Origin of the sequence: Cytobacillus oceanisediminis 2691 (assembly GCF_000294775.2) — a bacterium.
Classification (GTDB): Bacteria; Bacillota; Bacilli; order Bacillales; family Cytobacillaceae; genus Cytobacillus; species Cytobacillus pseudoceanisediminis.
In genome coordinates this window covers 1-115343 of the sequence record NZ_CP015507.1, presented here as the reverse complement: position 1 = coordinate 115343, position 115343 = coordinate 1, and the positions used below count along the sequence as shown (strand labels likewise).

General features: G+C 35.7%; 112 protein-coding genes and 6 pseudogenes (1 of these 118 running past the window's edge). 45 read left to right on the top strand and 73 right to left on the bottom strand.

What is annotated here, in order from left to right; all coding sequences use genetic code 11:
* On the bottom strand, window positions 1–675 hold the 5' portion of the coding sequence (locus A361_RS27725) for a LysR family transcriptional regulator (RefSeq protein ID WP_019380926.1). 198 nt of this gene lie to the left of the window's left edge; the window shows 675 of its 873 coding nt (coding positions 1–675); it begins with the start codon at window positions 673–675; its stop codon lies beyond the left edge, outside the window.
* A 131-nt stretch (window positions 676–806) separates the two neighbouring features.
* Between A361_RS27725 and A361_RS27720 the strand changes: the two genes are divergently transcribed.
* The 13 genes and pseudogenes from A361_RS27720 (at window position 807) to hepT (A361_RS27665) (ending at window position 11940) form a co-directional block, all read left to right on the top strand.
* Window positions 807–1964: a threonine synthase gene (locus A361_RS27720; protein WP_033196524.1), complete on the top strand. Its 1158-nt coding sequence runs from the start codon at window positions 807–809 to the stop codon at window positions 1962–1964.
* 56 nt (window positions 1965–2020) lie between these two features.
* Complete coding sequence (locus A361_RS27715; protein ID WP_019380928.1) at window positions 2021–3304, top strand: dicarboxylate/amino acid:cation symporter; 1284 nt, start codon at window positions 2021–2023, stop codon at window positions 3302–3304.
* A 478-nt stretch (window positions 3305–3782) separates the two neighbouring features.
* The gene (locus A361_RS27710; protein ID WP_019380929.1) at window positions 3783–5189 is read left to right on the top strand and encodes a fused MFS/spermidine synthase; all 1407 of its coding nucleotides are present in this window, start codon (window positions 3783–3785) and stop codon (window positions 5187–5189) included.
* Window positions 5190–5386: 197 nt separating this feature from the next.
* Complete coding sequence (locus A361_RS27705; protein WP_026041641.1) at window positions 5387–6100, top strand: response regulator transcription factor; 714 nt, start codon at window positions 5387–5389, stop codon at window positions 6098–6100.
* Complete coding sequence (locus tag A361_RS27700) at window positions 6097–7161, top strand: HAMP domain-containing sensor histidine kinase (protein WP_019380931.1); 1065 nt, start codon at window positions 6097–6099, stop codon at window positions 7159–7161. Before A361_RS27705 ends, A361_RS27700 begins: the two co-directional genes overlap by 4 nt.
* A gap of 213 nt (window positions 7162–7374) precedes the next feature.
* Window positions 7375–7596 (top strand): hypothetical protein, encoded by a 222-nt coding sequence (locus tag A361_RS27695; protein WP_019380932.1) that lies wholly within the window; start codon window positions 7375–7377, stop codon window positions 7594–7596.
* On the top strand, window positions 7593–8105 hold the full coding sequence (locus tag A361_RS27690) for a DUF2269 family protein (RefSeq protein ID WP_019380933.1): 513 nt from the start codon (window positions 7593–7595) through the stop codon (window positions 8103–8105). The genes A361_RS27695 and A361_RS27690 overlap by 4 nt, the downstream gene beginning before the upstream one ends.
* Window positions 8106–8297: 192 nt before the next feature.
* Entirely contained in the window at window positions 8298–8705 is a 408-nt protein-coding gene (mntA, locus tag A361_RS27685) for a type VII toxin-antitoxin system MntA family adenylyltransferase antitoxin (protein ID WP_019380934.1), read from the top strand.
* A pseudogene (gene hepT / locus A361_RS27680) lies at window positions 8695–9098 on the top strand (type VII toxin-antitoxin system HepT family RNase toxin). The gene mntA (A361_RS27685) and the pseudogene hepT (A361_RS27680) overlap by 11 nt, the downstream one beginning before the upstream one ends.
* 373 nt (window positions 9099–9471) lie before the next feature.
* Window positions 9472–9711: a glutaredoxin family protein gene (locus A361_RS31325; RefSeq protein WP_081757328.1), complete on the top strand. Its 240-nt coding sequence runs from the start codon at window positions 9472–9474 to the stop codon at window positions 9709–9711.
* Between the two features lie 600 nt (window positions 9712–10311).
* Complete coding sequence (locus tag A361_RS27675; RefSeq protein ID WP_019380938.1) at window positions 10312–10647, top strand: (2Fe-2S) ferredoxin domain-containing protein; 336 nt, start codon at window positions 10312–10314, stop codon at window positions 10645–10647.
* A gap of 491 nt (window positions 10648–11138) precedes the next feature.
* Window positions 11139–11546 (top strand): type VII toxin-antitoxin system MntA family adenylyltransferase antitoxin, encoded by a 408-nt coding sequence (gene mntA, locus A361_RS27670; protein ID WP_019380939.1) that lies wholly within the window; start codon window positions 11139–11141, stop codon window positions 11544–11546.
* A complete protein-coding gene (hepT, locus tag A361_RS27665; RefSeq protein WP_019380940.1) occupies window positions 11536–11940 on the top strand; it encodes a type VII toxin-antitoxin system HepT family RNase toxin in 405 nt (134 codons plus the stop codon). The genes mntA (A361_RS27670) and hepT (A361_RS27665) overlap by 11 nt, the downstream gene beginning before the upstream one ends.
* A gap of 644 nt (window positions 11941–12584) precedes the next feature.
* Here the strand turns inward: hepT (A361_RS27665) and darG are convergent.
* Window positions 12585–13625, bottom strand: coding sequence for a macro domain-containing protein (darG, locus tag A361_RS27660; RefSeq protein ID WP_019380941.1), 1041 nt, complete (start codon window positions 13623–13625; stop codon window positions 12585–12587).
* Between the two features lie 32 nt (window positions 13626–13657).
* A complete protein-coding gene (locus A361_RS27655) occupies window positions 13658–14251 on the bottom strand; it encodes a DarT ssDNA thymidine ADP-ribosyltransferase family protein (protein ID WP_019380942.1) in 594 nt (197 codons plus the stop codon).
* 464 nt (window positions 14252–14715) lie between these two features.
* On the opposite strand from A361_RS27655, the pseudogene A361_RS27645 reads away from it, so the two are divergent.
* Window positions 14716–15912, top strand: a pseudogene (locus tag A361_RS27645) (IS110 family transposase).
* Between the two features lie 292 nt (window positions 15913–16204).
* Here A361_RS27645 and A361_RS27640 read toward each other — a convergent pair.
* The 8 genes from A361_RS27640 to ccsB all read right to left on the bottom strand — a co-directional run bounded on the left by A361_RS27640 (window position 16205) and on the right by ccsB (window position 23553).
* Window positions 16205–16576, bottom strand: coding sequence for a DUF6527 family protein (locus A361_RS27640; RefSeq protein WP_019380943.1), 372 nt, complete (start codon window positions 16574–16576; stop codon window positions 16205–16207).
* Entirely contained in the window at window positions 16566–17732 is a 1167-nt protein-coding gene (locus A361_RS27635) for a ThiF family adenylyltransferase (RefSeq protein WP_019380944.1), read from the bottom strand. Before A361_RS27635 ends, A361_RS27640 begins: the two co-directional genes overlap by 11 nt.
* Window positions 17707–17952, bottom strand: coding sequence for a multiubiquitin domain-containing protein (locus A361_RS27630; protein ID WP_019380945.1), 246 nt, complete (start codon window positions 17950–17952; stop codon window positions 17707–17709). The genes A361_RS27635 and A361_RS27630 overlap by 26 nt, the downstream gene beginning before the upstream one ends.
* A gap of 574 nt (window positions 17953–18526) precedes the next feature.
* A complete protein-coding gene (locus A361_RS27625) occupies window positions 18527–19105 on the bottom strand; it encodes a MarR family transcriptional regulator (protein WP_019380947.1) in 579 nt (192 codons plus the stop codon).
* Between the two features lie 63 nt (window positions 19106–19168).
* Window positions 19169–20032: a hypothetical protein gene (locus A361_RS27620; protein WP_157888622.1), complete on the bottom strand. Its 864-nt coding sequence runs from the start codon at window positions 20030–20032 to the stop codon at window positions 19169–19171.
* A gap of 770 nt (window positions 20033–20802) precedes the next feature.
* Window positions 20803–20943: a hypothetical protein gene (locus A361_RS30135; RefSeq protein WP_019380949.1), complete on the bottom strand. Its 141-nt coding sequence runs from the start codon at window positions 20941–20943 to the stop codon at window positions 20803–20805.
* 678 nt (window positions 20944–21621) lie between these two features.
* Window positions 21622–22248, bottom strand: coding sequence for a cytochrome (ubi)quinol oxidase subunit III (locus tag A361_RS27615; protein ID WP_019380950.1), 627 nt, complete (start codon window positions 22246–22248; stop codon window positions 21622–21624).
* A 129-nt stretch (window positions 22249–22377) separates the two neighbouring features.
* The gene (ccsB, locus tag A361_RS27610; protein WP_019380951.1) at window positions 22378–23553 is read right to left on the bottom strand and encodes a c-type cytochrome biogenesis protein CcsB; all 1176 of its coding nucleotides are present in this window, start codon (window positions 23551–23553) and stop codon (window positions 22378–22380) included.
* Window positions 23554–24529: 976 nt separating this feature from the next.
* Between ccsB and A361_RS27605 the strand changes: the two genes are divergently transcribed.
* Entirely contained in the window at window positions 24530–25081 is a 552-nt protein-coding gene (locus tag A361_RS27605; RefSeq protein WP_019380952.1) for a zinc dependent phospholipase C family protein, read from the top strand.
* Window positions 25082–25200: 119 nt separating this feature from the next.
* Here A361_RS27605 and A361_RS27600 read toward each other — a convergent pair whose 3' ends face one another.
* The 3 genes from A361_RS27600 to A361_RS27590 form a co-directional block, all read right to left on the bottom strand.
* Complete coding sequence (locus A361_RS27600; RefSeq protein WP_019380953.1) at window positions 25201–26073, bottom strand: peptidylprolyl isomerase; 873 nt, start codon at window positions 26071–26073, stop codon at window positions 25201–25203.
* A 548-nt stretch (window positions 26074–26621) separates the two neighbouring features.
* Window positions 26622–28748 carry a heavy metal translocating P-type ATPase gene (locus A361_RS27595; RefSeq protein ID WP_019380955.1) on the bottom strand — a complete coding sequence of 709 codons (2127 nt, stop codon included), beginning with the start codon at window positions 28746–28748 and terminating at the stop codon, window positions 26622–26624.
* Window positions 28726–29124 carry an ArsR/SmtB family transcription factor gene (locus A361_RS27590; protein WP_019380956.1) on the bottom strand — a complete coding sequence of 133 codons (399 nt, stop codon included), beginning with the start codon at window positions 29122–29124 and terminating at the stop codon, window positions 28726–28728. The genes A361_RS27595 and A361_RS27590 overlap by 23 nt, the downstream gene beginning before the upstream one ends.
* Window positions 29125–29280: 156 nt before the next feature.
* Here A361_RS27590 and A361_RS27585 point away from each other — a divergent pair, with 156 nt between their 5' ends.
* From A361_RS27585 to A361_RS27570, 4 genes are read left to right on the top strand one after another with little or no spacing between them, the layout of a single operon-like run.
* Window positions 29281–29844: a copper resistance CopC family protein gene (locus tag A361_RS27585; RefSeq protein WP_019380957.1), complete on the top strand. Its 564-nt coding sequence runs from the start codon at window positions 29281–29283 to the stop codon at window positions 29842–29844.
* Between the two features lie 3 nt (window positions 29845–29847).
* Window positions 29848–30942: a copper resistance D family protein gene (locus tag A361_RS27580; RefSeq protein WP_019380958.1), complete on the top strand. Its 1095-nt coding sequence runs from the start codon at window positions 29848–29850 to the stop codon at window positions 30940–30942.
* 52 nt (window positions 30943–30994) lie between these two features.
* Entirely contained in the window at window positions 30995–31675 is a 681-nt protein-coding gene (locus A361_RS27575; protein WP_019380959.1) for a DsbA family protein, read from the top strand.
* Window positions 31675–32097 (top strand): disulfide oxidoreductase, encoded by a 423-nt coding sequence (locus A361_RS27570; RefSeq protein ID WP_019380960.1) that lies wholly within the window; start codon window positions 31675–31677, stop codon window positions 32095–32097. Before A361_RS27575 ends, A361_RS27570 begins: the two co-directional genes overlap by 1 nt.
* Window positions 32098–32409: 312 nt before the next feature.
* Here the strand turns inward: A361_RS27570 and A361_RS27565 are convergent, their stop codons facing one another.
* The gene (locus tag A361_RS27565; RefSeq protein ID WP_019380961.1) at window positions 32410–32616 is read right to left on the bottom strand and encodes a capping complex subunit for YIEGIA; all 207 of its coding nucleotides are present in this window, start codon (window positions 32614–32616) and stop codon (window positions 32410–32412) included.
* Window position 32617: 1 nt separating this feature from the next.
* Window positions 32618–33529 (bottom strand): YIEGIA family protein, encoded by a 912-nt coding sequence (locus A361_RS27560; protein WP_019380962.1) that lies wholly within the window; start codon window positions 33527–33529, stop codon window positions 32618–32620.
* 267 nt (window positions 33530–33796) lie between these two features.
* Between A361_RS27560 and resA the strand changes: the two genes are divergently transcribed.
* Both resA and A361_RS27550 read left to right on the top strand, forming a co-directional pair.
* On the top strand, window positions 33797–34318 hold the full coding sequence (gene resA / locus A361_RS27555; protein WP_019380963.1) for a thiol-disulfide oxidoreductase ResA: 522 nt from the start codon (window positions 33797–33799) through the stop codon (window positions 34316–34318).
* A gap of 125 nt (window positions 34319–34443) precedes the next feature.
* Window positions 34444–35154 (top strand): cytochrome c biogenesis CcdA family protein, encoded by a 711-nt coding sequence (locus A361_RS27550; protein ID WP_019380964.1) that lies wholly within the window; start codon window positions 34444–34446, stop codon window positions 35152–35154.
* A 576-nt stretch (window positions 35155–35730) separates the two neighbouring features.
* On the opposite strand, the gene A361_RS27545 is transcribed toward A361_RS27550, so the two are convergent.
* Window positions 35731–37113 (bottom strand): N-acetylmuramoyl-L-alanine amidase, encoded by a 1383-nt coding sequence (locus A361_RS27545; protein ID WP_162272028.1) that lies wholly within the window; start codon window positions 37111–37113, stop codon window positions 35731–35733.
* Window positions 37114–37412: 299 nt separating this feature from the next.
* Between A361_RS27545 and A361_RS27540 the strand changes: the two genes are divergently transcribed.
* Window positions 37413–37634 (top strand): hypothetical protein, encoded by a 222-nt coding sequence (locus A361_RS27540; RefSeq protein WP_019380966.1) that lies wholly within the window; start codon window positions 37413–37415, stop codon window positions 37632–37634.
* A gap of 52 nt (window positions 37635–37686) precedes the next feature.
* Here A361_RS27540 and qoxD read toward each other — a convergent pair whose 3' ends face one another.
* The 4 genes from qoxD to qoxA all read right to left on the bottom strand — a co-directional run bounded on the left by qoxD (window position 37687) and on the right by qoxA (window position 41512).
* Window positions 37687–37971: a cytochrome aa3 quinol oxidase subunit IV gene (qoxD, locus tag A361_RS27535; protein WP_019380967.1), complete on the bottom strand. Its 285-nt coding sequence runs from the start codon at window positions 37969–37971 to the stop codon at window positions 37687–37689.
* Window positions 37972–37973: 2 nt separating this feature from the next.
* Complete coding sequence (gene qoxC / locus A361_RS27530; RefSeq protein ID WP_019380968.1) at window positions 37974–38570, bottom strand: cytochrome aa3 quinol oxidase subunit III; 597 nt, start codon at window positions 38568–38570, stop codon at window positions 37974–37976.
* On the bottom strand, window positions 38567–40516 hold the full coding sequence (qoxB, locus tag A361_RS27525) for a cytochrome aa3 quinol oxidase subunit I (RefSeq protein ID WP_019380969.1): 1950 nt from the start codon (window positions 40514–40516) through the stop codon (window positions 38567–38569). The genes qoxC and qoxB overlap by 4 nt, the downstream gene beginning before the upstream one ends.
* 78 nt (window positions 40517–40594) lie before the next feature.
* Window positions 40595–41512 carry a cytochrome aa3 quinol oxidase subunit II gene (qoxA, locus tag A361_RS27520; RefSeq protein ID WP_019380970.1) on the bottom strand — a complete coding sequence of 306 codons (918 nt, stop codon included), beginning with the start codon at window positions 41510–41512 and terminating at the stop codon, window positions 40595–40597.
* 438 nt (window positions 41513–41950) lie between these two features.
* Here qoxA and A361_RS27515 point away from each other — a divergent pair, with 438 nt between their 5' ends.
* Entirely contained in the window at window positions 41951–42811 is an 861-nt protein-coding gene (locus A361_RS27515; protein ID WP_019380971.1) for a cation diffusion facilitator family transporter, read from the top strand.
* A gap of 87 nt (window positions 42812–42898) precedes the next feature.
* Here A361_RS27515 and A361_RS27510 read toward each other — a convergent pair whose 3' ends face one another.
* A complete protein-coding gene (locus A361_RS27510; protein ID WP_019380972.1) occupies window positions 42899–44752 on the bottom strand; it encodes an LTA synthase family protein in 1854 nt (617 codons plus the stop codon).
* 189 nt (window positions 44753–44941) lie between these two features.
* Between A361_RS27510 and A361_RS27505 the strand changes: the two genes are divergently transcribed.
* Both A361_RS27505 and A361_RS27500 read left to right on the top strand, forming a co-directional pair.
* Entirely contained in the window at window positions 44942–45790 is an 849-nt protein-coding gene (locus A361_RS27505; RefSeq protein WP_019380973.1) for a COX15/CtaA family protein, read from the top strand.
* Between the two features lie 100 nt (window positions 45791–45890).
* Window positions 45891–46766 (top strand): annotated as a pseudogene (locus A361_RS27500) (cation diffusion facilitator family transporter).
* Window positions 46767–46825: 59 nt separating this feature from the next.
* Here the strand turns inward: A361_RS27500 and A361_RS27495 are convergent.
* Window positions 46826–47224: a FixH family protein gene (locus A361_RS27495; RefSeq protein WP_019380976.1), complete on the bottom strand. Its 399-nt coding sequence runs from the start codon at window positions 47222–47224 to the stop codon at window positions 46826–46828.
* Window positions 47225–47281: 57 nt separating this feature from the next.
* Window positions 47282–48205, bottom strand: coding sequence for a cytochrome c oxidase assembly factor CtaG (gene ctaG, locus A361_RS27490; RefSeq protein ID WP_019380977.1), 924 nt, complete (start codon window positions 48203–48205; stop codon window positions 47282–47284).
* 334 nt (window positions 48206–48539) lie between these two features.
* Between ctaG and A361_RS27485 the strand changes: the two genes are divergently transcribed.
* Entirely contained in the window at window positions 48540–50069 is a 1530-nt protein-coding gene (locus A361_RS27485; protein WP_019380978.1) for an alpha-amylase family glycosyl hydrolase, read from the top strand.
* Between the two features lie 323 nt (window positions 50070–50392).
* Here A361_RS27485 and A361_RS27480 read toward each other — a convergent pair whose 3' ends face one another.
* From A361_RS27480 to A361_RS27465, 4 genes are all read right to left on the bottom strand, one after another.
* The gene (locus tag A361_RS27480; RefSeq protein ID WP_019380980.1) at window positions 50393–51793 is read right to left on the bottom strand and encodes a nucleoside recognition domain-containing protein; all 1401 of its coding nucleotides are present in this window, start codon (window positions 51791–51793) and stop codon (window positions 50393–50395) included.
* Complete coding sequence (locus A361_RS27475; RefSeq protein ID WP_019380981.1) at window positions 51753–52484, bottom strand: FeoB small GTPase domain-containing protein; 732 nt, start codon at window positions 52482–52484, stop codon at window positions 51753–51755. Before A361_RS27475 ends, A361_RS27480 begins: the two co-directional genes overlap by 41 nt.
* A gap of 1 nt (window position 52485) precedes the next feature.
* Complete coding sequence (locus A361_RS27470) at window positions 52486–52728, bottom strand: FeoA family protein (protein ID WP_019380982.1); 243 nt, start codon at window positions 52726–52728, stop codon at window positions 52486–52488.
* A gap of 140 nt (window positions 52729–52868) precedes the next feature.
* Window positions 52869–53606 carry a ZIP family metal transporter gene (locus A361_RS27465; protein ID WP_019380983.1) on the bottom strand — a complete coding sequence of 246 codons (738 nt, stop codon included), beginning with the start codon at window positions 53604–53606 and terminating at the stop codon, window positions 52869–52871.
* Between the two features lie 813 nt (window positions 53607–54419).
* Here A361_RS27465 and A361_RS27460 point away from each other — a divergent pair.
* The 5 genes from A361_RS27460 to A361_RS29185 all read left to right on the top strand — a co-directional run bounded on the left by A361_RS27460 (window position 54420) and on the right by A361_RS29185 (window position 58667).
* Window positions 54420–54725, top strand: coding sequence for an ArsR/SmtB family transcription factor (locus tag A361_RS27460; protein ID WP_019380984.1), 306 nt, complete (start codon window positions 54420–54422; stop codon window positions 54723–54725).
* Window positions 54726–54741: 16 nt separating this feature from the next.
* Window positions 54742–55674 (top strand): cation diffusion facilitator family transporter, encoded by a 933-nt coding sequence (locus A361_RS27455; RefSeq protein WP_019380985.1) that lies wholly within the window; start codon window positions 54742–54744, stop codon window positions 55672–55674.
* A gap of 227 nt (window positions 55675–55901) precedes the next feature.
* Window positions 55902–57296: a sensor histidine kinase gene (locus A361_RS27450; RefSeq protein WP_019380986.1), complete on the top strand. Its 1395-nt coding sequence runs from the start codon at window positions 55902–55904 to the stop codon at window positions 57294–57296.
* Window positions 57274–57951: a response regulator transcription factor gene (locus A361_RS27445; protein ID WP_019380987.1), complete on the top strand. Its 678-nt coding sequence runs from the start codon at window positions 57274–57276 to the stop codon at window positions 57949–57951. The genes A361_RS27450 and A361_RS27445 overlap by 23 nt, the downstream gene beginning before the upstream one ends.
* Before the next feature lie 545 nt (window positions 57952–58496).
* Complete coding sequence (locus tag A361_RS29185) at window positions 58497–58667, top strand: DUF2759 domain-containing protein (protein ID WP_019380988.1); 171 nt, start codon at window positions 58497–58499, stop codon at window positions 58665–58667.
* A gap of 220 nt (window positions 58668–58887) precedes the next feature.
* Here the strand turns inward: A361_RS29185 and A361_RS27440 are convergent, their stop codons facing one another.
* Window positions 58888–59508, bottom strand: a complete 621-nt coding sequence (locus A361_RS27440; protein WP_311316058.1) for a C39 family peptidase — start codon at window positions 59506–59508, stop codon at window positions 58888–58890.
* Between the two features lie 301 nt (window positions 59509–59809).
* A pseudogene (lgt, locus tag A361_RS27435) lies at window positions 59810–60625 on the bottom strand (prolipoprotein diacylglyceryl transferase).
* A 284-nt stretch (window positions 60626–60909) separates the two neighbouring features.
* Here lgt and A361_RS27430 point away from each other — a divergent pair.
* Complete coding sequence (locus tag A361_RS27430; RefSeq protein WP_019380992.1) at window positions 60910–61584, top strand: response regulator transcription factor; 675 nt, start codon at window positions 60910–60912, stop codon at window positions 61582–61584.
* Between the two features lie 31 nt (window positions 61585–61615).
* Entirely contained in the window at window positions 61616–61936 is a 321-nt protein-coding gene (locus A361_RS27425) for an AbrB/MazE/SpoVT family DNA-binding domain-containing protein (RefSeq protein ID WP_019380993.1), read from the top strand.
* A gap of 233 nt (window positions 61937–62169) precedes the next feature.
* On the opposite strand, the gene A361_RS27420 is transcribed toward A361_RS27425, so the two are convergent.
* The 6 genes and pseudogenes from A361_RS27420 to A361_RS27400 all read right to left on the bottom strand — a co-directional run bounded on the left by A361_RS27420 (window position 62170) and on the right by A361_RS27400 (window position 68606).
* Window positions 62170–62808 (bottom strand): TetR/AcrR family transcriptional regulator, encoded by a 639-nt coding sequence (locus A361_RS27420; RefSeq protein WP_019380994.1) that lies wholly within the window; start codon window positions 62806–62808, stop codon window positions 62170–62172.
* A 159-nt stretch (window positions 62809–62967) separates the two neighbouring features.
* Entirely contained in the window at window positions 62968–64140 is a 1173-nt protein-coding gene (locus tag A361_RS27415) for a D-alanyl-D-alanine carboxypeptidase family protein (RefSeq protein WP_082919479.1), read from the bottom strand.
* A gap of 327 nt (window positions 64141–64467) precedes the next feature.
* Window positions 64468–64653, bottom strand: a pseudogene (locus A361_RS29635) (YdhK family protein); the annotation flags it as partial.
* Window positions 64654–65018: 365 nt separating this feature from the next.
* Window positions 65019–66089 (bottom strand): flavin-containing monooxygenase, encoded by a 1071-nt coding sequence (locus A361_RS27410; RefSeq protein ID WP_051005546.1) that lies wholly within the window; start codon window positions 66087–66089, stop codon window positions 65019–65021.
* A gap of 20 nt (window positions 66090–66109) precedes the next feature.
* Window positions 66110–68245, bottom strand: a complete 2136-nt coding sequence (locus A361_RS27405) for a heavy metal translocating P-type ATPase (RefSeq protein ID WP_082919471.1) — start codon at window positions 68243–68245, stop codon at window positions 66110–66112.
* Window positions 68238–68606: an ArsR/SmtB family transcription factor gene (locus tag A361_RS27400; RefSeq protein ID WP_019381000.1), complete on the bottom strand. Its 369-nt coding sequence runs from the start codon at window positions 68604–68606 to the stop codon at window positions 68238–68240. Before A361_RS27400 ends, A361_RS27405 begins: the two co-directional genes overlap by 8 nt.
* Before the next feature lie 185 nt (window positions 68607–68791).
* Here A361_RS27400 and A361_RS27395 point away from each other — a divergent pair, with 185 nt between their 5' ends.
* From A361_RS27395 to A361_RS27385, 3 genes are read left to right on the top strand one after another with little or no spacing between them, the layout of a single operon-like run.
* On the top strand, window positions 68792–69805 hold the full coding sequence (locus A361_RS27395; protein WP_019381001.1) for a multicopper oxidase domain-containing protein: 1014 nt from the start codon (window positions 68792–68794) through the stop codon (window positions 69803–69805).
* A 15-nt stretch (window positions 69806–69820) separates the two neighbouring features.
* A complete protein-coding gene (locus tag A361_RS27390) occupies window positions 69821–70990 on the top strand; it encodes a ZIP family metal transporter (RefSeq protein ID WP_019381002.1) in 1170 nt (389 codons plus the stop codon).
* A 12-nt stretch (window positions 70991–71002) separates the two neighbouring features.
* The gene (locus tag A361_RS27385) at window positions 71003–71179 is read left to right on the top strand and encodes a twin-arginine translocase TatA/TatE family subunit (RefSeq protein WP_019381003.1); all 177 of its coding nucleotides are present in this window, start codon (window positions 71003–71005) and stop codon (window positions 71177–71179) included.
* A gap of 127 nt (window positions 71180–71306) precedes the next feature.
* On the opposite strand, the gene A361_RS31075 is transcribed toward A361_RS27385, so the two are convergent.
* The gene (locus A361_RS31075) at window positions 71307–71534 is read right to left on the bottom strand and encodes a hypothetical protein (RefSeq protein ID WP_236888105.1); all 228 of its coding nucleotides are present in this window, start codon (window positions 71532–71534) and stop codon (window positions 71307–71309) included.
* A gap of 918 nt (window positions 71535–72452) precedes the next feature.
* Here A361_RS31075 and A361_RS31565 point away from each other — a divergent pair.
* Window positions 72453–72778, top strand: a pseudogene (locus A361_RS31565) (JAB domain-containing protein).
* 427 nt (window positions 72779–73205) lie between these two features.
* Here A361_RS31565 and A361_RS30665 read toward each other — a convergent pair.
* Both A361_RS30665 and A361_RS27375 read right to left on the bottom strand, forming a co-directional pair.
* Entirely contained in the window at window positions 73206–73382 is a 177-nt protein-coding gene (locus tag A361_RS30665; protein WP_019381005.1) for a hypothetical protein, read from the bottom strand.
* A gap of 306 nt (window positions 73383–73688) precedes the next feature.
* On the bottom strand, window positions 73689–74162 hold the full coding sequence (locus tag A361_RS27375) for an NAD(P)-binding domain-containing protein (RefSeq protein WP_257781704.1): 474 nt from the start codon (window positions 74160–74162) through the stop codon (window positions 73689–73691).
* Window positions 74163–74413: 251 nt separating this feature from the next.
* Between A361_RS27375 and xerS the strand changes: the two genes are divergently transcribed.
* Window positions 74414–75535, top strand: coding sequence for a tyrosine recombinase XerS (xerS, locus tag A361_RS27370; protein ID WP_236888104.1), 1122 nt, complete (start codon window positions 74414–74416; stop codon window positions 75533–75535).
* 209 nt (window positions 75536–75744) lie between these two features.
* On the opposite strand, the gene A361_RS31060 is transcribed toward xerS, so the two are convergent.
* The 3 genes from A361_RS31060 to A361_RS27350 all read right to left on the bottom strand — a co-directional run bounded on the left by A361_RS31060 (window position 75745) and on the right by A361_RS27350 (window position 78178).
* A complete protein-coding gene (locus A361_RS31060; RefSeq protein ID WP_257781703.1) occupies window positions 75745–75939 on the bottom strand; it encodes an SRPBCC domain-containing protein in 195 nt (64 codons plus the stop codon).
* Window positions 75940–76443: 504 nt separating this feature from the next.
* Window positions 76444–76911, bottom strand: coding sequence for a hypothetical protein (locus A361_RS30130; protein ID WP_019381011.1), 468 nt, complete (start codon window positions 76909–76911; stop codon window positions 76444–76446).
* A 787-nt stretch (window positions 76912–77698) separates the two neighbouring features.
* Window positions 77699–78178 carry a restriction endonuclease gene (locus tag A361_RS27350; RefSeq protein ID WP_019381013.1) on the bottom strand — a complete coding sequence of 160 codons (480 nt, stop codon included), beginning with the start codon at window positions 78176–78178 and terminating at the stop codon, window positions 77699–77701.
* 306 nt (window positions 78179–78484) lie between these two features.
* On the opposite strand from A361_RS27350, the gene A361_RS27345 reads away from it, so the two are divergent.
* A complete protein-coding gene (locus A361_RS27345; RefSeq protein WP_019381015.1) occupies window positions 78485–79156 on the top strand; it encodes an SOS response-associated peptidase in 672 nt (223 codons plus the stop codon).
* Window positions 79157–79551: 395 nt separating this feature from the next.
* Here A361_RS27345 and A361_RS27340 read toward each other — a convergent pair whose 3' ends face one another.
* The 3 genes from A361_RS27340 to A361_RS30125 form a co-directional block, all read right to left on the bottom strand.
* On the bottom strand, window positions 79552–80457 hold the full coding sequence (locus A361_RS27340) for an Abi family protein (RefSeq protein ID WP_019381017.1): 906 nt from the start codon (window positions 80455–80457) through the stop codon (window positions 79552–79554).
* Between the two features lie 248 nt (window positions 80458–80705).
* Complete coding sequence (locus tag A361_RS27335) at window positions 80706–81149, bottom strand: ArsI/CadI family heavy metal resistance metalloenzyme (protein WP_019381018.1); 444 nt, start codon at window positions 81147–81149, stop codon at window positions 80706–80708.
* Between the two features lie 38 nt (window positions 81150–81187).
* On the bottom strand, window positions 81188–81352 hold the full coding sequence (locus A361_RS30125; RefSeq protein ID WP_157888620.1) for a hypothetical protein: 165 nt from the start codon (window positions 81350–81352) through the stop codon (window positions 81188–81190).
* A gap of 307 nt (window positions 81353–81659) precedes the next feature.
* On the opposite strand from A361_RS30125, the gene A361_RS27330 reads away from it, so the two are divergent.
* Together A361_RS27330 and A361_RS30120 are read left to right on the top strand one after the other, a co-directional pair.
* Window positions 81660–81986, top strand: coding sequence for an ArsR/SmtB family transcription factor (locus A361_RS27330; RefSeq protein WP_019381019.1), 327 nt, complete (start codon window positions 81660–81662; stop codon window positions 81984–81986).
* A gap of 52 nt (window positions 81987–82038) precedes the next feature.
* A complete protein-coding gene (locus tag A361_RS30120; RefSeq protein ID WP_019381020.1) occupies window positions 82039–82194 on the top strand; it encodes a hypothetical protein in 156 nt (51 codons plus the stop codon).
* 408 nt (window positions 82195–82602) lie between these two features.
* Here A361_RS30120 and A361_RS27325 read toward each other — a convergent pair whose 3' ends face one another.
* The 8 genes from A361_RS27325 to A361_RS27290 form a co-directional block, all read right to left on the bottom strand.
* Window positions 82603–83022, bottom strand: coding sequence for a protein-tyrosine phosphatase family protein (locus A361_RS27325; protein WP_019381022.1), 420 nt, complete (start codon window positions 83020–83022; stop codon window positions 82603–82605).
* A 14-nt stretch (window positions 83023–83036) separates the two neighbouring features.
* Window positions 83037–83984, bottom strand: coding sequence for a thioredoxin-disulfide reductase (gene trxB / locus A361_RS27320; protein ID WP_019381023.1), 948 nt, complete (start codon window positions 83982–83984; stop codon window positions 83037–83039).
* A gap of 13 nt (window positions 83985–83997) precedes the next feature.
* On the bottom strand, window positions 83998–85770 hold the full coding sequence (gene arsA / locus A361_RS27315) for an arsenical pump-driving ATPase (protein ID WP_019381024.1): 1773 nt from the start codon (window positions 85768–85770) through the stop codon (window positions 83998–84000).
* Window positions 85771–85791: 21 nt separating this feature from the next.
* Window positions 85792–86145, bottom strand: a complete 354-nt coding sequence (gene arsD / locus A361_RS27310) for an arsenite efflux transporter metallochaperone ArsD (protein WP_019381025.1) — start codon at window positions 86143–86145, stop codon at window positions 85792–85794.
* A gap of 90 nt (window positions 86146–86235) precedes the next feature.
* Window positions 86236–86655 (bottom strand): arsenate reductase (thioredoxin), encoded by a 420-nt coding sequence (gene arsC, locus A361_RS27305; RefSeq protein WP_019381026.1) that lies wholly within the window; start codon window positions 86653–86655, stop codon window positions 86236–86238.
* Window positions 86656–86683: 28 nt separating this feature from the next.
* Window positions 86684–87979 carry an arsenical efflux pump membrane protein ArsB gene (locus A361_RS27300; RefSeq protein WP_019381027.1) on the bottom strand — a complete coding sequence of 432 codons (1296 nt, stop codon included), beginning with the start codon at window positions 87977–87979 and terminating at the stop codon, window positions 86684–86686.
* Between the two features lie 14 nt (window positions 87980–87993).
* The gene (locus tag A361_RS27295) at window positions 87994–88338 is read right to left on the bottom strand and encodes an ArsR/SmtB family transcription factor (RefSeq protein WP_019381028.1); all 345 of its coding nucleotides are present in this window, start codon (window positions 88336–88338) and stop codon (window positions 87994–87996) included.
* 252 nt (window positions 88339–88590) lie between these two features.
* Window positions 88591–88974: a MerR family transcriptional regulator gene (locus tag A361_RS27290; protein ID WP_026041646.1), complete on the bottom strand. Its 384-nt coding sequence runs from the start codon at window positions 88972–88974 to the stop codon at window positions 88591–88593.
* A 345-nt stretch (window positions 88975–89319) separates the two neighbouring features.
* Here A361_RS27290 and A361_RS27285 point away from each other — a divergent pair, with 345 nt between their 5' ends.
* Both A361_RS27285 and A361_RS27280 read left to right on the top strand, forming a co-directional pair.
* Entirely contained in the window at window positions 89320–89652 is a 333-nt protein-coding gene (locus A361_RS27285; RefSeq protein ID WP_019381030.1) for a hypothetical protein, read from the top strand.
* Window positions 89653–89840: 188 nt separating this feature from the next.
* Complete coding sequence (locus A361_RS27280) at window positions 89841–90812, top strand: arsenic resistance protein (protein WP_019381031.1); 972 nt, start codon at window positions 89841–89843, stop codon at window positions 90810–90812.
* Window positions 90813–91028: 216 nt separating this feature from the next.
* On the opposite strand, the gene A361_RS27275 is transcribed toward A361_RS27280, so the two are convergent.
* The 12 genes from A361_RS27275 to A361_RS27220 all read right to left on the bottom strand — a co-directional run bounded on the left by A361_RS27275 (window position 91029) and on the right by A361_RS27220 (window position 103709).
* A complete protein-coding gene (locus A361_RS27275) occupies window positions 91029–91211 on the bottom strand; it encodes a hypothetical protein (RefSeq protein WP_211202641.1) in 183 nt (60 codons plus the stop codon).
* Window positions 91212–91567: 356 nt separating this feature from the next.
* Window positions 91568–92065 carry an arsinothricin resistance N-acetyltransferase ArsN1 family A gene (locus A361_RS27270; RefSeq protein WP_019381033.1) on the bottom strand — a complete coding sequence of 166 codons (498 nt, stop codon included), beginning with the start codon at window positions 92063–92065 and terminating at the stop codon, window positions 91568–91570.
* A 59-nt stretch (window positions 92066–92124) separates the two neighbouring features.
* A complete protein-coding gene (locus A361_RS27265; protein WP_019381034.1) occupies window positions 92125–93384 on the bottom strand; it encodes an MFS transporter in 1260 nt (419 codons plus the stop codon).
* 32 nt (window positions 93385–93416) lie between these two features.
* Entirely contained in the window at window positions 93417–93626 is a 210-nt protein-coding gene (locus A361_RS27260) for a hypothetical protein (RefSeq protein ID WP_019381035.1), read from the bottom strand.
* A gap of 62 nt (window positions 93627–93688) precedes the next feature.
* The gene (locus tag A361_RS27255; RefSeq protein WP_019381036.1) at window positions 93689–95080 is read right to left on the bottom strand and encodes an NAD(P)-binding domain-containing protein; all 1392 of its coding nucleotides are present in this window, start codon (window positions 95078–95080) and stop codon (window positions 93689–93691) included.
* 105 nt (window positions 95081–95185) lie between these two features.
* Complete coding sequence (locus tag A361_RS27250) at window positions 95186–96253, bottom strand: NAD(P)-binding domain-containing protein (protein ID WP_019381037.1); 1068 nt, start codon at window positions 96251–96253, stop codon at window positions 95186–95188.
* A gap of 52 nt (window positions 96254–96305) precedes the next feature.
* On the bottom strand, window positions 96306–96755 hold the full coding sequence (locus tag A361_RS27245) for a MarR family winged helix-turn-helix transcriptional regulator (protein WP_019381038.1): 450 nt from the start codon (window positions 96753–96755) through the stop codon (window positions 96306–96308).
* A 332-nt stretch (window positions 96756–97087) separates the two neighbouring features.
* Entirely contained in the window at window positions 97088–97468 is a 381-nt protein-coding gene (locus A361_RS27240) for a DUF6262 family protein (RefSeq protein ID WP_019381039.1), read from the bottom strand.
* Window positions 97461–99584: a tyrosine-type recombinase/integrase gene (locus A361_RS27235; RefSeq protein ID WP_236888103.1), complete on the bottom strand. Its 2124-nt coding sequence runs from the start codon at window positions 99582–99584 to the stop codon at window positions 97461–97463. The genes A361_RS27240 and A361_RS27235 overlap by 8 nt, the downstream gene beginning before the upstream one ends.
* Complete coding sequence (locus A361_RS27230; RefSeq protein WP_019381041.1) at window positions 99581–100687, bottom strand: tyrosine-type recombinase/integrase; 1107 nt, start codon at window positions 100685–100687, stop codon at window positions 99581–99583. Before A361_RS27230 ends, A361_RS27235 begins: the two co-directional genes overlap by 4 nt.
* A gap of 511 nt (window positions 100688–101198) precedes the next feature.
* Window positions 101199–101984: a Cof-type HAD-IIB family hydrolase gene (locus tag A361_RS27225; RefSeq protein WP_019381042.1), complete on the bottom strand. Its 786-nt coding sequence runs from the start codon at window positions 101982–101984 to the stop codon at window positions 101199–101201.
* A 606-nt stretch (window positions 101985–102590) separates the two neighbouring features.
* Window positions 102591–103709: a hypothetical protein gene (locus tag A361_RS27220; protein ID WP_019381043.1), complete on the bottom strand. Its 1119-nt coding sequence runs from the start codon at window positions 103707–103709 to the stop codon at window positions 102591–102593.
* Window positions 103710–104704: 995 nt separating this feature from the next.
* On the opposite strand from A361_RS27220, the gene A361_RS27215 reads away from it, so the two are divergent.
* Window positions 104705–106291, top strand: coding sequence for a helix-turn-helix domain-containing protein (locus A361_RS27215; RefSeq protein WP_236888102.1), 1587 nt, complete (start codon window positions 104705–104707; stop codon window positions 106289–106291).
* 29 nt (window positions 106292–106320) lie between these two features.
* The gene (locus A361_RS27210; RefSeq protein ID WP_236888109.1) at window positions 106321–106575 is read left to right on the top strand and encodes a hypothetical protein; all 255 of its coding nucleotides are present in this window, start codon (window positions 106321–106323) and stop codon (window positions 106573–106575) included.
* Window positions 106576–106691: 116 nt separating this feature from the next.
* Here A361_RS27210 and A361_RS27205 read toward each other — a convergent pair whose 3' ends face one another.
* The 8 genes from A361_RS27205 to ltrA form a co-directional block, all read right to left on the bottom strand.
* On the bottom strand, window positions 106692–107630 hold the full coding sequence (locus A361_RS27205; RefSeq protein ID WP_019381046.1) for a DNA/RNA non-specific endonuclease: 939 nt from the start codon (window positions 107628–107630) through the stop codon (window positions 106692–106694).
* Window positions 107631–107865: 235 nt separating this feature from the next.
* Window positions 107866–108735, bottom strand: coding sequence for an alpha/beta fold hydrolase (locus A361_RS27200; RefSeq protein ID WP_019381047.1), 870 nt, complete (start codon window positions 108733–108735; stop codon window positions 107866–107868).
* A gap of 149 nt (window positions 108736–108884) precedes the next feature.
* Window positions 108885–109457: a nucleotidyltransferase domain-containing protein gene (locus tag A361_RS27195; protein ID WP_019381048.1), complete on the bottom strand. Its 573-nt coding sequence runs from the start codon at window positions 109455–109457 to the stop codon at window positions 108885–108887.
* 488 nt (window positions 109458–109945) lie between these two features.
* Window positions 109946–111220, bottom strand: coding sequence for an IS110 family transposase (locus A361_RS27190; RefSeq protein ID WP_019381049.1), 1275 nt, complete (start codon window positions 111218–111220; stop codon window positions 109946–109948).
* A 213-nt stretch (window positions 111221–111433) separates the two neighbouring features.
* Entirely contained in the window at window positions 111434–111874 is a 441-nt protein-coding gene (locus tag A361_RS27185; RefSeq protein WP_019381050.1) for a hypothetical protein, read from the bottom strand.
* A 269-nt stretch (window positions 111875–112143) separates the two neighbouring features.
* The gene (locus A361_RS27180) at window positions 112144–112407 is read right to left on the bottom strand and encodes a hypothetical protein (RefSeq protein ID WP_019381051.1); all 264 of its coding nucleotides are present in this window, start codon (window positions 112405–112407) and stop codon (window positions 112144–112146) included.
* Window positions 112408–112550: 143 nt separating this feature from the next.
* Entirely contained in the window at window positions 112551–113600 is a 1050-nt protein-coding gene (gene spoIID / locus A361_RS27175) for a stage II sporulation protein D (protein ID WP_019381052.1), read from the bottom strand.
* A gap of 209 nt (window positions 113601–113809) precedes the next feature.
* Window positions 113810–115138, bottom strand: coding sequence for a group II intron reverse transcriptase/maturase (gene ltrA, locus A361_RS27170; protein ID WP_019382772.1), 1329 nt, complete (start codon window positions 115136–115138; stop codon window positions 113810–113812).
* Window positions 115139–115343 lie beyond the last annotated feature (205 nt).

Sequence of the window (115343 nt, the reverse complement as noted above, 5' to 3'; positions counted from 1 at the left end):
CAAAAACTTTAATAAGAGTGAAACATGGTCAACTTGTAGATGGCAATCTTGATTAGAGGAAACTTCTCTAAACCATCCTGTAAATGTTCCACCCCAATTCAGATGTATATAATTGTAATTCTTCAGGTCCTTTCTTAAAACGAAATGATCAGGAATAGTAAAATTCGAGTCGGCAACCAGAACAAAGGAATCCTCAATAATTAGCTCCATAATGATATTTGCATGATTAATTGGATAGAAAACGATCGCGACATCGATTAATCCATCAATCATTTTTCTAATTAGGATATCGGAATGTTCCGTTACTAAGGTTAATGAGACTTCAGGGTGTGTTTGTTGAAAATTATCAATGGATTCAAATAGCACGTAATCCCATAATGCGTGCGTTGTGCCTATTATTAAATGATCTCTAAAGCCATTTTCTAATTGGATAGCCTTTAGTCCTTCATTGTTTAATTCTAATATCCTCTCCGCATAAGGGAGAAAAACACTTCCGGATTCTGTTAATTTTATGTTTCTCTTATCCCTTTCAAACAAGTCTTTTCCTAATTGCTTTTCAAGCATTTGGATTCTAGATGTAACAGTGGACTGTACAACATTTAGTATCTCTGCTGTACGGGTAAAGCTTTTAGTATTGGCAACAAATATAAAGGCTTTAAGCTGTTCAATATCCATCAGACTCCCCCTAAGATTAATTCAAAAACCAAATTACAGTAATTAAAAATATTCGTTTTACAAATAAATAGCTACCTATTAAGATTATCATATATTCAAATAATTCTAAATATTTTAAAAATATAGGAGGGATGGGTATTGTGCAGACTTGGAATAATTCTGTGAAAGTCTTTGAATGCATCAAATGTAATCAGCAATTTTCTCCCAATGATTACTTTACAGGCTGCCCTGTGTGTTTGAAAAAACAGCAACCTTCAAGTCTCAAGTTTTTGTATGAACAAGACATGCCATGGAAAATAGACAAGTCAGCTAAAGGTATGTTTCGGTACGCAGATCGGTTACCCTACAAAACTTTTCCTACTCTTGGTGAAGGAGAAACTCCCATTATTAGTATGAACGGCCTTGAAAAGGAACTTGGCATACCCGAAATTTGGTTAAAAAATGAGGGGCAAAATCCTACTGGATCCCATAAGGACAGGATGAGTCCACTTATCGTTGCAAGAGCTGCCTCGTTGAATCGTTCGACGGTTATTGCTGCTTCTAGTGGGAATGCTGGTGCATCATTGGCAGCTTATGCAGCAGCTGCAGGATTACGTTGCAAAATCGTGACAACCCCTAAAATTAATGGACCGTGGGAAAAAGCAATTCGTCTTTCTGGAGCAGAAATTATTAAAGTCCAGAATTCATTAGAAAGATGGGAGACAGTCCGGAAGTTGGTGGAAGAAGAAGGTGACTATCCAGCTACGAACTACAACATTCCCCCAGTGGGTAGCAATATGTTTGGAGTTCAAGGGTACACAACGGTGGCATATGAAATCGTTGAGCAATTGAGAGAATGCCAACCTACTGCTGTTATTATACCTTGTGCAAGAGGGGATCTACTTTGGGGAATTTGGGAAGGATTTGTTGAATCGCTGCGGCTAGGATGGATTGAATCCATACCCCGTTTATATGCGGTAGAACCTTTTCCCCGCTTGGCTCATGTTCTTCAAGGACGCGATTACAGAGGGGAATTTAGAGGCGATTCAAGACTATTACCTTCTATCGGAGGAGAAACGGTAACGTACCAATCTTTAGATGCAATTAAATCTTCGAGAGGAGACGCTATAGTAGTTACCAATACTGAAGTTGAAAAGGCTCAATGGGATTTAGCTAAAAGAGGGATTTTTGCTGAAGGGTCAGCAGCTATAACATGGCCGGCTGTCTCAAAACTGGTCAAAACAGGCAAGATTGATGAAAATGACCGTGTTCTTTTGATGATTACATCACATGGATTTAAAGGAGTGTAATTGTATCAGGTTATTAATACTATTTTAGCAAGCTTATTCTAAAGGGGGAACAAGGGGTGAAATTAGCAACCAAAACGCTTATTGCTATTATGTTAGGAGTCCTGGCTGGATTATGTTTAAGCATCTTTTCTCCAAATATATACGGAATATTAAACACCTATATTTTTAGTCCAATCGGTGAATTATTCATTAAAGCAATAAAAATGATTGTCATTCCGCTTGTATTTTCTGCAGTTGTTTTAAGTATTACCTCAATTGGAAGTCCAAAGAAATTAGGACAATTGGGAGGGAAAACAGTTGCTTTATTTGTAGTGACCACCATGATAGCCTGTACCATCGGAATTACAACTGCAATCATAATTGGACCCGGTAAAAATATTGTAATCCCTGAAACTTCATCTATATTACAAGATGAAGACCATAATGACCATGGTGCTTCGTCAACTGACACTTTAGAAATACCAACATTGAAGGACACAATTTTAAACATTATTCCAAGTAATCCCTTTGAAGCTTTTGCTTCGGGAGATATGTTGCAAGTCCTAACATTTTCTATATTTTTCGGATTTGGATTGGTACTTCTCGGCGATAAGGCAAAGACTATAAATCAGTTTATTCATCAGCTTAATGAGCTAATGATGAAGCTTGTTCAAATTATTATGAAGGTGATCCCTTTCGCGGCTTTCTCACTTGTTGCTACATCAATGGGCACTGCAGGCTTGGAGCTTGTTGGATCAATGGTAAAGTATCTTATTGTTATTGCTGTGGGATTAATTGTTCATGTGTTAGTTACTTATAGCTGCATGATATCTCTCTTTACAAAGTTTAAGCCAATTCATTTTTTTCATAAAATGACACCGGCCATTGGGACTGCTTTTGCAACAAGCAGCAGTGCTGCCACACTCCCTGTTACAAAAAGCTGCTGTGAAAATGACCTCAAAATATCTCATGATGTAAGTTCTTTTGTTCTCCCTCTTGGAATGACTATAAATATGAATGGTGCTTCTTTAAGTCATGGAGTAGCTGCCGTTTTCGTCGCACAGCTTAATGGGATAGATTTAGGTCTAGCTCAATATTTAACAATTATTTTTATATCTTTATTGGCTTCAATAGGTGCACCTGCAATACCAGGAGGCGGAATAGTATCGCTATCAATGGTTTTCCTCGCAGTAGGCTTACCGATTGATGGGGTAGGAATTGCAATTATTTTAGGTCTATTTAGATTGGTTGATATGGCATTAACCTCCGTAAATGTGCTCGGAGATGCTGTTTGTGCAAGTATAGTGGATAAGAATAAAGGAAAATCCAGTGACGTTATCAATCAGAATTTTGTGTCTTAATTCAGCAAGTTCCATAGGTTAACCTCTTTTATACCGACACAAGGAAAAGGAACGGTGACTTTTACAGGGATATGAATATGATCCTCTGTCCTGCAAAGTTAACCTATTTTGGTGTGCATCGATAAGTAAAAAATTAACTACATTTATTTCAATTAATCCTTTTGGACCTTAATGGCCCAAAAGGATTTTTTGTAAGCAAAAAAAATCTAGCCAGCGTTTGTTAATTTATCGAATAGGACCCCAACGAAACAGTCATAAATTCATGCTTTTACTTATATTGTAATCGAACTATCTAGATAGTAAAAAGGATTTTCTTCATCTCCATACTTTCTCAAAACAAATGTGCAATAATATTTTTTTCTGAAATATAAAAAGGAGGATTTACATGTTTAAATAAAATTCATTAATGCTTCTAATCTAGTTTTGTAAAACGAAAATAACACTATTTGAACATTATAACGATAGAACGGAGATGTGTATGAAGTCAAAAATCTACTTTACGCTATTTGTTGTCAGCTTTGTAATAATGGGACTAGAAATGACCGCTACAAGACTGATAGCACCTTCATTTGGTAACACAGTTTACACATGGGGAATAATTATATCGATATTCCTGATTGGATCAAGTGTAGGATACATAGTAGGAGGATATCTAGCTGATAAAGCAAACATTCGCGAAATCATGTTGTTTATATATCTTTTTGGTATTCTTTCGATAGCCATTATTCCATTGATTAAAACTACGCTTTTTCCATTACTTGAATCACTTTCAAGTACCCCCGGTACTACGCTCGGTGTGCTTTTGCTTTATTTAATTCCTAATTTTCTTCTAAGTGTAATTGGGACTGTACTTATGAAGGATGGTATAGGAGAATTGGCAAGTGGAAAAGTCATTGGTAGCTTACATTCAGCATCAGCTATCGGAAGCGTTCTTGGAACACTTGTGACAACTTTCTGGCTAATACCCTGGACTAATATCAACTCCATTATTGGCCTTCTAGCTGGCCTGGTATATTTAACAAACATTATTTATTGTGATACTAAAACCAAGATGCAAGGATTTTTATTAATTATCCCTGCACTGTTTATTGCTCTTCCTTTTCTTTTAGTTGGAGAGAAATCCCAAGATATTCTTTTGAAGAAGACAAGTCTTTACCATGATATTTATGTATTGGAAAAGGATTTCTATCAAGGGAGAGAAGGAAGATTCCGTTCACTCACCTTTGGCAATAAAACTACTATTCAGGGAATGATGGATATGAATCAACCTGACAAACTTCTCCTTGATTATTCAAAAAGCGTGTGGGAGATTTCTAAAACATTTTCTCCAGAGAGTAAAGAAGTCTACATGATTGGCCACGGTATTGGAACATTAACACGGAAGTTTGAAGATACCAATAAAAATGTTCTCGTTGCGGAAATCGACAAAGAGGTAGTAGACGTCAGCCGCCAATATTTTCAATACAATGGTAATAGTGTAGAGATAGGTGACGGGAGAAAAATTCTAAAAGAGCAGAAAAAAAGATTTGATCTCATCTTTTTGGACGCTTATAACAATACAACTCAAATTCCCTTTCATTTAATTTCAAAAGAGTTCTTTGAGCTAACAAGTGAGAAGTTAAATAATAATGGTATTTTAATTATTAACGCAATCGGCAAACAGAAAGGAGATTTGCTGATTGAATCAATGAATAGCACTTTAAAATCAGTTTATCCCTATGTTTACATCTATGGGAGAGAAGATGGAAAAGGAATTCAAAACTTTACAATTATTGGAAGTAAATACCCGATTGAGGATAAAAAAATAAAGGGCCATAACTTGATCAAAGTTGGAAAAGGGAAAGTAATTCTAGATAGCGACACGAAGTTAACTAACCTAAATTAATTTTATAATTCCAAGCTAGTAATTGTCATATTAATATACCCAAGAATAATAAAGAATGTAACAGATATAATCATCCAACAATAACAGAAAGCCCTTAGGTTTTTTTATTTTTTCAGTGATGACTATTAATAAAAGAGCGACATAAGTGAAATTTTTTTGTTACCATGAGAGAAAAAATAAAAAAAGCTGGTGGAAAAATGGGGAAAACAATTTTAGTTGTCGATGACGATCATGATATTGTACGGCTAATTACAGAAAGCTTAAAATTTGAACAGTTTAATACGATACAAGCTTATTCTGGAAAAAAGGCTTTTTACTATTTGAAAGAAAACAAGATTGATTTTGTTGTTTTGGATATCATGATGCCGGAAATGGACGGTTTTGAAGTTTGCCGGAAAATTAGAAGTGAATACAATATCCCCATTCTGTTGCTAAGTGCACGCAGCAGGGATATGGACAAGATTATCGGACTGGAAATTGGAGCAGACGACTATATGACGAAACCTTTCAGCATTCAGGAGCTTACCTCACGGATAAAAGCTCATTTCAGAAAGGTTGACCGGTTGCATCAGGAATGGAATGGCATTATAAAGGAGAAGGAAGTGAAGTTTCTAAATTCAAACTCGCCTCTTGTGTTAAATGACAAGACTTTTGAAGCTTTTTTAAATCATCAAAAGTTAGAGTTATCGACTAAGGAATTTCAAATTTTATCCTTTCTGAAGAATCATCCCAATAATGTCCTCACCCGTGAACAAATTTATGATAGCGTCTGGGGAGACGAATACGGAGATTTAAACACCGTCACCGTTCATATAAAAAATATCCGAAAAAAGATTGGCGTACAGCATGATTTCATCAAAACCGTCTGGGGTGTTGGTTACAAATATATTGAAGGGAATACATCAACATGAAGCTAAAAACCAAGCTTCCATTACTATTTCTCTTCATATTTCTTCTAACGCTTCTGCTGATTGCTGCCTTTTTTGTTTTTTATATAAAATCGTTATCAGCAGATGAAGGACACGTATGGCTAGAAAATATATTTAGTCCGGTTCATTTTCAAATGCTCTTACTTCTAAGTATTTTAATGGGCTTGTTGTTTGTTGTTTTAACAGTGTTTTTTCACTTCAATATTACTAAACCCATCCAAGCACTCAATTTAAGACTGAAAAAAGTAAATATAGGAAACTCCCGAACCCCCTTGCATTCAAGAAGGAAGGATGAAATCGGAGACCTGTATAATCATTTTAATGAGATGGAAGAAAGACTATATCAAGCCCATAGGGAACAGGTTGATATGATAGCAGCTATTGCTCATGATTTGAAGACTCCATTAACTACAATAACAGGTTTTGTTGAGCTTCTCTCTATACAGAAAGATCTGACCAGAATGGAGACACAGGATTATTATGAGCTTATTATGAAAAAAACAAAACACATGGTGGAGCTGATTGATTCTTTCTCAATGTATACTAAGAATGAGGCAATGTTTGAAACCATAGCTATGATACCGATAGCAGCTCATAAGTTGTTTGACACTATATCATCTGAATATGAGACCGAGTTATCTAGCTTCGAGTTCAGGCTTACATGGAAACATACTTTTAACCCGAACCAGCTCATTAGTATCAATGAACACATGATACGGCGTGTATTTGGAAATCTTTTCAGTAATGCTGTAAGATACAGCAATAGTAATGAACTTCATGTCTATTTGACCGGTTATGTACAGGAAGGTTATGCATACTTTCTAATAGAGGATAATGGCGTTGGAGTGCCTAATCAGGACCTGTCTTTACTGTTTCGTAAATTTTACACGGTGGATAAATCTAGACAAATGAGTAATGGCGGTTCTGGACTAGGTCTAGCAAGCTGTAAATTAATAATTGAACATCATGGCGGTCAGATTCATGCGTTTCATTCAAATCATGGGGGATTGGGAATCCGTTTTTCACTCCCACTATCAGTATAGGAATGTGTTCTGAAAGACTTTCAGTTGAAAAACTGAAGGTTTTTTTGTTTAAATGCCACTTCATAATTCTTTATATTTTTTCATAACTTTTTTATTTTCTTTTTATAGGAGTTTTAGTTTTCTTTTTTACAATAAGACTGCCAGGATCCTATAGAGCTTTAAAGGATTTTACAATAAGTATTTGACCAATTAACTAAATAGGAGGAAACCCCAATGAGTAAATTATCAAACTCCAATCACGACAATGGCGGGAAGCAAGCTAAGGAGCGGCAGCCAGTTATGCCACGCTGGGTAAAGGTATCATTAATCATTCTTATAGCTCTGTTCCTGCTTTTTGTCATCATAAACATCACAGGCATAGGAGGCAAGCACGGACCTATGCGGCATTTTGGCCAGACACTGCCCACAGAACAAATGGAGGCACAACAACCATGACAATGAAGCCTGGACTCCGTAAGTTCGCCCTCACCGCGCATGTCACTTGCTCCGTTGGCTGGATTGGAACTGTTATTGCGTACATAGCTTTAGCCATCGCTGGTCAAATCAGCCCGGATATCCAAACGGTACGTGCCGTTTGGATCGCGATGGAATTGATCGGATGGTACGTCATCGTCCCGTTGGCGCTCATCTCGCTACTCACTGGAATTATCATGTCACTCGGCACCCCATGGGGCCTTTTCCGTCATTATTGGGTTATATTCAAACTTTTACTAACGGTATTTTCTACGTTCGTCTTGCTCCTTCATATGCCGTTAGTGAGCTCCTTGGCACGATTGGCAGAAGAAGCGGATCCTACAGGTCTGAGCAGGCTACCGAATGAAATATTTCATCCCGCTGGCGGCTTGCTATTGTTGCTGCTTATCGTGACATTGTCGGTGTACAAGCCGCGGGGTATTACCCCATATGGTTGGAAAAAGCAACAGAAGCAATATAACCATTTGTAGAAGCAGAAGCCTCCTCTATAGCATTCGGTGCAGCAGCCAACATATTTTTAAAAAAGAATAACCTAAACTGAAGAATGGTTTTGATGTTTAATTGACAAATTCCTGTTGAATATTGTGATTACCCTTAGACAAACTGTTTTTATCCTAGATATTTGTTATATAATTAAAAAAAAGCATGGAGGTTTTTAGACGTTGAATACTAATGCGGAACAAATAATAACTGATCTTTTAATTAAAAAAGTTTCACCTTTTTTAATTGTTTTATTTGGTTCAACCGTCAATGGAAACATCCATAGAGAGAGCGATATTGATATTGCTTTTTTAAGCGATGAAAAAAACTTAGATAAATATGAATTGTTTATGATCGCTCAAGAACTGGCCGCAAAACTAAACCGAGAAATAGATTTGATTGATTTAAATAAAGCCAGTACGGTTTTTCAAGCTCAAATTGTCCAGACAGGTAAAACCATCTATTGTACGGATGAACGAAAAAAGGAGGAATTTGAGTTAAAAGCATTAAAGATGTACGTAAAGCTAAATGAAGAACGTTCTGAGATAATAAAAAAGATAGATGAAAGCGGGACCATATATGAAAAGTGATGTGATTCTAAACAAAGTAAGTATTATCGAACGTTGTATTAAAAGAATACATGAGGAATACGATAATAACTCGAAAAACCTAGAGAATTACACTAAACAAGATTCAATAATATTAAATCTTCAGCGGGCTTGTGAAGCGAGATTGATCTAGCCATGCATATAATTGCTAATAAGAAGCTAGGGCTTCCGCAAAATAGCCGGGATGCATTTTCAATATTAGAGAAAGAAGGGATTCTACAAGCAAATCTATCTCAAAAAATGAAAGCGATGGTTGGTTTCCGAAATATTGCAGTTCATGACTACCAAGAAATTAATTTAGAGATATTAAAAAAAATACTTGATGATCATTTAGCTGATTTTTTTGAGTATACCAAAACAATTTTAATGTTTTAGCTTATTCTACAAAATACTAAATTAGGTTTTACTACAATACTGAGTAAATTAGTATATTAAATCCTCTCATGACAAAGTCAAGGGGATTATTTTTTTGTTGTTTATAACATAAAGGTATAATCATGGTTAAAATGAACTCACTAAAAGAATAAGATGTTTGCTATAGCATGAATTAAGGAAAGAGAACAAGAAAGGTTTTTTATGTGTGGATATTTTAAGTTTTTTCTACATTTTAATGGGTGAAGCGGTGTATCATCTGGTTTATTTAAAATGAATCTTGAAGGGGTAAAATATCTAATGAAAAATAGATTATTTAAAGGAGTAGGTAAACATGCAAAGAGTTCAAATAGAATTATATTCAAGACCAACTTGACTGGATTGTAAAGAAGCGAAGGAGTTTCTTTCGCAGAACGGTATTAAATACATTGAATATGATTTAACCCGGAACCCTGATAAAGAGGAAGAAATGAAAAAAAGAACGGGCTCTCGCATTGTGCCTGCTTTTGTTATAAGAGATACAAGACTCCTAAGTATTATGAAACGTCCTAAAATTTTTATTGGTTTTGAAGTGAATAAGGACAAAATTATTCAGTTACTTAAAGTGCAAAGATAAATTTTAAAACAGATAAGAGTGTGGAAGGAGTTCTGCTGACAACATGCAGCTGAGACTAATCCAAGATTTTGGGCATACTTGTAAAGTGATGAAATAGTGAATTTGAGAAACCAGACTCAAAAGTTAATTCCAAAAAAATACAATTAATGGACTTTCTTTTTTATGAAAGTCCTCTTTTTAATTATCAAGTAAGGCCTTTTTGAGGGTTTTGTAAAAATATATTCCGAATAGTAAAACCTCGATTACACCACCCAAGTATTATTAAGTAAACCAGCATAATTTTTAATTTAATGAACCTATATGCCAAACACCTATTTTTAATCTTAATAAAAAAATCCTTCACATACTATAGAGGGGTATAGTATTATGTGATTAAAGGGAATGTTGATAAATTCAAAAAGTCTTGAAGAATTTATTTAAATCGAGAAATGCTAAGAAGTTGCACTGACTAAGACTCAATCAGCTTTAAATAGTGACGCTTGTGATTTTCTATAGAGCATGTAATAAAGACTTATGTTTTAGGAAAAAATCTAGAAGGTGATTGAACGCTTTCCATTGTTATAGAGGTTAAATAAAAAGGGAGAACAAGGGGGAATTCTTATGAACTTAGATGGAGTTAGCAAACATCTATTAATTTGCAACGGGAAAACATGCATGAAAAATGGAGCTGAAGAAGTAACAGAGACCGTTAGGGGAGAATTGAAAAACTTAGCGCTGCAAAAGGAGATTCATACAACAAAAACATTATGTAACGGCCAATGCAAACATGGTCCTATCGTTGTTCTATATCCAGATGGAGCCTGGTACAAAGAAATGAATAAAATTAAAAGTGAAGAACTTATTCGTCAATTAAAAGAAGAGAGAACTGGTAATTTAAGTTCTAAACTTTACTACCATGATGGAAAAACATTTAAGAAGGATGAAAGTGAAATATAACATTATACTAATTCATCGAAAAAGCGTTGCTGTAAAACAGGACGCTTTTCTACTTTCAGTGACAATTACACTTAAGTAAAATCTATGGCGGTATTTTGTTTCTTCAAAACTAGTAACCGATTAATTGTTTAGTTGTTTATAAGGGAAAAGAGAGATTTTTAGTAACCCCCTGGATAAATGCAAAATTGCTGGTGCTCACGTTAATGAGGATTCTTTGTTAACAGAAGGGGAGCGTATAAATTCAAATCTCAGCCTTAAACTATAACTATTCGTATAATACTAATTTTACGAATAGTTATAATCGACATGTAAACAGTGGCTTGCTATAATTAACATACATAGTATTCATTATATTTTTGAATAAGAAATAAATTCATTAGTATTACTACGATAAGATTATACATAATTGGAGTTATACCAGTCCGAGTACATTTTCCACCTTTAAAGTTAAAGATCAAACCTAGGATTTTTAGTAAAGGAGCGGTTTAAAATTGAATCCACACCTTGAAGAAACCATTATAGATGTACTTCGTGAAAAATTATCCCCCGATTGGATAGTTATGTTTGGTTCAACCGTTAGTGGAAATACCCATAAAGAAAGTGACATTGATATTGCATATTTGAGTGACACAATTAAAGCAGATAAATATCAAATATTTATGATTGCTCAGGAATTAGCAGCAAAACTCAACAAAGATGTGGACCTCATTGATTTAAATCAGGCCAGTACAGTATTTCAAGCCCAAATAGTTCAATCCGGAACAACTATTTATTGTACCAATGAGCGAAAAAAAGCTGAATTTGAAGTTAAAGTATTAAAAATGTATACGAAGCTAAATGAGGAGCGATCAGAGATATTAAAAAAAATTGACGAAAGCGGGACAATATATGAAAAGTGATGTAATTTTAAATAAAATAAATATAATTGAACGCTGTATTAAACGAATTCACGAGGAATACGACCAGAATCCTAAAAATCTAGAGAATTATACAAAGCAAGATTCAATTATTTTAAATCTGCAGCGGGCTTGTGAGGCAAGTATTGACTTGGCCATGCACATAGTAGCCGTAAAAAAACTGGGACTCCCACAACAAAGCCGGGATGCATTTACCTTATTGGAAGCTGAGGGTATTATTCCCTCCTCTCTTTCAGATAAGATGAAAGCTATGGTTGGATTTCGTAATATTGCAGTTCATGATTACCAAGAGATTAATTTAGTGATCCTTCAAAAGATACTTGATAATCATTTAGTGGATTTCTTTGAATATACAAAAACCATTTTAATGCACTGATATAGTTTTAAATAATATAATTATGTAAACTACTATTCGTAATAATTGTATTATACGAACATTAGTTCCATTATTTTACACCCATAATCATACAGTTCTTTTCTTGCCTCATGATTTAAACGAGCATACAGCTGCGTTTGTTGTGGGCCATTATGCCCTAAAAGAACCTGTATACAGGCTAACGGCATTCTATTCCGTGCTAAATGCAGAAAAGGTAGGGCGAAATATAAACAATTCGCTCTTTTTTACGTTTCCCTTTTGGTATTGTTATCATACGTTCCGGTCAATTAATATCCTCTTTTTTCATGTCAACTAACTATATAAGGCACACAGTCCTGGCATATTGTCATAATGATAGTAAGTTGCACTCTAGAATAACCAAAGGAATGTCTCAATTCTGAAGACATTCCCTTTTCTATCAAGATATATTTAGTTCTTACCATTTTTATTTAAATACAACTCTTCACAATCTTTAAACTCATTTTCAATAATTACAGGAATGCTGATCTTATTGTCAAAAAAGCTGTCTTCTGACTGCTCTTAGAGTTTTCCCATTCAAACATTTTTATAAATCAAACTTTAGCTTCACATCTTACTAAGTCATAAAATAGCACCTCATGTGAGATGCTAAAAAGTTTTGCTATTTAACTATGATGGGAAGTACGCCTTTGGCTAAGCGTGAACCCCATTAACGTTTTTTCAATAATATCCGTTTCGAATAACTTTTCAATTCCATTGATGATTTCCTCTTTAGAAAACCTATTTGCCTTATCTTCTGACCAGCACTTAAACTCATCGACAATTTCTTCCTGAGATAGTTCTCCTTTCTCCTTTAATAAATAAGTAATTGTCGATAAGCATTCCAGTTCATGGTTAGAACTTAAATTGTTAACGTACTCTGCTGCTATTTTGATAAATGGCACTAAAGTTCCCAATTTAAATTCTACCTGACCGCTCACAATTTTATTGTAGAGAATCCCATATGCTTCTTCAGTATTCATCACACCATGATATTTCTGAAATTCTTTGATATTCCTGCTAATGATGGCAATAGAGTTATCGTATGGACCGTATTTATGTCTAGTGAAATTGAAGTAACTTTCCCTAGAAAACACATCCATATAGAAAGCTGTTTTTTGAAGTCTTAACGTATCAAATTTATTAAGGTGATGTTTAATACTCATTAATATAAGCGCTGATAAACTTAGATTAGGTTCTGCTTTTGGTTGTGATACGTAATTTTGAGATGGTTCAAAAATGTAAATTTGAACCTTTTCATCTACTACTGCCAATTTTTTCTCGATTATCGTTTTCACTTCGCTCCAAACTAGTCCTCCATTACCAGCTCCTAAAGGCGGAATAGCTATGGATTGAATACCTAAATTATCAATTAATGGTATGAGTTCATCCAGTCCTTTTTCTACATATTCTATTTTGGATTTTGCTCTCCATTTATTTTTAGTTGGGAAATTCACTATAATTTTACCGTCTTCTATAAAATAGTGAAGCTTTCCAATCTGTAGCTCACCTGTCTTACAAGCTTTGACATAATCCTTATTGTTCTCCGGAAATTTCAACTTAAATTGATATGCAATACCTTTTCCCATATACCCTTCACAGTTTACAGTATTAACCAGAGCCTCAGCTGACGATTTTAGTAAGTCACCTGTTGTATAAATAATCACGTTTTCACCTCACTTTCTTTTAGCAGATTTTTCTATAACCACCGTCCAACATCCACAAACGGTGGCGTTTTGTTAATACCTTTAGAATGCAATTTATTCATAACAACCGACCTTGTTCCTTCATTTTTCACATAAATGCAATGAAAGAGCTTAGCAGGAACAGTTAAAGGCGTCAAACATTCAGCCATTTTTACATTCTTAGTATATCGATCTTCCGTACCTAGTTTGTGCATCGTATCCCAATCGATTGCTTCAAAACCTTCTTCATAGTCATATAATTGATAATTTTCTTCAATATTAAGTGGATGTCTTGGTAATATTTTAAACTTATTATGTTTAGCTAATTCTCTTGTAATACAAATATACATAAAGTCTTCATCTTCATATGTGCTTTTTACAGCAACATCAAATGAAGAATAGGGATGAAAGTGAAATGGAGTATATACATCCAGTCCAAGTTCTGTACGTTTAGAAATAATCTTTGAATCTGCAATATCAAAGAAACGAACATCATTATCCTTAACTAATTTCCTTGATATTAAACCATGCTCCAATATGGAGTCTAAATTCGACAATCGAGTCAAATGATATAAGAGTTTTCCCTTTTTTATATTCCCTATCGCCATGTTAAAATTCCACCTTAATATAATACTATCAATATAGCAAGCATGTTAGTTTCATTCTATAATTATACCATATTGTGGAATAGCCACATTAGCAATTTTATAATAAAGCTAAGTACATTCCTTCCAGAAATAATTTTTTTGCACAGTATAGGTCTAATACGCCATAACAGATTAATTTATCTTATTCAACAAACCTGCCCCGTTAGCCATCCATGAAGCACAAAAATCAGTGCTTCACCACAGAGAATGAAAATGGTTTTGAACCGTCAATACTTATTCTACGGCTGGAGAGGAAGGTCGCTGAACTATAGTGCGTTAGAGCCCATCCGTTAGTCTAACTCCACCGACCACGGTGCACCACTGACTGTAGCTCCCTTACGGGAAGCACACATGGTAGATTAATCCTATTTCTGGTTGATGCACCAGCCTCTACTTTAATGATTGCCGTAGAAAGGATGTTTTCAATGGATGTAGTCAATGAAAGAGCTTGTGGTATGGATGTCCATAAGGACAACATTACTGCCTGTATTATCACGCCTGAAGGAAAGGAGGTTAAAACTTTTTCTACTAAGACTGTATTTCTATTGAAGTTGATTGACTGGGTTAAGCAATATAACTGTACACATGTAGCATGGAAAGCACGAGCGTTTATTGGAAATCGTAAAATTACTGGAAGCTGAGGATATCGAGTTTTTAGTGGTGAATGCCCAACACATGAAGGCTGTTCCAGGACGTAAGACAGATGTAAAAGATGCAGAATGGATTGCCAAACTGCTTCGCCACGGGCAGCTTAAAGCCAGTTATATTCCCGACCGGAATCAACGTGAACTTCGCGAGCTCGTTCGTTATCGCCGAAGCATCATTGAGGAGCGTGCAAGACAACATAACCGGATTCAAAAGGTGTTAGAAGACGCAAACATTAAGCTGGGATCAGTGTTTCGGGTGTACTAGGTGTTTCGGCGAGACATCCTTGACGCAATCGCAGATGGCGAAGAGGATCCTGAGAAACTAGCAAACTTCGTACGACGCACCATGAAAAAGAAGAAGGAAGAATTGAAACTAGCTTTAAAAGGCTATATTAACTCACATCAACGGTTAATGTTGAAAACCATTTTGGGCCACATTGATTTTCTGACTGAACAGATCGAGATGCTCGATCAAGAAGTTGCGAAAAGAGTAAGCTCTCATCAAGAGGATGTGGAAATACTTGATTCAATTCCTGGCATTGCGACAAGAATGGCTGAACAAATCCTTTCTGAAATCGGAACTGATGTAAAAAAGCAGTATCCCACTGCAGCCCATATGTGTTCCTGGGCAGGCTTGGTTCCAGGACAGAATGAAAGTGCAGGAAAAAGGAAATCGGCTAAAACTAAAAAAGGAAACAAGTATTTAAAGTCCGCTTTGACTGAGGCAGCTCATTCGGTAAGGGGATCCAAAAACTATCTCGGAGCACTGTATAGGCGTACAGCCTCAGGAAAAGGCAAGAAACGCGCTGGTATTGTCGTCGCTCACGCCATATTACGTATCTCTTATTATCTTCTAACTCGTAAAGAATTGTATGTAGACTTGGGCGAAGACCACTTTGATAAACAGAGACAACAATTAGACGACTCGAAAGCTTAGGATACACAGAAACGTTGGAAGAGCCTAAAGCATCCTAATTCCAGTCAAACTAATTACCATAGATCCTAATGTGGCGCTCTCCCCTTAAAAAAAACAAATGAGCTGCGTCTTCTTCAGTATTGCCTTTTTTTGAGAATTGCAGAAGTTAATTTCATGGTAGTGCATAATTCTATAGTACTATTTAGCGAAGAGTTCACTGTGAACACATCTTGTCTTTACCCTTAGCTGTAACAAAGATAGGTATATTTCATTTTTAACTTTCTTCAATTTAAAAAGACCTGGTAACATAACCAAGTCTTTAAATTGTTCTTATTAAAATAACATGAAGAATTAAAGCTTAAAAAGTCTTTTAATCTTATCAATTAGACGATTACTCTTTTGAACATGCTTTTTTACAGACTCTTGATCATTATTTATAACTTCTTGAATGGCAGTTTTTGATATTGATCCTGCCCAAACTATCTTATCATTTGTAATAAAGTAATGTGATTGACAAGGGTGACTCCAATTTCCTATAGATGGGGAAAGTGATACCGTTTCGCCGTCATATGTTAATTTCCATCTCGATGGTGAAAGCGAAGTGACAATGTTAGCTCCGCATCCACACGCACATTTATGTTTCGCGATATCATACTCAATCGAAATATATAATACATTTTGTTCAATTTCTGATGGGATAAACTCAACAAATTTATGTTGCATGACTTACAGCTTCTTCATCAAGAATGAATGTTGAATGATAAATTGTTTCATCGCTAAGATAAAAACCAAACATCTTCTTCCATGTAACTATACCCATTACAGCATTTAGAGCATTCAACTCCGAAATTTGAATGTTTTGAGCATACACATCATCATCTGCTGCTTGTCCCATTGCAATTTTATTCAATGATGAGCTATTGTCAGGGGTAATCAGTGTTTTTCTAACGGTTCCCCTAATGGAATCTCCTACAACTGTTAGCCCTATGCCCAAGTCAACAAACGGAATATTAGTCTTGGTAAGATATTCAGTAATAATCCTTTTAGGTTCTGCTAGGTCCAGAGCAAGAAAAACAAAATCATGTTCACCTAACATATGCACATTTGACTCATCAAGATACTCCTCATGTGCAATGATGCCATTTCTTAGTTGATCATACTTACTCTTAAGAAATGCAACTTTACTTGGTTTTTGCTGAAGCTCATCTATAGCTACTGCACCCGGCATTCTAAAGACATTATGATTGAATAAAGTATCACCGTCAAAGAGAGAAATCTGTTTTACCGGTGTTTTGCTAACAAAATCCAAAATAAATGATCCTGTGCCTCCTAATCCTACAATCGCAATTTTCTGTTCCTTAAATTTATTGGCAATATGAGATAAACCTGCTCTGGCTGTATTGGTATCAGGATACAGAAATACACTTTCGTTGTTATAGTCCTCAAAATCAAAGTTCTGTGCTGTTACGCTTGAATCGATGGACTTTGCTGGGGCAGATAACAGGTTTGCGTACTTTAGAATTTTTGTATAGAAATCCGGATATTGACCGCTTGGTGGTTTTGCCGAGAAATAGTAATTTCCCACAATATCTTGATTTAAAGGATAATGCGACTGTGAATTTACGTATGATTTGTCTTCGTTTCCAAATTGATCGCAAGGATGCTCCCCTGCGAATCGAACTGTGTGATCTTGGGGAGCTACTGTATTTAATCCAGATAGCGTCAAAGGACAAAAAATTGTCCCAAACAGGACTTTTTTATCCTTGTTAACATAAGGAATTCCTTTTACGACAAGATTATCTTTTACGAATGATACGTTATATCCTTCATCAACCAACCTTTTCAAATCTTGATTATGATCTATTAGTTGAGTCGACATTTATCCTCATTCCTTCCTTCATCTTTATTGAATCTCCGAAGGAATAATCCCGGCTGTGTTTTTCACCTTTATCGTTTTTTAGCGTAGACACCATAGTGTATGATTTTTGTGAATCATCGTAGCTTCCATATGCAAGAGTAACTATCTCTTGAAAGGAATAATCTCTTTTCTCAACTTCCTTTGGTTCACCGTTAATAATGACAGTAAAATTTTTTTTCATTTTGCTTGCTCCTTCTCAATTTATTAGAAGAAAGAAGCTCCACTTTTTAGAAGATATGAATTTGATTTACATCAAAATTTACGATATAATTTAACCGACTAAAGTTTTTATTTCATATCTTTCTAAGGTGGAAAAGCTATTTTTAGCTTCTTTCCACTTTTTTCATTATATGAATTTTTATTCAAAAATACTAACAATTTTACTTTTTTTTCATTAATTGTTCGTGTTTAGTCAATAAAAGATCCGTTGATGATCTTGAATGTTGGTGTAATATCGATTCCAATAGTTTTTAAAGCTTCGTGAAGAAATAGTAAACATAGAACAAAACCGGTTAGTTTCTTTACTACATTCTCATACAAAACAGTCATTTACCAAATCACCCCTTTAAATTGTAAAATACTGCTTGTTTTTTGATCCATAAATCGACTGGTAAAGGCTTTTATTTTATCCAATTTCCATTACTACGCCAATACGACCATTTCCTGTTTTTCCTTCGTTTCCATGTTTCTCACCTTCTTCTATGACCCGTTTTCAATTTCAAAATTGAAGTCCTCTTTTTAAAAAAGCCTGCTATTTAAAACAAGCTTTTGTAAACAAATTGTCTTCCGCCTTCAGGCATCTGTATCTCTTCCCGTGCAATCAAACGTTTTTCATATAATTTTGAAAGTTGAGTGCTTGCGGTATTAATCTGTTTGTCAAATGCATCCACAACATCTCTGGCAGTAACTTCTTTTCTCGTATACACAAATTCTAGAATTTGCTTTAATGATCCCTTAGATCCACCGAGATAGCCTAGTATGGAGAAGGAATCCTCCTCTTTCGCCATAATACATAACTGTTCGATGTTTAACGTACTATCAATGTTATAGGCATGATCATGTACTTCTTCTGGACTTAAATTTACTAGATAAATATATTTCTCAACTTTTTTATCTATAAATTCACTAATAAGCCACTTTAATGGTTTAGCGATTACTTCGTCGATACCAGATCCATTCGTATCCCCAATATAAGACATGTCCAATACAAAGACTGTATTTATTTCTGCGTCATTCATCTTATTCATTATTGACTCTTTGAGATTTTTTAGTTGAGTACGATTTAATAATTGAATAGGTTTTTCATGAATTCTTAATAGTAATTCAGTTTTCATGTTTTTCGCCCTCTCGATTTCAATTTCAATTTTGAAATCTATAATGTTATTAAAAACTATTGTTTAAAGCCTGTCAATACTATAATTTACTTTTATGGAAAAAAAGGTTCCAAATGAAGTTTTGCCTTCTAAAGTAGGATTTACTTCATCCTTTGTAATTTCATATACAGAATTATTAGTTCGTAATGCAACTGATGCTTCAGACCACCTGAAAGCTCTTTGTTTTATATCCATTAATCCTTTACCACGATCTTCTTCACTAAGTCTAGAAGCTTTGGTAGTGATGGCCGCTTTTACGATATCATGAGGAGAATTTTCGGATAAAACATCTTTTAAACTATTGTAAATTCCTTCTCCACGATCCGCGACTGCTATTTCTATTTCGTTTTCATCTTCATTGTTTTTTACTGCAATGAAACAACTAGAATTTGTATGATCAATCACATTGTTGCCCAACTCAGTAATAAAAGATTGAATATCTGAAATACGATTCCCCTTTAGACCTTTGTTTTTAAAAATCCTTTTAATCAATGTACTTATTTCTACAATTTGAGGGTGGGTTGTTGCTACTCTAATCTCTAGCAATTTATCCTCTAGGCTATTACGGTGTCGATTATACAAGGTTGTCATATCCTTTTGTTCTTCAAATTGTTCTTTTACATTTTTACTGCAGACTTTAAAGAAATTCATTCGTTCCATATATTTAATAGGACTGATATTAAAAGGAGCGACAATACCAACTTCAAAATGGTCTTCAAGATAATCTAGCACTGACAAAAGTCCGGTGAAGCCAATAGGCGTAATATACCTCAATCTCTTCATATTTAAGGTTACAGCAGCACGTGAGTTTAATTGATCAACTACTTCCATTGTTTTATTTAGCAATTGATGAATGTCATCTATTGTTGATAATGTTCTATTTATCATTATTTCCATCTACATCAAACGCCGCCTTTAGCCTTTAGCTTTTTGTTCCAATAATTATATCACGAGTTGATAATCTGGTTAATATTTCTCATAAAATTCGGGTTAAATATTGAACCAGCCCCCAATTTAAAACATATCTAAGTAGTTGAGCTATTTTACAACCCTACCTTAGTAACACGTATGGAACTGTCGTATTTGGCTTGTTCATACTGCCCAATAATTAAAACTTACTTATTTAATATTAGCAACGAGATTGTTAAAGATTTTGTTATTATACAAATTCCTTAATATTGATACACAGTATTAGTCAAGAATGCATAAAGCAGTTTACCCTGGAAAAAGCATGGCCAATCTCTTGTCCAGAGATTACCTCAATAAGGTCCTTGCTCGCAACACCAAGCTTATTTTGTTTGGCCAAAAGTGTCAACAATGCACATAAAGCAACTTAAGCTAGGCAAACTCTTAGGAGATTTCCACAATACTAACTCTATGCTGAACATTAAATCCTTTATTTTGCAAAAAGATGATGATAAAACACTTCTTTTATTAGTACAATACACCCCGGAGAAATCGGATTTTTTATTAGAACGACTATCCGGGATATATTCTTATCTCACTCATTAGTACCCTAGTGTAGAACTTCGTCCTTTAGAATTGGTTTTACACTTTCTTCAAGTTTATGAACCCAAGTAACCCCGTAACTATATAATTACCTTTGCCCAGTTTTCTCCCTATAGGTATGTACTTAAATACTATTCAGCATAATCCACCTAATACTCCCGGAAATGAATTACCCTTAAATCTACCCCTTTAACTCTTGTTTCAGGATCTCTAATCTCCATATAACCAGATGGGTAGACAAAAAGTATCTTGTAGACTTTATCTTTATGTATCACTCTATAATTCTTCATAACTCCTCCATGTTTGTTATCAAGGTCTTATGTCTTTTTTTTCATTATACTATTGATAGCCAAGTGACTTTCGTATGGACGAGTAAAATTTCATGATCAACTTCCAATGTGCTCATAAATCTATAGAATGATTAGGTGAATATTCGAAAATTATAAAGAGGATTACTGGGTACCAGAAGGATTATTACCTGGAGAAAATATGTTAATAAAACTACTTGAAATAAAAAAGACGGTTGAGATATTTCTTAAATAAGAAGAACCCACAAATTGTATCGTTAAGGTGGATTTTGTGTCGAGCTTGTAAATGTTACGGATATTCAAAAAATAAATGATGATGAAGCCCCTCTCGATTGAGGAAAGCTTCTTCATCTATTCATTTTTTATGTTTATTATGTTCAAAATTAATAAGCTGGTACTTTACAAGCTGCTTAAATGTCGATATTTTTATCAGCATTTCCATAAGTAGGTGTTATCCGGAAAGTAATGTATCAACCCCTAGCTGTTTCCTTTTTACTCTATGAAGCAAGAGTTTACTAAAAAAAGGATTCCAGAGAGAAGGAATCCTTTTTAAACCATTCGCATGGTTATAACTTCACGCGTTACATATTTATATGTGTTTCAAGTAAATTAGCATGTTTGAATAGAAAACCTTATCATTTTAAAATAAAACAATAACGATTATCCTACCAGCCCCATTAAATATACAACTGTAAAAATGAATACCCATACAACATCAATAAAATGCCAGTATAAGCTTGCTATATAAAATTTTGGAGCATTGTATAGGTTTAATCCACGTCTCGCATTTCTAACCATGAGAGTCACAATCCATAGAAGTCCAAAAGCAACGTGTGCACCGTGGAAACCAACTAGTACATAAAATGCAGAGCCGAATGCACTGCTTGTAAAAGTATGTCCCTTATGAAAATACTCTGTAAACTCGTAAATTTCCAATCCTAAAAATGCAACACCTAAAAGAACCGTAATCCCAAGCCATAATTGCATTTTCTTAAAATTAAAATTTTTCATATGATACATTGCACAAACACTTGTAAGTGAGCTAACTAGTAAAAGCATAGTCGCAACAAAAACTATTTCCATGCTGAAAAGCTCATTTGTCAAAGGGTGGTCCCCATTTGGAACCTTGTTTTTTAAAGCAAGATACGTTGCAAAGAGGGAGGCAAAAAGAACTGTCTCTCCACCTAAGAAAAACCAGAAACCTAAAAATTTATTTTTTGCTTCAAGCGTAGCTCTTTCAGGCGAAGTTGGCCATGTTTCCAATGTGAATTTCTCTTCAGTTTGCATAATATAAATTCCTCCCCTATTACTTCAAATATTTTAATTTTGATTAGTCTACCTTCTTAGCTGAGAAATTTTACTTCTTTTATGTCCCGAGCATTTATAATGCATATTAGGCCGTTTGAAAATTACACCTTACGCATATGAGTGTAGACCTGCTATAATTAGATTTACGAAAATCAAATTGAAGATAATAATTCCGAATCCGATAACTCCAAGCCAAGCTGATTTCTGACCGTGCCAGCCCTTAGAGAGACGCAAGTGTAAATACACTGCATAAAATAACCATGTAATTAATGCCCATACCTCTTTTGGATCCCATCCCCAGAAACGAGTCCACGCAATTTGAGCCCATATCATCGCAAAAACAAGAGCGCCTAGAGTGAATATTGGAAAACCTATTGTAACCGATCTATACCCAATTTCATCGACTAAATCAAGGTTGACATTCTTCGTTAATGGCTGTATAGCAGCTGAGATTCTTTTTCTTAAAATCAGTCTTAGCGACCCGTATAAAAGTAAACCAGTAACAACTGACCAGATGACTGTATTTAGTCTTCCTGCTGCAATGATTGCAGGCACCTCAACAAACGCTTCCATTTTACCTTTTGTAAGTAATTCACCTTGATTTGGCCCTATAATAGAAGGCAGATTATATATCATTTCAACCTCTTGATCATTTTTATTAACCCATTTATAGACTGCTTCATACTCCATCCCTCTGAAAATGCTTGTAATTACTACAAAAGAAAGAGTCGCCACAATCGTGTACATGATAACCTCAAGCCCAAAAGTCCCTTTTGAGCGTTGCGTCTGATCAACAGAACGAAGTAAATAAATGATCCCTGCAATGAAACTGCTAGCCAAAATAGCCGAACCTAGTGCAGTGGTTGTTACGTGGATAGCAAGCCAATCGCTTTGCAGCGCTGGTATTAATGGGGAAATGTCTCTCGGAAACATACTCCCATATGCAATGATCAATAATGTGATTGGTAAAGTAAATAAACCCAATATAGCTGCCTTATATATAAGGTAAAGAATTATGAATGCCAAGACCATCATCATGCTAAAAGCTGTAATAAATTCAAACATATTACTAACAGGAGCTTGTCCAGAAGCGACCCATCGAGTAATAAAATATCCCAAGTGAGAAGCAAAGGCTACTATAGTGACCGTTATTGCAACTTTTGCCCATTGACTTGGGTTTTCGTATTGTTTTCTCTTATCTCTAATGGCTCCTCCAAATAATAGTGTTGCCAATAGATATAGGTAGAATGCTAGGTATAATAGGTTACTGCTAAGAGCTACCATCTTTATCTCCTCTACTACATTTTTTCGATTATTTGATCGGAAAGTTATTGTATGCAATTTTTTTAATGGAAAAAGTAGGTTTAAGTACCTGCCTAAATCTGTATTTAATTAAAAATGCTTTACCACTTTTTCTGGTATGTCTTCGGAAACTACTAACAAGAGAGCTTTCTCTACAACACATGTATGTCCATATTTTAGTGAATTTTTAATATGAAATCTTCATGTTTTCTTCTTAATTCAATATATTTCTCCACCTCAAAAAAATAAATAATAAAGTGAATAATTTAATTTCGGAGAATTTTAGGATTTTCATAAAGCCATTTCTCGAGATGAAAGCAAAATACTGGGTAAGAGAAATAACCGGCCTGTATTATTTGTGGAAAAAGTACAAATAGGTGTTTTACTCTTGTGAACTTGCCAAAACTAACCTACAACTAATAGTTCTATCAAAGCAAAAGAAAAAGGCTTTTTAATTCTATTGGTTAACACCCTTTCTTTACAGATGACATAAGTATAGATTATGAATTTGCAAAAACTGTGGAGATTTTTAGATAAAAACAAAAAGGAACCTAAAAGGCTCCCTTCTGTTTAGTTTGTTTACCATTCATTTTATGGTTCAAATATTAATATATCCGAAATGTATGCAGTTTATGTGAAGAGTAAGAAAATAACATTTCTTTCTTTATAGCATGCTTATTTCATACACATTTTTCAAAATTAGTAAGTCAGACCCTACAATATCTATCGCTTCCCCTTTATGTTATACTTTTATTAATCAGATTACTTAACATATATCTCTAAGAAGCCTCTTTTTGGGTAATTTTTTTCTATATATATTTAAGGGATTTAGAAATACATGATATATTCAAGTAATTTTTTTAACTTGATTTTTTTACAATTCATATTTTTGCATTGAGATAATAGAATTCTTTATCGAAAGGAATGTTTCATCCTGTTTGCTTATTCACATCATGTTATGTCTCTACAGATCCAATCGTTTGTTAAGGAAAATTCACAATACAGTGTAGATACACCCACTTTTTCTTGGGCAAATATGAAACCTGACTTTATACCTAATCTTGCAAAACGGAAACATTATATAGAAGAATCTTTTGACTTTGTTGTAGATAAAATTCTATCACTCCTTAAGTTACCTTCTTACAACCTATTAGATAAAAACAAGCGAAAAAGAATTGATGTTGAAATGGGTATTATCTGCCATTTCCTCACAGACTTTTTTTGCGTCCCTCATAATCAGAGATGGGAATTTAAGCATCACATGATACCGCATGTGAAATATGAATCTATACTCGACCAAAAAGCAAAATCACTTAATATAGTAGAAAAATTAAAAATGCCGCTAATTTTGCATAACTCAAGAGAGAGTATTTCAGATTTTTTAAAAGAGCTTCTTGAAGAGTATGAACAGAAAAAAGATTATATGAGAGATGTTGTTTTTTCTGTGAATGTAAGTACAGCTATCTGCAGCTATATAATTAAAAGTATTATGTCAAATGATAAAATGTAAAATCGGTCAAAAAGAACCCCCATGTTAAGCTTTTAATGCTTACAAGGGGGTTCTTTTATAATGAGAGCGATTTATTAATTACAAGTAGGGTATTGGCCTGGATTATTAAGTAAATTATTTTATTTTGAAGCACTTGACGTTTCAAGGATTCCTTTCAAGTCCTTGTCATTGATCTTCACTTTAGCATCTTCAAATTCTTTTTTCATGACTTCTTCAATTTTAGAATTATCTAACTTAGATACCTTCAATTGATATTCAAGCTCTTTTTTCATAGATTCAAAGGACTCTTTCTCTTTCTTTTCAGTAACTTGAATAATATGGTAACCATTTTGAGTTTTTACCGGATCGCTAAATTTATTAACTTCAAGGGCATAAGCGGCCTCTTCAAATTCTGGAACCATTTTTCCCGATCCAAACCAACCTAGATCTCCACCGTTTTCCGCAGAACCTGGATCCTTTGAAAATTCTTTGGCTAAATCTTCGAACTTCTCTCCATCATCTAGCCTATTTTTGATATCTTTTGCAGTTTTTTCATCCTCTAAAAGGATATGGCGTGCTTTTATTTCAGGTTTATAGTTTTCATAACTATCCTTTAGTTCTTTATCTGTAACTTTTATATCTTTAATTGCCGCTTTTTCTACAAGAAGTTGTTCCTTAAGGATTTCTTTCAGTTCCTTTTCATCTTTAATATTATTTTGCATTAATAGTGCTTCAAAGTTTGATCCTGCCTGGTCCTTGATTTCCTTTACTTTTTTATCCAATTCCTCTTTTTCCACTTTATATTTATCTTCTAGGACTTTTTTGTATAACAGCTCCTGAAGGGCTTGCTCTCCGTACTTTTCTTTCATAGCGATGTAAAGGTCATCGCTGGAGATATTGCCTGCTTTTGTTTCTGCGATCACTTCCTCGTTATCGATTCCTTGTGAGCTGCTGCATGCACTAAGTCCAATAAGCAACCCAGCTGTTGATAAGGATATTAACAGTTTTTTCATATTGTCACTCCTAGTATGGTATTAATTTTTTTACGAAGATAATTCTGGTATATAAAGATAATTACCAAATCATAAAAAGTTATATTAAATTTTATCTTACAATTTAAATATGACGATTTTATGAATAAACTATAAATTAAATAAAATATTTTTGAATCTCATTATAATTAAATCTATGTAATATAATTGTTATGCTTCTTGCATGATTTCTGCAGATTTTTATACTATATTTTAACCCTAGGACACTTTTCACCCCTTAAAATATTTACAGCGAAGTTTCCTTTTATAAGGTACTTCGCTGTAAAAAACTAAATTAAAATTTAAGGAGATTTGGTATTGCTATATACAGTAATAGTTTGTCTGGTGTTATCAATACTTTCTGTTGGAGTTATATATATTTTTAAGAAAAAATCAGATAAAGAGCTTCAGGAACTAAATTTGCACAGCTATAAGGGTGAGAATAAAACCAAAAATTAAGTTGAGCATTCAGGAATAATAAAACGGGTGGAGCTAAGGCCTTCTACCCGTTTTATTTGTTCATTTCTTATTTACTCTTTTACTTTTAAAAGTCTCATAGAATTTAATACTACTATAAGCGTTGCACCCATGTCTGCAAAAATAGCCATCCACAGGGTCAGCCAGCCGGGAACGATTAAGACTAATGCAAGAAGTTTTAAACCTAACGCAAAGGTGATATTTTGTTTAATAATCCCTAGGGTTCTCCTGCTAAGCTCGATGGTATATGGAAGTTTATTTAAATCGTCAGCCATTAATGCAATGTCAGCAGTCTCTAATGCTGTATCTGTACCTGCTCCGCCCATCGCAATTCCAACTGTTGAGCTTGCTAAAGCTGGAGCATCGTTTATTCCATCCCCGACCATAGCGACTTTCCCGTGTTGTTCCCTTAATGAATTAATGGTACTTAATTTATCCTGAGGCATTAGTTCAGCTTTTACTTCGGTTAAACCAACCGAATTACCGATAGCCTGGCCAGTTGCCTTATTGTCACCTGTCAACATAATGGTTTTCTCTATACCAATATCGTGTAATTTTCGAATCACGTTTCGGCTGCTGTCCCTCAACTGATCTGCAACGGCAATCAGTCCGATGATAGTTGTCTCAGTTCCTAAGAGCATCACTGTTTTCCCTTGGGTCTGCAATCTTTTTATCTCTTCTTCAACAGAGGAGGTGAGGTGTATTATTTCTTTAAAGAGTTTGGGGCTTCCAATAAAATAACTTTCACCGTTCACCACTGCTTTTGCACCTTTTCCAGTTATTGATTGAAAATCTTCGGCCTTAAATTCATTTGAAAAAATCCCCATCTGTTCTGCCTTCCTGATGATAGCTGATGCTAAAGGATGCTGTGAAAATTTTTCGATGGCCATAGAAATCCCTACTAATTTTCTCTCGTCTATTTCACTTAAGACTTTAAGGTCTGTTACTTCTGGTGTTCCTTTTGTTAGGGTTCCAGTTTTGTCAAATGCAATGACTTTGATGCGTCCTGCTTCCTCAAGATAAATACCGCCTTTAATCAATACTCCCTTTTTGGCAGCATTTCCGATTGCAGTAACGATAGCAACCGGTGTTGAAATAACAAGTGCACATGGGCATCCGACAACAAGTACAGCTAACCCTCGATAAATCCATTCGGACCAGTCTCCTCCCATAAATAACGGTGGAATAATTGCGATTAAAAATGCGAGCGACATGATGGCCGGCGTATAGTACTTAGCGAATTTCTCCACAAATGCTTGAGATGGAGCGCGCTCTGCCTGTGCTTCTTCTACCAAGTGGATAATTTTCGCAATGGTAGTATCTTCAACTCGTTTAGTCACCTTAACTTCCAGTGAGCCTTCTTCGTTTAAAGTTCCTGCAAACACTTCGTCTCCAATAGTCTTAAGAACCGGAATAGATTCTCCTGTAATGGCTGCTTGATTAATGGAAGATTGGCCATTTACTACTTCTCCATCCATAGCTAGCTTTTGGCCTGGCTTAATGATCAGGATGTCGCCTACAACAATATCTTCAACATCCATTTCCATTTCTTGATTGTCCCTACGGATTAATGCCTTTTTAGGTGCAATGTCCATTAGAGAGCGGATAGATTGACGGGCTTTATCCATTGAATAACTTTCCAGTGCCTCGCTTACGGCGAATAAAAAGACAACAACAGCGCCTTCACTCCATTCCCCTATAAAAGCTGCACCTATAACAGCAATCGTCATAAGGGTTTTCATATCGAATTGAAGCTTAGTAAGGTTTTTGAGACCTTCTTTAATTAATCCAGAACCACCTACTAAAATGGATGCCGCAAAGATTGCAATTGTACTTATATGGCCCTCCCCAATGGTGTACAGGGAAAAGTATCCGGCAATTAGCAAAAGTAGTGACATCAGTGTTTTTTGATTTTCGCTTTTTTTCCAAAAAGACTCATTTTCTTGAACTACTCTCTGACGTTCAGGATACACCTTGATTCCGTCAAAGGATCCTGCCTGTTCTAGCTCCTGGATAGTCGCATCACCAAAAATGGTTATCTTTGATGCTCCGAAGTTTAATTGCACATCATTAACTGTTTCAATCTCCCGGATGTTTTTTTCAAATTTAGCTGCACAACTCGTACAGGAAAGACCTTGTAATCGATAGGTTTCCTTGCTACTTGCCAGTGCTTTCCCCATCTCCTTCACCTTCCTTTGAGTGTATTAAAGCAATAGAAACTAGTTGATGGACGTGCTCATCTGATAAAGAGTAAAATACCATCTTTCCCTCTTTCCGATATTTAGCCAAGCCCATTTTACGCAGTAAACGCAAATGGTGGGAAGCGGTGGCAGTACTGGATCCGATAATATTAGCCACATCACATACACACAATTCTTCTTCAAGTGTAAGTGCGTATGCAATCTTTATTCTTGTTGAATCGGATAGCGCCTTAAACAGTTGCTCTACTCCCATTATCTCATCTATCCGCCCGCTTACTCGGCTAACCTTTTCTTCATCGTAGCAAAACGTCTCACATGTATCTTGGGAAGATTTGTTCAATACTTTATCACTCATATTTGTCACCCTTTATTCAAATATTTGTTTGAATATGTTATATCGTTAGTCTATGCTGATTTAACAAATTTGTCAAAAATTTATTCAAATGTACTTTTGAATAATTATATTTACTCTGTTAAAATAAAGTTCGTTAATACTATTAGGAGGTTTCTTATGATTAAAAAGCTATTCTTAATTACCTTTATACTTTTTATCGTTTCTGTAAACAATGCCTTTGGGCATACAGGTTTAGAGAGCTCCAGTCCACAAGATGGAGAAGTCATTACAGCTGGACCAAATGACATAAAAATGACATTTGAAACAAAGGTTGAACAAGGGAGCACATTTGAAGTAACGAATGCAAATGGTGATTCGATTTCAATCGAGAACATCACTTTAAGCAATAATCAAATGACCGGAAGACTTTCAAACGATTTAGCTAACGGTGCTTATAAGGTTAATTGGAAGATAATTGGTGCAGATGGACATCCAATAGAAGGACAATTCTCATTTTCTGTAAACGCGCCAACAACGGTGGATCCTACTGAGGAAAATGAAGATAGCGGGCAAAAGAGCACAGAAAAAAATAAAGATGACTCAGATTCACTTAATGAAGAAGAAGTTCAAACAGGACAAGAGCAGACAAAGCCAAAAACTAATTGGATCCCTTCATTAATTGGAATTTTAATTATTGCAGTAATCGGAAGCTTTTTATGGATTATGAGAAAGGGAAAATAACAAATGTTTATTGCAGGTATCATAACTGAAACCCTTTTATATCTATGTTTTTCCATTTTAATTGGAGCCTTTCTATTATCCTTAGTGCCATTTCAGTCTAAACCTGATATAAAAGTGCCTAAAGGTATTTTGATGGCTGCGACAGGTGGGGTAGCAGTATTTTCCTTTGTTCCAGTATTGCAATTGATTTTATTTCTTTACCAAGACATTGGAATGGGACAAACCTTTCAATCTGTTCTTTTTACTTTTGAAGTTGGCAAAGCATGGATTGTAACCTATCTTCTATCGAATCTATTATTTATTTATATCATCTGGTTTGACTATAGAAGGAAGCGATTATTTGCGTTAATCGGTATTTTCATTACATTCTTATTGATTTTAGCGCTTGGGTGGTCAAGCCATGCTAGCTCCCTGGACCAGTGGAAAGGTTTTATTGCACATTCGACCCACTTTACTGCTGTTAGTATCTGGATTGGAATCCTGATTACTGTCAGCTGGTTCTCAAAAAATCATCATAACTGGCTGAACTTCTTAAAATGGTTTACGCCTGTTGCTCTCGTATGTTTAATGGTAACCATAGGAACTGGTCTGGTATTAACGGCGTTTGTAATTGATTATAGAGATTATACAAATGCCTGGATGGTTCCATATGGCCAAGCGTTGTTAATCAAACATTTACTGATTATACCTTTAGTATTGTACGCGGGCATTAATAGTGTCCTAATCAGAAGGAAATTAAAAGCAGATGCAGAGTTTAACCCAGTCCCCTGGACAAGGGTTGAAAGTGCAGTGATATTAATGATTTTTGCAGTTACAGCCGCATTGGGACAGCAATCGCCTCCTCATGATATTGAGGTGACAGTTAAAAGCGGCGTCTCCAAACTATTTGCCTTGTTCTATCAAGGCCAGATTGATTCTGCCATGCCTGTCCAAATGACGGCAAACATAACTGGTATATCTCTCGGAGTAGTAGCTATTCTGTTTCTTGCTTTAACTTTACTTTCCTATATTAAGAGGTCTTCAGCTGCCCTTTCATTTCTAATGAGCATATTGTTTGTTGTTTCTGCCTATCTATCATTGCTTTTAAGCATTAAATAGAATTCTGTCTTGATAGAATACAAAAGAAAAAAGATTATTAGGAGGTAAAAGTATGTCAAAGAAAATTCAGTCCCCTATGAAATTGATTATGGTTATAACTTTGCTGGTTTTTGCGATGATTGCAGCTTTAGTGGTCATCAATAATATGAAATCTGAACAAAATGCTTCCCCTAGTTTTGAGGAAGGCCCATCCATTGAAGGACAGCCAGTATTAGGAAAATCGGATGCTCCTGTAACGGTCGTAGAGTTTGGTGATTTTAAATGTCCCGCTTGCAAGGCTTGGGGACAAAATATCTTTCCAAAGCTTGTAGAAGACTATGTTGACACTGGTAAAGTTAAGTTTTCTTACATCAACGTTCTATTTCATGGAGATGAATCCAAGCTAGGTTCAGTAGCCGCGGAAGCAGTTTATAAACAAAATCCAGACAGCTATTGGGAATTTAATAAAGCCCTTTTTAATGCGCAACCTGATGAAGACCATGATTCTTTATGGATAACAATGGAAAAAATTAAGGAGGTTGCTAGCTCAATTCCTGGGATTGATTCTGACCAGTTAGAAAAAGATATCCAAAGCCAAGAAGTCATTGATGAGGTAAATAACGATTCAGCGCTTGTGGAGAAGTTTAAAGTAAAGCAGACACCAAGTATTATGGTAAATGGCACAATGCTTGAAGATCCATTTGATTATGAGAAAATAAAGAGTCTAATAGACCAGGCATTAGAGGATAAATAATGAAAGAACTTAACGTAAATCAAGCAAACATGTATTTGGCATGGATTGTTGCTTTGACTGCAACCCTTGGCAGCCTTTATTTTAGTGAAATACGGGGGTTCATCCCCTGTGAGCTATGCTGGTACCAGCGAATTCTTATGTACCCGCTCGCCTTGATTCTGGGGGTAGGCACTTTCCAAAATGACCTTTCTGTCAAAAAGTTTGTGCTCCCGATGGCGGCTATTGGATGGTGTATTTCCTTTTATCATTACCTTGTTCAAAAAGTGCCGGGATTTGCCCCTATCAAGCCTTGCGTGAATGGAGTTCCCTGCAGTGCACAATATATTAACTGGTTTGGGATTATCACGATTCCATTTTTAGCCCTTACTGCTTTTACAATCATCATCTATCTAATGATTTTTATTAAGCAAAAGAAGAACTAGGCAATTAAGACACCCTTATCGTGTACGAATTAGACGTGAACAGTTATAAAATTCTAAAAAGAAACCAGATTATATTTTAAATTACAAATTATCGGCATCGGTTCTTTAACCGATGCCGATAATTTTTAAACCTCAAGGCTATTATCAGTGTTAGTATAGGAATTTACATAGGTAAACAATTATATAATATAGTTTGGACTCACTTTTTGTTGCAATTAAATGGACAAAAAGTATAAAAAATCGCATAAGCTGTATATTTTTATATCAAGTTGCATGTTTGGTTTTATAAGCCACATAAAGAATATTAAGTGTTTATACTCGAAGTACCAGGTAATCCCCTGACTTCATTTGCACAACATCTGCTTTCATAGCTTTAGCGATATCTACAGTTAGAGATTCAGCATCTTTCTCATCCTTGGCGAGTAGCATCAGTGGTTTTCCTCCCAGCACCCTTTCTTTATTAGTGGTTATAAATGCTAATATTTCATAATTAGGCTTTTGTGTTGATTCGCGTCCCAAATTACTCTCTCCCTGTTAAATTAGTTTTCATTACTGCATGACTTTTCTTAGAACTTTCAAGTAGTGGAGTCTCCTTTACTGTTTCAATCAATTTATTAATGTCTTTTACAATAGGAACTAACGTGATCACCACTCTTCCTGCCTCATAGTCTTTCCGTGTGAAGTGATATCTCTTTACGCCTATTGACCTGGTAGCTTCAAATAATATGGCTTGCCTTTGACCATAATTATCGAGTGTAATTCGAAAATGTTCTTCGCGTGGATAAATAACAATCGCAATGCCCTCTTTTTCGAACAGTTTACGAGCATTCTCAGTTCCAAGCTGATCCGAAACATAAATGTCGTCTACAAATAGTTCAGAATCTCTTATCTCCACTTTTCCTTCCTTAATATCCGCAATATCGCCAACAGTTTTTCCTTTTGAAAAACGCTTCAAAACATAAAATACAAAAAAGCCGACAATCACCCCACACACTACATTAATCCAAGGCGTATCATTGTTAATTAGCTGAATTGTGAGACCTGTTGAAAATGAGACAATTAAAGCAAAGTAGTTCCTTGCTTCAAAGGTCTTGGCGATACCATCAATATAAGCATCCCCTCTATAAGTTGCTTCAGTATTCTCAAGGTCTTTTAAACTATCCCTTTCGGTCTTCCGTACATCCCTGAACTGCTGTATAGCCAGTGTCAAGAAAGTTACCGCAACAAAGTTTTTAGTCATTAAAGCCGGAATAGCAACCGCTCCTAAAGCTGCTGCAACAAATCCAGTGATAAGATGTGTTAAATAGCCATTTGGATAGCTAGGATATTGCCGATAGTCTTCTTTAATGGTTAAAACTCTTGCTAGTGTTCCAACTACAATTGCAGTAGTTATTAATACAATTTGGTCTGTTGAAATAATTCCGTCTTTCATTTTCTCACTCCTTAACAACCCATTATTGCCTTTTTCAGAAAAGGTATTCTTTTGAACCAAAATTGTTGATCTACTGTACTAGCGTAGCTGGATTCTAATTAATTAATTTTTTGATTTTAATGGCCAAGTATCAAAAGAGCTTGGGGTTATTAAACACCCCATTTACAACAATATTCTAATATGCATTTGAATATTGTATTTATCTTTACTATAATAGTAATTAAAGACAATCTAAGCAAAGTTTGAATAAAAATTAAGGAGATTGATATGAAAAGAAAAAGACTTATTATTCGAAGTGTGATTTTAATCCTGCTTTTTGGTGCTGTCGGATATACTCTTTATGCGAACTTTACAAAAGACAAGACTGTGATTGCAGAAGGAACAGCTGCCCCTGACTTTTCATTAGAGACACTGGATGGAGAGCGGATAAAATTATCTGATTTAAGAGGAAAAGGAGTCTTTTTGAACTTTTGGGGAACTTGGTGTAAGCCATGTGAAAAAGAAATGCCATATATGGAGAATCAGTATAAAAAGTTTAAAGATAAAGGAGTAGAAATTCTGGCTGTTAATATTGATGAAAGTGATTTTTCTGTTTCAACATTTGTGAAAAGACATAATTTAACGTTTCCGATACTGATGGATCGTGGGAGTGTTGTAACGGAATTATACAATATTGGTCCTATCCCCACTACAATATTAATAGACAAAAGTGGGAAAGTTGTTAAAGTATTAACCGGCACAATGACGGAGGAAGATATTAGCAATTACATGGAGTCGATTGCTCCTTAGTATAAAAGCCCTTTACAGGGCTTTTATACTTTCATGCTGATTACGTTAGATACCACATTGGAAGTTATAGATAACTTATAGAATGGCCGAAGCCAACATTTAAGCTTTGATGGAGGTTGTATTTTATGGATTTAAATTTGTTCTTAGCATTTGGAGCTGGTTTGCTGTCCTTTATCTCACCATGCTCTCTTCCCTTATATCCTGCATTTATTTCCTATATAACGGGTATATCCGTTAATGACCTTAAAAGTAAAAGAGCCCAATTCTTTAAAAGCAATGCATTCTTTCATACTTTATTATTTTTGGTCGGCTTTTCGATTATTTTCTTGGCGTTAGGATGGTCAAGTTCTCTAATCGGTGTACTGTTTATTCAATATAAAGATTTGTTGGAGCAAATAGGAGCCATCATTATTTTCTTTTTCGGTCTTATTATGGTAGGTGTGCTGAAGTTTGATTTTCTGATGATGGACCATAAGGTGCAATTTAAGAAGAAACCAGCAGGGTTTTTAGGATCAATATTAATAGGAATGGGGTTTGCAGCTGGATGGACACCTTGTACAGGGCCTATTTTGGCAGCTGTTTTTGCTCTTGGAATCACTAATCCAGGGCAGGGCTTGTTGTATATGGCTGTATATTGTCTTGGATTTTCCATACCTTTTCTATTTATGTCAATGTTTATAGATAAACTGACATTCTTTAAAAGGCACAGTGATTCACTTATGAAGGCTGGTGGGATTATAATGATACTAATGGGTGTTATTTTATATTTCAATTGGCTTACAAAATTAATCTCCGTCATTACAAACAGCCTTTTTGGCGGTTTTACTGGTTTTTAATTAGAAGAATCATATAGCAGTTTGGTGTAGGAGATAAAAAAATTAAATAGTAATAAACGATTGTAGTCTAATTTATTTATTAATGTATTGGTATTATCTAAAGAATATGTACGAGTTTTTTACATATTAGGGTTAGATTATGTCTCATAATTATTGTATTCTCTAAAATCTTGAGGCTGTTAAATACCTAGTAAAAATGAAAAAAAAAGACCGATTTGACCAAAAAACTAATTTGACTCAAAAAACTTAATTAGATATAAAAGGCATTGTTTATATATAATGCCTTTTTACACTAAATTTAGTATTACCTTTAGAAAAAATTAAGACATTGACTATGTTTATTGTTATCCTGTTGATTAGTATGTCAATTTCGGTGCTGCATGTACTCACATCATTTTAAGTCTGCTTTATAGACACAAAAGGTCCAAATCTTATGCGATTTGAACCTAAAATTACCTTCTATATTCATATTTTGTAATCTCAATAAAACTGTTGAGCTTGTAAAAAAGATCTATAAAAAATATTTCCATCAATAACTGTTAAGGTTAGCTGGGGCATGAATATACTTTTGATTGATTAATGGAGCTTCTCTGAGGGACTTGCTCCCAATTGCTGGTATAAAGATGCTACGTCCTTCTTTTGATAATGATGGTAATAGTCCAGGATTCCCAAATAAATAGCTTTTGCAGCCAGTTCTCTCCATTGAGGGGACCGAAGCTTGTCATTATCAGTTTTATTATCAATGAATCCGAGTTCAACTAGCACCGCGGGCATTGAATTTTCTCTGATTACATGAAAATCCCCGTTTTTCACCCCTCTGTCATTTAACTCCCATGCTTCCAATAACCTATTTTGGATATACTTAGCTGCTGCTTTACTCTGATTAACATTTGGATTTTGTGAAGCAGAATAGTAATATGTCTCAGTTCCATGGCCTGAACCGTTAAATGAGTTTGCATGGATGCTTACAAATAAATCGCCATTAGCATTTTGGGCTTTAGATACACGATCTTTTAATTCAATTTTTGTGTCCCTGTCTCTGGTCATCACTACAGCAAAAGGAGACTTTTTAATATAGGTATTTAACCTTAAAGCAGTATCTAGTACAACATCTTTTTCATATATCCCATACCCAGATGCCCCCGTATCGGGATAACCATGCCCGGGATCGATAATTATCGTCTCATCACTGAGTGGATTTTTTGTTCCAGATGAACCTTGTAAACTATTTATACTTAAGTAATCTTGATGTACGAAACCTTTTGAACCCCCTACAGATATATAAGCCCATTTTCCAATGGAATAACCAATATTTACTTGCGTTCCTGTTTCGAGCTTATTGACAACTGGATACTTTATAGAAGGGCCGCTTCTGACATTGAGTACATCAGCATTCACTAGTGCCTTTTTTGAAAAAGAAACAGACGCTCTCCTAGTTCTTAACTCTTCATTGATTGACCTAGCTAAAAACACAGCAAAATCTGATCGTATAAGTGTTTTATTAAGACCAAATGTTCCATCAGGGTATCCTTGTGCTATTCCAAGGTTCATAAGAACTGTTCCTGATGAACTCGTATTAGACCCACCGAGGTTAAATGCCCGGTTTAACATAAGTGCCATCTCACCCCTTGTTACTGACTTGTTAGGTCTAAAAGTACCATCAGGATAACCCGAAAGAATCCCGTTTTTGTATGCATCATTGATGTACCCTGAGGCAAAATAACTTGAGGACACATCCTTGAAATTGGTAGAACTATTTCCTGAGCTATACTGCAAAGCTCGTCCAATCATAGCAGCAGCCTCTCCCCTTGTAACTTGCTTATTTGGCGAAAATCGGGTAGCGCTTGTTCCGCTTACAATATCTCCAATTTTTAAGTAATTTATTTCTCTTTCAGCCCTATGATTCACTCCTAAATCTGAGAATGATTCGGCACTTCCAGGCGATGCGAATGTAAACAATAGAAAAGTAGCAGTAAACAAGAGAATTAACAAACGTTTCATTTATTAAAAAACACCCTTTTCTTTAAATTTTGATCCTTTAAATATATTATCGACATAATTATTCGCACTTTTTAATATAAAAGTCTGCTTCATCTCCTTTTGCTGTTTATGAGTGAGTATCGTTGTTATATGGATTAATAAACTCATATTTCACTAAATAAACATTGTCAGCCGAAACTGTCAATAATTTTAAATCCGAAATATTTGACAATTTTGTGAACAGGTTGAATAATATATAAAAAGGAGGTTGTTAACATATGGAATCTCGAGTAAAAATTTTAAATGCCCTAAAGTTTACAAGCGGCACTATAACTTTGATTGGCATCATTATTTTTTTTCTAGGACTTTTTGAAAACGGTTACAGTGTTTTGACACCCATCGGTGTTGGCACAATAGTAGGAGCTGTTTTTATCTTCCTGATGGGTATGTTCTTGGTAGCATCTGAAGAGATGGTAAAAAAGATTGGGAGACAGCAATAAGATTCGAAGCAATAAAAAGAGCGCCCTTTCAAGACGCTCCTTTTGTTACATATTAATAATAACCCCAAATTAATGACAGTAATGTACCGAAAACTGTCACTAAGGCTATGAAAAAACCATAATACAGCGTAGTGTAGATTGACCTCTTATCTTTCGATTCACCAGCGTGCATAAAAACAACCAATTGAACAGCTGCTTGAATAAAAGCTGTTATAAGAAGAATGGTCATAGCTAACTCAAATGACATATCCAAAAAGTAAACTGAAAGAGCAATTACCGTTAGGACAATAGAGAATACAAACCCTAATACTTGTTTTGGAGGAAATAATTCTTTCATTTCTATATCATTCCTTTCAGGAAGACGAAGCTAAAGATGAAAATCCACACCACGTCCAGAAAGTGCCAGTAAAGCGAGAAGATAAATGCTTTATTCGCTGTTTCAGGTGTCAAGCCCCGCTTTATAACTTGAAGGATAATAAACGCCCCCCAGAATAAGCCAAAGGTAACGTGTGCTCCATGTGTTCCTAAAGTTAGAAACAAGATAGCTGTAAAACCGCTAGTTTGCAGTGTTGCTCCTTCGTGAACATAGACAATAAAATCATATATTTCTACTCCTAAGAAACCAAGTCCAAGTAGTAGAGTAATTGCAAAGAAAGTAATCATGGCTTTTGCCTTGCCTAACCGCATGGCATGGATCCCGAGCCCAATTGTGAAACTGCTTGTCAAAAGTAATATTGTTTCAATCAGTACCGGTGTAATCTCGAAAATCTCAGCTCCAGATGGACCGCTGCCTGTCCGATCCACCAAAGTAAAATAAGAAGCAAAAAGCGTCCCAAAGAGAGCAATTTCAGCTCCAAGAAAAATCCAAAATCCTAATATGTTAAGGCGATTTTGTTCTGTTCCATATTCTAAAGGGAGCGAGTGATCTATTTTCATTTTTTGGCACCTCCCAATTCTTCTTCTGTTTTTTCGATTTCTTCAACAGAAATATAACGGCCATGGTCTTTCTCGAATGAGCGGTGAGCCAAACACGCAGCTATGCCGATTGAAGCAAGAACCGCGAGCATCCACATGCCGAATACAAAAGCAAAGCCCCATACAAAAAAGACTAATCCCATTAAAAACGGTACGCCACTATTATTAGGCATATGAATCGGTTCATACTTGCCTTTAAATAATTTATATCCTTTTTTCTTGTAATCCCAAAATGCTTCAGTTGAATCAACTTCCGGCACGATTGCAAAATTATATTCAGGGACTGGATTATGTGTAGCCCACTCTAATGAACGCGCGTCCCATGGATCTGCAGGGATATCCCTTGATGAGTATCGAATACTGTAATAGATGTTATAAACAATTAACGCAAATCCTATTGCCAGTCCAATGGCACCAATAAACGAAATCAGATTCCATATTCCAAATCCAGTTGATTCCGAATAGGTATACATCCGGCGTGCCTGGCCATCCAATCCAGAAATAAACATAGGGAAAAAGGTTACGCATACACTGATCGCAATAAACCAGAATGACCATTTACCAAGCCTTTCATTCAGCATAAAGCCGAACATTTTCGGCCACCAGTAGAAAAGTCCAGCTATCATGGCAAAAACAACGCCAGGAATGATAACCAGATGGAAATGAGCAACCAGGAACATTGTATTATGGTATTGATAGTCGGCGCTGGCCATCCCTAGCATAACACCCGTCACCCCACCGATTGTAAATATCGGGATAAAGCCGAGCGAGTAGAGCATTGGGGTGGTAAAAACGATTTTCCCTTTTCGAAGGGTGAACAGCCAGTTAAAAATCTTAATCCCGGTAGGAACAGCAATAGCCATCGTGGTAATCGAAAAAATACTGTTTACTAATGCTCCCTGACCCATTGTAAAGAAATGGTGGACCCAAACAAGGAAAGAAAGCACAGAGATAGCGACCATTGATATAACCATAGATTTATAGCCATATAGATTACGGCGTGAAAAGGTTGAAATAATTTCACTATAAATACCAAATGCGGGCAATATTAAGATATAAACTTCGGGATGGCCCCAAACCCAGAACAAGTTAGCCCAAAGCATGTCCAATCCGCCATTACTTGTTGTGAAAAAGTTAGTAGCAAATAGACGATCCATGGTACCCATTAATAATGCTACTGTCAATACTGGAAAGGCAAAGACAATAATCAGATTAGTAATTAACGCTGACCATGTGAACATGGGCATTTTCATTAAGGTCATCCCGGGAGCTCTCATTTTCAGAATGGTCGTAATAAAGTTAATACCAGTAATTAATGTACCAAGTCCAGAGATTTGAAGAGCAAGCATGTAGTAGTTAGTACCTACAGATTTACTATATTCAGTTCCTGCCAGCGGGAAGTAAGAAGTCCAACCAGAATCTGGAGACCCCCCGATAACGAACGAAATATTGAAGAGCATTGCTCCGAAAAAGTACAGCCAAAAACTTAAAGCGTTTAATCTTGGGAAAGCCACATCACGTGCACCAATTTGCAATGGAACAGCAAAATTCATTAATGCCATAATAAACGCCATTGCCATAAAGATAATCATAACAACACCATGTGTTGTAAAAATTTCATTGTATTCCTGTGCGCCAAGCAGCGTATTCTCTGGAACAGCCGTTTGGGCACGCATCATTATGGCGTCTACCCCTCCACGGAAAAGCATCAGTAAAGCTGATATTAGATACATGATTCCAATCCGTTTGTGGTCCACGGTCGTCAGCCATTCACGCCATAGGTATCCCCATTTTTTGTAATATGTCAGTCCTACAAAGATAGCGACCATTGTAAGGGCTATGGCAACCATCGATGCGTAAATTGTAGGTCCTGGATTAGGTACGGCAAATCGTGCTAAGAAATCCATACTATTTGACTCCTTTCGGAAAGTGTGTTGCTAAAATATCCAGCTAGAAATAGATTAGAAAGCTAGGCAACTCTTACTTTATTGGTTCATTTTGCTGTGATCCATTATTTCATCCGGATCTTTTTCGGATTTGCCAGGCTTCATTTCTTCTTTCTCTGAATCACCTTTCTTATGATGGCCTTTAGGCGGTGGTGAGAAAGATAAGTGAGTGCCAGTATAAGTTGATTGACCAAGATGTCCTGGCTTTAATAATTCCTCAAATTTTTCCTCTGTAAGAGGTTCTGCAGTTGCATTAATTTCCTCTACCCATTCATCGAACTCTTTGGGCGGCATTGCTTTTACATTAAACGTCTGTTGAGCAAAGCCTTCACCAGTAAAGCTGGCATTCCTACCGCTATATTCACCTGGTACATCAGCAGCAAGATTTAGGGTATTTACCATGTCAGCCATCGCATATTTTTGTCCACCGAGCTGAGGAATCCAAAAACTTGAGATTGGCCCGTAAGAATAAAGTTTGAATTCAATTGGCCGGTCTGTAGGAATGAACAGATAGTTTACAGTTTCAATGTTCTGTTCAGGATAACTAAAGTGCCATTTCCAATTAGATGATGAAGCGTAAATAACTAATGGTTCCTCGTCATATCCTTCTGGTGTTGCCTCAACTTTGTAGGTGGATACAACAGTCACTACCGATAGAAACGCAACAATTAATACCGGAATAGCGGTCCAGATGATTTCTAGTTTAAGACTGCCTTCAATGTGTGGAGGTTCATAGTCTTCACTCTGATTAGAAGCACGATACTTTCTAACAATGAAGATATATAAAGCAAATACAACCACTACAACTATAGCCATGGTCCAAATTGAGATCATGATTACATCTGCTGTTGTACGACCTTGTGGCCCTTTTGGATCTAAAACCAATAACGGTTCACATCCTGTTAACACAGTGGCAATAGTGAAAATTAATGTCAGTAAAGCCCATTTCATTTTCATAGGAGTTCCCCTTTCCGTATTTGCACAAATTTAAAGAATAAACTTAATGATTATATGTGCATGTGTTCACTTAAAGATGTTTAAAATATTATCATAAATTCAGCTGCCAATTGTGACGATTTTGAAAAGGAATTATTTTACTATAATTAGAGAGAACAAGACAAACCATCCTTCCATATTTTTCAATTAGAATTATTACACCTTTAAAAAAACATTTTTATGCTCACTTAATCACATTATCTCATAATCCACATTCAATAAAAGTGACAATAAAGCAACAAATTTATGGCGAAAATATGCACTATATCAATTTCCCCTCAATTACAAACCCCCAAAACTGGACTATTTTCTTTTGGAGAGGGAATAAACGAATTGTAGTTGACTATTATTGGTTAAGATAAAACTAAGTGCTAATTATGTTAAGTGGAGGAACTGCGGATGGAAGAAAATGAAGTGAAAAAAGGAGAAAAAGGTGCCTGGATTAGTATATCAGCATATATACTCTTATCCATTATCAAGCTTATCATGGGGAATTTGGGAAATTCGGAAGCTTTAAAAGCGGATGGATTAAACAATTTAACTGATGTCATTGCTTCTGTAGCCGTATTAATTGGATTAAGGATATCTCAAAAACCGGCCGATGAGAACCATAAGTATGGACATCTTAGAGCTGAAACGATCGCTTCTTTGGTTGCTTCATTAATTATGCTTACTGTTGGTTTGCAAGTAGTGATCGATTCTTTTAGAAATTTATATAATCCTGTTGAAGAAAGACCTGATTTATATACTGGGGCTGTTGCTTTATTTAGTTCTCTTTTTATGTACCTAGTCTACAGATATAATTTGAAGCTATCTAAAAGGATTGGAAGTAAGGCCCTTTATTCAGCAGCACAGGATAACCGTTCCGACGCATTGGTAAGTATAGGCGCTGCAATAGGAATAGCTGGTGCACATCTCGGGTTGAATTGGCTGGATTCCCTCGCGGCAGCAATTGTGGGAATAATTATATGCTTAACTGCCTGGGTAATTTTTAAGGAGGCGGCTCACGATTTAACTGATGGTTTTGAAGTAAAACTCTTGAAGGAAATTGAAGAAACAATCAATCAAACGGAAGGAGTAAAATTTGTTAAAAATCTAAGAGCAAGACTTCATGGAAACCACCCAATAGTAGATGTGACTATTTTTGTTGAACCTTCACTAACCGTTATTCAAAGTCATGATATTACTGTGAAAATTGAGGATAATTTACGTAAGTTTCATAATATCCATCATACTCATGTTCATGTAGAGCCTCACTAGATTAAATTGCCTGATTACTAAGTTCAAAAAAATGAGCCGCCATTACTGACGGCTTATTTCACTTTATGAATTGGATCTACCTTTTGTTTATTTATCGGAAGTATATCCTTTCTGATTAATAAACCTTAACAGATCGCCGTAGATAACTTGATCTGATGCGTTCAATTCCTTTTGCGCCCTTTCAGCATTCTTTTTACAGTTTTGTCCATCAATTTCGAGTGCAGTCTGCTTATCATAGCATCTATTTTTTGTATACAAATATTCTTTAGTAATAAAACTACCGTCTCTGAGAACTGTAAAATTGTCAGGATCTTCGGTAAAAAGATCTGAGCCAAAAGTAACATCCGTTTTATCTTTTATACCCAATAGGTTAAGAATAGTGGGTTTAACATCAATTTGTCCTGATATATTTTCTATAGTCTGTCCTTTATTTATTCCGGGAATATGAACGATCATAGGGACTTTTTGAAGCTGTGTTTCTTGGAATGGAGTAATCTCTTTACCCAGAAATTGAGCCATGGCTTCATTATGATTTGATGAAATCCCGTAATGGTCTCCCATTAGTATGAAAATAGAATTCTCATAAAGCCCTTCTTTCTTTATCATCTCAAAGAACTTTTTCAGAGACTCATCTTCGTATCTTACGGTCGTAAAGTATCGATTTACTGTTCCATCCTCAGAATTCCATTCGGGAATTAGCTCATCCTCTTCCTCTAAGGAAAATGGAAAATGATTTGTTAAAGTAATAAATTTAGCGTAGAATGGCTGCTTTAAAGTCCTTAAATATTGCATTGACTGTGCAAAAAAGATGTCATCTTTAAGACCCCATCCAATCGAGTTTTCTTCAGTAATATCATAGTATTCATCAGAAAAATACTGATTATAGCCTAAGGATTTATACATAACATCCCTGTTCCAAAAACTTTTGTTGTTAGCATGAAAAACTGCAGTGGAGTACCCTGATTGACTTAACAACGAAGGCAACCCCACAAAGGTATTTTGAGAATGTGTGAAGAATACTGCCCCCCTTGGAAGTCCGTAAAGAGAGTTTTCAAACAAAAATTCAGAATCGGAGGTTTTTCCTTGTCCGGTCTGATGATAGAAATTATTAAAATAGTAAGTGTCCGTACTTTTTATCAAACTATTTAAAAAAGGAGTGATTTCCTGGCCTTCAACTTTTTCGTTTATTATAAAGTTTTGAGTAGATTCCATAGAAATAACAAATACATTCTTCCCCTTCGCTATTCCTGCAAGTTCTTCATTGTTTGGTTTTTTAATTGCATTCGCATAATTTACGATTTCTCCTATTTGACTGCTGTCAGCAAAAGCACGATTCATACTTGTTTTTGTCTGCAAGTATGCATCATACAGTTGATAATTAAAGACTCCCAGGTTTTTCACAAGCATATTTCTATCAAATGATCTGGTTAATAACTGGGGTCTTTCAATATTGGCAAGAACTAGATTAGCTGCCATAACGAGTATGGAATAAAATAAAATCTTCCGCTTTTTAATTTTAATTTCACCAAATCGTTTTTTTAAAGGAATCAGAAATCCCAAATCTAATACTAAAAGGATGTCAAGCGGGTTAAGAAGACTGATAATACTGCTCCCCAAATCACTTGCATTGTCAGTTTGGAATAACACTGGAATTGTAATAAAATCATTAAAAAAACGATAGTAAATCAGATTAAAATATAACAATGTGGTAAGGAAGAAATTTGTAATAAAAAGCCTGGATTTAATTCCCTTTTTATTCCCAAATAAACACAAACACAATAAAAATAAAATTGAACCCCCGCAAGCTAACATTAATATGACTTCTTGGATAAAATTTTCAATTTCTAAGCTGAAAGCAAACCGGGTGACAACATATGTTTTTAAAGTTAAGGTTAACCAAATTATCCCTAAATACGAATCCTTTAATTTTTTCCCTTTCATATGGCTAGTCCCCTTTATACTTTTAATACATGTACATCCTCTCATATAGTTATCTATCTTATAATCTATCCCTATTTTTGTCAATTAATCTATAATTATTAACTGTTGAGACTCGTTATGATACATGTTAAGTTTGTATATGTCTTTAATGGGATTATTCATATTTAATAATGTTAGGATGATTATTAATTGAAGAATTTATTTTCTAAACTCACCATACTTTCAACTCTATTTGCACTTATTCTAGGGAATTTAGTTGTTGCTACAAATTCCGGGGATGCGTGTGGCACTGATTGGCCAAAATGTAATGGTCAATATGTTCCTGACTTTACTAAAATTAATATATTAATTGAATATTCACATCGGATATTTACCACTTCTCTCGGTTTTATTTTACTATTGAATGCCATTCTGGTTTCGAAAAAGCTAAAAAAAAGGCATACTAAATCTTGGTGGCCTGCAGTTACTGTAATTTTACTAATCGTTCAATCCCTAGTGGGTGGAATAAATGTAATATTGGGTACCCCTATTGGTTTTACAACCATTGATGTCACAGTGAGCTTGTTATTACTTGTATCAGTTATTTATACACATACCTTATTAGAATCACCAAAAGAAGGGCCTAAAAAAGTTATAAAAAAAAGTGCTCATTATTTATTAATCATAACCTTCATAGAAATAGTAATTGGAGCTTTCTTTAAACATTCTAGGATGAGCGAACTGCTCTATCCTGGTCAAACCGATGCCCTTATCAATAACCGAAATTTTTCACAGATGATTTACTCAATTCACGGTATATTAGGGCTAGCCTCTATCTTAGTGACAGCCTATCTTCTGTTTTTATCCTATAAACACAATAATTTTAAAATCCAATCAACACTGCTAATGTTTTTCTTATTAACCACAGCTATTTTTGGTCTCATTACAAAGATAAGTTTTTTGAGTCCTGTAACTTCATCTATACACATGATTTTTACTATTATATCCATTGCACTCACCTGCTCAATATCAGCTGACAGAAAGGGGATAGGAATTTAAGAAATTTAGTTATGCATGCTGATTAGCTGATTACTAACTTCTAATTGCTTGTTTTAAAAGTTAGGTTTTGGGTATTAACCCTTTTAAAAGGGGGATTACTATGAGCGCAAAAAATAACAAAACACAAAAAAATATGGGGCTGGCTTTCTTTTTGAACTTAGTCTTTACAATAATAGAAATAATTGGCGGTTTTATTACTGGTAGCATCGCTATTATATCTGATGCAGTTCATGATTTGGGGGACTCAATTTCTATAGGAGTGTCTTGGTATCTTCAAAAGAAGTCAGAAAAAGGTGCAGACTCTCATTTTACTTTTGGGCATAAAAGGCTGTCCTTAATGGGTGCACTATTAAATGCAGCTGTCTTATTAGCCGGTTCCATTTATGTTTTATACGAAGCAGGCAAGAGGTTATTTAACCCTGTTAATCCCAACTCGGAGGGTATGCTTTGGCTTGCCATTTTAGGGATTGCAGTGAATGGGTTTGCAGCTTACCGGTTAAAAAAAGGTGATAGCGGCTTAAACCAGAAAATTCTCTCCTGGCATTTAATTGAGGATGTATTAGGATAGGTAGCAGTTCTAATTGTTAGCATTATTTTGTTATTTAAAGATATTCCAATCCTGGATCCACTTTTATCTATAGGGATTACTTTTTACATTCTATACCATGTTATAAAAAACCTAAAGGATACCTTAGGTATCTTATTAGATAAAGCACCTAAGGGAATTGATACCAATATTTTAGAAGAAAAAATTCTGGGAATTTCATCGATTGAAGGTCTTCATCACTTGCATTTTTGGTCCATAGATGGAAAGGAACACGCATTTTCTGTTCATCTTGAAGTGCCAAATGACATGGACAGAGATTCTATTGTTACTATTAAAAATAAAATAAGGGAACATCTAAACGAATTTAAAGTGGCTCATTTTACAATACAATTCGATTATAGTGGAGAGAATTGTGAACAAAAAGAATAGCATGCAACTTATTCAAAAAATGAGGGGGATTTAATATCCCTCTCATTTTTTTCTATTAGTTATTCAGCGACCTCAAGTTCAACTTGAGGCATATTATGCATTCCTCTTGCTGTAACATGCGCTATAACATAATAAAGACCAGGCTCATTAAAGGTCTTTTTTACAAAGTAGGTACCTTCTTCTTTATTTAATTCACCTTTTATTTTTTCATGCTCCTGATCAGGAGCCCCTTCTTTCCAAATTTCAAACTTCATGTCATCTGCATCTGTTACCACTTCTTTTCCCTGGGTTATTTTAGCCTGAATCATTATTTCATCATTGGGCTTTAAGTCTGCAGGAACAGTTTCAACCGATACTTCTATAAGCTCCGGAATTTTTTCTTTGCTTTGTGTTTCGTTTTTATTTGAACAGCCAGCTAAAGTTAAGATTAAAAAAAGCAAAATAATTAATTTCTTCATCAGGTCGATTTTCCTCCAAATTAATAATGATTTTTTTGTTTTGTTCTTAAAACAACTTTAAAATTCCCTATGTTCTGAGTTAAGACTTCTGTTTGTTTCCATTTTATTGATTTTAAAATCTGAGGCTTCCTGATCCTTTCGGTACCATTCAAAAAATGTTGAAGCCAAAACAATCCCTAGAACTACTTCCTGTATAATTTTCATGAGGACTCCTCCAAGTTGCTGGTCCTGAACCAGAGACATTGAATTAAAGATCTCTGGGCCTGTCAATTCCAATCCTGACAGTCTATTAGATGGAACACATAACTTTAAAGCTTCTTGCCAGGCAGCAGGGTTTGAGTAAGTAGCATACAAAGAGGTATCTGCAAAAATAATCAAGGCACATGCGGGGGTTAACAATACTCCTTCAGCAAAGATATAACCCACCTTTTTTAGTCCATTCAGGGTTTGATGTTCTTCAAGCTGGTTGATTAGTGGCCACCACATATTTATTGCTAATAGGAACAGAACAAAGGTATAAGACGCATGAATTATTTTATCGGTTTTAACCATATCAAAAACCATGGGAATATGATAGATAGAGAAAAAACCATTAAAAAGTATTAATCCAATAAGCGGCTTGGTTAATAACATAAAAATCGGTTTTATTCCTGCAACATTTATTAAATTCCTCCAAATCCATTGAGGAATTCCAATTATCAATAATGGAGGAATAATCAAATATAAAATTGCCATCTGAGTCATATGAGCAGAGAACATTAGATGACCAAGCAGATCGACTGGAGCCCCTTTAATAACGTATAAGAGCAGTATCCCCAAAGAAAAAATGATTCCCTGTTTTGTCGTTAACGTCTCACTGTTTTTAAAGTTTCTACGGTAGATAACAGTAATAAGAAAATACATGGTTAATAGCATCAAAAGAAATACCAAAAAATAAGGACTCCAAAGAGCGCGAAAACCAAATATATTTAGTGTCCCCAAAGCACAGCCTCCCCTTTATAAAAAATAATAAGTACAGATCTTTCATGTGTGTCAAATTAGACTAACCATAGAAAAATTTTTAAGATTATGCTTTTCACCATTTCAAATAAAAAATTTAAAAAACCTCCTGCAAAAGGACGTGTCAATATAATTATCTATCTTAATTTTTATAGATTAATGAAAAAACCCTATATTTTTATATGCTCATATATTAAATTAATAGATAGGCTGTTAAAAGACAATCTTTATATTAAAAGTTCTTTTTTTCTTCACAATTCCTTAACAATTGAATATTTACGCTGTTAATTTACAAAATTTAAAAGGAGGAAGTACTATGCTAAAAAAGTTTATTCCCCTATTCCTTATAACTTTTTTTATTCCCCATTGGGTCTCAGCTGAAGCAAATGAAAAAAATGAAAGGAAATGGCAAGATGAAACGATCTACTATATAATGGTTGACCGCTTTAATAATGGAGACATTAAAAATGATTTCAATGTTGATGCTAAAAATCCTGAATCCTATCAAGGCGGAGATTTCCAAGGAATAATAGACAAACTAGATTATCTCAAAGATATGGGATATACAACGTTGATGCTCACGCCAATTTTTAACAATGAAGAAAATGGATATCACGGTTATTGGATTAATGATTTTTATAATACCGAAGAACATTTTGGTTCTTTAAAAACGTTTAAGAGACTTATTAAGGAATCTCATAATCGTGATATGAAAATCATCCTAGAGTTTCCATTCAATAATATTGGTCCTAACCACCCCTGGCTGAAAGACCCCCAAAAACGTGATTGGTTTAAGGGGAATATGGAACCGAAGGTTACAGGTGAAAATACTAAAGAAAATGAGTTCAGCAACCTGCCAGAATTAGATATGAGAAACCCTGAGGTTCAGAAGTACTTGATTGATATAGCGAAATGGTGGATAGCAGAAACGGATATAGACGGATATCAATTAAACTTAATCCAAAATGCACCTGAAAGCTTTTGGGAAAAATTTTCAAAAGAGGTTTATGAGGTAAAAGACGATTTCTATTTAATTGCTGACACAGTTCCAAGTGATTCAAATCCTGACAAATACGAAAAAATGGGTATAAAAAGTTTAATACATGAGGCATTCAGTAAAGAGCTAAGATCAGCATTCTCAAAACCTGACCAATCGCTTGAAAACTTATTCTCAAATCAATTGAAAGCTGACCTTACTGAAGACTCCCCTTATTTAATGGGAAAGTATTTGGATAATCCACATACACCACGTTTTACCAGCGGGGCGGTAAAAAACAATCAGCATCCGGGACCAAGGTGGAAGCTGGCACTTACTTATTTATACACCACACCTGGCGTACCTATTGTGTATTATGGGAGCGAAATTGCATTAAATGGTGAAGAAGAACCTGATAACCGGAAGATAATGGACTTTAGAACTGATAAAGAATTAATTGATTTTATAACTAAGTTAGGAGAACTCCGCCAACAGCTTCCTTCCTTATCAAGAGGACAACTGGAAGTATTATATGAAGACCATGCTGCAGCAGTGTATAAACGAGTCTATAATGATGAAGTGACTGTAACGGTCATCAATAACAGCTCCCGATCAACCACCATTACTTTATCAGCTGAAAAGCTTGGAGGAAAAGACAAAGAGTTAAGAGGATTGTTAGCAGGAGATCTTATTCGTCCAAAAGATAATAAATACATCTTTGTTCCCGAACGGGAGGAAAGTGAAATATATGTACTTAAAGAGAAAACCGGACTAAACATTCCACTTATCTTATCACTGGCAGCTGTTTATACAGCATTTATAATATTTATTATTGCTCTTCGCAAGCGCGCAAAAAAGAAGAAAAACTAATCAGTTGAACTGTTGGAAATGAAATAAAAAGAAGAACAGTCTTTAAAATATAGACTGTTCTTCTTAAAATTCTACATGTTAAGCCTCTGAGTAACCCTCCCTGAAATTATACTTCATCTATTGGCGAAATAGCCAAATTGCTAAAAGAATGAGGAAGAAAAAGCAGGTTAACCCAATGAACATCCACATCCTGCTGTTATTTGATAGGACAAAATATCCTGCTAAAAAACAAGTAAAAGCTAGTGATATTAGAAGAGTTCCTTACCTGATTAACATGTTGGATCTCCTTTTGTAGTGCTCCTTAAGCTATACCGTTACTTGATCTACACCCAATTGAAGATACGAGCTAATTGTGCAATAAGAAAAGTTACAAAAAACGCAATACCAGTAGGAATGATAAAGGACCAAAAAGTCCACTTTGCACTTTTGGTTTCCTTGTATATATTTACAAGTGTAGTGCCACAAGGATAATGCAGTAAAGAGAACAGCATCATATTTAAAGCAGTCAGCCAAGTCCAGCCTTGCTCGATAAAGATTTGTTTTAAATCCTCAATCCCATCTACATCTATTAAAGCACCAGTTGACAGGTAACCCATTAATAGGATGGGCAACACGATTTCATTAGCAGGAAGTCCAATTAAAAATGCCATTAAAATATATCCGTCTAGACCAATCGCCTGGCCAAGCGGGTCTAAAAATTGAACAATATGAAGCAGTATACTTGTATCTCCTGCCTGAATGTTTGCAAGTACCCATGTTAATATGCCTGCTGGAGCGGCGACTTTAACCGCACGGACTAAAACAGACCAGGATTTATTCAAAGAAGCACGAATAACTGTATCAAAGAATTTAGGTTTTCTGTAAGGAGGCAACTCCAAAGTGTAGTGAGTTGGCACGCCCTTCAATGCCGTTTTGGCTAGAGTCCAGGATACAAAGAATGTTATAATTATCCCGAAAAGCACGATCCCCACAATAACTGAAGTCGTAACAATTGACTTCATTCCACCGGTAAAACCTGTCGCCATAAAGAGTGAGGCCAAAACAATTAAAGTACCCCATCTACCGTTGCAAGGGACAAAATTATTTGTTAATATAGCCAGCATCCTTTCCCGGGGAGATTCGATAATCCTCGATGACATAATTGCTGCAGCGTTGCAGCCGAACCCCATCGCCATTGTCAGTGATTGCTTTCCGTGTGCCCCTACCGTTTTAAACAGCCGATCCATATTAAATGCTACACGTGGCAGATAACCGTAGTTTTCAAGCAATGCAAAGGTCGGAAAGAAAATGGCCATGGGTGGAAGCATTACGCTGATTACCCAGCTCGTTCCACGGTAGAGACCCAATACCAAAACTCCATGAAGCCAATTAGGGGCATTTAATTCAGTGAAAAATAAGGTTAAATACGCTTCCACCCAGCCAAAGAATTCAGCAAGCATGGACGAAGGGATATTTGCTCCTGCAATTGTTAAATAAAACACAACACCCAGCATAACCAACATGATTGGAAATCCAAATACAGGGGAGGTAAAAATTGCATCTAATTTTTCAGTTCTGTGGTCAAATCTATTTTTTGTAAATGAGACACCTTCTTTTACTAATTGATGGCTTTTTCTATATAACTGCTCAACTATTTGGTCACGTATCTGTGTCGAGGAAAGAAGATCTGCCTGCTGGAACAATTCATTTAATGCCTGTTTTTGTTTTGTGGATTGTAGTTCCATTGATCAAAACCTCCCTGTTTCTGGCCTTTTCTACGATTTGTTCAAATAGTTCTCTGTCTCCGTCTAATAACCTTAAAGAAAGCCATCTTGCAGATATATCATTTCCAACAGTTTTCTCAATCATAGGCTCCAAGATTTTTATTTTTCTTTCAGTCTCCTTATCATATTTCATTTGAAAAGGAGTGCACTGAATGGCTCCCGAAATAACTCGGCTCATAGTATCAAGAAGCATCGGTATCCCCGTCTTATTTCTTGCAGAAATTTTAATTACCGGTATGCCTAACCTCCTCATTAGTAATTTTTCATTAATATTAATTCCTAATTTCTCTGCCTCATCAATTAAATTAATACAAATGATTACTCGATCAGTCATCTCCAGTACCTGCAAGGCCAAATTTAAATTTCTTTCAAGAGCAGTAGCGTCCAAAATAACAATGGTGATATCGGGATTCTCAAACACAATATAATCTCGAGCGATTTCTTCGTCTAAGGAATTTGAATAAAGTGAATATGTGCCGGGTAAATCAACAATTTCATATTGATCATTTTTATAAGTGTATACACCCTTTTTCATGTCCACGGTTTTTCCTGCCCAATTTCCAGTATGTTGTTTTAGTCCTGTTAGTGCATTAAATAAGGTGCTTTTGCCTGTGTTCGGGTTGCCGCAAAGAGCAATTCGAAAGTTACCCATGCTAAACCAACTCCCCTAAAATTTTGTGACTTTCCTCTTTCCTTAAGGCTATAGAAGTGTTGCTTACCCGAAAAGCAACAGGGTCCCCCAATGGGCTTTTTCTTAGCACTTCGACATTTGCCCCCGGAACAAATCCTAAATCGAGTAGACGTCTCCTCATTATTCCTTCTATGTTTAAATCAGTTATTCTGATAATGTCCCCTTTTTCTCCTTCAAATAAAGAGAGTTTTTTAGACAACCCCATATTTTTTTCCCCCCTGCTTGTTTTTTTCCCTAACGCAACTTTTAGTATTATAATATGAATATATTTTCATGTTGTCAAATTTATTTTGAAAAATAAAAAAAACTGCCATCTCCATGACAGTTTTGATTGGGCTGATCTATTTAATGTCCTATGGGTACCAAAATAAAAAATAAGATTATAAGAAGTGCTCCTAATAAGGTTATGGATAGCACTTTAATTTTCGACAGGTGGAAGGAATGTTTCCAAAGTACCTCATAGATTGTTACATAACTTAATGTACCTATGGCGGTTCCGTTTAAAATAGTAGTAAACTTCTCAGATGGCGATTGCCACTCCAGTCCCCCTAAAGCATTCAAACTGACCGCAAGCGATAGGATAAAGCAAAAAACCCCAAAAATAAATAAGTTCATTTCTGTATATATGAGGGTCCCCATTAGAATAACTCCCTCAGGAATATGATGAAGAAAAACTGCTGCTAATAATATTGACGGATTGACAACCTGTTGCTGGACATTCATACCAAATGCTAACCCTGTAGGAATGCTGTGGAGAAATAATGCCGTAAAGAGTAGGAGGAACATTCCCGAGTCACGTTTGAAACGATTTTTGGTTTTATGGATTAATCCTTCCATTGCAATCATAGAAAATACACCTAATGAAATTCCAGCAAAAACTCCGATAAAATCTAAATGTTTAAGTGTTTCTGGAAGGAGTTCAAATCCAATCAAACCGATTAGTATCCCGCTGCAAAATATATTAATGTAATGGCTATTCAGCTTTAGTGTATGACAGATTAGCCACGTAAGCCCTCCTCCAATCAGAGTTCCAAAGAAAATAATTAAGAAAACATTTACAATTACCGCTAAATCACTGTTCATTAAAGAACCCCCATGTATGTTTGTACAAGTATATTCATAGAGTATTTAAATAAGAATTCATTAAAAATATAGAAAATGGAATAAGTATCAGAGATTTTCATTGACAGTATTTTCTTTTTTGTATAGGATTTATATGAGTATTTATTCATATACTTGTGACAAATTCGGGTTTTTTATGATTTATGATGCAGTTTTCTTAGATTTACTCTTATAGTCTTCTTTATTAAAATCTTCTTTCGCCTTCTTAACCTGGTTTAGTAATTAGGTGGCATCCCTAAGGGTTTCTTAATAAAATAAGATACTAAGGTTTTCAGTTGTCAATTCAGTTTAACTCTCGAGTGAACAAGGTAAATAAAGAAAAAGAAAATTTTTAGAACAAATCACTGCTCTTTCCAAGCAAAAGTATAGATTTCACAACAGGTGCATTTAACAATATGAGGATTCCATCATTTGCGAGGTGACTTCGACCAGGTTTTTAAATCCACCCTTCACAATATAGGATTTCTTAAGATGAATTGCATTGATTGTTGGTACCACAGCATCAGCAATTGATTAAAAAGTCACTATTAATTGATCAATCTTCTTTTAGTGTCATCAATATAAACTGTGCTACAGATTTTCGTCCATTTTTTAAAAGGAAAGATTACACTTTATTGAAAAATCTTATACATATACGATGATCCTCTTTAGAGGTAGCATATTTGTTGGCCTCCCCTGGTAGCGGTCCCCTTTTGTTATAATATGGAAATGGGGTTAAAAGTTTGTATTATTATATAAGAATAAGAACAAAATAATTAAAAGGTGGAAATATAAATGAAGCAACAGGAACATACGTTTTTATCAACTCAGACAGTGGATGAAGCCTCTAGGATTTTTAAGGCACTAGGAGATCCCACACGAATTAAAATTCTATACTTATTATCACAAGAAGAGTGCTCGGTAAGCCATATAACCGAAGTCTTGGAAATGACTCAATCTGCAGTCTCCCACCAGCTTAGTTTACTTAGAAAGCTAAGGCTTGTTAAATACAGACGCGAAGGAACTACGCTCTTTTATACATATGATGATGAGCATGTCATCACGGTGTTAAATCAAGTTATAACCCATATTAAATGTTAGAATAGGAGGATTATTAATGGGACATCACCACGACCACGGACATGGTCACTCACACGGACATAACCAATTTGAAGAATCACGAGAAGGAAATAAAAAAGGATTAATCATTGCTCTGATTATTACAACGGGCATTATGATTTTAGAATTTTTCGGAGGACTGATTACCAATAGTTTAGCTCTACTCTCAGATTCAGGCCATATGTTGAGTGATGCAAGTTCACTGTTTTTGAGTTTAATTGCTATCTGGTTTGCTTCTAGGCCCCCATCCCCTCGCAAGACATATGGATTCTACAGATTCGAGATCTTAGCTGCATTGTTTAATGGAGTTACTCTTTTTGTAATAGCTGGCTTTATCGTCCGGGAAGCTTATGGCAGATTCTTTGAACCACCAACTGTTGCAAGTGGATCAATGATGCTGATTGCTTCTATAGGCCTAATCGCTAATTTGATTAGTGCCTGGTCCTTAATGCGGAAAGGAGATGTGAAAAATAATGTTAATTTAAGAAGTGCCTATTTGCATGTTCTGGGAGACGCTCTAGGTTCTATTGGTGCAATTATTGCAGGAATATTAATGCTATTGTTTGACTGGTATGTAGCAGATCCTATTATCTCTGTTTTGGTTGCTTTATTAATATTGAAAAGTGCCTGGGGAATTATAAAACATTCTGTTCATATTTTAATGGAAGGAACACCAATCACTATTGATCAAGAGAAAGTGAGAGAGGCTTTAACTGAAATTGATGGAGTCATTAATATTCATGATCTCCACATATGGACCATTACTTCCGGACTTGATTCACTTAGCTGCCATATCCTTATCGATGATAACAGAGACAGCCAGGAAATACTCCAACAAGCAATTAGCAAAATAAATGAAACCTTTCAAATTGAACACACTACAATACAGGTAGAAACTTCTTCTATTGCTCATAATGAGTTGAAAATATAGACAGTTAAAAATACAACTTCTAAGCCAAGAGCCTTTCTTCTTGGCTTTTTATAGTGTGTTTGGGGAAATAAAGAATTCAGGTAATAGTTAATTGAATTATTTAAAAAATATTTCTTCGTTTATAACCTTTTAAGTGGCTATAATTTTTCTAGCTGCAATTTAATTCTGCATAAAATCTTCAAATTTCAGGGATATAATTTAACTATTAGCATGAAACAGGTGATTACATGAACAAGCTATCAATAAAGCTAGGAGTAATTTTCTTTTTAATTATATTTGGCCTTGTTATTTTGATGTTTTTCTTCTTACATTCGGCTCTCGTCGACTCGAGAATAGAAGAAGAACTGCTTTCTTTACAAGCGAGAGGAAATTCTCATAGAGCAATCCTAGAAAAACACTTTGACGCAGATACTATCTCACATGTAACTCTTATGGAATCTGAAGCAAATACTGACGTGGTAATCACGGATGTAAACGGTAAAATACTTGGATCATCAGCTAATAGCGAGAGTTTTGAGAGGTATATTTATAGTTCGGGGTTTAATATTCCAAGAAAAGGTGAAATTTTAGAGGATAATTGGAAAAATGGGTCCTTTATTTCAACCGTAAGCCCAATAGAGATCGATGGCAGGACAGAAGGTCGCGTTTATATGTTTCAGGATACAGAATCACTTCACGCTTTGATAAAACGGCTGAATGGGAACTTTTTATTGGCAGGAATAATTGCTGTATGTTTGACTCTGATTATTATTGTCTTTCTTTCCAAAGGTCTTGCTAAACCTCTTATAAAAATGAAGGAGGCTACCTTTCAAATAAGCAGGGGGGATTTCTCCGTGTCTCTCCCAAAAAACGGCAATGACGAACTTGGTGACCTAGCTCATTCCATATCAAGGCTTGCCAATGACCTAAAATACTTAAAACAAGAGAGAAACGATTTTTTAGCCAGCATTTCTCATGAGTTAAGGACCCCTTTAACTTATATAAAAGGGTACGCTGATATTGTCCTTAGCCGAAACCTTTCTATTGAAGACCGTGACAGATATTTAAATATAATTCATGAGGAGGCGAATCGCCTTTCTGATTTAATTAAGGACCTTTTCGACCTAGCGAAAATGGACAAAAATTCATTTATAATACAAAAAAAAGCAATAGACTTAACTGACTTTATGATGAAAATAAATCAAAAGTTCACTCCCGCTTTCCAAGAAAAAGAGATGGAACTTGAAGTAGTTTGTCCGGAAGAGTTATTTATTATGGCGGATCCATCCAGACTTGAGCAAATCATTTTTAACTTATTAGATAATGCCATAAAATATTCTCCTTCTGGAGCAAAAACACTTCTTTCTGTTAGCAGAAAGAAAAAGGATATTTACATTCAGATTCAAGATAACGGTAAAGGCATTCCAGAAGAAGACCTTCCTTACATTCTAAATCGCTTTTACCGTGTAGATAAATCCCGTACAAGATCATTAGGTGGAACAGGTCTAGGATTGGCCATTGTAAAAGAACTGGTTCTTGCTCATGGTGGTAAGATCTCTGTTAAAAGTGAAGAAGGCAAAGGAACTGAGTTTGAATTAATCTTTAAAGGAGCAGGTAAAATTGAAAACGATACTATTAGTTGATGATGAAACTAGGATGCTTGATTTATTAGCCCTATATTTAATGCCGCTTGGTTATAATTGTGTCAAAAAGCGATCAGCCATAGATGCAATCCTTTATTTAGAGTCCCATCCTGTAGACCTTATATTGTTAGATGTTATGATGCCTGAAATGGATGGGTGGACAGCATGCAAGGAAATTAAGAAATTCAGGGATATTCCAATAATCATGCTTACTGCTAGAAGTGAGAAGCCAGATATTGTAAAGGGGTTAAAAATAGGAGCTGATGATTATATTTTAAAGCCATTTGATGAGGAAGAACTCCTAGCAAGGATTGAGGCAGTTTTAAGAAGAACACAATCAGAGGAAGGAATCCTTTCTTTTAAAGGCCTTGTACTAAAGCCAAATTCTTATGAACTCTTATTTGAAGATAAAGAGATTTTGCTGACGCCAAAAGAGTTTGCAATGATGGGATTGTTTTTAGGAAATCGAAACAAAGTTTTCTCCAGAGATCATTTTATTGTGTCCGTGTGGGGAGATCGAGTTTCAATTGAAGACCGAACTATCGACTCTCATGTTAGGAACCTACGGGACAAGCTCAGAAAAGTAGGGTTTCCCGCAGATGATCATTTGCAAACTGTTTGGGGTGTTGGCTATAAATGGACTGAAAAAAAATAACAAGTCAATTAGGTGTATAGTTCATTTAAATACATTTTCTTCGAATTGAAAGTAATCGGATCGTAATAATAAGTATATGATTATGCTTGAATATCAACAAGATATTACACTATGACCAATTTAAAGACTCAATCTTATATGTTCAGCTTCACTTTCTGGAAATTTTGAGCTATTTAATTTAATAATTTATTATCCATACTTTCTGCATACTTTTTAATTATAATAGGTTCGAACCTTAAGCGTCTAACTTCATTTAATATATCGTTATCCTGGTTACATTTCTGAACTTCTCCAAATAAAACTTGTTCGAGTCAGAGTGTGGACATATTTATAATTATGGAATTCGTCTAAAAGTTGCAATTTGAGGATTATGCTGTATTTTGATGGACATGCTATATATAGGGTGACAAGTTTTTAAGGTACAAGAATGCAATTTCACTAGAACATATCAGGAAATTCCATGGAGTATTTGTTTGAAATGTGACAAGGAAGTAGGAAATTATTCTAGACAGCGATATATACCATAATAGATAGGAGGTTGTCCCTTGGGTATAGTAATTATATTTGGTTTAGTAGCATTGTTATCAGGTTTTGGGACTATCACTGCGATAAAAAATAAAAATCTTCTTGGAGTCCTTTTTGGTGCTGGAAGTTTTCTTGTCTTTGGTTGGTTCTCAATCATGACTTTTATTAACTCTGGGTATCCAGCTATGTAATCGACTTGTTGGATTTTAAGGTAACAAACCCATATTTCAAGAAAACTTTTAGGATATTATAATACATACACTGAAAATTACCATCAACCTTTTTCTATAGGTAAAGTCAAGAAAAGGGCAAAATCAATAGCTAGCCCCTTCTTGACTTATCTTATTAACCACCACGTCAATAATGTTTCTAATAATCATTATTTAAATCAACTACTAATCTTCTTAAACACTAATCTGGCAGATATGTCACCGCTTGACTCCCCATTTGCTTCCAGGCAGCAAGAAATTCCCCCTTTGAAATTAGCTTATTTTTCATGCCGTCAATTGGGTCATTAAAATAAATTGCCTTTTCATCGTAGCCTGTAATAAGAACAGAATGTTCTTTATAAGTTATTTTTATCTCCCCATTAGGTGTAAACCACTTTACAAATGCAGAATCAGGCAATTCATTATAGGTAGTATTGGTTATAATCCAAATTGGAATACCAAGCGAAAGATAAGCCTGAAGTTCCACAAAATCCCTACCTGTTAAATCTATTATTTGACCTGGTATATATTTTTCGGCTAGTTCTCTTATCGGTTTATGATAAACTCCATAGCCGGGATTTTTATAGGAATACATATCACCAACGAATCCCTCATTTGGATCTCCCCAAAATATCTTCCCGCTTTCTTTTTTTAGCGGAACAGAATTCTTTTTTATATTATTGGCAAGTGTAATTTTATTTGTTTTAATTCCTTTATACTGCAGAAGCATTGCCAGACTAGTAACCTCACAACCTCTTGGCAGTTCAGGAAATTGTTTAATAATAGGTGCATCCAAAAGGACTCGGTCCTTAATCTTTACCACCTTTTTGTTATATTCTTCCGAATCTACAGATGCACGAGATGTTTGTTCAATATTATCTAAAACTTGAATATTACCAAGCTGCGTAAGCTCTTCTCTTCCTAATAAGAGAAGAACTGATAGGCTTATTAATGTGAAAACTAAAAAGTGAAGAATAAATTCATGTTATATTCCCCATTACAAAGTTTAATGTAAACAGAACTTACATTTCTTTAAATTCCTATTTAGAGAGTGGTTCTTTCCGAAAATACTTATTATCTCCGCAGAATTATGCTTAAAGCAGGTGGCCTTTATTAAAAATTCATTAATCCCTATCAGCATATCTATGAACAGCTTTTTCTAAGCGTCTTCTAAGGACAATGACTAAAACGGCTGCTGCAATCAAAGTTAAGGACATAGCTTGAGCTATTCTAACTGATTCTGTGAGCATTAAACTATCTGTTCTCAATCCTTCAACAAAGTACCTCCCAACTGAATACCAAATAATATAAGATAGAAAAACTTCACCACGTTTTATGGATAAACGTCTGAGAAAAACCAAAAGAACAAAGCCAAGAATATTCCATAATGATTCATATAGAAAAGTCGGATTATAGTATGCTCCTTCTATATACATTTGATTAATGATTAAGCCTGGGAGTAAGAGGCTTTCGAGGAATGAGCGGGACACTTCTCCCCCATGCGCTTCTTGGTTTATGAAATTCCCCCACCGTCCAATTGCCTGGCCTAATATTATGCTTGGTGCAGCAATGTCTGCAAGTCTCCAAAAAGAAATACCCTTTTTTCTAGAAAAAATAACGGCAGTTATCACTGCTCCTAATAATCCTCCATGAATAGCAATACCACCTTCCCATATCGCTAAAATATCTCCTGGATTTTTAATATAGTATTCCCATTTGAAAATTACGTAGTACAATCTTGCACAAATAATTGAAATGGGAATTGCCCACAGCTATAGGTCTGAGAGTAGTTCTTTTTCCATTCCAACTTTTTTCGATTCTCTTGCAGCAAGAATCCATCCTAATAACAGACCACTTCCGATAATGATACCATACCAATAAATCGTTATTGGGCCTAACTCAAAGGCAATTCTATCAATCGATTCAATTTCCCCCAATATATTCACCTCTTTAATGTTTTTATATCAAAAATATTTTAAGGGAATAATATCAAGAAAGTGTGCAAGAAGATAACTTTAATGAAAATATTAATACAGAAAGCATAAATAACCAATTTGTGGATTAATGAGATTAATTTTTTAATTGGATCTATTTAATCTAATTTTAGCTTGAATTCAATTAAAATAATTTCTAGTGTTTTTTGGAAGTCTTCTAAAATGCAAAATTTCTTCATATTTTTTTAGTAAGGTAAACGTAGATTACTAATGAAAAGAGGAAAGCTAAAATGAAAAAAATTATGGTGATTGATAATGATCAAAAAACACAGAACTTATTGTCTTCCCTTCTTTCGCCATTCTATCGATGCATACAGTTCCGTTCAGCTAGTGATGCAATTTCATTTCTTTCACAGAAGAGTGTATCTCTCGTCATATTAGAGGTTGTTATGCCTGATATGCATGGTTCGTCTACTTGTGAAAAAATTCGAAGGGTTTCTAATGTTCCAATCATTATACTATCTAAAAAAAGTGAGAAAGAAGATATAGTAGATGGATTTAAACAGGGTGCCGATGATTATCTAACTAAGCCTTTTAACAAAAACGAACTTTTAGTCCGAATAGAGGCATTGTTAAGAAGGTCTTCCCTAGTAATCAGTGATTCACTTTTTTTTCAAGGGTTAAAATGGGATGAAACATCTTTCAATCTTTCTTTTAACGGAAACACCATATCTATGACTCCTAAGGAATTTGCACTTGTAGGGCATTTGTTAAGTAACATCAATAATGTTTTTTCTCGTGAAGCCCTTTTACAGACCATCTGGAGTCAGGAATGGAAAACAGAAAGTAGAACGATTGATTCTCACATTAGGAACATACGAGAGAAGTTAAGACAATCTGGTTTCCCAGTTGATCGCCATCTAAAGACCATTTGGGGAGTCGGCTATAAATGGGAAACAAATTAATATAGAGATTAAGGGAAAGGATGAAATGCCTTTGTATGTAAAAAAGTTAACAAAAAACGGTCAAATTTTACTTCCTGCCGCTCTATATAGAATGTTGGGCATGAAGGATGGAGAGTTCGTCTTTATTTATGAGGAAGCTAACCAGTTGGTTGTAAGCAATCATCATGAAAATGCCCATTTAAATAAATGCATTTTCAGGAATGGAAAATTATCTATTCCAATGGAATTAAGAAAAATGTTAAAAATCGATACAAATACACTATTATTATTGCAGGCATACCCAGAAAAGGGATTTATAAAAATAATGAAGTTAATTGAAGACCAGGCCAACAGCCTACATCTCGAAATATAAAGGAACCATAGCCTATGTTAAGATATTAAAAACTGAGGTGGAAGCTTCTACAATAATTCCAAAATCCTTAAAAAAATAAGCAGAAGAATGGAATTTTCCTGATTTGCCTCCCTCTTGTCCTTTAAACGAAGGGAATCAGGGGTTTTAAATTTCGTACAGGAACCTTAAGACAATCTTTTTTCCTCTACAAGATAATAATAAAAAGGAGTTAATCAACGCTGTTATAGCATTGATTAACTCCTTTTTATAAAGCTTGCAACTGAATCAATTGTCATTTCCATCATTTTCTCTGTTGATAGCGGTGAATCATTTTCTAATAAAGGCCCTCTTGCCGCAAGTCGGTGAACCATTCCCAGTAGATTATTAAATGTCCATGCCGTTAGGTCATTGGCTGTAAAATCAGTTCTTATGCTTCCTTCATTTTGTCCTTGTTCAAACACCAAAGGAATTGATTCCCCATTTATTTTAATTAATTCAAGATAATAAGCTTGCTCAATTTCTAATTTATGTGATTGATAATAAAGATCAAATTCTGCTTGAAATCGGATATGATCGTCTTTTTCTTTTAGATAAGAGTCCCATTGTTTAAGCCAATTTATGATTTGTTCATATGCAGTACTATCAGTTGATATCTCTTTGAAAAATTCCTTCATTTCAATAAAAATTTGTTGTTTAACTTCAGCAGCAATTTCATCAACAGACTTATAATATTTATATAAGGTAACCGTAGATACCCCTACCTCTTTTGAGATATCTCTCATCGTCACTCTTGGCAAACCTTTTTCCAAAAATAATTCCCTTGCTTCATCTAATATCTCTGTGCGGCGTCGTATCCTTAGTTCGTCTAACTCGCTATCCCATTTTAAACTCAAAAATAGCCCTCCATTATATTAATTAATTTTATTTCAACACTTATCATTTCTATTTAAAAAAATTGATTGCCTAGTGCAAGATCTGTCCCTTCATAATAAGTACTCCTCATCTCACCTTATATCCTAATAGTTGTTCTTCTATCTATAACTTTGAAGGTGTCATAACTGTTCTTCAATGGTTGTTTTTGCTATTTTGTTACAGGTTCTATTTCCTAATACAATAACGGAGACTAATAAAGTAATTAATATGGTGCCAAATATATAACTTCCTTTTGCCAACTTCTCATCTTTTTGATTCGTCGATTGCTTCACTATTTTCTTTACTTCTTTATTCTTTTTAATAGCATATCCTAATTGGATATCAGAAAGCAGCTTTGCACTCGGGTATAAAATTTCAATTTTCCCATCATCCTTTAAAGTACTTAGAACATTACTTTGAGTGGACTGAGTAATATAGAGTTTAGTTGTTGCATTATAAACAATATTGTTAATTTGAAAATCAATTCCTTTAGATAGACTTGATGTTTTAAAGTTATTAAATCCGAAATCAAGTAATTTCATTGTGTCATTATAAGCAATTTCTTGTGATGGTGCCTTAAGGGTGACTGCAATCAAGCTCAGATCCTTTCTTTGGGCAGCAGTTACCAAAGTATGTCCAGACTGATCAACGTATCCTGTTTTCCCACCTATAACACCCTCATATGGGAATTCCCTCATCAGTTTATGATGCGTATATAAAGTTGTATCCCAGGATACACCTTTCCACTTTAGCTCTTTGGTTCCAAAAATTTCTCTAAATATACTATTTTCCATTGCATAACGGGTTAAAAACGCTAAATCTTCTGCCGTAGTAACATGTTCAGGATCGTAAAGGCCATGTGGATTTTTAAAGTTAGTTTCCTTTAGCCCCAAATCAGCTAAATACATATTTAATTCTTTTGAAAATCGTTCATTTGATCCACTTAAGTGCTCAGCTATGGCAACGCCTGCATCATTACCGGAATTAATTAGCATTCCTTGAATAAGTTTTTGCAAATTGACTGTTTCACCTTCTTCCAAATAAACCCGTGTACCTTCAGTTACTCTTGCATTTTTCCCAACTGTAACGATATCGTTTAAATTTCCTTTTTCTATCGCGTATATTGCCGTTGCTATTTTTGTTAGACTTGCAGGATACATCCTTTTATTTGAGTTTTTTTCAAATAAAACCTCACCTGTTTTTGAGTCAATTAAAATAGCTGCTTCGCTTGAGATCGCTGGTTCTTCTTCTGCTTGAACTATTATAGAAGGGCTATTCAAAAAAACCAAAATAGAAACATATATTAGTAACATTTTCACGGAATTCCTCCTGAGGTCGATCGCTGTTAAGAGATACAGAGAATTATTCTCTTATTACCACCATTGAATTATAATAAAAAAATATGAAGAAAATATGGAGAAGCTAGTTTCCGGCTCATAGAACTAGTTTTAAATAAATCTCTAGAAAGATAATGTTTAGTAAATAATGTATCCTAGTTTCTGGATTTTACATGTATTGTCTGGAATTATCTTCTGAAAACGTTTGATTTAAGTATTAAAACATTCTCACTATAAAAAAAGCCAATTCCCCTTGTTAAGGAATTGACTGACTATCCAAACGAAAATGGTATTATCTGGTGATTACTCGCTTTCTGTTACCCATTTATGATTTTTCACTTCATCTCCGCCGGTAGTTGGAGTGAAATCAACCATATATACAGTTGTTTGTTCAGCAGAGTCAATTTTAGCTGTTACTCCGTCCATTCACTTCATATGTTCCGTAGATACAGTAACTTCTGTTCAAGGTTCAAGCGGCTCTTCTCGGGCTCCTTCTAACTTAGCTTACCCTTTTAAGTAAATAAACAAAATGTGCTTTAGGCTCCTCCTGTTAGTCCATATAATTCGCTCTTATAAAAAGTTGCTTGGCAGTTAGCTTTACTCCAAAGTGCTAGTTTTGAATATTTCTTTCAGTATCCCAGTAATATTCACTGACCACTTCCGGAATTGTAATTCAAAATTTTCACCTTTGCCCCTTGATAGGTAAATCTCTTGAAGACCTGATGTAGCCTAATAATCAGTATTTTAAGATGCACAGCAACATTGTGCAATGTATCATCTGACTAATTGAAGTTTCATCCATTAATTTGCTTTATTTTCGCTGTGGTCAGAGCGCATACTTGAATGAAACGCATCTATAGTCGCATCTGTTTTGCTAAATATTCAGCATCTGCCCCGACCCCTTGAAGCAGTGCTGAACCCCTTCTATATTGCCATGGGAGTCCTAAGAAGTATAAGCCTTGAATTTCTGTAACTCCTCTTTCATGAATCGGCAACCCCTTCTCATTAAAGATTACGGGAATCTTTATCCAGCTATAATCCGATCGAAAACCAGTGGACCAAATTAGATTTCTCACTTTCACAATGCTTTGGTCCTCAAACATGATCTCATTATCATTAGCAGATATAGCTTTCGGCTTTTGCTGTACTTTTCCGTCCATGAGCAGTCCTTTAAGTTCGAAACCAAAAATTGTATCAGGCTTATTCATTATCAACTGACCAATTTTGCTGTCTATATTTGCCTTTAATAATCCTAATTTATCAAACCACCAAAAGATGCTTTTGCCCAAAAAGTCCTGAGGCAGGAAATTAGGTTTGTGCCCAACCGACAGATATACTTCGTTATGATCCGCCAATTCTACCGCAATTTGTGCTCCAGAATTCCCTCCGCCAACAACTACTGTGGTACCGCTCAGGAGCTGATTAGGATTTTTATATTCTGAAGAATGCAGCTGAAAAACTTCATCCGAAAGGCGTTTAGAGAATTCGGGTATATTTGGCTGCTGGAAAGGTCCTGTGGCAACTACCACCTGTTTGCTTCGGTATACACCCTGGCTGGTGGACACAACAAAAAGATCCCCTTCTTTATCCAGTTTTGTAATCACTGTTTGGAGCTTTACTGGGAGCGAAAACGCCTTTGCATACTGCGACAAATAGTCACTGATCTCATCTTTTTTTGAATATCCATTCGGATCCGCGCTTAAAGATAATCCTGGAAGAGAACTGAAATAACGCGGTGTAAACAGCTTTAGAGAATCATATCTTTTTCTCCAGCTCTCGCCTATTTCGTCCCCCTGGTCCAGGAGAAGAAAAGATACATTATTCTTTTTAAGGTAATAGCCTATCGAAAGCCCGGCTTGTCCTGCGCCAATAACCAAAACATCGTATAACAAGAATATCCCTCCTAATAAAAATGAGCTTCCCATGAAAACGGGAAGCTCCTAGCTTATTTGTCTTTAATTCTGAGAAGTCGCAAGCCGTTTAATGTGACAATAAGAGTCGCACCCATATCTGCAAAAATCGCAATCCAAAGCGTCAGCCACCCTGGAATGACCAGTAGTAATGCAACAAGCTTTATCCCTAATGAAAACGTAATGTTTTGCTTAATGATGCTAAGTGCTTTCCTGCTTAACTTAACTGTAAACGGCAATTTTCCAAGGTCATCTGCCATCAAGGCAATGTCCGCTGTTTCAAGAGCCGTATCTGTTCCAGCTCCTCCCATGGCAATCCCCAACGTAGAAGCAGCTAATGCAGGGGCATCATTCACGCCGTCACCGACCATTGCCACTCGGTCATATTGATTCCTAAGATCTCTAATAAACGTTAATTTATCTTGCGGCAATAATTCAGCTTTAATATCCGATACGCCAACTTGTTCACCGATCGCGTTTGCGGTTCCTTCGTTATCACCAGTAAGCATAATAGTCTTTTGAATTCCCAAAGAATGAAGATTTTCAATAACATTTTTACTGTTTTCCCTTAACACATCCGCAACGGCAATCAAACTCAATACTTCTTCTGAGGTTCCTGCCACCATGACGGTTTTTCCTTGATTTTGAAGGCGGGCAATTGTTGTTTTTAATGCAGCCGGAATGCCGTTTGATAATAGTTCTTCAAACAAATTCGGGCTTCCAACATAATACATCTTATTTTGAAAGTTTCCTTTAATTCCTTTACCCGTAATGGAAGAAAAATCTTCAATACTGAGGTCCTGGTATGGCGCTTTTTCTTCTTCCGCTTTTTTCATGATAGCTGAAGCCAGTGGATGCTGTGATCCTTTTTCCAGCGCTGCAACAATAGACAAAAGTTCTGCCGAATTTGTATTAGACTGTGGAAGATAATCTGTTACCATTGGAATACCTTTTGTTAGTGTTCCTGTTTTATCAAAGGCAATGGCTTTGATTGCTCCCATCTCTTCCAAGTGAATGCCGCCTTTAATGAGCACGCCATTTTTTGCAGCACTCCCAATCGCTGTTACAATCGCAACAGGAGTTGAGATCACAAGCGCGCAAGGGCATCCAACCACAAGTGCAGCTAATCCTTGGTAAATCCAGGTATCCCAATCGGCTCCAAAAAACAGTGGGGGGATAACGGCAACCCCTAATGCTACAAGAATAATAAGCGGCGTATAGTATTTCGCAAATTTGTCCACAAAAGCTTGTGACGGAGCACGCTCAGCCTGAGCCTCTTCAACTAAATGGATAATCTTCGCAATGGTTGTGTCATCCACATGCTTTGTCACCTTGACTTCAAGGAGACCTTCTTCATTCAAGGTTCCTGCAAACACTTCATCATCTGGTGTTTTTGAAACAGGGACAGATTCCCCCGTAATAGCCGCCTGATTAACGGAAGACAAGCCTTTTACCACGATTCCATCCATCGCAATTTTTTGCCCAGGCTTTACGATCATAATGTCGTCTATCTGAATATCATCCACTTCAATCATCATTTCCTTATTTCCTCTTCGGATTAAGGCTTCCTTGGGAGCAATATCCATTAAGGAGCGAATGGATTGACGGGCTTTATCCATAGAATAAGTCTCTAGAGCCTCACTAATCGCAAAAAGAATTACGACAGTAGCTCCTTCTCCCCATTCCCCAATAAAAGCAGCACCGATGACAGCGATAGTCATAAGCGTTCTCATATCAAACTGAAGGCGAAGGAGATTTTTCAAGCCTGTTGTGAAGAGGCGATACCCGCCAATTAACATGGATGCACCATATGCTAAAATCGGTGTGATGCTGTCCTCCCCATTCATTTTTACAAAAACCCATCCAAGAATAAGAAAAACAAAGGATGCAATCACAGTTGCGTGTTTTATTATAAAAGGAACCTTTTTCTCAACGAATCTCTCTTTTTCAGGGATGATTTTTAAACCTTCAAAAGCTCCCGCCTTCTCCAGTTCTTCAATGGTTGCTTCTCCATGTACGGTAAGCTTTGAAGCACCAAAATTTACAACTGCATCAGAAACACCATCCAGGTGTTTTACGTTCTTTTCGAACTTTGTGGCACAGCCTGCTCAGGTGAATCCCTGCACACGATAGACCGTTTTTTCATCTGATTTCGTTAAAGCTTCATTCATAGTTCTCCACCTCCTTTTGATGTGCAAATGCGATTTGGATAAGCTGTCTGACATGATCATCATCCAGCGAATAAAAAACTAGTTTTCCTTCCTTTCGATATTTCGCTAGTCCCATATTGCGTAACAAACGCAAATGGTGTGATGCGGTTGCTGTCGTACATCCGACGATATTCGCAACATCACAGACACATAACCCCTCTTCTTCATATAGGGAAAAAGTAATCTTTACTCTAGTGTCATCAGATAATGCTTTAAATATTTGAGAAACAGCCAAGGTATTCTGCTGTTTTACCGATTCCTTAACACGCCTTACTTTCTCTTCATCCACACAGGTAACTTCACAAACATCATCTTGTTTCAAATTAAACCCCTCCATACTCAAACAATCATTTGATTATTAGTATATGTAATTCCTTTTATTTGGTCAAATAATTATTTGAATGTTTTCGTAAAATGTTTGTTGACAAAAAGGTTGTCCTTGTCATAAATTATTGGCAAGTACTAATATTTTTGGATTAAGGAAACTTTTTAAGAGGAGGTAAAACAATGTCAGAAAATAAGATATCCCGCCGTGATGTATTGAAGCTGGGGGCTACTGGGGCACTTGGGATAGCAGGAAGCATGTACTTAAATAACGTTTCGCCATTCACAACTGAGGTTCAGGCTGACAGCGGGAAAGCAAAACATAATAATCATGCTGCTAACCACACTAACATGAAGGACACAGCAAAAACAGAAGGCTATAAAATGGCTGAACAGCTCCTGACCGAGTTTGATTATGGGAAAGTGACAACGCTGCCTGACGGACGGACTTTAAGGGAATACGAGGTTGTTGCCGTCGATAAGGAAATTGAAATTGCCAAAGGCATTAAGTTTCCTGGCTGGACTTATAACGGAACCATACCTGGACCAACCTTTCGCTGCACAGAAGGAGATTTCTTGAGATTTCACTTTACAAATAAGGGAAGCCACCCCCACTCCATTCATTTTCACGGGATCCACCCACCCGAAATGGATGGGATAACTCCTATCGCTTCAGGGCAATCCTTTACGTACGAATTCGAGGCAAAGCCCTATGGCTTGCAGGTTTATCACTGCCATGTGCTGCCTTTAGCCCGCCATATTCATAAAGGCTTATACGGAAATTTTATAATTGACCCGAAAACGCCAAGGGAGCAAGCTTTGGAATTAAATATGGTCATGAATGCCTATGATTTAGATTTGGATGGTGCAAACGAATTTTATACGGTGAATGGATATGCTTTTGCTTTTATGAATCATCCCATAAAAGTCAAGAGAAATGAGCTTGTCCGAATTTACTTAAGCAACCTTACTGAATTTGATTTGCTCAATTCTTTCCACTTGCACGCGAATTATTTTACTTATATTCCGACAGGGAGAAATGAAAACCCATCTCAGTTCACAGACACCATTATGCAATGTCAAGGCGAACGCGGGATCCTAGAGATTCGTTTCCCTTATAAGGGGAAGTATATGTTTCATGCCCATGTCAGCGAATTTGCTGAGCTGGGCTGGATGGGATTCTTTGAAGTTGAATAGAGAGGAGTGTAAATGATGAAATCAAAATGGCTTTTATCAGGTATTATCCCGCTTGTTCTATTGCTTATGGTATTGGGATGGCTTTTTAAAAATGGAGCTGGGGTGGAACGAGATCCTGCTGCTCCCATTGAAGTATTGAATATTGAGCAAATCAAAGTGGTCCCTTCAGGATTTGAGCTTGATGTCAGTAATACCGGACCCGAAGCATTGACCATATCACAGGTAATCGTCGATGATTCTGTTTGGAACTTCTCCATCAAACCAGGACCAACTCTTAAACGATTCCAGGAGGGAAAAGTCACGATACCCTATCCTTGGGTTGAAGGCGACCCCCATACTATTCTATTAGTTTCAGAAAATGGAATCATTACAGAAGCAGGTATTGAGGCAGCTACTTTGACCCCTGAATTTTCATGGGTTAATGTATTGAATTATGGGTTTATCGGCTTCTATGTAGGAATTGTCCCCATTACTCTTGGTTTATTATGGTATCCATTTATGAAGCGTTTAAAAAAGAGCTGGATTAATGCCATTCTCGCGCTTACGGTTGGGCTATTATTATTCTTATTCTTTGGAACACTATTTGATGGTTTCGAAATCGGAGCAGAGGCACCTTCTGTGTTCCAGGGCAACATGGTCGTTATTATCACAACTGTTCTCACCTTCCTTCTTTTAATAGGATTTGATCAATACCAGCACCGAAAACAAGAACGAGCAGGATATTCTCCATTTGCGGTTGCATTTATGATGGCAATTGGAATTGGACTTCATAATTTTGGGGAAGGTTTGGCAATTGGCTCTTCCTTTGCACTGGGCGAAGCGGCTTTAGGAACATTCTTGGTGATTGGTTTCACTCTTCACAATATCACGGAAGGGATTGGTATAGCCGCTCCCCTTTTAAAGATTAAGCCTAAATTCCGCACCTTTTTGCTACTGGGAACTATTGCAGGCGCTCCTGCCATCCTGGGTACCTGGTTCGGCGGGTTTGTTTTTTCACCTATTTGGGGAGCTGTCTTTTTAGGAATAGGCGCAGGTGCGATTTTACAGGTGATTTACGTGATCACCAAAATGTTGATTGAAGATCAGAGGAAAAATCTTGAACCTGCTGTTTCATGGAAGAACTTCGCAGGATTCACAATCGGGATATTGATTATGTATTTCACAGCTTTCTTTGTAAAATTTTAAGGGGTGAAACATATGGCGAATATAGGTGTAAGCGGGGCGCTATTAATCTTTGTTCTTGCATTAATTATTATTGGGCCGAAGAAGCTTCCTGAACTGGGGCGTGCAGTTGGAACCACACTTAGGGAATTTAAACAGTCCACCAAAGGTATAATGGAAGATGATACCCCTAAGGGCAAAGAAAAAGAATAAAAAGAGAAGGTGGTTCAATGGATTTGATCCTGGACCACCTTTTTTGCACTTACTTATTTGTTTACTACATTTACCGTGAATTCTTTGGTAGGCATATTTTGCAACCCTCTTGCCCTCACGTGCGCTGTTACCGAATAGGTCCCCGTCTCTTGAAAAATCGTGGTAATGGAATAAACACCTTTGCCTTGATGCTCCCCAACCATTTCTTTTGATGTATCTGAGCTGCTTTTTTCACTTCCAGCTTAACCTCAATGGCGACTTCAACTTTTTCCTTCCCCTGTATAACGGCTGCCTGGATGACAATCTCTTGATTAGCTTGTATCACTTCTGGAATGTCAACTGAAACCTCCAACAATTCAGGACTTTTTCGGCAGCGTCATTCTCCTTTAAACACCCTGCCAGCAAAAATAAAACACATGCAAAAAAATGGCTTTTTTCATATATAGCACGTCTCCTTTTATCATGTTCCAATAACTGTGCACCTTTTCAATAACGCGATGGCTGATATTTTATTTATGTTTTTTCTATGAACTCACTTGCCATGTTAATTTTAATAGGCATTGAATTATGAAATATAAAATTAGAATTAGGTATTCTTACATTTCATCAGTAGATTTGCTATCAATATAAAAAGTTAATTTCTTGGGTGTATATAAGTAGGAAATTTAGCTTTAGAAACTTTAGAAAAAGTGCCCGATAATTGAAAATAACTTTACATCCATTTCTATCTATAACCCTTAATATATGTTTTAATTTTCGTTGGTTTCTTTTTCGTAATTCTTTCAAAATCATGTGTAATCCCTTTAGCCAGTCCAAGGATTAGTGTACTGTACCTTACTGCACTTACCTCCCTCAATAAAAGAAGCGAAAACAGCTGATTACTCTTGTTTTCTTAGGTTTTCATAGTTAGTGACATCCCGATAAGTCCTTTATTGTTGGAGATTATCACTTGAAAGGATATATTACCTTACCCACTTTACTCTGTATTGGTTTGGAGAATCTCTATTAACTTGTCCTATTTGTGACTTTCATCATATACATTCCATAAAAATTTATCTAATCTGAATATTGATATCATTCTAAAAGTGGGATTACAAATGAAGAAAATATATGAAGTTATTATAAAATCAAACAAGTTGTAAAAGAAATTCAAAATGAATTAATTGAAGTTATCCGTTCACCACTGGATGCCAGCCGTATTGCCCATTATTTTTTTGGGGATGATGACAGGGAAGTCTTCCTTGTCCTTTGCTAAAATACAAACCAAAACGTCATCGCCGTTCACCACTGCCATATAGGATCATTAGACTGGGCACTCATTTCACCAAGAGAAGTATTTAAAGCCTGCATCCTAAATAATGCTAGGAAGATCATCGTTGCCCACACCATCCATCCACTAAACTTAATCCGTCACATGAGGATCTCGAAATCACGCAAACATTATTAAAAGCTGGAAAAATTCTAGACATTCCCCTCCAAGACCATATAATTATCAATGCAGAAGGCGATTACTTCAGTTTTCGGGAAGAAGGATTTATATCTAGAGGACGCCTCATAAATAAATACGATGCCAAAATAAATCTGATTTTACATAAATAGCGTGCTGCATTGCGCGCTATTCTTCATCGATTTCAACACCTACAAGATCATAAAAACTAATTCTAACCAACCCCTTGTCTTTAGTTTCCAAATAGATCATTTATTGACTTCATCAAGCCTCTGCAATACCCTCTCTAAACCACTGTATATCCCCCTATCTCGAAATGCCACTTGATCCTCTCTTCCTAAATAGTCAAGACGATTCTTTCACTCACCCTTTAGTGAAAAAAATCCACCTCAAAAGGGAACTTTGATTATCGGTCACCTACAAACGTAAATTCATAAAAAAGCGTTAATCGTTCTAATGATTGTAATGCGAGTTTTAATTTACTGCTATTTTCAACGAAATAATTAATCTGCGTTATCGGCAATAAAACACAAAAAGCTGGATAAAACCAGCTTTTTAAACTTTATATTGATTGAACACCTAATCCACCACAACAACCACATCTTTTGCCACTATGACAACACGGGCAACATCCACTTGTCTGGCAGTGGTGACATCCCCTTCCACCACAACAGCAGCACATACCAGAACCGCCACAGTAACGACAACATCCTGTTCCTTGGCAGCAACGACATTTATGCATACACATACCTCCATAAGATAACTTTACTTAGATATATATATTTACGTGGTTTGAATTTGAGCATGCCTATGTCATCTAAATTAATAAAGGATTTTTAATCGAAGATCCCTTTTAAGTTGTTTGTTGATATAGATTGTAACATTTCCTAAATAGCAACTACCTTGAAGGTTTTGTTAACATATTGTTGGCATCCTATACCTACCTTATATTCTTTTTCCTTTTGATTGGTGTAATTTATTAAAAAGTTGAAATGAAGCGAAGTGTAAATAGAAATGCTAATACAAGTATATCTTAGCCGCCTTTTATATGGTAATAACAAACTACAACAGAAGCTGAAAAGGACATTCATATTCTGAAGAATGTAGAGGAAGGACTTCATTCGAAAGGAATTTTGAGAATTCGAGTATATTTGGCTTCTGGAAAGGACCTATTGCAACTATCACCTGTTTGCTTCGGTATTCCCCCCTGCCTGGTGTACAGAACAAAACAATCCCCTGCTTTATCCAGTCTTGTACAACTGTTCGAATCTTTACCAGAAGGGGAAACTCCTTTGCATAATGCAACAAATAGTCACTGATTTCATCTTTAGTTGTATAACCATTGGGATCACCACCTAAAGATAAACTTGAAAGAGTACTGAAATAACATGCTTTAAACAGTTTTAAGGAATCATATCGTTTTCTCCAGCTCTCACCTATTTCATTGCCCTGATCGAACATAAGAAAAAATAAATTTTCCTTCTGATTTGCAGCTGTCCCCTGATAATAAGCACGGCAACTTGAATGAGAATCTATCTGTTAAACTGTATTGCTCGCCCCTCCATCAGTACCTAGTGTATTGGAACAAATAAGAAGACAACAAGATTTACTTCCGTTACATAGTAATCATAAAAGAAAACTAAAATATAAGTATGTTCGCACTTTACATGAGTTACTGTTATAATTAAAGAAACACGAACTCTAGTTCTATATCTAGGTCTTATAAACTTAACGCAAAAAATTACTCTTTTGAGGCGATTGCCTTCCTAATAAAACTGTAATGTGAGGTGTCCCTCTTGGCTATTACTAAACAGCATGAATACTATGAGCATCGGTTAGAAGTACTTATAAAAGACATGCCCGATTATGTGGTTAAATACGTTGATGATAAATTAGACATCCGCTCCCCCCTAACCCTTTTTAATTATGTTAGAGATTTTAAGGAGTTTTTCGGCTGGTTAATTGCTGAAGGAATTGTTAAATCAGATTTAATGAAGGACATCCCTGTTGATGCATTAGAAACCCTCTCACTTGATGATGCCAATAACTATTTCAAGTTCGTTTCTAGAAAAAAATATAAAGTTTCTAATAAAGATGATGAAACAAAGAAAATAGACACAAAGACCGTTAATAGGCATAAATCATCCCTTAGATCATTATTTAAATACCTGACAGTTGAAGCTGAGCTCTCTGCTGGGAAGCCATATTTTGAAAGAAATGTGATGGAGAAGATTCCTATTAAAAAGGTATCAGAAACATTGAATGAACGGGCAAAAAAAATTACCGATAAGATTTTTATTGAAGACAAGGATGTAGATTTTCTTGAATATGTTCAAAATGAGTATGCAGAATCCCTATCCCCTGCTCAAATGAGATATTTCAAGCGTGATAAAGAGAGAGATTTTGCTATCCTCTCTCTATTCTTGGGTAGTGGTATTCGCGTAAATGAACTTACAAATTTGAGAATTAAGGATATAGACTTTAGTGCTAAAGAGATTAGCGTTATTAGAAAAGGAGGAAAAAAAGATACTGTATCTATTACCCCATCCTCTCTTGAAGACGTCAAGGCGTATTTAGAGGTTAGAAAAGAAAAATATAAAGCTGGCGACGGTGAAAATGAGTATATTTTTGTGAAAAATTTAAAGGGCAATCCACAACCGCTTACTAACCGTGCTGTTGAAGATATCGTTTATAAATACACTAAGTCTTTTGATAAGCGTATGTCCCCACATAAACTTAGACACACTTATGCGACTAATTTAGCGGAGCAAACCGGTGGTGACATCCCTTTAATCATGAATCAGTTAGGCCATACACAATCTGATATTTCTCTTTTGTATATAAACACAACAAGGGAAAAACAAAGGTTAGCTTCAGAGTTGTTAGATAAACGAAGAAAGAACAAATAGAAATCCATTGGGGATTAAATAATGTAAAATGCTGGCCAAATGATGAAAAGATTCCTATTAATGTGAAAAAAAGCCCCATAAATACACGATGTATTTATGAGGCTTTTTTCTAATATTTTAAATTACTCTGGTTGGCAGCAGAGTTCACCTTCACCTTTTTCAAGAGAAGATTTTAAGCTGCTTAGTACACCGGACCATGCCATCTCATGTCACTTATATGCTTGATCCCACTCTTCTCCATTTTTCCACCCAGTGTGATTTACTTTTACTTCTGTTGTATTTTCATCAATTTCTTTGAAGCTTACTTGTACCAGTGTCAATTCACCATGGTTCATAAGTTCATCGAATTGATCAGGACCCTTCCATTGATAGTTTAATTCTTGTTGAGGAATGAGTTTCTCTATTTTACAACCTATTGAGCCAAATTAGATAGGTCACCATACATTAACATTCTATTTTTATACTAAAAAAAAAACTAGGATAATATGCCATTCTCCCACTTAAATGTAGTATTTAGAAATTCACAATCTCGAATGTGTGCCCTCGTTTTGCATAATTCACCGGAATCTTTTCTAATAACGTGGCCATAAATTCCCTCCCCCCTGGTTGCAACCTCGGTAACATAAAACAAGACCTCTTTATCTGCTAAATGTTTGCCTTTGTCTCCAGCTGTTCTGGAAGAGCATCTCCTTACATTCATTACAACTGACCCCACGGTGGTACTATTTTTTATTCTACATACATTACACATTGTTATCCGCTCCCTAATGAATTGGCTGATTATTTATCCCAGTAATTATCATTGTCTAAATCGCGATCTGATCCTCCAGATTCATAATCCCAGATGTTGTCATTATCTAAGTCTCTGTCGGAACCTCCGGATTGATAATCCCACATTTTATCGTTATCTAAATCGCGATCTGATCCTCCAGATTGAAAATCCCACATGTTGTCATTATCCAAGTCCCTGTCTGTTCCCCCTGATTTATAATCCCATGATCCATCATTATCCAAGTCACGATCTGAACCGCTTCTTGGTTATAGTAGCCTCCGGCAGAAGAACCCTCCTGAGTAGATGAATCTTCTGTAGAAGTATCATAGTATTCCGAGGAGCCAATCTCATCATCTCCATAATCTATCTCGTAATCAAATTCTTCTTCAATTGGTTCAAAACCCTCTTCAAGAAATTCCTCTGTTATTAATCCATCCTCCTCCTGAATCTCATACTCTTCATAATAGGTATCTGCTTTTACTCTACCCTCTTCATAGGAATCCTCTTCTATATTGTCACTCACATTTATATTGCTCTCTGATTCACTTGAGTTGCAGCCGGATAGAAGAACAACAGCAAACGCTAAATATACTATTTTATACACTAACTAACACCTTTTTCCATTTTTCTTAATTATAACGTTTACAATTGAAAATTAGAATTTGATTTTCAATAGAAATAAATACCCTGGAACCCCTCCCTATTCAATTAAGCAAGCCGGCTCATTAACATTTGATTTTATGAAAGAATACTGGAGACACATAAAATAATAATGAGTGAGGATTTATGAAAGTAGTTATTGAAACACAGCTCAATATTGTGGGCAATAGAGGCTCAAGTCAGGGGGCTTTTTTTTGTTAATAATCGTGACTTTAAAGAAGATCCCAACTTAGCGGTTGCGGTAGTCGCTTATGATTGATACAACATCAAAAAAGGGAAACTGGCCAAAGAGAAACAATAATCGAAAAAGTTACCTGGAATGAAGTGAATGATATTACAGATATTGTGAAGAAAATCCAACCTCTTTTACCTGAGGATAATTTGCCTTTTTATGCTCCCTAAAGGGGGCTTTAATTTTTTCACATAATAGACACAAGGACTTTCCCTCTTTATGACAAATTATTACATAAAGGGAGTTGATTTTATGAATGTAAACCAACTTAATGAGAAATTAAAGAATGTGGAATCTGATGAACATTGAGCTTGCTTTTCTTTAAAACCAAGAAAAAAATTGCGTGGAGTAATGCATGGGAAGGAAGTGGCAATCATTACAATTAAAGATGGGCATGCTCGATATACATATGTAGGTTCTGAAATTAAAGTGTTTGCGCAATCAATAAATTGCATAATATTTAACTTTTAAGCCCCTCTCAAATTGAGAAGGGCTTAAATTATACATACTCAGGTAATGCTTGCTTTATTTCCTGCTCAGCATATTCTAATCCAGCTAACCAAAGTTCAACAAGCTTAACACCATCAATTAATTCAATGTTTAATTCTTCTGCATATTCTTTAGCATTTTTAGTAAAGGACCCTGTAGTTACAACATATCCACCTATAGCCCCATCCTTGACCATATTAGAATGAATTATAGCAATACAGTCAAATGCTAGATCACCTTTATAACATTTTATCTGACCTAAGTATTTCCCTTCCTTAGTAATATGTTCAAAGTCAACTCCAAAGTCACCAGTTGGTGGTGATACCCAGGTACTACCTCCCCTTGCTTTTTCAAAAACATCAGCAACAAAGGATTCAAACAATAAAGGGTCTTGTTTTATAAAAATCGAATTTTCCTTTATAGAGTTTTTATCTTCCTCAAATTCTTTCCTAAACCTAAGATACAACCCCATAGCTAAAGTTCTTTTCATCTCTTCACTGCTATCAATATGACTTGCTAATAAGTAGTCTTATAATTCGTTTGCCTTTTTACTCTTTGGAATTGAATAAAGGCTGCAATTAATACTACAGCAATCATTATTTCGACTAATAACATTTTACCGCCTCCATATAGTAAGGTATCGGTAACTTAAATGGAAAATATTCAAAGATTTCTTCTTACCTTCATAAAATATTGCTCCATCTCCTATTTCGAGTAACTGATTATTTAAATGAATACAGTTTACATTTTCAAAATTATTGGTAATCATAAGTACTATAATAAGGAGGTTTACTATATGTGCGGACGATTTTCACTTGCTGAAGATATTTCAGCTTTGCAGCAATACTTTGACTTTGAAATTTCTGAGGAAATCTCTCCTCGCTTTAACATTGCCCCAAGCCAAAGAATTTTAACGGTTATTTCCGACGGCCAAAATCGAAGAGGTGGAACGATGAAATGGGGATTAGTTCCGTTCTGGGCGAAAGATGAGCGGATTGGATATAAGATGATCAACGCTCGATCTGAAGGAATCGATGAGAAGCCTAGTTTTAAACATGCATTCAAGCGAAGACGGTTATTGATACCGGTCGATGGATTTTATGAGTGGAAAAGAAAAGATGATGGTACCAAGCAACCCTATCGATTTATCATGAAAGATAAAAGACCTTTTGCCTTTGCTGGGTTATGGGAAACTTGGAAGAAGGGAGAACAGCCTTTACATAGCTGTACTGTTATAACAACTACACCAAATTCTGTCACTGAGGAAATTCATGATCGAATGCCAGTTATTCTACACCAGGATGATTATGATTTATGGCTAAATCCGAAAAATGATGACACTGAGCATCTAAAATCACTTCTGGTCCCCTATCCTGCAGAAGAAATGGATTTGTATCCTGTTTCTACTATGGTGAATTCGCCCAAAAATAATATAGCCGATATTCTTGCCCCATTGAATAGCTTGTAACATCTTCATCATACTAGGCTAAATTAGCCGTTTCAAAAAATCATTAAGGGTACTTTCTTAATATAGGTACTCTTACTTCCCATATGATATACTTTTTTTGTACAGCAAACGCAGGGTGGGCAGCGGTCTCCTCCAATCCATTAAGGAAAGGGGGTGCCGCTGATGGTTACGTATGAAGCAATGAACTTGATGGTGAGCTTTATCAATACCCAAATTAAAAAAATGCACATAAAATATAGGGTTATACACATTATTCATGTTTAATATGTATAACCCTTTTTTGTACACTATCGCATCATTTTTTAAAACCATAGTAAATAAAAACCACCATCCAATGATTAGAAAACATGTCATTAAACGTGGAAAAAGGAGAGTGATTTATTCACTCTCCTGGATTATGGCTTTTTTTTATTTGCTTTTTCCAAAAGTTTTTTCCAGTTTGAAGGAAATCCAATATGAACAAAGTCAATATCTGACTCATATTCAGATATAAGAGCATCCAGATCCGTAATAAATCTATTTCCTTCAGTTCTGGTTAGTAATCTTTCAGTTATATAAATACCAGAGTATATATACTGATTGCTAAAATGCTTAAATTCATCCCTGAATAATTTAGGTTTGAATGTGAGCTGCTTGTTATATAGTCGGCCATAATGAGCACAAACATTACGGACGTTGGATAAAGTTTGTAGCCAACTTTCCATATAAAGATAAGGGACATTGTAATAGTTTTTTGCTATATGTCTTTTTAAATCTTCTTTTAGATTTCGATAAAATTTAGAAAGAAATCCAAAAGAAGTGACTTCTATGGCAGCCCAAATTGGGAATTCACCGTCGTATTTTTTGAAGTGATGTTCTACAAACAGCTCACCTCTACGACTCTTTTCAATTAACATATCTAGCTCGGATAATGAATCTTGATGGAATTTTTCATTAATAAAGTTTTCTTTATCTCTATATCCCAAAGGTCCGAATTTATGTGCTGTTTCATAGGAGATATGCGTTCTAAAGGCAATTTCAATGGTTTCCATTGCTCCTAAGAGTAATAAACGTAAGCGACGATCAAAATCATATATTGAAAGCATTTTATTAAATGATGAACCTGCTACATAATCATCTTTTATTAGTGGATCCTTAAGAGTAAGTCCATAAGCTGTTAGTCGATAATAATTAACACGCTGCAGGGTATTTTCGGCATATTCTGAATCTTCAATGTAAAGTTTTCTACCCTTATATAACTCTACTTGTTCTTTAAACGTAGTAGGTGGTTTTATTTTGGACTTATCTCTTTCAGAAGTCAAAATTATTTTCTCCTTAAATAAAAAATGACCCACCTTGGTCCGCATTGATAAGAGGCGTGGTGGGTTCTGTTACCATTATAATATTTGATTTGACCACGAATGTCAACAAAATACCACTTTAGATAGGTTTAAATGATATATTTCTGAGCTGTTTTTTTGTTATCTAAAAAGACTCTTGAAGTCAATAGTATATTTAAAGAATAAATAAATATTCGGCGGGTCTGAGATTCTCAGTTTTTTATTTGTTGTTATGAACAACACGAAGAATTTTTAATTTCAATTTTGACTGGTTCCGGCGTACAGCAGGAGGAATCAGTCTTCATTGACTCCACATCAGATTTAGTATAGAAAAATTCCCATTCGTTTCCGTCTGGATCCGTCACCCAAAATTTATCCTGCGTAGCATAGCAGCAAGTAACATCCATCTCTTCACGGGCAAAGAAACCGAGTTTCTCTAATCGTTCTTTGTGTTGGACAACTTCTTCCCGATTTTCGACCTGAAAACCAAAATGCCCCACCTGGTTTCCTGAAACCTCATCCTTTAAATTCAAGGTGAAATTGAGACCTGGATCTTCAAGTAAAAACTTTGCATAATCTTCTTTTACTTTTACTGGTTCAGTATTAAATACTTTTGAGTAGAATTCAATTGATTGATTTAAGTCCGTTACATTAATTCCTACATGTACCTTCATACTAATCGCTCCTTTAGGTCCTTTAAGATTTTTTTATATTAGCAGCAAGAGGTCTGTTGTTCATCAGATGTGCCGCTGCAGGAAGACTGTACCTCCGAAGTTCCGCAGCAGTGGTCTTCCTGTGTCGTTGCCTCCTTGATTTCATTATCACAGCAGCCAGATGACTTAGAGGATTTGCCAGTAAACTTGTTAATAATATTCATCTTTAACAGCTCCCTTTTTTTAAATCAATTTTTTTTGATTTATAATTAAAGTATATTAGCAATTATTTCTAAATGCAACCGATTTATCAAAATAATTTGATTAATTATTTTTTAAGTAGTTAATAGTTTTTATCGATGGATTTCAAATCTGAATTAATGAAAATCCTCACCTTGAAAAATTAACATTATGATAATCATCTATTTTGCTTATTAATCAAATTATTTTGATTTTACAAATTGACATATGAAAATTTTGGATATATGATTAACTCATCAAGAATTTTTGATTAAAGAAAGAGTGGATGCAATGAAATCAGAAATAACAAACCAAAATCAATCAATGGACCATCTATTTGAGCATTATGAGGGAAAGTTTAAAGCCATAGCAGATAAAAAGCGGCTTCAAATTATGAATTTATTAACCCAGAACGGCTCCATGTGCGTGTGTGATCTCGCTCCACTAATGGAAATGAGCCAATCCAAACTGTCCTATCATTTAAAGATCTTACTGGATGCCAATATTATCAAAAAAGAAACAAAAGGCACCTGGAGTTTTTACGAACTGAATCAAGAAGAATTAAATCACCTATTATCGTCAGAGCTATGCTGCTTGTTTAAACCTACTTGCTGCTAAATTTTTTTAAAATATATATCAACTTTTTTTGATTAATAAGGAGGAGTTAAAGATGGATTATTACAATTATGAATTGATCATTAAAACAAAACAGCAGGAAACAAACGAGGAATCCTTTTTTAGAAAACTTGTCACGAAGTTCTCTTCAGTAAAAAAAGCCTCAGAACCAAGCAAACAAAATCAATGTGTTTGCATTTGCGAATGCTAGAATGAATAACAATGAATTGGAGTAATTTTTGGAGGAAAAGTTAAAGGAGCTGGTGTTCACCAAGCTCCTTTAATAATCCTAGCAGCAATCACTTTCATTCCCTAATAGCACAAGTCCATTCGCTTCCTGGCTAAAATCCAAAACAAGATTTTGTGTTACGTTTTCAATGTTAGGATCGATTGCCACTGTGATGCCGTTAATCTCACTAATTTTATCCTCTTCACCTGGCTCATCCAGAGCCAGTCCTACCTTTGGCTGTCCTCAGCCAAAGCCTGCAAAATAAAAACGTACGTTTTTGGCATTGTGTTCTTCAAATAACTGTTTCAAGAAATCACGAGCCTGATCTGTAATATTCACGTTCTCCTCACCCCTAATTTATATTCAATGAAGCCTCAAACCATTTTATCATTAAGCATTGGGGAAAAGACGATGAAGGGACTCTTTCATTTCTGGTTTTACATTGATTTTAGGACGTGCGGCCTTCGCCATCTCTTCTGCTTCTTCGATTGTCTTAGCTTTTCCTAGCGATAACAATGATCCAATTGCAACAGTCCCAGTGCGGTTGCTTCCTCCCGCACAGTGGAAGTACACTTTTTTCCCCTCATTATAGGCATTCACCACATGCTCAATAGACTGCTTAATGGATCCATCCTGATTTTCTGCATCATCCACAATAGGACTATGAATCCGATCATAGTCCGCTTCTGGAGCCTCTGCCCGCAAATCGAAAATTACATCTGCTTTTTCATTTCTCATCATCTCTTTTACATCATCGGCTCCGCCAATGTAGATACGATCTTTTATTAATTCATGATAGTTTTTTGTCATGATGCTCCCGCCTTTTATAGTGATTTGCTCCAATCGTGTGTTGGAGTTCCTTCTAGGTACCGTTCGGCATCAAGTGCTGACATGCATCCTGTTCCTGCAGCTGTAATTGCCTGGCGGTATTTCTTATCTTGTACATCACCGCAGGCAAAAACGCCAGGGATATTGGTTTCCGTTGTTCCAGGTACAACATTAATATAGCCTGTTTCATCCGTTTCGATTTGTCCATTGAGGAAAGCCGTATTTGGCGTATGTCCAATCGCAACGAAAATCCCGTCTGTTTCGATCACTTCTTCTTTTCCTGTCACATTGTCTCGAACTTTTAAGCCTGTCACTTTCATTCCATCGGATATCACTTCAATCGGCGTATTGTTGAGCGCCCAAGATATTTTCGCATTCTCTTTGGCACGATCCTGCATAATCTTTGAAGCCCTAAGTTCGTCACGGCGGTGAACAACGGTCACTTCTGAAGCAAACTTCGTTAAGAAATTGGCTTCTTCCATAGCCGAATCCCCACCGCCAACGATAATCACTTTCTTGCCGCGATAAAAGAATCCGTCACAAGTCGCACATGTGCTGACTCCCCGTCCAATATTTTCTAATTCACCAGGAATGCCTAGAAGTTTAGCGGATGCACCCGTGGAAAGAATCAGCGCTTCCGTCTGTATTTCTCCTAAACCGCTCACTTTTAGTGTAAATGGCTTTTTGGAAAGATCTGTTTCAGTTACCCACCCTCTTTTAAACTCAGCTCCAAATCTTTCTGCCTGCTTTCGCATATTGTCCATTAATTCAGGACCCATTACCCCGTCTGTAAACCCTGGAAAATTCTCTACTTCGGTTGTTAACGTCAATTGTCCTCCTGGCTGCGTACCCTCGATCACTATTGGCTTCATATTTGCACGCGCTAAATAAATGGCTGCTGTTAATCCTGCTGGACCTGTCCCTAAAATGACGACCTTTTCCATCTTAATCCCTCCGCTATTGGTTGATAAACTTCTTCAATTCCTGGTGTCCAGAGCCTTCTTCGCTCTGTAATGGAACAATGGCACATTTTTCGCTTAGCTCATTGGTCACTTTTTCAATCCAGTTGATCTCAGCACTTGCTCTTCCTTTTAGAACAGGATCTTTTGTTTCTGTTGCATATAGACTTTGGTTAATCAGCCACCACTTAGGCGTAATATCTGCTCGTTTTAAGTCATCCTGCAAACGGCCAGCTTCCAGTACAGGAGTTGCTTCAGCCAATGTAACAATCACGACTCCTGTTTCTTTTGGGTTTCTTAACCTTGGAAGCAGCATTTTGACACTTTCAGGCACCTCACCCGTTGAGCGCGCAAGCTCTTTATGATAGGACTGAGCCGCATCCAGCAGCAAGAGGGTATGTCCTGATGGAGCGGTATCAATGACCACCACTTCATCCTTCGATTTCTCAACGACTTCTGCAAAAGCCCGAAATACTGCAATCTCCTCTGTACATGGGGAATTTAAATCCTCTTCTATATAAGCTAAAGACTCATCATCCAGTTCACCACTTACATTGGATAGTACCTCGGCTTTATACGCCTCAACTTCTTTTTTTGGATCGATGCGGCTGATGCTCAGGTTCTGATTCAGCTGGCTATTCTGGAAGACAAATTCGAGATGAGCTGCGGGATCCGTGGTGGTCAAATGGACTTTGTGACCTTTTTCTGCTAAGCCGACCGCGATAGCAGAGGCCATTGTTGTTTTGCCGACTCCACCCTTGCCCATTGTAAAGATAACTCTTGTATTAGTAGAAGAAAAATCTTCAATGACTTCACTTAGTCCAGGCAAACTGATCAAATTTTGCTCCATAGCCAATTCAGTCTGCGGAAGGATAAACTGCTTAAACAAATAGCGCAGATTTTTAATCCCTGTAAGGGAATAGGAGACAAATGGCAGTGAATAAGTCGCCACTTGCTTCAGATCGTCTGGCATCCGTTTTAAGGCGTTCCGCTGACGATGGAAGAATGACGCTGAAACCTCATCATCATGAATATGGGACTGCATTAATCCATTTATAATCAGACTCTGGTTCTTGATGCCAATCTCTTTTAATTCTTTGGCAGCACGGCTTGCTTCAACTAAAGAAGATTCATCTGGTCTTGCCACCAGAATTAATGTGGTTTGGGTCGAATCAGCAAGAGCGTCCATCGTAATGGAATAAATCTGTTTCTTTTCCGCAAGTCCTGAGAGTGGTCCCAGGCATGAAGCACCATGCGTGCTTTCTTCTAAAAATCCGCTCCAGGCGGTTGGCAGCTGAAGGAGACGAAGAGTATGGCCTGTTGGTGCGGTATCAAAAATAATGTGATCATAAGCCTCTACAACGGAGGCGTCTGAAAGCAAACTAGTGAATTCATCAAATGCGGCAATTTCAACCGTACAGGCACCTGATAGCTGTTCTTCCATTGTCGCCACAACTGAATCTGGGAGCTTGCCGCGATAAGGTCCAATCGTCTTTTCCCGATAAGCGCGGGCTGCTTCCTCTGGGTCAAGATTACAGGCAGAAAGATTCGAAACCCCAGGCACAGGCATAGGTGTGTTTGTTAGCTCTACCTCTAAAACATCCTGCAAGTTGGATGCCGGATCCGTACTGACAAGCAGAACCCGCTTTCCTTCATCCGCAAGCTTGACAGCCGAGGCACAAGCCGTTGACGTTTTCCCTACTCCTCCTTTTCCTGTAAAGAAAAGAAATTTCGTATTCGTTACCGCCCTTGTATCAAATGGTTGAAACATGCATCTTCCTCCTTCCTATTTTCAGATCAGCTTGAATTTTACGTTTGGCTTTTTAAGAGCGAGATCTTCCACTTTCACTTCAAACCATTGTGCAAGTTCATCGTTTGAAGGATACTTGCCTTCCTTCACGACTGCTCCGTTTAATAACGTGACTGGCAGTGCATCAGGTCCCTTTTCATGGAGTACCTTATTTACCTCTTTATTGTCTGCAAACACAGCTGGTTCATTGGCCAGGTTGTATCGTTTAATATCAAAGCCTTTTTTCTCCAATGCGAAGACAGCCGATGCCATTCTGGTTAGTTCTGGGTCTACACTCGGACCGCACACACCCGTTGGACAGCATAGTGCAGGGTCAAAGATTTCAATTTTATTCATGATTTTCGCTCCCTTACAATTAAATAAGCATATACTTATATATAAGATGAAAGGATAGCCAAGAGAGTGATTTCTCTTGGCTATTTTCTTTTACTTCCCTGTTTCGGCAAACGTTTTAATGCGGTCGCCAATTTCATCACGCACACGCTGGAAGAACGCCCATTTTTCTTCATCTGTTCCTTCTGCTTTTGCAGGATCATCAAATCCCCAGTGTTCGCGTTTCACGTGAGGAGGAGTCATTGGACATTTGTCAGCTGCATCTCCGCAAAGTGTGACAACTAAATCAGCATTATTAAGGATTTCAGGGTCAATAATATCAGAAGTTTGATTGGAAATATCAATGCCAGCTTCTTTCATTGCCTTTACAGCATTTGGATTCAAACCATGTGCTTCGATTCCTGCGCTATATACATTCCACTCATCACCTAAATGCTGCTTTGCCCAACCTTCAGCCATCTGGCTGCGGCAAGAGTTACCTGTACATAGAAAGTAGATTGTTTTTTTAGTCATGTTGAGATTCTCCTTTAGGTAAGTTTTTTTAAATGATCAGTAACCAAATATATAGACCAACCAATGTAATGAACAATGTTGGAATGGTTAATATAATGCCAGTTTTAAAGTAAGTACCCCAGGAGATTTTAACTCCCTTTAAAGACAACACATGAAGCCATAGTAAGGTTGCAAGGGAACCAATCGGTGTAATCTTCGGACCTAAATCAGATCCAATGACATTCGCATAAATGAGTGCTTCTCGGATCACACCGCTAGTATTGGTGTCAGCAATAGCCAGTGCGTCAATCATAACGGTTGGCATATTATTCATCACAGATGAAAGAATGGCCGCAATGAATCCCATACCGATGGTTGCCGCAAATAATCCCTGGTCAGCTGTCATTTGAATTAAATCAGCCAACACATTAGTAAGACCTACGTTTCTCAGCCCGTAAACCACTACATACATTCCGATGGAGAAGAACACAATGGCCCAAGGTGCGCCTTTGATAACGGTACGCGTATTAACTGCTGGGCTTCTGCGCGCCATTAGCAGGAAGAAAATCGCTACAATTCCTGCAATAATGGAAACTGGAACGCCAATAAATTCACTTGCAAAATAGCCGATTAATAGGATTCCTAACACAAGCCAGGACAAACGGAACATTTTGCTGTCACGAACCGCCTCAGCTGGTTTTTTCAAATGTGATAAATCATAATTCTTCGGTATGCTTTTTCTAAAGTATAAGTATAAGACGGTGATGCTTGCTGCTAGTGAAAAGAAGTTTGGAATAATCATTCTGGATGCAAATTCCACAAACCCGATTCCAAAAAAGTCAGCCGAAACGATATTAACAAGGTTGCTGACAACCAAAGGCAGTGATGTCGTATCGGCAATAAATCCGCTCGCAATGATAAATGGAAAAACCATTTTTTCTTCAAATTTCAAGTTTCTTACCATCGCAAGAACAATTGGCGTCAGAATCAATGCTGCTCCATCATTCGCGAAGAATGCCGCAACCAAAGCTCCCAATATGGAAACATACACGAACATCCTTACTCCGTTTCCTTTTGCAGCTCTTGCCATATGGAGAGCTGCCCATTCAAAAAATCCAATCTCATCTAAAATAAGTGAAATGATAATGATGGCAATGAAAGCAAGCGTTGCATTCCAGACAATCGATGTAACATCTATCACATCATTGAAGTCAACTACTCCCACAAGTAAGGCAAGAATAGCGCCTCCACAGGCAGACCATCCGATTGATAAACCTTTAGGCTGCCATATTACTAATATGAGGGTGATCAAAAATATCACCGATGCTAATACAATTTGAGTCAATGTGATACCCCCTCTTACTCACAAGAAATTCTTAGTCCCTGTTCTTCCAGTTCTGTTAGTTTATAATCCTGGCTTGGAAGGTGATCCAGCAGGTTATGCACCATTGGATAGTAGTCACTGTCCTTATTCAGTGAATAAATAATCCATTGACCTCTCCTGGCTTCCCTTACCACGCCTGCATCTTTTAACTTCCGAATATGCTGGCTGATGGCAGGCTGGCTCATTTTAAATATCTCCACAAATTCACATACGCAACAATCGTTGTTGTCTAGAATTTTCACCATAGTTAGTCGTGTCTTATCGCCTAATAATTTTAAGATGGTTGCTGCTTTATCGATTTCAACTGTAGAAACTTTCATCCTGTGTTCACCTCCGACTTTCGATATCAGTATATAATAATTCACTTATATAAGTAAATGCTTTTTTTCTTATTTGCAAAACCTTTACTTATAGTTTGCTTTTTTTAAGTTAAATTATTAGTGGTGACCCTCTAACTGATTAGTAAACAAAGGGCTATAAAGTTCCAATACAGTTATTTAATTTTAAACCTTAAACGTGCATAACCCCGTTATAATTTTATGACGGGGTTATAATAAAGTTATTAAATTTTTTTAACTACAAGTAGCGTTTGAATTAACCTTAGTGAAACATTCTGACCAGGTTTGACATTTGCACTTTAAACCATTATTTAAAACTTCTAACATTTCTTCAATATGCTTCTTTTGTTTTTCTAAATCAACACACTTGGTAAACGCCATTTGTTCCCACCTTTCAGATGGAGTATCCTTGCTATCGAATCCCTCCAAAAGTACGGTTATTTCTTGAATACTAAAACCTGCTAACTGAGCAGTTTTTATAAACTTTAGTTGGTGCAAAACATCTATTGTATAGCGTCTCTGTCCACTTACCCTTGTAGGTATTGGCATTATTCCTATTGATTCATAAAAACGAATAGCAGAAGGACTAACATTAGCTTTTTTTGCTAACTCTCCAATTGAAAAAAAGAACCCATCTAAATATCACCTCTTGACTTAAAGTTTACTTTAAGTATTACACTTTAAACAAATATTAAAGGTGGAGTTTCTTTGAAAATATATTTGCAGGCTTTGGGATCATTGAGTTATGTGCACTTTGTTGTGCGTTCCCTTTCCTTTTAGTTGGATTAACTGGGGTATTAGGAATCGGTTTGGTTTTTTTCGAATTAGGGATTCTTACTAACCGCTTTGTCCTTAGCTGTTTTTATATTTTAAAAGATCGGTGCGTGTAGTACAAATACAGGATGTAATTATAATTCAGGATCATGTAAGCATAGATAATTTCATAATGGAGGTCTTAATAATATGGCTGAATGTAATTGTTGCAAAAGGTTATCAAATGTAGTTTGCAATATTGGATCCTATAATGCAGAAGAAAGGAATCATTATGTTGAGCTACGAAGAGAGTTGACCGAAAATCGCTCAGTTGAGGAAATTCCTTTTGGATATACTTTTATTTATCCCAATCAATCGTCGTTGCTATTAAGAATTGCTGAATGGATTTCTTATGAGAATCGATGCTGTCCATTTATTAGGTTCTCACTTTATGTAAGTGGAGAAGCAGACTCGATAAGATTAGAACTAACAGGAAGTAAAGAAGTCAAAAATCTACTAAAAAAAGAATTTCACTTACCTTAATCCCTCTCCCTCTAAACCTTGTCGGTTTAGGGGTTTTTAGAATAAACCAAATAATAATTATGATAATATTAAGTAAAAGTTCCTGTCCAAATTAAATATTTTCTTAACTATCACTTATTACATAAGCCTCTTATTAACAACAATGCAGAAAGTTTGTTTAGGAGACAATAAAAAGGAGCAACCAAATCATGATTTCTAGAGAACAATTAGAAAACAATCAAGTTTGGCTATATGTCATTGTACTAATGATAGCAGCTGGATTTGGATTAATAGTTCCTGATTTCGGATCACAATTAGATGCAACAATTTCTTTAGTCATTGCTATTTTAATGTATAGCATGTTTTCGCAGATTCCTTTTACTTCTTTAAAAGAGTCGTTTGCTAATCGTCGTTTTATTTGGGCTTTATTAACGGTTAACTATATTGCAGTTCCTATTGTGGTGTGGCTTCTATCAAAGTTATTACCCGAATATCCACCGTTATTACTAGGGGTTTATTTAGTTTTACTTACACCTTGTATTGATTATGTGATTGTTTTTACAGCTCTAGGGCGTGGTAATGAAAAGCTTATTCTTATTTCTACGCCTATTCTCTTCATAACTCAAATGCTACTACTACCTTTGTATTTACTATTGTTTATTGGAGATGATGCAGCAGAAATAGTAAACCCAGGTCCATTCCTTGAATCATTTTTTGGTCTTATCGTTATCCCTTTAGGACTTGCTATTGTCCTACAGATATATGCAAAAAAATCACTTGTTGGAAATAAAATAATAGATAAATCAGCATGGCTTCCCGTTCCATTCATGGCTCTTACTCTTTTTGTTGTTGTATCGTCTCAAATAGGTAAATTATCAACATATATTGACCTAATTATTAGTGTAATTCCTATATATATTGCTTTTATGATTATTATGCCTATCATTTCTAGGATTATCGCAAAGTGGTTCAAGCTTGATATTGGTTCAGGGCGTGCACTCATTTTTAGTGGAACAACACGTAATTCACTTGTAGTTCTTCCTCTTGCTTTAGCCTTACCAGATAATTTAAGCACATTAGTAGCAGCAATAATTGTGACTCAAACAATTGTTGAACTTGCAGGTGAACTAATTTATATTCGTTTAGTACCAAATATACTTTTACGTAAAGGATCACCTTAATTTTATATGTCTTTTTAAAAACCGCCTGAAATTAGTATCAGGTTCTCTTTAGGGGGAGTTTTAATAAAAAAACACCCAATTTAACAACAATTTTAGCAAGGAAAATATCGGGTAACACAGTTGTAATTTCAGCAAAAAAAGAGCATCCCTGTCGATGCTCTTTTAATATTCAATATTGGTTTAAGAAGTAGCCTACTCCTTTTTAGAAGGCATTTGTCAGCCACCATCTATACAAGTTGCACTTGAACTACCTACAACAGCGTTTAATTCCTTCAGGATTACAGAAAGAGTAGACTCGTTTACTAATGTCTCCAATGTTTCATCAGAGATCGGGATGTTGTATTTGTTAAAAGTATCTGTTGTTTGTTCCCAGACTTCAACAATTGCCTTTGAGGACATGTTTTCTTGAATTACCACAATTATCACTCCTTTTTATTAATTGTACCTCTATAGGAAATCAATTTTGAAATTTAAACTCATTTTCAGTTAAAAATCTACTCCATTTTAACATCGATAGTTGCAATAAAAATCGGATTATAAGATGTGTACATAAACCTTGCACAATCTTTTCCTACTAAAATTAGTGGGGTTTTATATAAACGTATTTAACAATAGACTACCTATCAACAAAAAGACCACCTCGCCAATTACGAAATGCTCTGCTATTATTTTCCTTGTTATTTTAGGTAAAACCCCTTAAAGGGAACCCCTTAAAATATTTGCTGCATCTTTTATTAACAAATTGCCATTATAAATTAAAGAAGTTTTTCCATTGCCATTACATCAACAAATTTTCCATCTAAAACACCTTGGTTTTGAAAAATACCCACTTCTCGAAAACCCATTTTTTTATAAAGCCCTTGCCCTAATCCGTTAAAAGGGAAAGTAAATAAAACTAATTTGTGAAAGTTATTTTCTCTAGCTTTGGCTTCCAAAGTGGAAAGAAGTTTTCCTCCTACGCCTTTGCCTCTGGATTCCCTGGAGATATAAACTGAGATATCTGCAACCCCATTATATGCACTACGATTGTTATATGGATTTAAGGATGCCCAGCCAATTATGTTTCTTCCCTCTTCTGCAACCACTACACTAAATCTATCTTTATGATGCTTGAACCATTCTTTCATATATGAAGAATCTTTTATCTCTGTTTCTAACGTTGCAATCCGATCTTCTATTCCTTGATTATATATAGCCAGTATAGCTTTTAAATCTGACTCCCTGGCTCCGCGAACAACTGCTTCACTTATCATTAAAGTTCCTCCACTCGTCCCGATTAATCTTGTTTTCAAGTATATATACAATACGACCTTTAATAAGCTTTGTTAAACCCTTTATTATGGCTATTGATTAATGTATTTAACCTTTTTGCTAAAACTGACCATATAATAGCCAAAATAAGGAGTGTTACTGCACCACCCCAATATATAAAGTTAAAACCAGCCTCTAACTGTATTAAAATGAAACTAAGTGCTGGTCCTAAAGCAGCCCCTACATCTTGAGAGATGGAGTATATGGTAAGGAAAGAAACCACGTTTGCAGTCTTTGCTGTGTCCAGTGCAATCGTGTCCAGTAGGGTAGTTAAAATTGTAGCTCCAGCCATCACTAAAAGAGTAATGACTATCCATATTCCTAACGGAAGTCTAATAGATATCATTCCAAAGACAACCCCTGCAAAAATTAAGGAAACAATAAAAATTGGCAACCTTCCTCGAGAGCCATCAGACCATTGCCCAACAGTCCTTCCCAGGAAAGGCTCCCAAGCCCATCTAACTGCTTGGATTATGCCTGATAATAACGTTACACTAATAACCACACTCAATATTGAAATATGCTCTCCGTAAAAATGTTCAATCATGGGACTCAGAGTGGATGTTAGTATTCCTTGATATAACATAGCAATGAGAAAACCTGAAACGATGATGGATACTTTATACCCTGTCTTGCCAATGAAAGGCTTACTTTTATTGATGTCACCTTTCTCTTCAGAAGTCTCATTATCCTGAGTAAAATTAGATTTCAAAATTAAAGGGAGGCCCAATAGGGTCAAAATACCAAACCCAACTGAAACCGTGCTTAAGCCAATGATCGGAACTAACAAACCGCCAATCAGCATACCCACTAGACTTCCTGTTCGGTAGAGTCCATTATATAGCCCCATGGAACTTCCCCGCTTATTGTTATCAGAATATAGGGCAACAACCGATAATCCGCCGATTCGAAAAAATGACCAAGCAATCCCCCATACTGCACGCAGGATTACCCAGGCGATAAAACCTTCAAAAACACCATAACCTATCGTAGTAAATCCGCCTAATAGAACAGCTATTATCAGTCCAGTCTTCAATGAAATACGTTTATACATCCAACCAACCAAAGGATTAAAAGGCAATCTTATGAAGCGATTTATAGAAAGTAGCACACCAACTTGCCAAATTGATTCAATGCCTGCAGTTTCCCAATAGATAGGCAAGGCAATGTACAGCATGGAATCTCCTAAGAGACTTAAAGCTGTGACTAAGGCGACTATTATAATAGGATTTGAAGACATTTTATCTTTAATAGTCACCATGGTTCATCCTCTCGGAAGATATAATAAATTCTTTAATCATTAGATTGGGTCATTAATTCTTGATAAGCCAAGAGAAATTGTGTAAAGGTTTCCTGACCCATGTCATTTTCCTTTAAGCGAAACAGCCGTTCGAAGGTTCTTTCTTTAGCTTCGTCAAGTGAACATCCAAAAGCATTCATAATTAAATTCATATAAGAAATAAAATATTCTTTTTTGAGCGTTCCGGCATGATTAATTGTCATTTGCATCACCTTTAGATTCGTTTTTAGGGGAAGCGCAGGCTTCCCCTTTAATAAGATTATTATTAATTGCAGCAAGAAGACGCAGGTTCGTCACAGGAGGAAGTTTTACTATTAAGATTGACGCTGCAGACACCTGTTTCTGGTAAGTCTAACTCCACTTTTTCAGCAGCTGCCAAGTCACCACTTAAATAAGCCACAACTGACCTAACTTGTTCATATCCTGTTGCCATTAAGAAGGTTGGAGCACGCCCATAGCTTTTTGCACCTACAATATAAAAATCTTTCTCAGGCTGTCTTAATTCCTTCTCTCCATGAGGACGAACAGTTCCGCAGCTATGAATATTTGGATCGATTAACGGTGCTAAAGCTTTTACACTCTCAGTTGCAGAATCGATGGAGGTACGCAGTTCATTTATGATTAAAAAATCCGGACGGCTTCCTGTATTAACAATCATTTCGTCGATCCCCTCAAGGCTTCTCTGCTTGCCATTTTGGCTGCCTATTAACTCGATTCCCTCTTCTATCTTTTTGACCAATTGGATTCGGAATGGAGTAATGACCTTCACTTGCTGATTATCTACCAGATTGTGAATCCTGCTTCCGAGAAGGCCGCGAGCTTCAAGAGCATCCTTCTCTTCACCGCCATAGGCATCCTCAACACGCTGCCTTCTCATAATCCATATGATCTCCGTTTCAGGATAGGATTCTTTCAATTTGGCTAAATCCAATAAAGCGTTTATGGCTGAATGGCCACCTCCAACAACAGCTATTCGTTTATTTGCATAACGTTGCTGTTCCTTCCCAAGAATATCTGGTATTCCATAGAATATTTTTTCCTTGAGAGATTTTTCTTCAGTGAGCCATACACCACTTGAGACGACAGGGTTGGGGTTTCCCCATGTCCCCGTAGCATCTATCACTGCCTTGGCTTCAAATGTTTTGTACTCTGTATTACTTTCAGTATGGATGATAAATGGGACACTTTCCCGATTTGCTGTTTTCATTTTATCCATATCTTTTCTGCCAATCGATAAAACTTTAGTATTGAGATGAACGAATGGTTTAATTTCAGGTACCATAGCCAATGGCTGCAAATACTGTTCCACCAGCTCCTGCCCAGTCGGCAAACTTTCTAATCCCGGATGAATCCAACCACTGGCATTCAATAAGTCCTTAGCAACTTTATCAACATTGTATTGCCAAGGTGAGAATAAGCGTACATGGCCCCAAGTTAAAATATTTGCACCTATTTGTGAACCAGCTTCTATAAGGATAAAGGGAATCCTATTTTTTGCTAAATGGGCTGCAGCTGCCAAGCCTACAGGCCCACCTCCTATAACCGCAACAGGTAGTTTACTTGTTTCATTATTTAACGTAATACTTTGAGTTGATAAGCTAACATTTGTACCGCAGCATTCGTTTCCACTGATTAGAATATTATTTGCCTTCGTCATTTTAATCTCCTCTTTTCTTTTAATTAGATAATTGATAAATCAGTATTAGTATTACTGTATATATGACTTTTTTTGAGAAAAACAATAAAACACTTGTTTAATCTTTTAATACCTATTATTTTTCAAATGTCGCCGTAGCTTTCTAACGATAAACCGTGAATCAGGACCAACCCCTCTTAATGTTGCAGAAGCAAATGACCGCTGTCCTTCTAGCCCCACATAATATAGTCCTGGCACCGAGGTGCTTATCCCAGCGATTTCCATGGGTTTCCCCTCGTTATCGAGGGCACCTAGATCGCTTAAGTAATCAAGGTTATAACGGAAACCTGTAGCATAAATGACAGTGTCTACTTGTTCTTTTTTTCCGTCTGGCCAAATTACCCCATTGTCATAAAAGGAAATAAACATGGGTTGTTGATTAGGTTTCCCAGATGCCAATCGTTCTTCGTAATTATTAAGATTGGCTACTGAACTCGAAATCAGTGGCTTTTTGCCAAATCGCCAGAAAGGGAATGTATCTATCCCAATAGCCCTTATCCAAAAGTGCAGATCCTGCCCCAAAAATCTTTGTCTTATTAATTGAACCGGCTTTCGTACAGCTAGTGTTGTTTTACTTACCTCTGCCAACTCAATAGCAATCTGCACTGCCGAATTCCTACTTCCCACAACAAGCACTCTATGATTTATAAAAGGGTCCGGATTTCTATAATCTGATGAATGAATAATACGTCCTTGAAAAGTCTCTTGCCCTTTAATAAAAGGTATAAATGGATTATTAAAAGAACCAGTTGCGTTGATAATAGTCCGAGCATGGAATGTCTCACCCGATTCTGTTAGTACCTCAAATACTTGAGCTTTGCTCTTTACGGATACGACCCTCTGATTGGCCATAACAGACAGGTTAAAGTGTTTTTTATAATCCATTAAGTAATCAATTACTTCCATTTTTGATGGATAATGATCAGGATCTCCAGGGAACTTCATCCCAGGTAATGATGAAAATCGTGCAGGAGAAAATAGTTTGAGGCTGTCATAATAATTTGGCCAGGAACCTGTAGCTTGCTCATTTGCTTCCAAGATTAAATAATCTAGTCCTTCCTTTTCCAAATAATATCCTGATGCAAGACCAGCCTGCCCCCCACCAATAACTATAGCCTCCCAAACTTTACTCATATGAATCCTCCTTTCGTTTATTTGCATTTTGCAAGTATTAGGTACAAGGGAATTACCCCTGTATTGGTTTGCAACATACACTGGACTTTGCCATTGCGTTATTTAATAAATGAATTGAACGAATGACCGTCTCTCTTTCAAACTCATTCATCTGGGAAAAAACTTCATTTAAAAATGAATTCATTTGTTGTTCAATTGTCGTTGCGATATATTTTCCCTCTGTAGTCAGAGAAAGAATACTAATCCGTTTATCATCTGGGTCTGGTGTTTTCTTTACTAAGTTCATTTTTACTAATGATTGTACCTGCCGACTAAAAGTAGTAATATCAGTCCCCAAGGTTTCCGCAATTTGCTGCATAGATGGCTTATGTTGATTATCTATCTCATATAGAATGTGACTTTGAATGAGGGAAATATCGCATCCACCAACACTGCAGCAATTTTTATTAAGCAAACCAAATCGGCGTGTCATTACTTGAAACATCCCACGAAGATTTTCCAATATTTTCACCTCTTGATCACATTATATGCAATTAACTTGCAAAATGCAACTAAAAACCTCAAACTTATTTTACCTGGTTTGGCAGCTACTCATAAATAATCAACCATTGCTTCAATGACTTATAAAGACGATTTTCATAATGTTTTATTATTGGAATGGGTCTAGAAATAATGTTTTTAACTATCCCCCCCTTTTAAAAAAAATTAAAAAAACCCCCTTAAACTCTAATTAGACAAAGCCCCATTATCAAATAAGGAAAAAGGGCTGCTCGCAACCCTTATTGAACTCAAGCTATGAGAAAAAGAGAGTGAAAAAGATGTTGTATTTTTGAATTATAAATTTTTATATACGTCTGAATAAGCTATTTTCAATTGCTTTTTGAGTTGTTGATTTTCATCTTCTAACTTTTTATTCTTTCTCTTTAAAGAAGCAATAATTGCATCCTTGTTGCTTTCATTCATTTCTCGTTTCACCTGTTTTGGGGTCGGTACATTAGCCTGTTGCTGCCTTAAGGTTTCAATTCTGTCACGAATCTCTGGGTGATTATATAATGTGGCTTTAGAAACCCCTGATTCGTTTGCAACATTATTAAAATTAATATTCCCTTTAATCTTAATGAGTCGTTTTAAGGCATCATTAACCTTCTTTTCAGTAAGTGCTTTTCTTGATGCATGGATAGATTTTAGATGTATTTTCCGGTCGTAATTACTCATTACTCTCACCTTGCTTTCGTTTAATTCTATCCACTCGACCAAAGATTATGTTACCGGCTTTAATAGTTTCTAATATACCTCGGTAACGTTCTAAATTCTTTCTGTTTTTTTCAACGATATCATTCCTTCCACGGTGTTCTAATACATCTATTGTTTTTACTGTAGTTTTTATTAATAACTCATATTTTTGAGTATCTAAGTCCGAAAAGCCGATGGCCAAGTCTTTACATGGACTTCCTGAGTTACAAGTTAGACATGGTGGCTCTTCAGCATAAGGACAATTTCCATTTATTCGTGCATGACATGTACCATATGGATTATCAATTGCATTCAGCTTATGATCGCGCCACAATGTTTCAAAAATATTAGTTGGGATATCTTCGTTAGACTTTATTTCTTGAACCTCACCATTTAGGTCAAAACTAAATACACCTTGTCTCAATGCTTCCTCAAAAACTTTTCTCTTAGTATTATCTAACAACTTCGCATAACGCATCGTCATTTCAGGCGAAGCATGAGCTAATAAATCCTGTAAAGTAATAATATCTACACCATTATTTATCATCTTAACTGCGTATGTATGTCGGAATTGATGTGTTTTAAAGCGGAACAAATCCCCATTTTCATCGGTAATATTTTTTAATTTAGCCAACTCATTTATTTTAACACCAATCCATTGTTGTTCATACGGGCGTCCCTTTCTAGTACCTCGATAGCGAACAAATATTAATTTTTCGGGGTTGTTATCTTGATTACTATGTAAAATGGAGTTATTTATTATAGCTGCAAGTATGTCAGCCAGTTCGTCATCTATTGGAATACGATGACCTACTACATTAGTTTTCTCAATATCAGTCTCGATATAATATTTTCCGTTTAGCTTTATTAAACAGTCTTGTGTTAAACCTAAGACATCTGAGATTCTAAGACCTGTTTTAAAAGCAACCCATACTACAGGCTGTGCATCTTTGTTAAGTGAATTAATGTGTCTGAATAACTGTTCTAAAACGTAGTCAGGAATGTAGTCTACTTGATCAATGGGCTTCTTTTTTAGTGTGGGTCTATCCTCCTGAAAAACAAGAAGACTAACTGGTTTTAATGGACAATCTGCTTGATTATAAGTAGAAATATCCTCAAGAAATTGAGTAATATAATGCAAATTAGTATTTATATGATGTTCAAAGTGAGTAATTTTCTTATCTTTTCTGGTCTCGTTTTTTAACCAATCCAAATATTTCTCAATATGCTTTCTTTCTAGATATTTAAAACTTGTCCAGGAAGGTTCTGCAGCTAGTATATAATTGATAAACCTCGTTACTTGTCTTACATAGCCTATTGCACTAGTCCAAGCATAATTATCAAGCAATCTTCTTTTTGTATTCTGTTTTACAATATTTTTAAGCTGGTTTGACATAATCTTAGAAAAATTTATATAGTGGGCTGATGTACTTTTAACATAATTAATACCATAAAGTTCATTTAATTTTCTTATGTCCCACCTGTCTTTTTCCCATTCAGCTCTTAAATCTGAATACTTACAAAGATTCTTATAAATTAGTCCAAAAAAACCAGCTATAGGAGTTTGATTAGTATATCCACCATTCTTATTTGAGCCTTGCCTAGTTAATACGGAGCCATTGTCATTTAACCAACTTAGCCACATCAAATTAGCTTTATTAAAGTCAATATCCAAGATCGAATCAATATTAGGGAATTTTTCATTTAAGAATGAAGTAAGTTTGTATAACTTTGTCGCACCAACTCCATATATTGTAGATAGAGACCATTCATCTTTAAACAACCTTTTATACCAGAGATATTTAAGCTCTATATTAACTTGTGGATTGTCAATTTCAAACCTTATAATATTTTTCCGATAGTAGTACCTCTCTAATTGATCCTTAAAGTTATTGATATTTCCAATATACCTTATATCCCAATGGTCATTAACTAAAAAATATGGATCATTTACGACCTTATAAGTTACTGACCCATCTATTTCTACCGTTTTTTCCCTATAAGTTGATAATTCCTTTCTAATTTGGTCATGTAAACTAAAGGAATGCTGAAAATAACTATCTACATTTTTTCTGCTCAAATCTTTACCGCCTCTCATATTCTATTAATATCAAAAGCTGATTGCGCCTGTTCCCATGACTTTCTTATTTCCTCATCGGATGGATGAAGGTAAAAATTACTAGTAGTTTGAATTTGTGAATGACCTAACCGTTCTTGGACCTGTTTAATGTCTCTGGTTTTAAGGTAAAATAATGTAGCGTGTGTATGGCGAAACATATGTGGATTTACTTGTAACCCAGTTTTCTTGTTAAGACGCTTAAATAAAGAAGATACATCCTGGTAATTCATAGCCTCTCCTGTGTTCCTACCTCGTAACTTAACAAATAAAAAATTCGAATCAATATCAATTTCATCTAAAACTTCATATAAATAGTCATCATATGTATCCATTAATTCCTGAGATATATAAATCTCTCTTTCACCGGTTTTCAACTTACCCCCATTTTCAAGTTCTCCTCGATCTACTAAACGTAATCTATGGCCATTCTTATGATCGAAAATAAAATCCTCTATAAATAATGAAAGAACCTCTCCAATACGTAACCCTGTTTCAAAAAGGACTTGGATTAAAAGCCTATCTCTAATATTTGTGGTTGCTGCTAATAAGTTCTTAACATCCTCCTTAGACAAGATTTTTATCTTTTTCTTCGGTTCCTTAAGAATTAATATATTTCTGGTAGATGGTTTAGCTTTGTTTACATGATGAAAAAAATCTTTATATCTTTTTTTTCCTCCTAAATAGACTTGCTTTAACAATTTTTCAACCATGTCATTTTCTATTTCTTCGTTCCGATAGAGGTAGTCATAAAATCCTGTAACAACAGTTATTGTGTGATTAATTGACCTTTCTTTTCTCATTGATTTAGCTGGTTTAAGTGAGGTAATATAGGGACTTCTCAGCCAGGAGATAAAATCCCTTAAATCTTCTAATCTGACACTTTTATAATGTAATTTTTTTTCGTAAAGGAAAGTGAAATAGTGTTTTAATGCGTAGCAATAACTCTTTTGTGTATTTGGGGCTTTCTTGGTAGCATCTAGGAATTTAAGGTATCTAATTACAACAACTTCAGGGTATCCATCATTATTAACTAATATATATCTTTTAACTTTCCCCTCTAAAATAACTTCTTGTACCCTCAAGACATCATCTCCTATAATACTTTTTAAGTTCGTTAAGAAAGAGGCATTACATTAGTGTTAATACAATTGTACATATTATACATAATATACAATTAGAATTTAGTTAAGTTAAATAGAATATTATGTATTAAAAAAGAGGATAGATGGTTATATTCTAAACATATTATCCTCTTATTATAATAGTATATTTAATGAGCTTTGCTACACTTATCGTTGCCGTGATCGCTATAGGTATTTCTTCAAACAAAAAGAAGTAGCCTACCCTGCACATCGCCAAAATGTGAGTAGGACTACTTCTATTCAGGATTGGCCGCTGCACTTCATGCAGCTTGCTGTACATTGAGGTCCTGGTGACAGCCAGGATCTCTTTTTTAATATATGGACTTTATAGATAAATTATAAACATAAAATTTATAAGAAGTAAAGCAGACTATATAAACTTACAATCAACATTCAGATTAGGATAGTCAATGAAAAGACAAATATGTTTATAAAAGGAATATTAAATTTTCTAAATAACCCCATATCTTTTTAGTGCATAATATATACCGTCTTGGCTAGATTTTTTAGTAACGAAATCAGCAACATTTTTTAGTTTTTCACTGCCATTTCCCATTGCTATACCAAGACCCACTAGCTCTAACATGTCAATATCATTTTCACCATCCCCAAATGCGATAGCTTCCGATCTATCTATACCGAAAAATTGTAAAGTCTTCATTATAGCTAGAGATTTTGATACATCGACCTTTAAAATATTTAACACGTATGGATGCCACCTTTTAAATATTAAATCAGGGAACTTTATTTTATACCTTTCTACTGTTTCATCATTTGCAAACAGACAAAGCAAAAATACCTCTTGATCAAAAATAAAAGGATTGGTTTGTGGATATTCATTTAATGACAAAGTTTCTTTTAACGCATTAAGGATTTCTTTATCCTCTACTCCATTCATACTGAAATCTTCAGTATAAAAAGATAGGGCGGAATTTTCTTCTTTCGCAAAATCAATAAGTTCCTTTATTATATTTTTTTCCATAGGAACCTTATGGATAATTTCTTTCCCGTGCTTAACATAGCCACCATTTGCGGTTATGAATGTCTCTATTCCAATGGACTTTAATTCTTTACACATTGATAATGGTCTACCGGTTGCAGCAACTACCTTGAATCCTTTGCTTAATAATATTTTTATAGCTTCAATTGTGGACTGTGGAATATTTCCATTTTCATAGTTTGTAATAGTCCCATCCACATCGAAAAAAACAATTTTGTAAGCCTCAGAAGTACTCATAGCCACTACTCCCTTAATTAGTGAGATAATTTCTAATGAAAAAAACCTTTTTCCATATTTTACCATAATTGATAAGTGATTAGAAAAGTCTAACCCAATAATTGGAAGTTTATGGTTTTAGCCTATTTGTATTCCTATTTGCATTTTCGTGATCATTCATTATTCGATAACAAGTAAACTTGATTAATGCTCATTTTTTAAATGATAAAAGTTCATATTTGATAATAAAGACATATAAATAATAAGAACAACAGAATTAGTAAAAACATCAAATTAAATAAGCCCTTTAACCATTTAACCACTTTCCCCTTCTCCCCCAAGGGTTTTACAATATCACCTATATGAAGCCATTCAAATAACTAAGAATTTAACAGAAGCAAATAAAAGAAAATAACAAGTTAACAGTTTGTTTAATACAATGTATACAAACTCACAATAGAATTATTGAATTATTAAGTATTCCACAAGTGAATATTCGAAAGGGAGTTTGGAATAAAAAAAAGAGGTTCCATAAATGGAACCTCTTTTTATAGCTGATTCAAATATTAAACATGAGAAATTGAAACGCCAAGAGCCTTGTAACAAGTAAATTTTTTACAAGGCTGTTTAGATATCAAATTTTGCGAATTCCGGTATTTCTCCAGTCACAGTCAATTGATATTGTTCTACTTTAGCATCGTGAATTAATTCATATGGGATCTTCTTAAGTAAAGTTTTTATATCTTTACGGAAGGCTTTCCTGAAAAAGGCTCCCAGGGAATGTATTCTAAAAGTTGATTTAAGCACACTTTGTTCAGTTATGTAGGAACCAATACTATCTATGCAGCTAATAAAGTATCGCTTAATCGACTTTTCAAGATTAAAGGATTCATTATTTTTAATAAATTTTACCTTATCATATACCTCTTGCTTAAAAGATAGCATGATGTCAAATTGGTCTCGAGGCTTGTATTTTATTTTATGACCATCAAGAAAATATATTAATTCATGGGAAAGCATTGCGATGAGATGATCAACTTTAAATTCACCGCTGCTTTGTTCTTTAACACAATCTTCTTTTAATGTAATCCATACCTTTTTAACCCAAATCTGATTGCCACGGAACTGTAGGCCCTCAAATTTAACATCAAATAAAGGTTCCAGCAAAGCTAAAATTTCTCTAACCTTCTTCGCATTTTTATTTAATTGCTTCTTTAAAGTTGACATGTTACGAGATTGTTTAAGCATTTTCAAGTCAATGTCTTCTCTTTTAGACATAGCTGTACGGAACTGGTTAAATAAAGACAACATTAACTCAATTGCTTCTGGGTTTGCTGTCCTAACCAATTCTGCGAGAATATTTGTATCAAAAAGAGAATGAGGAATCAGAAGGTAATTTAGTTTACCTCCTTCCACGCCTGGATTATTGCACTTTTCAATGTCTTTTAACACTAAGACAGAGATTCCATTTTGGATCTCCTCTTTAACAAAGTGATATTTCTCCAAATATAATTTCCCTGAATACAAAGAAGAATAAGGAATCTGGAGTTTTTTGGCCCAGTAAGAAAGGTTGAACTCTTTTAGAATACCTCTTTGGTTTTTCTCCAAGTCCAGTTGCTTGAGCATAGTTAGGTAGACAACATAAGCGGATGCTGGGGGCCGTTCAAACGTCTGGTCTCGCAACAAATGAAATTCTTTTAGTATAGATTGGTGCATTCTGAAACCGTCAATCTTCACTCTTTTCATGCTCAAGCTCCTTTCTAATTTATGTTTTGATTCTCTGAAATTTAAATAAAGACCAGGAACAAGAGATCTTTGTCCTGAATGCATATTAATCTCAAGATATAGCTTTTCTAAAGACAATTCTATTAATCTCTATTTGTTGAAATAAGTATAACTCAATCGAAATTTGGAAAATGTTCCTCTCTAGAGAAAATGCACCACAAATAAAAGTGGATTAAACACTGGTATAATAAGCTTTTGGAAAAAGTTATTTATTTTTTCTTATACGATTACCGCTAGATTATGCACCAATAGATATAAAATGCACCATTTAAAATAAATGAACAACTATTAATAAACCTTTGATAAATGTGGATTTAACTCTAATGTTAATGATTATTTTTAAACGGGTTCCGCTATAATGTCTTTGAATTGGTGCATTTTAAGTTATGCAGCAGTCGCAGTAATTGATTTCAGTATTTGAACTTTCATTTGGTTTTTTTAATATTAATTACCAACTTTCTTTTTAAATCAAGGTTTTTAATCCATACAGGTTCCGCTAGATGCCCATCAAATGGTGCATTTTTAGTGGTGCGTTTTATTTTTATTTCTATACAGGTTCCGCTATAAATTCATATAGCCGGCTGTTAACCCCTACAACCTCCGCAGAGAAAAAGAGATATAATATCTATTAAACCCTTGATTTATAAGGGTTTATATAAGTTAGTTATATCAAAAGTGGTGCATTTCTTTTGAAAAGTGGTGCATTTTGATTAGGCATGTCGGGTAAAATGGTGCATTTCTCGATTTTTTAATTTTTATTTGGTGCATTTTGATATTATTAAGAGGACAAATTCACCCCTTTTTCTAAGGAGGTTAGAAAAATGAAATATGAAGACATACCAGAACATTTAATCCTAAATTATGAAGCTCTGAAAATTGTTCTTTTTGAGGAAGTTAAATCACTCTTTATGGATCGCCCTCATGTTTTGTCAAAGTGGAGCAGCTTAGCGTATCAAATGACAAAAGAAGAAATATTAAATCAAAAGCCCACAGATGATATGCGTTCTTTTGGAGTGTTAATCTCCCTTTTTACAGAAGCATTTTTTCACCAGAAACCAATTACTAAGGAAATGATCAAAGATGTTGTCTCCTCATCTGGTGACACGATAAAAGCATTTATAACAGGTCATCTGCACCAGGAGTTTCCTGAAGTCGAAGTGAAATATAGTTTTAACGACAATAAAATTGAAGAAGCGCTAGAGAAGGACTATATCCTTTCCAGCACGAATATGGATTTTCATCTAATGAGAGATATGGTTACGAAGAAGAATGATTTCAAAGAAGGCGAAGCAGGTTATCTAGCGACTGAAATTATAGACAATCGAGGTAACGTTAAAGGGGTTGCTGAGCTGCGGCCGCATGAATTACAAACTGAATTAACGATAGAGCAGCAAGTATGGCTAGAAACCTTGGGTGAAACGCTTAACTCGTTAGATGACTTGACCGCGGATTTATTTGATTTGATATCATATTTATGGCTTACACAGCCAAAGTCGAGTGATGGATACATAGAGTTTCATAGTAATGATGCTTTGCGACTAAGAAATATTAAAAAGAGAAGTTTTGCTGGTAAAGAATTTGATTACCGGGAAGAAGACCGTTTTAACATTATGAGAAGAGTAGCGGCACTCTCAAGTATTTGGGTATCCTTAGGTGATCAGACTATTAAGATTGTAAATACGGAAGGCCTTCAAGATAGCGAGCTGTATAAATTTAAGGATTTCCAGAAGATGTTTGAAATAGGAAAAATACGTATAGCCTATGATAAGAACACAGGAGAAGCTAAAGGAATATATGCTGTCCAGGTGCGCCCTACTTCTATTCTAACTCCTTATCTGGAAGGTCCTAAAAAGACACTTGGTATATTAGATTTAAAGGTCTTTAAATACAGCCATACCAGCCAAAGAGCTCATAAACGGCTGACAAGGTATTTAAACCTCCAATGGAGGATCAGAACGGTTAGGAACACGCTTGGGCAGCCATTTAAGGTAGGAACTCTTTTAAAAGAAATGGACTTCTCCTCCCGTTATACTGGAGTTGCACTGAGGGATAAATTTGAAAACACTTTGGATGATCTCCAGGCTGATGGTGTTATAAAAAAATGGATGTATTTAGATGAATTAGACGAAGAAATGGTAGGAAAACGAAACTGGGTTAAAGAATACTGGAGTAAGTTAAATGTACATATTTTGCCGGCTGATTATATTGTAAAGGAAAACAGAAAGATTCTTTCATCGCAACCAGTGACAAACAAAAGATTAATCGAAACATCTATAGCGCAAAGTGCAGCAGATATTGAATTAGTACCAAGCGGACATTCTATGGCTATACAAAGCGCAAAAGATTCACAAGAGCCGATTACTTTAACTCCTGAAAAAATGAAGGAAGCTTTGGAGTTTTTAAATATTAGCATCCGGCAAGCATCTGAGGAAATAGGCATTGCTCACACTACCCTATCGCGCTATATAAAAAGGGAAAATAAAAGACAGAATAAGAAAAACGATGAGAAAATGTTGAATTGGCTGAAGCAAAAGCTTAATTAAACCTAAAAAGGATGAACCCGTTGGAAATTGTGATTGAAACAATATTGAACATTGAAGGTAACAGGGGGTTAAGAAGAGGTACTTTTCATGTCCTTGATCGTGAGTTTAAGAAAAATCCTACTTTTACAGCGGCAGTAACAGCATATGAATGGATACAGTCTCAAATAAGGGAAAGTGGCTTTAGACAAACTGTAATTGAAAAAGTGACATGGAATGAAAATAACGATATTACAGAAGACGTAAAGCAAATTAGACCAATAATAAAAGATGACTTACCATTTTAAAAAGGCCAAACTCATAGAAGAGTTTGGCCTTTTTCTTCAGTGGACTAAAATAAGAATAGACTAACTAAAGAGGAAAATGTTCCTTCTTTCATATATTTTCCACAAAGTTTAGATGCTTACTCTCCAACCATACCATCATTGTCATTATCTCGCATATACGGGTATAACCAATGATCGCTCATTATTGGCATACTGTAACCTGCATCTTTTGCTTCTTGAATAGTTACCTGGCCGTTGCCATTTGTATCGACACTAGAAATATCACCTTTTTTGTTTGAGCTAATTGAATTTGAAGGTTTGCTACCTGTTAAACCAAGCGATTCGTTTACTTTATCAGGGTTGACATTGTCGAATTTATCAACAATCTTATTCCCTTTTAAAGTATAGGTATATTGATAATGTGAAGGAATCTGCGTTTCCGTATTAGGATATGTGATTAATGCTTCAAAGTCAGTAGCTCCACCCGCTTTACGAATTGCGTCTTCCATATAAGCTTGGTCACCGTGACGGTTGAGTGTGCTTTCTTGTGGAGTAATATTGTAAGCATTCGATACCCCACCCATAGAATCTGCGATAATGTGTCCTTCGTCCATATCGTCTCTTTCAACACCTGTAACTTTTGCCTCATCAGAGTAGTATCTGCCAGACGGTAATACAGGTTCTGTACTGTCATCTTGTAGAATAATTTCATCGGCAATGACACGCACTAGTTGTCCGTGTTCATTTGTAAACGCCCAATATTTACGATCTCCAAAGCCAATATCAACAACTATGTTAGATTGACGATATCCAGATAAATCTCCACCATCAACTTCAATCAATTTGTATCCTGGGAACAGTTCATTATTTTGTTGGGCTGGAGCTTCCTTTTCTACTGGTTCATCAACAATTGTAGTAGTTTCTACTTTCTCAGTTTTCTCTTGATTGCTATTTTCGGTTGTATGAACTGTGGTTACTTGCGAATCTGTTTTTTCTTCTGTAACAGATACATCTTCTGTGTTCGTACATCCAACCATAAAGATAATCGCAAAAAGCAAGGTTAAATAGTTTTTCATTCTTGTACCCCTTATAATAACTTAAATCACATTTAAGTGTATTTTATCATAATGTTTATCTCTGAATTATATTTAATTACATACGAAAGGAAATTAAGCAATCGAAGATTATATTATTCTACGACATAAGAAATGAGCTGGTTTATCAGCTATTAGTATTAAAGAAAAGCACCCGTTAGTTTAAGTACATTTCTTCACAAACTTTAGAAAAAAACGATGGTGGATGCTATATCTCCTAAAGCAATTGACTCGAGTTACTTTTTACTGTCAATCTTTTAAAATCAGAAACCATTTCATCAAATTTATTTTTCTGCTCTAAAAATGGGGAGTGATTACTTCCTTCAAATATAAATAATCTTGAGTTTCTTATACCTTCGTTGATTTCTTCAGAAAAAACCAAAGGGCATTGTGCATCATATTTTCCACAAAAAACAATCGTGGGGGTTATTACATTTGGCAGCTCGCTTTGGATATCAAAATTGGGTAGGTCTTTAAACGAATAGTAATTTAATCTCTTTTGCACAACTTTCCCACTACTTGGTTTTGAGAAGTATTCATCCCATCTTTCAGGACTATGTAATGACATACTTGTCCATTCCTTACTAGCTTCTCTTCTCTCTTCCTTAGTTGAGGTTGGAGACTTTAGTATTGAGAAAATCTCCTTTAATCGTTTATTTAAAGGACTTTTTGGACAATACATACTTCCTTCGTGTTCCATATACCGCCTTGAAGATGCTGCACCTCCAACTAATAACCTCTCAAGAGAATGTGGGTACTTTAAAGCATAAACTAAACCTAACATTCCTCCGGTTGAATGTCCTGCAAAACTCCATTGTTTATAATTTAGTGCTTCCCTAATCGCCTCCAAGTCTTTGACACTTTCACTTATACTGAGATCGGCATCACAAGAAACTTTGTCAGATTTACCAGCTTCTTTTAAATTGATCAAATACACCTTGAAATGCTTTACGAAAGAATCAGCAAAATAGTTACCTAATTCATTAAACTCAGTATATAAATGGGTAATACAAAGAGCTTCTCCACTTCCTTGAGTAAAGTATTCAAATTTCCCTCTAGATGTCTGAACGAAATTTTTCTCCCACATACTAATCCCCCTTCAACTCAATAAAATAGGACTTGAATAGTTTCTATGATACGTATGGGGAATCCTCCCTGTTCAACTAAACCGCCCCGTTTGTTAAATAAGAAAAAGCTGCCTAATTAGCAGCTGTTCTTGGAATATGGTTGGAATAGTTAATAGGAAAGAAATTGAAGCCACTTATGTGTTGGTTGGTGCATTTCTAAAGTATAACTAAGCCATTGTTTCTGATCATTATCGAGATAATCCTTTATTGTCATAAAGTCTTGATGATCTTTTTCCCTTGTGTTTTTTGCCTTATATAGAAGTACTATTTCTGGATTTAGGAAGGGAATTCCGCTTTCAGAATAACTCAAAATTGAATTAATTGGGTAGGAAATCCTTAAATCTCTTCTAAATGTCCAATTATCATCCATTGTTTCATTTAGAAGAATTTCTATTTCATCTCCAGTCATCTTATTTGAAGCGTGTATTTCGTGAACTGGTAATTCTAAAAATTCATTTCCCCAAGTATATAGTTCACTATTAATGACCTTTTTGAAATCCCATTCTATAAGATAACTTTTTAGATAAAATTGATCTTTTCTAAATACAGCAAACTCTATATCTTTATGTTTCCTGGTTTCTTTACCAATAAAAAGGTCAATCGCCCATCCACCAGCAATGCACCACGTTTTATTAAATCCTCTCATTAAAGAAGCAACACTTTTGCATTGTTCAAATGACATATAGATCCCCCAGATTAATAAAAAATAACCTCTTTTCTATTCGTTGTGTATACTAGAAATACCTCTTCCTTGTTCAACTCCCTCAGTTTAATACGGTTTACTCACGAATGCTCGCTTATTCGCAGGATTTCATCCTCCATGGATATATATTTCTAAATTGAAAAGAGTAGATTCTGGACAAATGGCTACATGAAGACATAGTTAAATAGAGGAGTAGGATTATACTCCAAATTCTACCATATGATGTACTTCTCCACGCCAGCCCTTGGAGGCTTTCCCTCCCATGTCTCAACGGGTCAATTGCCCTCTCATTCCTTCGTCATGCCTATCCAAGGGGTGGAGGCCAGTTATGCTAACCTGATGGGTCAGTGCCCTTTTGTTGAACAAACCTGGTACTCCGTACATATTTGAAATCCTGCGAATAAGCCAACACTCGATCTTTAAAAATATAAGGGGTAATGATTCTCTTCGAGAAAAAGTGAATTGGACTACGCTGCCAACTCAGTTAACGGCTGGACCTTCTTGGCACAATAAGCTTCGTTTTTTCGCGCTATCCCTACAAAGATCCTAGCTAACTTCCCGATCAGCTTCATTATAGATTTCATTTTTTTCATTTTCTTGAGCTTAACATTATTCGAGTGGAGGGCTTTAAATTCCGGGTTGTTCATTACCAGACCCATAGTAGCTAAATAGAGGAAACGTCTTAACCTTGATCTTCCACGCTTTGAAATGATAATTTGCCCTTTCCACTTCCCTGAACTGGCTTCGGCTAGATGGAGTCCTGCATGGCGAAGTAAAGAGTTGCCGTGTGAAAAACCACTTAAATCTCCTGCTTCCCCTAAAATACCAGCTAACGAAATTTCACTAATTCCCTTAATCATAAGTAACTTATTCGCGAAAGGAATTTTAGGTAGTTCATCCTTGATTGCCAGCTCAACTCTTTCAAGTTGTTGAATCGCAAGGTCATACTCTTCGAGTAATTGTTCAAGATGAAATTTATAAGCTTCTAATGCTTGCCTTGTACCAACTGATTTCCTGGCTACATTGAGGAGTAAATAGGCTTTCTTTAATCCAGGCTGTCGCTTCATCAATAACTTCCACCCGGCCACGATCTCTTCAGGCTTCATGGAACCCAGTTCCATCGGAGATGGGAAAAGCCGAAGTGTTGCGATGGCCCCTTTAGCAGTGATGTCTTTAAATACTTGTCTAAGCTCGGGGAAGACAATATCCACCCAGCGATTCAATTGATTAATCGAGCTTACAAGCCTCTTAACAATGACATCCCGATTCGACATAAGTACCCTGAGCTTTTCAAACGACTCAGAAGTATCTCTTACAAAGGAATAGTAACCGTTCTTCACCATATCTGCTATTACAAGAGCGTCTTTTTTATCACTCTTTGATTGGGTATTATCACGGTTTTCTTTATTTCTTTTCACCAAATGAGGGTTAACTGTCACTACCTCAATATCTTGTTTCATCAGCCATTTAGAAAGATTAATCCAATAATGACCGGTAGGTTCCATACCAACTATGGCAGCCTCAAGTTTATGTAATCTTTTAATGCTATTAATCCAGATTAACAGGGACGAAAATCCCTCTTCGTTGTTTGGAAAAGTGATTGGATCTCCTACTACAATCCCACGGAAATTCACTGCTCTGGCTACGTGAAATTGTTGAGCAATATCCACACCAACCACAAGATGTTTTTCAGTAATTCTTTCTATTAGTTGATTTTGTTTGTCCTGCATTTTAAACTTCATAGTAAGGGTTCCTCCTAAGTTTGAGTTAGAGTCGTGTCTTACTCATATCTTACTGAGGAGCCCTATTTTTTTCAAAGCTCAAAAATAACGATCTACAGGAATGCTAAACTGCCCCGTTAGTCCAATAAGAAAAAGGCTGCCTTTTGCAGCCTTTATTTTAATAAGTTGAACATGGTCGAATATAAGTTTAGTGCTACCAATAAAGTCAACACCCTATTCCACTTCTTCCTTATTTAAATGCTCATAATCTAATAATTCCACTTTGAAACCATGACTACATCCAATTTTGGGGCTATCGCAGGATGGAGATACTCTTACTTTAACCAAGTCATGTGCATAGTTGCCAGGTGCATTTCTTTCGTCAGGAACGTGAATACTTATGGAAATATCATAAGAATGATTATTGTTATAAACAATACCAACAATCCTTTGTGACTGCCAACCAAAGGTAGCAGCATCATTACCTGGATACTCTTGCATCACTCTTTTATCAATAGATGGAAATACAATATCTCTTATAATGTCTTCTGGTGTGACATACCAATCTTCTGCATAAGGTTTAATTTCCTTAGATTCTTGAGGTTTTTTAGCATTTACCGAGTTACCTGTCGCACACATTAATAGAATTGTAAAGAGAACAATCAATTTCTTCATGATGCTCACTCCCATAAATTTTTACAGTTAGATTTCGCAATTTCAAATAATATTATCCTCAACGACAATAACCCGTATCTCGAAAGCAGGTTGTTTCGCGATTTGTTTCAAGCAAAATTAATGAACCAATTTAATGTTCAACCAACCTGCCCCTTTTGTTGAACAAGAAAAAGCTGCCCTAATGACAGCCTAGATTTTTTAGCTTTTTCACTTTAGTTCTATAACTAAATCACCTTTTAAGGCTTAAGCTAAATAAGGTCTAATTTATCTTATGAGTGTTCATTCATTACTTTAAACATACTGAAAGTTGATTCCTGGTCTGTTATATAACCTTTTCCTTCTAAATGTTTATTCTTATTATGGTTGAAGGATTCAAAATCCTCGTTATCTTCAAGTTCATATGTATAATGAAACCCAGGACACAAGCAAAATTCCTCTAAATTTTTATATGGTTTATTTGGTATTTCACGTGCAATTACTATATTTGGCTCGAAGAAGAAGTAAACATAGGGTTTATTTGTTCTTATTTTCAACAAACCACTCCTTGTTCTTTTTTAAAGGTATTCTCCTTTCTTACAAAAGGAAAGGAATATCTTATATTATTCTCTATTTTACTTTAACCTCCTTCTCCGTTTGTTCAATAAAAAAGCTGCCACAACGACAGCTTAGTTTGATATTAGTTTCCATTTCTTACGACCAGCTTATTGTAACCTTGGTTCGATTTTATATCCTCAATTTTAATTCCTTTATAATAATATCCTAATATTTCCTTAAAATTCTTCCCCTCACTTGCCATACTATTAGCCCCATACTGGCTCATACCAACCCCGTGTCCATAGCCTCTTGTAGTTACTTGGACATCACTTCCGTTAAGTTTTAAACTAAAATCCGTCGATCTCAAACCTAAAGCTTCCCTAAATTCCGCTCCGGTTAGTTTCTTTCCACTAATTATAATTGTGGACACTCTATCACTGGACGTTCTTTCAACATTAATTTCATTTGATATTTTAACTCCAAGCCTAGATTCGATTTCTTTAACAGGAAATGTTTTCGTTTTAACAAAATCAGGAGCTTTTGTGTCCCAAGGACTCGGGACACTTCTTAAATACGGAAGTGATGTTGTCCAATAGTCCTCGGAATTCTCCGTATACCCATTGCTTATAGCAAAAAAAGAAGCATCAATAAGTTCACCATTGTAACTCATTACCAATCCTTGAGTTTCTTTAACAGCCCGAGTGATTTTTTTTATATTCTTTTCATAATTATCATCCTTCCACATTTCTTTCAATTCATCTTGATTTTTATAAACTTGTTGTAGTGTGGAATCAGAAATATCAGCCCCTTGCGGTAAGTCCCCTTTATTTTCAGACATTAAAAACTTCATAATATATGTTCTTGCACTAATAGCTTGTGCTTTTAATGCCTCCATTTCGTAATTTGCGGGCATCTCTGATGCTAATACTCCTTTTAAATATTCTTCTAAATTCACTTTTTCAGTTTCTTTATTATTCATTCTAAATACTGAAACAGTAATGTCTTTATTGCTGCTTTTTGAATTGTTTGCTGGTTTGTTTTTTGGTAAGGTATCTGAATTTGTAATTTGAGGAAGCTCAGATGATATAATTTTTGTATTTGTTGCATCAGTACCAAAAGCTATTACGATTAGAGATGGGACACAAAGAACGAAAATTAGAAATGAAATGATAATTATAGTTACTGGTCTCATAAATACCTCCCATATTTATATACATAATTAATATGGGTTTTGGACAAGCTTTTAGAACTTCTTTTAGTGAAATTTGTATTATCATGGAAATATCTTACTTAACAAGTCGAGTAGAAGGGAGCCTTTCTACCTTGCGGTAAATTGTACTCCTCCCCCCTCACAGAACCGTGCTTGCGCTATTAACGCACACGGCTCCTCCTAGTTATCATTTACAGAATGTAGTTAATCTCTTTTCTAAGTTCATAGATATTCACTTTGATTCTTGGTGAAGGTAGTGGATATTTATTAAGAAAGAGCCTGAATTTATTCCATGTAAAGGATTTCCTTTGACTTCTTCTGTTTAGCCATTTAAATAGTAAGCGCTGGATTTTCTCTTTAAAGTTGTTAACAGTTTGGGTGTTATCAGTGATGCAATAATAGTTGTAATAACCTATTAGTGAGCGTTTAAATCTATCCATAATCATATGAATATCTTTATTCCTATTATTCTTCAGCCATTCTTTCGTTTCTTTTAGTTTACCTTGAACTTTCCTCCTGCTGGTTTTCCGCTTTACTCGGAAATTACCCTGTTTACTTACGCCACAATAGTGGGTAAACCCGAGGAAATCAAAGGTGTCTGGTTTGCCAGTCCCGTCACGTTTTGCATTCTTTTCCGCAAACCGTCCGAAGGGAATTATTTTAGTTTTATCCTCGGCTATTTCCAGGTTAAATTTCTTTAATCTCGCTTTTAATGAATGGAAGAATTGCTGGGCTTCACTTTTATTCTGAAAACAACAAACAAAATCATCTGCGTATCTAACTATATATGCTTGGCCTTTACATTGTTTCCTAACCACTTTTTCAAACCATAGATCAAGAACATAATGGAGATAGACATTGGCTAATATCGGAGATATCACTCCACCTTGCGGTGTACCATTGTCTGTCTTGTATTTCTTACCTTCCTCCATATATCCACCTTTAAGAAACCTGCTGATTATTCTCAGTAGGTTAGGGTCAGTGATTCGGAGTTTCAAGAATTCCATCATCCATTTGTGGTCAACGTTATCAAAGAATCCTTTAATATCTACATCGACTACATAGCTTACTGCTCTCTTCTCAATATATTGATTCAGTATTTTCAGCGCATCGTGGCAGTTTCTATTTGGACGGAACCCAAATGAGCAGTCTAAAAAGTCATTTTCATAGATGGCATTTAGTATTTTCGTAATGCCCTTTTGAACAATTTTATCTTCATGTTCCGGTATTCCCAATGGTCTCATCTTGTTTGAGTTGAGCTTTGGGATATACATTCGTCTTACTGGAACAGGACGGTAACTTTTGCTTTTAAGCCTACTTACTAAATCCTCTATGTTTTCTTCTAGGCTGTCACTGTATTGTTCTTTTGTCGTTCCGTTGATACCAGTTGCCTTTTTATTAGGCAATTCATGATGACACTGAGTTAAAGATTGCTCATTCAATAAATGTGCAAGAGAGGTAAACTTCATTTTAGGCTCAGATTTTGCTAATTCTGCTATCCTTAGTAGTTTTGTTTCCATTTATTATTCCTACCTCTGTGTGTAGTAAATGTGTCCCTAGTAAGGGTGATAACTGGTAGCTAGCCTTCCCTCCATCGGCATTACCCAACTTCATTGGTACTACGCTGCTATCCGACTCCCTACCATCGGCATTTGGTTTCCTTGCTTGTTATCGCTTGTAGACCATACTCTTCAGAAGAAAAGACCGGTAGGGTCTCCCGAGTTG

What these genes read in the sequence shown, in the direction of transcription:
- A361_RS27720 (WP_033196524.1), top strand. Translation starts at nt 807, where the DNA reads ATGGGTATTGTGCAGACTTGGAATAATTCTGTGAAAGTCTTTGAATGC.
- A361_RS27710 (WP_019380929.1), top strand. Translation starts at nt 3,783, where the DNA reads ATGAAGTCAAAAATCTACTTTACGCTATTTGTTGTCAGCTTTGTAATA.
- A361_RS27705 (WP_026041641.1), top strand. Translation starts at nt 5,387, where the DNA reads ATGGGGAAAACAATTTTAGTTGTCGATGACGATCATGATATTGTACGG.
- A361_RS27700 (WP_019380931.1), top strand. Translation starts at nt 6,097, where the DNA reads ATGAAGCTAAAAACCAAGCTTCCATTACTATTTCTCTTCATATTTCTT.
- A361_RS27695 (WP_019380932.1), top strand. Translation starts at nt 7,375, where the DNA reads ATGAGTAAATTATCAAACTCCAATCACGACAATGGCGGGAAGCAAGCT.
- A361_RS27690 (WP_019380933.1), top strand. Translation starts at nt 7,593, where the DNA reads ATGACAATGAAGCCTGGACTCCGTAAGTTCGCCCTCACCGCGCATGTC.
- A361_RS27675 (WP_019380938.1), top strand. Translation starts at nt 10,312, where the DNA reads ATGAACTTAGATGGAGTTAGCAAACATCTATTAATTTGCAACGGGAAA.
- hepT (WP_019380940.1), top strand. Translation starts at nt 11,536, where the DNA reads ATGAAAAGTGATGTAATTTTAAATAAAATAAATATAATTGAACGCTGT.
- A361_RS27655 (WP_019380942.1), bottom strand. Translation starts at nt 14,251, where the DNA reads ATGGCGATAGGGAATATAAAAAAGGGAAAACTCTTATATCATTTGACT.
- A361_RS27640 (WP_019380943.1), bottom strand. Translation starts at nt 16,576, where the DNA reads ATGCAACATAAATTTGTTGAGTTTATCCCATCAGAAATTGAACAAAAT.
- A361_RS27635 (WP_019380944.1), bottom strand. Translation starts at nt 17,732, where the DNA reads ATGTCGACTCAACTAATAGATCATAATCAAGATTTGAAAAGGTTGGTT.
- A361_RS27630 (WP_019380945.1), bottom strand. Translation starts at nt 17,952, where the DNA reads ATGAAAAAAAATTTTACTGTCATTATTAACGGTGAACCAAAGGAAGTT.
- A361_RS27625 (WP_019380947.1), bottom strand. Translation starts at nt 19,105, where the DNA reads ATGAAAACTGAATTACTATTAAGAATTCATGAAAAACCTATTCAATTA.
- A361_RS27620 (WP_157888622.1), bottom strand. Translation starts at nt 20,032, where the DNA reads ATGATAAATAGAACATTATCAACAATAGATGACATTCATCAATTGCTA.
- A361_RS30135 (WP_019380949.1), bottom strand. Translation starts at nt 20,943, where the DNA reads ATGAAGAATTATAGAGTGATACATAAAGATAAAGTCTACAAGATACTT.
- A361_RS27615 (WP_019380950.1), bottom strand. Translation starts at nt 22,248, where the DNA reads ATGCAAACTGAAGAGAAATTCACATTGGAAACATGGCCAACTTCGCCT.
- ccsB (WP_019380951.1), bottom strand. Translation starts at nt 23,553, where the DNA reads ATGGTAGCTCTTAGCAGTAACCTATTATACCTAGCATTCTACCTATAT.
- A361_RS27605 (WP_019380952.1), top strand. Translation starts at nt 24,530, where the DNA reads ATGTCTCTACAGATCCAATCGTTTGTTAAGGAAAATTCACAATACAGT.
- A361_RS27600 (WP_019380953.1), bottom strand. Translation starts at nt 26,073, where the DNA reads ATGAAAAAACTGTTAATATCCTTATCAACAGCTGGGTTGCTTATTGGA.
- A361_RS27595 (WP_019380955.1), bottom strand. Translation starts at nt 28,748, where the DNA reads ATGGGGAAAGCACTGGCAAGTAGCAAGGAAACCTATCGATTACAAGGT.
- A361_RS27590 (WP_019380956.1), bottom strand. Translation starts at nt 29,124, where the DNA reads ATGAGTGATAAAGTATTGAACAAATCTTCCCAAGATACATGTGAGACG.
- A361_RS27585 (WP_019380957.1), top strand. Translation starts at nt 29,281, where the DNA reads ATGATTAAAAAGCTATTCTTAATTACCTTTATACTTTTTATCGTTTCT.
- A361_RS27580 (WP_019380958.1), top strand. Translation starts at nt 29,848, where the DNA reads ATGTTTATTGCAGGTATCATAACTGAAACCCTTTTATATCTATGTTTT.
- A361_RS27575 (WP_019380959.1), top strand. Translation starts at nt 30,995, where the DNA reads ATGTCAAAGAAAATTCAGTCCCCTATGAAATTGATTATGGTTATAACT.
- A361_RS27570 (WP_019380960.1), top strand. Translation starts at nt 31,675, where the DNA reads ATGAAAGAACTTAACGTAAATCAAGCAAACATGTATTTGGCATGGATT.
- A361_RS27560 (WP_019380962.1), bottom strand. Translation starts at nt 33,529, where the DNA reads ATGAAAGACGGAATTATTTCAACAGACCAAATTGTATTAATAACTACT.
- resA (WP_019380963.1), top strand. Translation starts at nt 33,797, where the DNA reads ATGAAAAGAAAAAGACTTATTATTCGAAGTGTGATTTTAATCCTGCTT.
- A361_RS27550 (WP_019380964.1), top strand. Translation starts at nt 34,444, where the DNA reads ATGGATTTAAATTTGTTCTTAGCATTTGGAGCTGGTTTGCTGTCCTTT.
- A361_RS27540 (WP_019380966.1), top strand. Translation starts at nt 37,413, where the DNA reads ATGGAATCTCGAGTAAAAATTTTAAATGCCCTAAAGTTTACAAGCGGC.
- qoxD (WP_019380967.1), bottom strand. Translation starts at nt 37,971, where the DNA reads ATGAAAGAATTATTTCCTCCAAAACAAGTATTAGGGTTTGTATTCTCT.
- qoxC (WP_019380968.1), bottom strand. Translation starts at nt 38,570, where the DNA reads ATGAAAATAGATCACTCGCTCCCTTTAGAATATGGAACAGAACAAAAT.
- qoxB (WP_019380969.1), bottom strand. Translation starts at nt 40,516, where the DNA reads ATGGATTTCTTAGCACGATTTGCCGTACCTAATCCAGGACCTACAATT.
- qoxA (WP_019380970.1), bottom strand. Translation starts at nt 41,512, where the DNA reads ATGAAAATGAAATGGGCTTTACTGACATTAATTTTCACTATTGCCACT.
- A361_RS27515 (WP_019380971.1), top strand. Translation starts at nt 41,951, where the DNA reads ATGGAAGAAAATGAAGTGAAAAAAGGAGAAAAAGGTGCCTGGATTAGT.
- A361_RS27510 (WP_019380972.1), bottom strand. Translation starts at nt 44,752, where the DNA reads ATGAAAGGGAAAAAATTAAAGGATTCGTATTTAGGGATAATTTGGTTA.
- A361_RS27495 (WP_019380976.1), bottom strand. Translation starts at nt 47,224, where the DNA reads ATGAAGAAATTAATTATTTTGCTTTTTTTAATCTTAACTTTAGCTGGC.
- A361_RS27485 (WP_019380978.1), top strand. Translation starts at nt 48,540, where the DNA reads ATGCTAAAAAAGTTTATTCCCCTATTCCTTATAACTTTTTTTATTCCC.
- A361_RS27480 (WP_019380980.1), bottom strand. Translation starts at nt 51,793, where the DNA reads ATGGAACTACAATCCACAAAACAAAAACAGGCATTAAATGAATTGTTC.
- A361_RS27475 (WP_019380981.1), bottom strand. Translation starts at nt 52,484, where the DNA reads ATGGGTAACTTTCGAATTGCTCTTTGCGGCAACCCGAACACAGGCAAA.
- A361_RS27470 (WP_019380982.1), bottom strand. Translation starts at nt 52,728, where the DNA reads ATGGGGTTGTCTAAAAAACTCTCTTTATTTGAAGGAGAAAAAGGGGAC.
- A361_RS27465 (WP_019380983.1), bottom strand. Translation starts at nt 53,606, where the DNA reads ATGAACAGTGATTTAGCGGTAATTGTAAATGTTTTCTTAATTATTTTC.
- A361_RS27460 (WP_019380984.1), top strand. Translation starts at nt 54,420, where the DNA reads ATGAAGCAACAGGAACATACGTTTTTATCAACTCAGACAGTGGATGAA.
- A361_RS27455 (WP_019380985.1), top strand. Translation starts at nt 54,742, where the DNA reads ATGGGACATCACCACGACCACGGACATGGTCACTCACACGGACATAAC.
- A361_RS27450 (WP_019380986.1), top strand. Translation starts at nt 55,902, where the DNA reads ATGAACAAGCTATCAATAAAGCTAGGAGTAATTTTCTTTTTAATTATA.
- A361_RS27430 (WP_019380992.1), top strand. Translation starts at nt 60,910, where the DNA reads ATGAAAAAAATTATGGTGATTGATAATGATCAAAAAACACAGAACTTA.
- A361_RS27415 (WP_082919479.1), bottom strand. Translation starts at nt 64,140, where the DNA reads ATGTTACTAATATATGTTTCTATTTTGGTTTTTTTGAATAGCCCTTCT.
- A361_RS27410 (WP_051005546.1), bottom strand. Translation starts at nt 66,089, where the DNA reads ATGGGAAGCTCATTTTTATTAGGAGGGATATTCTTGTTATACGATGTT.
- A361_RS27395 (WP_019381001.1), top strand. Translation starts at nt 68,792, where the DNA reads ATGTCAGAAAATAAGATATCCCGCCGTGATGTATTGAAGCTGGGGGCT.
- A361_RS27390 (WP_019381002.1), top strand. Translation starts at nt 69,821, where the DNA reads ATGAAATCAAAATGGCTTTTATCAGGTATTATCCCGCTTGTTCTATTG.
- A361_RS27385 (WP_019381003.1), top strand. Translation starts at nt 71,003, where the DNA reads ATGGCGAATATAGGTGTAAGCGGGGCGCTATTAATCTTTGTTCTTGCA.
- A361_RS30665 (WP_019381005.1), bottom strand. Translation starts at nt 73,382, where the DNA reads ATGGAGGTATGTGTATGCATAAATGTCGTTGCTGCCAAGGAACAGGAT.
- A361_RS27350 (WP_019381013.1), bottom strand. Translation starts at nt 78,178, where the DNA reads ATGAAAAGAACTTTAGCTATGGGGTTGTATCTTAGGTTTAGGAAAGAA.
- A361_RS27345 (WP_019381015.1), top strand. Translation starts at nt 78,485, where the DNA reads ATGTGCGGACGATTTTCACTTGCTGAAGATATTTCAGCTTTGCAGCAA.
- A361_RS27335 (WP_019381018.1), bottom strand. Translation starts at nt 81,149, where the DNA reads ATGAAGGTACATGTAGGAATTAATGTAACGGACTTAAATCAATCAATT.
- A361_RS30125 (WP_157888620.1), bottom strand. Translation starts at nt 81,352, where the DNA reads ATGAATATTATTAACAAGTTTACTGGCAAATCCTCTAAGTCATCTGGC.
- A361_RS27330 (WP_019381019.1), top strand. Translation starts at nt 81,660, where the DNA reads ATGAAATCAGAAATAACAAACCAAAATCAATCAATGGACCATCTATTT.
- A361_RS30120 (WP_019381020.1), top strand. Translation starts at nt 82,039, where the DNA reads ATGGATTATTACAATTATGAATTGATCATTAAAACAAAACAGCAGGAA.
- A361_RS27325 (WP_019381022.1), bottom strand. Translation starts at nt 83,022, where the DNA reads ATGACAAAAAACTATCATGAATTAATAAAAGATCGTATCTACATTGGC.
- trxB (WP_019381023.1), bottom strand. Translation starts at nt 83,984, where the DNA reads ATGGAAAAGGTCGTCATTTTAGGGACAGGTCCAGCAGGATTAACAGCA.
- arsA (WP_019381024.1), bottom strand. Translation starts at nt 85,770, where the DNA reads ATGTTTCAACCATTTGATACAAGGGCGGTAACGAATACGAAATTTCTT.
- arsD (WP_019381025.1), bottom strand. Translation starts at nt 86,145, where the DNA reads ATGAATAAAATTGAAATCTTTGACCCTGCACTATGCTGTCCAACGGGT.
- arsC (WP_019381026.1), bottom strand. Translation starts at nt 86,655, where the DNA reads ATGACTAAAAAAACAATCTACTTTCTATGTACAGGTAACTCTTGCCGC.
- A361_RS27295 (WP_019381028.1), bottom strand. Translation starts at nt 88,338, where the DNA reads ATGAAAGTTTCTACAGTTGAAATCGATAAAGCAGCAACCATCTTAAAA.
- A361_RS27285 (WP_019381030.1), top strand. Translation starts at nt 89,320, where the DNA reads ATGGCTGAATGTAATTGTTGCAAAAGGTTATCAAATGTAGTTTGCAAT.
- A361_RS27280 (WP_019381031.1), top strand. Translation starts at nt 89,841, where the DNA reads ATGATTTCTAGAGAACAATTAGAAAACAATCAAGTTTGGCTATATGTC.
- A361_RS27275 (WP_211202641.1), bottom strand. Translation starts at nt 91,211, where the DNA reads ATGTCCTCAAAGGCAATTGTTGAAGTCTGGGAACAAACAACAGATACT.
- A361_RS27270 (WP_019381033.1), bottom strand. Translation starts at nt 92,065, where the DNA reads ATGATAAGTGAAGCAGTTGTTCGCGGAGCCAGGGAGTCAGATTTAAAA.
- A361_RS27265 (WP_019381034.1), bottom strand. Translation starts at nt 93,384, where the DNA reads ATGGTGACTATTAAAGATAAAATGTCTTCAAATCCTATTATAATAGTC.
- A361_RS27260 (WP_019381035.1), bottom strand. Translation starts at nt 93,626, where the DNA reads ATGACAATTAATCATGCCGGAACGCTCAAAAAAGAATATTTTATTTCT.
- A361_RS27255 (WP_019381036.1), bottom strand. Translation starts at nt 95,080, where the DNA reads ATGACGAAGGCAAATAATATTCTAATCAGTGGAAACGAATGCTGCGGT.
- A361_RS27250 (WP_019381037.1), bottom strand. Translation starts at nt 96,253, where the DNA reads ATGAGTAAAGTTTGGGAGGCTATAGTTATTGGTGGGGGGCAGGCTGGT.
- A361_RS27240 (WP_019381039.1), bottom strand. Translation starts at nt 97,468, where the DNA reads ATGAGTAATTACGACCGGAAAATACATCTAAAATCTATCCATGCATCA.
- A361_RS27235 (WP_236888103.1), bottom strand. Translation starts at nt 99,584, where the DNA reads ATGAGAGGCGGTAAAGATTTGAGCAGAAAAAATGTAGATAGTTATTTT.
- A361_RS27225 (WP_019381042.1), bottom strand. Translation starts at nt 101,984, where the DNA reads ATGAGTACTTCTGAGGCTTACAAAATTGTTTTTTTCGATGTGGATGGG.
- A361_RS27220 (WP_019381043.1), bottom strand. Translation starts at nt 103,709, where the DNA reads ATGAAAAGAGTGAAGATTGACGGTTTCAGAATGCACCAATCTATACTA.
- A361_RS27215 (WP_236888102.1), top strand. Translation starts at nt 104,705, where the DNA reads ATGACAAAAGAAGAAATATTAAATCAAAAGCCCACAGATGATATGCGT.
- A361_RS27205 (WP_019381046.1), bottom strand. Translation starts at nt 107,630, where the DNA reads ATGAAAAACTATTTAACCTTGCTTTTTGCGATTATCTTTATGGTTGGA.
- A361_RS27200 (WP_019381047.1), bottom strand. Translation starts at nt 108,735, where the DNA reads ATGTGGGAGAAAAATTTCGTTCAGACATCTAGAGGGAAATTTGAATAC.
- A361_RS27195 (WP_019381048.1), bottom strand. Translation starts at nt 109,457, where the DNA reads ATGTCATTTGAACAATGCAAAAGTGTTGCTTCTTTAATGAGAGGATTT.
- A361_RS27190 (WP_019381049.1), bottom strand. Translation starts at nt 111,220, where the DNA reads ATGAAGTTTAAAATGCAGGACAAACAAAATCAACTAATAGAAAGAATT.
- A361_RS27185 (WP_019381050.1), bottom strand. Translation starts at nt 111,874, where the DNA reads ATGAAGAAATTGATTGTTCTCTTTACAATTCTATTAATGTGTGCGACA.
- spoIID (WP_019381052.1), bottom strand. Translation starts at nt 113,600, where the DNA reads ATGAGACCAGTAACTATAATTATCATTTCATTTCTAATTTTCGTTCTT.
- ltrA (WP_019382772.1), bottom strand. Translation starts at nt 115,138, where the DNA reads ATGGAAACAAAACTACTAAGGATAGCAGAATTAGCAAAATCTGAGCCT.